Consider the following 111,215-nt stretch of genomic DNA (forward strand, 5'->3'; position numbering starts at 1 on the left):
GCGTCCAAGGTGTGGGCGGCCGAGCCGAAGGCGGCGACGGCGCGGCGCATGGCGTCCACGGTCGGCGCGTCGGTGACGTCGATCTCGTCGTGCGAGAAGTCCTGGTAGGCGACGGCGTGCAGATAGGTGAGCAGCTCCAGGAGGTTGCTGCCGTTCTTGCCGTCGTGGGCCGCCGCGAGGCGGGTGACGCGGCCGGAGACCGCCTGGACGTGCGCGTCCGACATGACGGGGGCGAGCCGCGGATCCCAGGTCCAGACGAGGGTGCGCAGACAGCCGTCGGCGGTGACCGCCGGGTCGGCGAGGAAGTCGGCGAACCGCTCGGGCGACAGGCCGGTGACGCCGTCAAGGGTGCAGGGCGCGACCGCGGCATCCGTCGCGACCTGCTTCTTCTTGGGCTTCGGGGTACGGGCGCCGGGGACCTGGCCGTCCTTGAGCCCGCCGGGCGCGGGGATCTTGTAGGCGCTCGGCGCGGGGGCCTTCGCCCTGCGGTCGACCACGTCGAGGGGGTTCGGCCCGGCGGGCGCGGACGACGTGGTCAGGGTGGTGGTGCGGGGGTCAGGCTTTGCGGGGGACGGTTCGGCCGCGTTTCCGTACTGGGCGGCCGAGACGCAGAGGGTCGCCGCTATAGCGCCGGCGAGCACGGATCTGCGCAGGGTTCTTGGACGTGGCTGGGACACCGGGGGCTCCTGTGTGGGAGGTGGGGGCAAGAGGTGATGTCACGCTGAACCGGCGCGTGGGCAGCCCCACTTGGAAGCCTTGGAGGCTGCCTCCGCGTCATGTGATGCGTAACGTAGTAATGTGAAATTGCACTGACAACCCCTCAGGAACGCCCGGCTCTAACGGAATTAGCGGTTCACGAGTCGGGCCCCGCTTCCGCTCCCGGCTCGCGCAGGGTTCGCAGGAGGAGCCAGCCGAGGGCGGGCAGCGCGATCAGCGGTGCGAGGGCCACCCGCAGGGAGGCGGCGTCCGCGACGGCTCCGATCAGCGGGCTCGCCAGGCCGCCGATGCTCACGGTGAGACCCAGCGTCACACCGCTCGCCGTGCCCATGCGGCGCGGCAGATAGTCCTGGCCGAGCGTGATGTGCAGGGAGAACGGCACGTACAGGCCGGCCGAGACGAGCGCGACGAAGACGTACAGGAGCGGTCCGGGGACGAGGACGACGCCCGCCACCGCGAGGACCGTCGAGGCGTACGACCACCGGACGACCGGGATGCGTCCGTACCGCGCGGCGAGCCGCCCGCCCGCGACGGTGCCGACCGCGCCGCCGACGTAGAGCACGAACAGCGCGACGGTACCGGCGGCCGCACCGCCGCCGGTGCGCTCTCGCACGTACAGCGCGATGAACGTGCTCAGCCCGGTGAAGACGATCGAGCGGCAGACGACGGCGCCGGACAGCTTGATGAAGGACGGCCAGTCGTCCTCGGCGACCGGGGCGGGTGCACCCTTCGGGCCCTGGGGTGCTCCCTCGGCGGCGGCCTCCCGCGCCCTGACGCTCCGCAGCGCGGCCACGCACAGGACGGCCCCCGCGAGGGCGGGGATGACCAGGAGCGGCGACGCGCGAAGACCGCCCGTCGCGATCACGGCCGAGACCAGCAGGGGCGCGGCCGCGAAGCCGACGTTGCCGCCGAGCGAGAACCAGCTCATGGCCGTGTGGCTGCCCCGGCTCGCCTGACGCGCCACCCGCGCCGCCTCCGGGTGGTAGGCGGCGACGCCGATGCCGGACACGGCGACGGCCAGCAGGGTCAGCGCGTAGTTCCCGCCGACCCCCGCGAGGGCGACCCCCGCACCGCCCACCAGCGTGCTCACCGGCAGCAGCCACGGCATGGCCCACTTGTCGGTGAGCGCGCCGAACAGCGGCTGTACCACGGAGGAGAGCAGCGAGGCGGCGAGCACGATGCCGGACGCGGCGGCGTAGGTATAGGCACGCTCGGCGACGAAGAACGGGACGAGGGCGGCGACCGCACCCTGATAGATGTCCACGCAGGCGTGGCCGAGGGAGAGGAGGGGGATGGGGCCGGGGCGGGTGCGAGGGTCGGCGCGGCCGCGGACGACGTGGCGGGGCGGACGGGACGCCTTGGCGCGGGGGGTGCGTGGAGGCCGTGCGTACTGACGCGAGGGTGAGGGCTGGTTCGTCGACACCGCCTCATCCTCGCCACGCCCCCGGCTGGCCCGCTTCCGATAAAGTGCCAACCTGTGCCGAAGATCCGCCATACCTCTCCGAGCAGCGGTGGCACCTCCCCGTCCATCCGCCACACCCCCCAAGCCCCCACCGTCACCCGGGAACTCGCCCCCGGAGAGCGCATCGACGCGCACCGTCACGACGACCACCAGATCATCTACGCGGGCTCCGGCGTCGTCGCCGTCACCACCGACGCGGGCACCTGGTTCGCACCCGGCACCCGGGCCATCTGGGTGCCCGCGGGATGCGTCCACGCGCACCGCGCCCACGGCCACCTCGCCCTGCACCTGCTCGGCCTGCCCGCAGGCACGAACCCGCTCGGCCTCGACTCCCCCACCGTCCTCGCCGTCAGCCCGCTCCTGCGCGAACTGATCCTCGCCTGCACCCGCGCCCCGCACGACGAATCCCCGGAGCGCCGCCGGCTGCGCGCCGTGCTCCTCGACCAGCTGCGGGCGTCACCGCAGCAGCCCGTGCAGCTGCCCACCCCCGCCGACCCTCGCCTCGTCGCCGTCTGCGACCTCCTGCACGGCGACCCCGCCGACCCGCGCGGCCTGGCCGCTCTCGCCGCCGCGGCGGGGGCGGGCGAACGCACCCTGAGCAGGCTCTTCCGCCGGGAGCTCGGGATGACGTTTCCGCAGTGGCGCACGCAGCTGCGCCTCTATCACGCGCTGCGCATGCTGGCCGACGGCATGCCGGTCACCACGGTCGCGCACCGCTGCGGCTGGTCGTCCACCAGCGCGTTCATCGACGTGTTCCGCCGCGCCTACGGATACACGCCCGGCGCGCATCAGCGCCGCGACTGACTCCCCGTCCTCCCTTCCGGCCGGTGCGGTCAACTCCCTTGTGGTGACGCACCCTTGGCAGCACCAGTGCCATGTGAAATATTACTGCCGTGCTCACGAGACACCCGTCCGGACAGCCGGACCTCATCATCGTGGGGGCGGGCGTCGTCGGCGCCGCGTGCGCCTACTACGCCGCCCGTGCCGGACTCGACGTCACCGTCATCGACCGCGGCCCCGTCGCGGGCGGCACCACCGGAGCGGGTGAGGGCAACCTCCTCGTCTCGGACAAGGAGCCGGGCCCCGAGCTCGAACTGGCCCTGCTCTCCGCCCAGTTGTGGCGAGAGCTCGCAGCCGAACTTCCCTCGCGCGTCGAGTACGAGGCGAAGGGCGGCCTGGTCGTCGCCTCGACCGAGCCGGGGCTCGCCGCACTGCGGGACTTCGCCGCGGCGCAGACACGGGCGGGCGTCCAGGCGGCCGAGGTCCCCGCCGACCGCCTCGCCGACTTCGAACCGCACCTCGCGCCCGGCCTCGCGGGCGGCTTCCACTACCCGCAGGACGCCCAGGTCCAGCCCGCCCTCGCCGCCGCGCACCTCCTGCGAGCGGCGACCGACGCCGGACGCCTCACCCTGCGGCTCGGCGAGGAGGTCACCGCGGTCCTGACCGGCACGAAGGGTGAGGTGCGGGGCGTACGGACACAGCGGGGAGAGGTGCGGGCGCCGCACGTGCTCAACGCCGGCGGCACGTGGGGCGGTGAACTGGCCCGCCTGGCGGGCGTGGAGCTGCCGGTGCTCCCTCGCCGCGGCTTCGTCCTCGTCACCGAACCGCTGCCGCGCGTGGTGCGCCACAAGGTGTACTCCGCGGAGTACGTCGCCGATGTCGCCAGCGGTTCGGCGGCGCTGCAGACCTCCGCCGTGGTGGAGGGCACCCCGGCGGGCCCGGTGCTGATCGGGGCGAGCCGGGAGCGGGTGGGTTTCGACCGGACGCTGTCGGTGGAGGTCCTGCGGCGGCTCGCGGCGCAGGCGGTCGGGCTGTTCCCCGCCCTCGCCGCGGTGCGGGCGATCCGGACGTACGCGGGGTTCCGCCCCTACCTTCCGGACCACCTCCCGGCGATCGGTCCGGACCCACGCGTTCCCGGTCTGCTGCACGCGTGCGGCCATGAGGGGGCGGGCATCGGCCTGGCTCCGGCGACCGGGGCGCTGATCGCGGCGATGCTGGTGGGGGCTGAACTCCCTGTGTCGGCGCGTCCGTTCGCCCCGGAACGCTTCGCGCGCGAGGGCTCAGCAGAGATCCTGTCCAAGGCCGCCGAGAGGGGACACCCACATGACGTATGACGACCGGACCCCCGCCGAACTCGTCGGTATCCCCCCTGAAACGGCCTTCTCGATCACCTTCGACGGGCGCCAACTCACCGCACTCCCCGGCCAGTCCATCGCTGCCACGCTCTGGACCGCGGGAATCCTCTCCTGGCGGACCACGCGCGTCGGCGGCCGGCCGCGCGGGGCGTTCTGCGGCATCGGCCAGTGCCACGACTGCCTCGCGACCGTCAACGGCCGGCCCAACAGACGGGCGTGCCTGGTCACCGCACGCCCCGGCGACACGGTCACCACCCAGGAAGGGAACGGTCATGCCGGACTCGACAGCTGAGGCCACCGCGGCACCGAAAGGCCCGCCCCCGTACGACCTCGCGGTGTTGGGCGCCGGGCCCGCGGGCCTCGCCGGCGCGGTGACGGCGGCGGAACAGGGCCTGTCCGTCGCCCTGTTGGACTCGGCGCCCCAGCCGGGCGGCCAGTTCTACCGACATCCTCCGGCGGCCACCCGCGCCGCCCGCCCCCAAGCCCTGCATCACGACTGGTCCACCTTCGCCGACCTGCGCGACCGCCTGGCGGCGAGCGGCGCCACGCGCCTCTTCGGCCATCACGTCTGGACGGTCACGCGTGAGGCCGAGGACCACTGGACGGTCCACGCCCTCACGGGTGGGGAGGACGGGGCGGGTGACGCGGAGCAGCTTCCAGTGGTCGTCCGGTCCCGCGCGCTCCTGCTCGCGACCGGCTCGTACGAACGCCATCTCCCCTTCCCCGGCTGGACCTTGCCCGGCGTGGTGGGCGCGGGCGGCGCCCAGGCCATGCTCAAGTCGGGCCTTGCCTTGCCCGGCCGGCGCGTGGTCGTCGCGGGCAGCGGCCCCCTGCTGCTCGCGGTGGCCGCGTCGCTCACCGCGGCCGGGGCGGAGGTGCCCGAACTGATCGAGGCCTCCGGATACCTCGGCTACGCCCGCCACCCGGCCGTACTCGCCGCCCAGCCGCACAAGTTGGCGGAGGCCGCGCTCCACGGCACGAGTCTGCTCCGCCACAAGGTGCGCCTGCGCACCCGCCACGCGGTGACCGAGGCGCACGGCACGGACCGGCTCGAGGCGGTGACCGTCTCCCGCCTCGACCGCGACTGGCGGCCGGTGCCGGGCACGGGCCGCCGCATCGCCTGCGACGCGCTGGCCGTCGGTCACGGCCTGGTCCCCCAGCTGGACCTGGCGACCGCCCTGGGCTGCGCGACCCGCCGCACCACCGACGGCACGCACACCCTGCGGCTGTCCCCGCTTCAGGAGACGTCACTGCGCGGCCTGTGGGCGGCGGGCGAGGCATCGGGAATCGGCGGCGCACAATCGGCCCTTATGGAGGGCGAGTTGGCCGCTCTGGCCATCACGGCCCGGCTCACCGGACGTCGTCCCGCGCCGACCTCGCGCCTGCGCGCCCTGCGCCGTCGCCGCGACCGCGCGAACGCCTTCGCCGACGTCATGGCCGCAGCGCACGCGCCGGGCCCCGGCTGGACCGGGTGGCTCTCCGACGACACGGACGTGTGCCGCTGCGAGGAGGTCCCGGCGGGCCGGATCCGCGAGGCCGTCACCGAGTACGGCGCCCGCGACGCACGCACCGTGAAACTCCTGACGCGGGCGGGCATGGGCTGGTGCCAGGGCCGCATGTGCGGCTGGACGACGACCTGCCTCACCTCGTCACCGCCGCCGCCTTCCCCGGCACCCCACCCTCACCGCCCTCACCACCCACCGGCCCTTCCCGCATCCCCTGACCGCCGCCTGCTCGCGACGCCCGTGCCGCTCGGCGCCCTCGCGGCCCTCCCGGAGGACCCCGACTCGTCCGCCTCCCCTCCCCACCCGACCGAAGGACAGCCCTCATGACCACCACCGCCTGGACCCCCGACCGCCCCTGGCGCGGCATCATGGTCGCCACCGCGCTCCCCCTGCGCGAGGACCTCTCCATCGACTACGACGCCTACGCCGAGCACGTCAGCCACCTCATCGGCAACGGCTGCGACGGCGTCGTCCCCAACGGTTCCCTCGGCGAGTACCAGACCCTCACCGACGACGAGCGCGCCCGCGTCGTCCGTACCGCCGTGGCGGCCGCCGGCGACGGGGCCCGCGTCATGCCCGGCGTCGCCGCCTACGGCAGTGCCGAGTCCCGTCGCTGGGCCGACCAGGCCGCGGAGGCGGGCTGCGGCTCCGTGCTCCTCCTCCCGCCGAACACCTACCGCGCCGACGAGCCCGCCGTACGCGCCCACTACGCCGAGGTCGCCGAGGCGGGCCTGCCCGTGGTCGCGTACAACAATCCGTTCGACACCAGGGTCGACCTGACCCCGGACCTGCTGGCCGCGCTGCACGGCGACGGCACCGTCGTGGCGGTGAAGGAGTTCACCGGGGACGTCCGCAGGGCGTACGAGATCGCCGAAGTCGCCCCGGAGCTCGACCTGCTGATCGGCGCCGACGACGTCCTGCTCGAACTCGCGCTCGCGGGCGCGGTCGGCTGGATCGCCGGCTACCCGAACGCCTTCCCCGCCACCTGCGTGGAGCTCTACGACGCCGCCTGCGCCGGGGACCTGGACACGGCACTGCCCCTCTACCGGTCGCTGCACCCGCTCCTGCGCCTGGACTCCAAGACGGAGTTCGTGCAGGCCATCAAGCTCTCCATGGACATCGTGGGCCGTCGCGGCGGCCCGACCCGCCCGCCACGCTCGCCGCTGTCCGGTGCCACGGAGGCGCTGGTGCGGTCGGCCACGGAGAAGGCGATGGCAGCAGGCCACCGCTGACCCCTTCCCCTCCCCCCGTCCGCACCCGCTCCGCCATGAGAACCGGAAGGGACCCATGCGCACCCGTCACGTCTTCCACGCCGTCGACTCGCACACCGAAGGGATGCCCACGCGCGTCATCACCGGCGGCGTGGGAGTGCTCCCCGGCGCCACCATGGCCGACCGAAGGCTCCACTTCATCGAGCACCTGGACCACCTCCGCACCCTCCTGATGTACGAGCCGCGCGGCCACTCCGCGATGAGCGGCGCGATCCTCCAGCCCCCGACCCGCCCGGACGCCGACTACGGAGTCCTCTACGTCGAGGTGTCCGGACTCCTCCCCATGTGCGGCCACGGCACCATCGGCGTGGCCACGGTCCTGGTGGAGACCGGCATGGTCCGGGTCACCGAGCCGGTCACGACGGTGCGCCTCGACACCCCGGCGGGCCTCGTCTCCGTGGACGTACGGGTGAGCGACGGCGCGGCCACGTCGGCGACGCTCACCAACGTTCCGGCGTTCTGTGTCGCCCTGGACCGCAAGGTCGAGGTGCCGGGGCACGGCACGGTGACGTACGACATGGCCTACGGCGGCAACTTCTACGCGTTCGTCCACCTCGATGCGCTGGGCCTGCCGTTCGACCGCTCGCGCAAGGACGACCTGCTGGCGGCGGGCCTCGCCGTCATGGACGCGATCAACGCGTCGCCGGACCGCCCGGCCCACCCCGAGCAACCGGAGATCGCCGGGGTGAAGCACGTCTACCTGGCCGCGCCCGGCTCGGACTCGCGCCGCTCGCGGCATGCCATGGCGATCCACCCGGGCTGGTTCGACCGCTCGCCGTGCGGGACGGGCACGTCCGCGCGCATGGCACAACTGCACGCCCGCGGCGAGCTGCCGCTGGACCGCGACTTCGTCAACGAGTCCTTCATCGGCACGGAGTTCACCGGGCGGCTGGTGGCGGAGACGGAGGTGGCGGGCCTGCCCGCGGTCGTCCCCCGGATCACCGGACGGGCCTGGATCACCGGCACCGCCCAGTACTTCCTCGACCCGGACGACCCTTTCCCGGCGGGCTTCCTGCTCTGAGCTCCGCCTGAGCCCCGCCTGCCTGAGCCCTCCCCGGCACCTACCGGGCCCCAACTTGCCACGTGACATTGTACTTTGGTGATCCGCGCGGGCGCGGGACCACCGGAGGGAACACCATGGGGCACCTGAAGCAGAAGAACCTCATCACCACCAGGGAGCGGCTGCGCGACCAGGTCGGCCACGCCCTGCGCGCCGCCCTGATCTCCGGCGAACTGCGCCCCGGCGAGATCTACTCCGCGCCCGGCCTCGCCGAGGACTTCGGCATCTCGGCGACGCCGGTGCGCGAGGCGATGCTCGACCTGGCCAGGGAGGGCCTGGTCGAGCCGGTCCGCAACAAGGGCTTCCGGGTCACCGAGGTCAATGAGCGCGACCTCGACCAGTACACGGAGATCCGCGGTCTGATCGAGGTCCCCATGATCGGCCGGATCACCCGCACCGCGGCCCGCGAGGACCTGGAGGTGCTGCGCCCGGTCGCCGAGGAGATCGTGCGGGCCGCCCGCGACCACGACCTCATCGGCTATCTGGAGGCCGACCGCCGCTTCCACCTCTCGCTCCTCGCCCTCTCGGGCAACGACCGGCTGGTCGAAACGGTCGGCGACCTCCGCAAGCGCTCCCGCCTCTACGGCCTGACGACCCTCGACGAACGCGACCAGCTGACCCCGTCGGCCGAGGAGCACATCGAACTCCTCGACCTGATGCTGTCGGGTGACGCCGAGGCCGCGGAGAAGTGCATGGCCCGGCATCTCGGCCACGTGCGGTCGCTGTGGGCGGAGAACGCCGATCGGCCGTGAGCTGCGAGCTGCGAGCTGCGAGCTGCGACTGAAGGTCACCGCCCGATGGCGCAGGCGTCCCCGTTGAGCAGGAAGCGCGGCGGTGGTGAGCTGTCTCCGGTGTGGTCGGCGAGATAGCCGAGAGTGACGCGCCCGCCCGGTGGGATGTCGGCGTTGTACGGGGCGTTGGCGGCCGTGACGGTGTTGCTTCCTTGGGTCAGGTCGGTGCCCCAGTCGGAGACGACGTTCTGGCCGAGGGCGAGGGGGAACTCCAGCCGCCAGCCGTTCACAGGGGTGGTGCCCGTGTTGGTGATGGTGAGGTCGACCTTCGTGCCCGTCCCCCAGCTCTGCACGGTCCGGTCCACGCGGCAGGTGGGTTCCTCCCGTGCGAGCGAGAGGCGGTGCAGGCCGCCGGGCAGGTCGTTGACCATGTAGAGCTCCCCGTCGACGGTCGCGCCGATCGATGTCACCTGGGTGGGCAGCTCGCCGATCTCCGCCTGCTCGTAGCCGCCGCTGCCGTCGGGGCGCAGCGCCCAGACGGTCGAGGAGCAGTAGTCGGTGGCGAGATACGTGCCGTCGGCCAGGTCGGCGTACTTCTTGCCGCGGTAGACGTGGCCGCCGATGACCGAACACCCGCCCGTGTACGGCGAGTACGTGAACACCGGCTCGGTGTACCGCTCACCCGGTGTGCAGTCGCCGCCCTTGAACCGTTCCAGCCCCTCGTAGCAGGACCAGCCGAGGTTGAGCCCGCCGCGGCCCGGGGCGATGTGGTCGATCTCTTCCCAGCGGCCCTGGCCAACGTCGCCGACCCACAGTGAGCCGTCGGCCCGGTCGAAGGAGAACCGCCACGGGTTTCGCAGCCCGTAGAGCCAGATCTCCGGGCGGGCGCCGGGGACATCGACGAAGGGGTTGCCGTCGGGGACGCAGTAGGCGCGCTCTCCGCACGTGCGGTTCACGTCGACGCGCAGGATCTTGCCGAGCAGCGTGTCCAGCCGCTGCCCTGCGCGCAGGGGGTCCGCCGAACCGCCGCCGTCGCCGATGCTCCAGTAGAGGTGTCCGTCGGGGCCGAAGGCGAGCTGGCCGCCGTTGTGGTTGCTGTACTCGGCGTGCTTCTGGGAGAGCAGGGGCTCCAGCCGGGCGCCGTCGAGCCGGTAGCGGGCGAGGGTGACCGCGCCGTCGGGCAGGGCCGTGTACGCGAGGTACAGCTGCCGGCTGGTGGCGAAGTCGGGCGGGACGGCGATGCCCAGCAGGCCGCGTTCGTTGCCCGACTCGTCCACGGAGGACTTGATGTCGAGGAGGGGGGTGGGGGCCAGGCCGGTGTCGGGGTGGTAGACGCGGACGGTGCCGGACTTCTCGGTGACGAAGAGCCGGCCGGTGCCGTCGTCGGGGGCCGCGAGGGCGGTGGGCCGTCTCAGTCCGGAGGCGACCTGCGTGGTGGTGGCGTGCAGCGAGGTCAGGGGGACGTCCGGAGCCTTTCCGGTCGAAGGCGCGCCGGACGCCGTGGCGCGCGGGATCGCGGCGGCGGACGGCGGGGTGACGAGGGTGCTCAGGAGGAGGGCGAGGAGGACGAGGGGAAGGCAGAGGGGAAAGGGGAGGGGGAAGAAGAGGGGGACGGGGCGGGCGGGGCAGGTGGGGTGGGCGGGGCCGGTCCGGCGGCTTCGGGGCATGTCGGCTCCAGGGGGCGGGGCGCAGGGCGGGTGGTGCACCCGGGGGGGGAGGGAGAGGGGCAGCCGGCCGAGCCGGACGCTTCCCGCCGGGCGTGGCGCTGCCCGGCGGGACGGTACTCGGCCGGTGCGTCAGCCGAAGTCGACGTCACTGCACAGGAAGTACGTCTGGTCCATGTGCGACGCCTACCAGATCGTGTACACCACGTGGCGGCCGCTGTAGCCGGAAGTGCTCACGGGGATCGAGTAGTTCTGGCTCGGCCCGTACTTGCCGGTGCGGGCGACCAGTTCGAGGTCGCTCCAGCGCAGGGGCTGGGTGACGGGGTCGTAGCCCTGCCTGCTGACGTAGACCTCGAAGTAGTCCGCGCCGTGGCTGGCCTGGTCGTACAGCTTGACGGTGAAGTCGTCGGCGAGGGCGGTGGTCCGCCACGCGCCGGGGGTGTCCAGCGCGTTGTAGCGTCCGCCCTCGGTCCGGCCGCCGCTGCACAGCTGGCCGTCCGGGACAACCGCCCGGAAGTTGCCGCCGGAGCCGTTGCGGTACAGGCCGTTCCAGTTCCACATGGCGTTGGGGTCGGCCCGCCACGCCTGCCAGCACATGGGGTCCTGCTGGGCCATCGCCGGATTGAGGTGATCGCTGCCCCAGCGTTGCCAGCAGCCGTAGTTGCGCGTCGCCGGGTCGACGACCGAACCATGTGCCACCGCGGTCCCGCTCCAGGGGACCAGGCTGAGCAGCGACGCGACCAGCGCGCTGAAGGCGAGCGTCAGGCCGCGTCTCGTACCGGGGAGATGAAAATGACGATCCATCGGGCTCCTGCTTCCTGTGGGGGTGCGTCGGATGAGACGTGGGGGGTGACGTGGGGTGCGACGCGTGGGAGCGCTCCCGCAAAACAATCTGCGGGCGAGATAACAGGGCAGCAACAGGCGAATGCGCCACATGCGCGCGGTAGTTGACGCGGCTAGCAGAGGGAGCCGGGGGGCAGCCCGGTGGCTCGTCCGGCGGCGGTCGTTCCGCCCGAACGCCGGGCGTACGGCACGCGGCGTGCGCGCTGCAAGAGCCGGGGTCAGGGGCCGGTTCGCCGGCTGTCGCGTGACCCGCCCCGCACCGCGCGGCACAGTGTTCGCACCGGTTGATGGGCGCCGGTTCCGCGTGCGGCACCATCCCCCGGGGCGTGCGGGAGTGCGCTCCGCGCCGGCGCATGCCGCGAGAACCGGTCGGCGCGTCCGGGCACCCGGCGCGCTCTGTGACGTCGCACCTGCTCACTCAGGTCGGTCGGCCATCGGCCCAGGGTGTCGGATCGCGCTCGCGAAGTCCTCCCGCAGCCCCGCCGGGAGGGCGACGGCCGGGCCTGCCCGCCGGATGGCCACTTTCGCTCGCTGCGGGCAGGGTTACGTTTTTCGCCGGGTGCCTGGGCGCCTGGGTGCCTGTACGGGGATACGGATTTCGTTCGACGGATCGGCGCCTACAGGGTTGTCATGGCCTCGCCGGACTCTTACAGTCCGGCTGTGAGCGGGTGGGAGCGCTCCCACCTCCAGGAAGACGGAAACGCTCCCGCAGTCGGAAAGATGCCCCCTCGGAAAGAGGCTCCCTCATGCGCTCATCACCGCATCGCCTCCGCACCGTCCGCACCCTGTCGGGCGCGTTGTTCACCGCTCTCACCACGGTGGCGGCGCTCCTCGTGGCCGGCACCCCGGCCCAGGCCGACACCACGATCTGCGAACCCTTCGGAACCACCGTGATCCAGGGACGCTACGTCGTCCAGAACAACCGCTGGGGCACCAGCGCCACCCAGTGCGTCACCGCCACCGGCACCGGCTTCCGGATCGCCCGGGCCGACGGTTCGGTGCCGACCAACGGCGCCCCCAAGTCGTACCCGTCGATCTTCAACGGCTGCCACTACACCGTCTGTTCGCCGGGGACCAGGCTCCCCGCGCAGCTCAGCACGGTCTCCAGCGCGCCCAGCAGCATCTCGTACGGCTATGTGTCGGGCGCCGTGTTCAACGCCTCGTACGACATCTGGCTGGACCCGACGCCTCGCACCGACGGCGTCAACCGGACCGAGATCATGATCTGGTTCAACCGGGTCGGCCCGATCCAGCCCATCGGCTCCCGGGTCGGCACCGCCTCTGTCGGCGGGCGCACCTGGGAGGTCTGGACCGGCAGCAACGGCACCAACGACGTGATCTCTTTCGTCGCCCCGTCGACGATCACGAGCTGGAACTTCGACGTCATGGACTTCGTCGACCAGGCCGTCGCCCGAGGCATGGCGCAGCGCAACTGGTACCTGACAAGCGTGCAGGCCGGCTTCGAGCCGTGGCAGAACGGCGCCGGGCTGTCGGTGAACTCCTTCTCCTCCGCCGTGAACATCGGCGGCTGACCCCGCGCGGACCCGGTGACTCCGCTGCCCCCGGCGCCGAAGAGGAGTTGCCCCTCCACCCACACCCCACCCCCATCCAGGAGCGCACATGCCCGACCCGACCAGACGCACGATCACCCGGCCCCGCAGGCCCCACCGCAAGCCATCAGCTGCCCTGGCCGCCGCCTTGAGCACCCTGCTGCTGGGAGCAGCGGTCCAGGTGGCCGCGCCCCCGGCGTCGGCGGCGGAGCCGCACGTCGACAACCCGTTCGCCGACGCGTCGTTCTACGTCAACCCGGACTATGCCCGCCTCGTCGAAGGGTCCATCGGCAAGACCACCGACGCGGCGCTCAAGTCCAAGATGGAGCAGGTCAAGAACGCTCCGACGGCCGTCTGGCTGGACCGGATCGCCGCCATTCACGGAAGCGACGCCAACGGAGGCCGCAAGAGCCTCGCCGACCACCTCGACCTGGCGCTCGCGCAGAAGAAGCCGGGCCGGCCGCTCGTCGCCTCGTTCGTGGTGTACGACCTGCCGGGCCGCGACTGCGCCGCCCTCGCCTCCAACGGCGAACTCCCGCTCACCTACAAGGGTTTGGCGCGCTACAAGGCCGAGTACATAGACGAGATCGCCAAGGTCTTCGCCAGACCCAAGTACCGGGACATTCGCATCACCACGGTCATCGAGCCGGACGGCCTGCCGAACCTGGTCACCAACCTCTCCGACCCGGAGTGCGCCCGGGCCAAGAGCAGCGGCATCCAAGTGGCCGCCACCCGGTACGCCCTGAACAAGCTGCACGCCATCCGGAACGTGTACACGTACATGGACGCCGGCCACTCCGGCTGGCTCGGCTGGGACACCAACCTCGCGCAGACCGCCGAGCTGTACACGGACGTCGTCCAAGGCACGAAGGCCGGTCTGCGCAGCGTGGACGGTCTGATCACGAACGTCTCCAACTACACGCCCCTCACCGAGCCGTTCCTCCCCGACCCGGACAAGACGGTCGGCGGCAACATGATCAAGTCGGGCACGTTCTACGGGTGGAACCCGAACTTCGACGAGTCGGACTTCACCAAGGCCCTGCACACCGCACTGGTCGCCAAGGGCTGGCCCGCTTCCACCGGGATGGCCGTCGACACCTCCCGCAACGGCTGGGGCGGCAGCGCCCGCCCGACCGCCGAGGGGACCAGCACCGTACTCGACACCTACGTCAGCCAGTCCAAGGTGGACCGCCGCACCCACCGCGGCCTGTGGTGCAACGTCGACGGCGCGGGGCTCGGCCGGCTCCCGCAGGCCGTGCCCGCCGACTCCCCGGACTCGCACCTCGACGCGTTCCTGTGGGTCAAGCCGCCGGGGGAATCGGACGGTGCGAGCAAGGACATCCCGAACGACGAGGGCAAGCGCCCGGACCCGATGTGCGACCCGGACCACACAGCGCCCGGCGCGGGCGGCAACCCGACCGGCGCCATGCCCGACGCGCCGCTGGCCGGGCACTGGTTCCACGATCAGTTCTCCATGCTCGTACGCAACGCCCACCCCGCCGTACCCACCGACGGCCCCTAGGAGACGGACGATGACTCGAAGCAAGAGACGACCACTGTCCTTACTCGCGGTGCTGGCCACCCTGCTCAGCGGGCTCGGTCTGGTCCTGGTCGGCCAGAACAGCGCGCAGGCGCACGGCGTGACGATGACGCCCGGATCGCGGACGTACCTCTGCTACCTGGACGCCAAGACCAGCACCGGCGCGCTCGACCCGACGAACCCGGCGTGCAAGGCGGCGCTCGCGGAGAGCGGCGCGAACGCGCTGTACAACTGGTTCGCCGTGCTCGACTCCAACGCGGGCGGGCGCGGTCCCGGCTACGTCCCGGACGGCAAGCTGTGCAGCGCCGGCGACCGCTCCCCGTACAACTTCACCGGCTACAACGCCGCCCGCGCCGACTGGCCCCGGACGCACCTCACCTCCGGAGCGACGATCAAGATCAAGCACAGCAACTGGGCGGCGCACCCGGGCGACTTCCGTGTGTACATCTCCAAGCCCGGCTACTCGCCCACGAAGCCGCTGGGCTGGGGCGACCTGGAACTCGTCCAGACCGTCACCGACCCGCCGCAGTCCGGTTCCGTGGGAAGCGAGTCCGGTCACTATTACTGGGACCTGAAGCTGCCCTCGGGCCGCTCCGGTGACGCGATGATGTTCATCCAGTGGGTGCGGTCGGACAGCCAGGAGAACTTCTTCTCCTGCTCCGACATCGTCTTCGACGGAGGCAACGGCGAGGTGACCGGCATCCGCGACGGCGCGGGAGGCCCCTCCCCCACCCCGACACCCACACCGACGCCGACCCCGAGCGATCCGCACACCGGGTGCATGGCCCTGTACAAGGTGACGAACTCCTGGAACGGCGGCTTCCAGGGTTCCGTCGAGGTGATGAACCACAACACCACCGCGCGCAACGGATGGGCCGTGCGCTGGCAGCCGGGCGCCGGCACCAAGATCGACCAGGTCTGGAACGGCACGCTCAGCCCGGGCTCCGACGGCACGGTCACGGTCAAGAACGTCGACCACAACCGCACCATCCCACCGGACGGCACCACCACATTCGGCTTCACCGCCACCTCGACCGGCAACAACCTGCCGACCGGCTCGATCACCTGCGTCAATCCGTAGCGACCCGCCTCGCCCCCTCGCGGAACCTCACGGAAACGACGAATCCCCACGGTTCGCGAAGAACCGTGGGGATTCGATTGATCCATTGATCCATTTGTGTCCGAGGGGGGACTTGAACCCCCACGCCCGATAAAGGGCACTAGCACCTCAAGCTAGCGCGTCTGCCATTCCGCCACCCGGACCAGGTGTCTGCCGCCCTGGGGTGTTCCCCGCGGCGACATGGACAACAATACCAAGGTTTCGGAGTGCCTTTCACCTGCGTATCCGTCCGCCGACCGCGGTATGCACGGTGACGCGCACCACCCCACCTAGAGTCTCACCATGAGTGACGGATCGATTACCGGGGGTACTGGCAGGCTCGGCGACGTGCAGGCCCGCCGCCCCCGGATGCTCTCCCCCTTGCGTGAGCACCTGCGGGACACCATGTGGTTCGCGCCGACCGCCGGGCTCGTGGGGGCCATGCTCCTGTGGTGGGCCGCGGCGGAGCTGGACATGGAGATCGTCGCGTCGTTGCGGGACGGGGGTGACTACGACGCGATCAAGGAGCTGATGGGGATCGCCGACGACGCCAAGGCGGTGATCAGCACCATCGGCAGCGCCATGATGACCTTCATCGGTGTCGTCTTCAGCATCTCGCTCGTGGCCGTGCAGATGGCCAGCGGGCAGTTCAGCCCGCGGGTGGTGCGGCTGTACGTCCGGTCCCGCATCACCAAGATCACGCTGACCGGGTTCCTCGCGACGTTCCTCTTCTCCCTCCTGACCCTCACCTCCTTCGACAGCGAGCGGGACCCCCGCCTCCTGACAAGCGTGCCGCTGGTGGAGTCGGTGCTGGCGATGATGATGGTGCTGCTGAGCCTGCTGCTCTTCGTGGCGTACGTGAACGGGACGGTACGAATGATGCGCATCGGTTTCGTCATCGACCGGATCGCCCGCGAGTCGTTCCGGGTCGCCGTGAAGCAGCCCACGGAGCTTTCGGTGGACACGAAGCGGCTCGGGCCCGAGACCGCCCGGGTCACGCATCACGGCAGGGCGGGCGTGCTGCGGGACGTGAACATCGCGCGGGCCGTGCGGGCGGCCCGACGACAAGGGGTCGTGCTGCGGCTGATCCCTCGGATCGGGGACTTCGTGGTGCCGGGGACGCCCGTGTTCACGGTGCACGGCGGCGCGGCGCCCTCGCGGCGGGCGCTCGCCTACACCGTGTCCGTGGGGGTGGAGCGGACCTTCCACCAGGATCTCGGGTTCGGTCTGCGGCAGCTGTCCGACATCGCACTGCGGGCCCTGTCGCCAGCGGTGAACGATCCGACGACCGCCGTGCAGGCCCTGGACCGCATCGTGCAGTTCCTCGCGTCGATCGCCCCGCACCCGCTCGGCGCACTCGGGCACCGCGACCGGCGCGGGGCGCTGCGGCTCGTCCAGTCGGTACCGGACTGGACCGCCCTCGTCGACCTCGGGTTCGCGGAGATCAGAGGCCACGCGGTCGGCAACCCCCAGGTGACCCGGCGCATGCTGGCCGGGCTCGACGATCTGCTGCTGCTCGTCCCCGAGGAGCGGCGCGCACCACTGCTGCGGCACCGGGAGCTCCTCGCCCAGGCCGTGGAGCGCTCGGTGCCGGAGGCGGCGGACCGTGTGTTCGCCCTGCGGCCGGACCGGCAGGGCATTGGGTGAACCGGGCAGGACCGGATCTCTCTCCCCCCCCCCCGCGGCCAGAAGGGCGGAGCACTGGCGCGGATGTGCAGCAGGGACACGTACTCATCTATGCCAAGTGCTGAGCCCTGGCCGATTGCTGCGCCGGGCGGCCCGCCAGGAGGTCGGCCCCGAGGGAGGTGACACGGTGGACGACCGCGTTCGCCCGGCGCTGGCTGGTGATGAGGCCCGCTCTGCGCAGGACGGTGAGGTGTTGGCTGGCGGAGGAGACGAGGATGTCGGCGAGCTCGGCGAGCTGGCTGGTGTTGCCGCCCTGCGCGGCGGCTTCGAGGACGGCGGCGCGGCTGTGGCCCAGAAGTCCGGTGAGGTGGTCCGACCGGTCGTGGGCGGGTGTGGCCGCAGGGATGCGGACGGCGACCGGGTAGACCAGGACTGGAGTGGTGTCCTGGCATACCAGGGTGATCGGGAGGCCGTGGCAGAAGTAGGACGGTACGAGGAGCAGACCCCGGCCCTCCAGGCGCAGTTCGCGGTCCGTCGGGTAGGTGACGTCCAGGGTCGGTGCGCGCCAGCGCAGCAGCGGTGAGAGGTCGGCCAGCAGGGTTTCCGTGCCGCCGTTCACCATCAGGTCGCTCGCACGGGCGTGTTCGCGGGCGACGCTTTCGTGAACAGCCGCGCGGAACGGGGCGACGGCAATGTCGTGGTGGTGGCGCAGGGCCTGTTCCAGGCGGCGTACGGCTGTCGCGTCGCCCGTGGTGAGGGCGCGGACATACGGGGCGGAGCGGGTGCGTAAGGGCAGGAGGGCAAGGTCTTCGCGCAGGCGCATGGCCGAGGTGCACAGCACCGGTTCCAGTGCCTCGGAGAAGTCGGGTGAAGTGCCGTACGGAGTGAGGAAGTCCGGGAAGTAGCCGCGCGGTGGGATGAGGTGCCGCAGGAGTCCGGTCCCAGGCGCGGGACGGGCCGCCACGGCACCGAGCCACTGCGCGCCCGCCAGCCCCTGTGGGCGCCGTTCCAGCCAGTGCACGCTGAGGGCGGTCTCCCACATCAGCGCGGGTGCGCGGGCCAGCCGGACGCGTCCGAGGTCGGCGGCGGTCATGCGGATACGCAGCATGTCGTTCCCCCTGAAGCCCTTCCCCGTCGCCCCGATGGTCAGTCGGAGCAGGGGGCCTTGCCACGCTTCCTTCCCTGCCGCGCGAGATTCATCACCTTGGTTCGCGTACCGCTTTGCCCGCGGGCGGGTTCCGCTCTCGCTCTGCCCACGAGGGCATGCCGCTCCGCCCGCGAGCCGTGGGGATGGTGTTTCAGAGGGAGTTGAAAGGGGTGCGCCCCGGGCGGACGTCTCGGCATAGTCGCGCACAGTCCGTCCTCTCACGGAGATCCGAGGAGATTCGTCCGATGCGTATCAAACGACTGCTGCTGTCCGTGATCGCGGTGCCGGCGCTGATCGCCGGAGGTGTCCTCACCGGGGGCACCGCCCAGGCGACGCCCCCGGCGAAGGACACCTCGGCGGTCCAGTGGCACCGGCTTCCTGCCGCGCCCGCCGCCTCGCAGGGGCCCGCCTTACGGGCCACCGCCCCGTCGACCGCCCCGGCCGCCGGGTACGTGGAATACAGCCCGGGCTCGGTCGCCCCCTGTTCGCGGGGTGTTCTCTGCGCGTCCGTGTGGAACCCCGTCACCAATAAGTGGCGCCAGTTCAACCTGTCGGCGTGCAACCTGTACAACGTGTTCTACTGGCAGGGCAACGGCGGCTACTTCGACAACCAGACCGGCGGCGTACGGTCGTACTTCTACGGCCAGAGCGGAAATGTGCTGCACTCGTTCACGCCGGACGCCAGGCAACACGCGTACAACTGGGACCAGGTGTACTCGGTCCGCAACTGCTGACCACCTCATCCCCACGGGGCCGCTCGGGACACCGAAGCACCGCTCACGGTGCCCGGGCAGGCACCCCTTGGTCGTCCCCGGACCGCAGTCCGCTGAAGCCGTTCATCCAGCGTGTAGAAGGCCATCGCAACAAGGAGAACGTCGGCGTCCACCACCTCCGCGAAAATGGGTCGAGTACTGGGTGCTCCCGCTGCGCGAAGCCACTCAGGGCACCCACGCCACCACGGCGACCGCAGCCCTTACAGCGCGGGCTGGCGTGCTCGCCAGTGCCGTTGCTCGGGGCGCGCGTCAACGTGGTGGTCGGCCAGCTGCCGGGCACGGCGGCCGCGCCCCCGCAGGCTCGGGGACGCTCCAGCCCTGGCCATCAGGTTGCACGAGGGCGTAACGGGGAGGCTAGCGAGGTGCCGCGAGTACGTCCCGAAGGACGTCCTCAAGCGTGACGCGGGCCAGCTCGCCTCTCAGGGTCTCCTCGATGCCCTCGTAGATGCCCTGCATAGCCGGCTGAATGCCGTGACCCACCACGCATCCCTGGTCCGGGGTGGTGCGGTGCATCGCGAACAGCGGGCCGGGTTCCACTGCCTCGTACACGTCGAGCAGGGTCATCGACTCCAGCTCGCGTGCCAGCGACCAGCCCGCGCCCACGCCCCGCCGGGACTCCACGAGCCCGGCCCTGCGCAGCTCGCCGAGCAACCGCCTGATCACCACGGGGTTGGTGTTCGCGCTGGTCGCGATCTGCTCGGAGGTGGCGACCTCATGGCCCTGGCGCTGATAGAGACCGATCCAGGCCAGCGCGTGGGCGGCGATGGTCAGCCTGCTGTTGGCACTCATGTGCCCCTCCTCTCGGCCGCAACGCTTTATGTTACGACAGCGCAGTCGTAACAGCGAAGGTTGCAACAGGCGGTCGTAACAATTAACGTTGCGACTGCCGGGAAGAGTCAATCAACGAGGTGAGAAGAATGAGCAAGCCACTCACGGGCAAGGTCGCCCTGGTCACCGGGGGGTCGCGGGGACTGGGAGCCGCGACCGTACGACTGCTGGCCGAGCAGGGCGCCGACGTCGCCTTCACCTACGTCAGCTCCGAGAAGCAGGCACAGGCCGTCGTCGACGAGGTGCACGGCAAGGGGGCCAAGGCCGTCGCCTTCCAGTCCGACCAGGCGGACACGAGCCGGGCGCCGGCACTGATCGACGACGTGGTCGCGCACTTCGGCGGCCTGGACATCCTGGTCAACAACGCGGCGATCTCCGTGGCTGGCACGGTGGACGACCCGGACGCCGACACCGCCGCCCTGGACCGGATGCACGCCACCAACTACCTCGGCGTGATCGCCGTCATCCGGGCCGCCTCCCGAGTGCTGCGCACGGGCGGCCGCATCATCACGGTGAGTTCCGGACTGGGCTCCCGGGTCGGCGCCCCCGGCCTTGCCGACTACTCGGCGACCAAGTCAGGCATCGAGAGGTACACCATGGGCGTCGCACGCGACCTCGGGCCCCGGAACATCACAGCCAACGTCGTGGAGGCCGGGCTGATGGAGGGCGGCATGCAACCGCCGGACCCCGACACCCTCAAGGCCCTGGTCAGCTCGCTGTCCCTGCAACGCATGGGACACCCCGACGAAATCGCCGCGGCGATCGCCTTCCTGGCGAGCCCCGCCGCGTCATACATCACGGGCGCGGTGCTGGACGCCCACGGCGGCTACAACGCCTGAACCCGAACCCCTGCCACGCGCTCCGGGCAACTCCCTCTTGCTGAACCTGGACATTGCGAGTCAGGAGCGGCTCTCATGCGTCGGCGTTTGCGATGGAGCTGCCGCCTTCCGTGGCGTACTCACACTCAGGCCGTGAGCGCCGGGACCGTGTTGGCCTATGTCGCCGCCAACCCCCCGCACCCCGAGCCGGAGGTGCGCATCGCCGTGCTCCTGCTCACCCAGTGGGCCGCACGCGCAGACATCGGGAAGCTCACCGGACAGGACCTCTCCGGCTGGCTCGAAGGTGACGCCGAGTGGGCGCTCGAGCAGCTCGACGCGGTGCGCACCGAAGGGCGTACGTCGCTGACCGCCCCCGAGAGCAAGGTGATCGCGGACGCCTACGGAATCGCCGTATCGGCCGAAGAGTTCACGTCCGACGTCGACGAGGCCGTGGCGCACGCCGCACGCTTCGACGGGCCCGTCGTCCTGAAGATCGTCTCTCTCCCCCCGACATCCTGCACAAGACGGAGGCGGGTGGCGTGGTGGTCGGTGTCGAGGGCGCCGTCGAGGTGCGGGCGGCCTTCCACCAGGTCGTCGAGAACGCCCGCGCGTACGCGCCCGGCGCCCGTATCGACGGCGTCCAGGTGCAGGAGCTGCTTCCCGACGGCCCCTCGGTGAGGAGATGTCGTGACGTGACCACGCATGGAGGGGGCCCTCCCTCCGTCGGCCGAGAGGGCCCCCTCTATATAGGCGTGCGCTCAGTCGCCGCAGCGGCCGGTGCGCAGTGAGTGCAGGTGCTCGCTGGACTTGCGCGCGAAGGCGTAGGACTCGGCCGGGTTGTCGTGCTCGGTCTGCCAGTGGTGGTAGCGCTTGCCGTGGTGGGTGCGTGCGGTCACCTTGGACAGGAACTTCTTGTAGTCGATGTCGCCGTCGCCGACGTCCGTCATGCGGTAGCCGTCGCGCGTGGTCTCGTCGCGGATGCCGTCCTTGACGTGGAACAACGGGTATCGGTGGGGCTGCTTGAGTACGTAGTCGAGCGGGTCGAAGGGGGCGGGGGTGCCGTCGGGCCGCTTGCCGAACCGGAACTGGGCGCTGTAGGCCCAGTAGATGTCCATCTCCAGGTACACGAAGTCGGGGTCGGTCTCGGCGAGCAGCACGTCGTAGAGCCGGACCTTCGGCTTGTCGGTGGCGAAGGAGAACTCTTCGGCGTGGTTGTGCTGGTAGAACTTCATGCCGCGTTTGCGGGCCGCTTCGCCGTACGTATTGAAGTCCTCCGCCGCACGTTTCCAGGCGTCGACGGTGGTGCCGTAGCGGAAGGGTCCCGACGCGGTGCCGATGTGCTTCAGGCCGAGGGCCTCGGCGTCGTCGAGGACCTTGGTGAGGTTCTGCGCGAACGTGTACGCGTTGGGGTTGTTGTCGGCGTAGTAGCCGACGTGGGAGCCGATGGGACGCAGACCGTGGTCCCGCGCCAGCGCCTTCAGCTGGGCAAGTGTGATGGCGCCTGCCGAACCCTGGGTGTAGCCGGCGAATTCGATCTCGTCGTACCCGTACTTCTCCAACTCCGCGAAGACGGGGGCGAATCCGAGGGTGGAGACCTTGTCGCGGAGGCTGTAGAGCTGAATGCCGAGCCGGCCGGGCGGCAGGACGGGACGCCCGCGGCCCTTCCCCGCGCCGGCCGGCGCGGTCGAGCCGGTCGAGCCGGCCGAGCCGCTTGAAGCGGTCGGGCCGGTCGACGCTGCGGCCGTCGGTGCGGCCGCGCCGACGAGGGCCGCGGCGGTCGCACCGGCGGCCACACCGAGCATGCCGCGTCGGCTGAGTCTGCGGGCGAGTTCGGGATCGGTGGAGGATGGCTTGCGGATCATGCGGTTCTCCTCGGCTGGCTCGGGGTCGCGTCAGGGATGGGTTCGAAGAACGGATCGGGGATCACTGAGGGTCGGACCCTGATGGCAGGGCCCGAGCCTTCTGGTTCAGTGGAGATCAAGCAGATTCAGCGGCGCGGGCAAGCGGTCGTCACCGCAGGCCCGCGAGGTCGAGCAGGAGCGATTTCACATCGGTGGCCGCGACGCGGCCGCTGACAGCGCGGGGGGTGGAGCACAGAATGAGCGGACTTTCGTCCTCGCTCGTGGGGAGGCGGCCATGGCTGCCGCGAATAGGTGACGGGTCCAGGGGCACGACCGCCATGCGATAGCGCATGCCGAGCTTCTTGCGGGCCAGCGCGCCCGCGGCCTTGACGCGGACGTAGGGGTCCTCGGGGTCCATGAAGAGCTCGACGGGGTCGTAGCCGGGTTTGCGATGGATCTCGACGAGCTGCGCGAAGTCGGGCGCGCGGGCGTCGTCGAGCCAGTAGTAGTACGTGAACCAGGCATCCGGCTCCGCGACGGCGACGAGTTCACCGGAGCGGGGATGGTCCAGGTGGTGTGCCTTCTTGCCCTCGTCGTCGAGGAGCTGGTCGATGCCGGGGACGTCCTTGAGGGCGGCGCGCGTGGTGTCGAGGTCTTCCGGGCGGCGGACGTAGACGTGGGCGATCTGGTGGTCGGCGACGGCGAAGGCTCGGGACGCCATCGGGTCGAGGTACTCCATGCCGTCCTGGGTGTGTACCTCCAGCAGGCCCGCGCGGCGCAGTGTCCGGTTGATGTCGACGGGCCGGCTCACCCGGGTGATGCCGTACTCGGAGAGCGCGACGACAGTGCGGCCCTCCACTTTCGCGTCGTCCAGGAGCGGGGCGAGGGTCGCGTCCAGGTCGGCGGCCGCCTGGATGGAGCGCGGGTCGTCGGGGCCGAAGCGCTGCAGGTCGTAGTCGAGGTGAGGGAGGTAGCACAGGGCCAGGTCGGGGTGGCGGGTGTCGATGATGTGCCGGGTGGCATCCACGATCCAGCGGCTGGACACGATGTCCGCGCCGGGCCCCCAGAAGTGGAAGAGGGGGAACGTGCCGAGCTTCTCGGTGAGTTCGTCGTGGAGGGCCGGGGGCCGGGTGTAGCAGTCGGGTTCTTTGCGGCCGTCGGCGTAGTACACGGGCCGGGGGGTGACGGTGAAGTCGGTGTCGGCGCCCATGGCATACCACCAGCAGATGTTGGCGACGGTGTAGCCGGGGTGAGCGCGGCGGGCGGCGTCCCACAGTTTGTCCCCGGCGACGAGGCCGTTGTGCTGACGCCACAGGAGTACGTCGCCGAGCTCCCGGAAGTACCAGCCGTTGCCGACGATGCCGTGCTCGGCGGGGGTGGTGCCGGTGAGGAAGGTGGACTGGGCGGCGCAGGTGACGGCGGGCAGGACGGTGCCGAGCGGTGCTCGGGACCCGGACTGGCCGAGCGTTTTGAGGCGGGGCATGTGGTCGAGGAGGCGCGGGGTGAGGCCGACGACGTCAAGAACCAGCAAGGGGGTCGGGGTCATGGGAGTTCCTTGAGGCCGAGGTCAGTCAGGAGATCGCGGGCGAGGGCGAGTTCGGCGGCGATGCCCTCGGCGAGCTGCGGGCGGCCGCGCGGGCGCAGTGCCGGCGGGAGGGCCTGCCAGGTGTACGTCTCGACCTCGAGGTGGCGGGTGAGGGGGACGGAGCCGCCGACGAGCCGGGTCAGGACGTCCTGGAGCACGGGGAGCGTGGAGGTCAGCGGTGGGACGGGAGCGGCGTGCAGGGGGACGTGGAAGTGGGCGCGCCAGGGCGCCGTGTCGGGCAGGGCGTCCGTGGTGAGTGCTTCGCCGAGGTCGTCGGTGCCGCGCAGGCCGGTGCGGGTCAGGGTTCGGGTCTGGTGGAGGAAGCGGGGTTCGTCGAAGGCGGCGAGTGCCTCGCGTACGTCGGGGAGGTGGGGGTGTTCGGCATGGAGCGCGGCGGACAGCTGCGACTTGACGACGGGGATGCCCGCGGCTGCGAGAGCGTCGAGGGCGTCACCTGGGTCCTCGAAGGAGGTGGCGAGGTGGCAGGTGTCGACGCAGACACCGATGCGGTCGTGGCCGACCGCGGTGAGCGGGGCGATGGCGTCGGCGGTGGTCTCGACGGTGCAGCCGGGTTCTGGTTCGAGGCCGATGCGGATGGAGCGGCCGGTCAGTTCGGCGAGGGCGTCGAGGCGTTGCGCGAGCGCGGTGAGGGCCGTGCGGGCGGCCTCGGCACGGAGGTCGTCGAAGGGGGTGCGCCAGGCGAGCGGCAGGGTGGAGATGGTGCCTTCGGTGACGTCGTCGGGGAGCAGGGCGGCGAGCAGCCGGGCCAGGTCGGTGGTGTGGGTGAGGCGCTCCGGGTCGGTCCAGTCCGGCTTGTACACGCGGTACTTGACCTGTTCGGCGCCGAAGCCCTGATAGGGGAAGCCGTTGAGCGTGACGACTTCGAGGCCGCGCCGGTCGAGTTCGGTGCGCAGGCCGCGCAGCGCGGCGGGGTCGGTGACGAGGGCGTGCGCGGCGTCCTTGGCGAGCCACAGACCGATGCCGATGCGGTCCCTGCCGAGCCGTTTGCGCACGGGCTCGCAGTGGTCACGGAGCTGGGCGAGCACGCCGTCGAGAGTCTCGGCGGGGTGGACGTTCGTGCAGTAGGCGAGGTGGATGGTGGAGCCGTCGGGGTGCCGGAAGCGCATGGCTCACGCCCCGCCGCGCAGGATGGAGTTCCCCTCGTGGGTCGTCGTGTCCGGTTCCCGCACGTCGAGCCGGAGCCGGCCGCTGAGGCCGTAGAAGGCCACGGGGTTGCGCCACAGCACGAGGTCCACGTCGTCCTCGCCGAACCCGGTCGCCAGCATGGCGTCGGCGACCTTGCGGGTCTTGAGGGGGTCGCTCTTGCCCCAGTCGGCGGCGGAGTTGATGAGCACCCGGTCGGGTCCGAAGTCTCGCAGGATGGCGACCATCCGTTCCTCGTCCATCTTGGTGTCGGGATAGACGGAGAAGCCCAGCCAGCAGCCGCTGTCCTTGGCCTCCTTGACGGTGGTCTCGTTGAGGTGGTCGATCAGGACGCGGTCCATGGGCAGGGCGGACTCGCGGACGACATCGATCGTGCGGCGCAGACCCGCGAGCTTGTCACGGTGCGGGGTGTGCACGAGAGCGGGCAGCTCGTGGTCGGCGGCGAGCTGCAGCTGGGTGGCGAGCGCGGTGTCCTCGGCCGGCGTCATGGAGTCGTAGCCGATCTCCCCGACGGCGACGACGTTGTCCTTGACGAGATAGCGGGGCAGTTCGTCGAGGACGGGCGTGCAGCGGGGGTCGTTCGCCTCCTTGGGGTTGAGGGCGATCGTGCAGTGGTGGGCGATGCCGTACTGCGCCGCGCGGAAGGGTTCCCAGCCGAGGAGGGAGTCGAAGTAGTCGAAGAAGGAGGCGGGCGAGGTGCGGGGCTGACCGAGCCAGAAGGCGGGCTCCACGACCGCGCGGATACCTGCGGCATACATCGCCTGATAGTCGTCGGTGGTACGGGACGTCATGTGGATGTGGGGATCGAAGATACGCATCAGGACTCCTACTCCTCGCCGGACGGAGGGCCCGCGAGGCCCGTGGGGGCCGAGGGCGGCTCGGGGGACTCTGGGGCGGTCAGACGCAGGGCGCGGTGCAGGTCACCGGGGACGGTACGGCCGGCCGCCGTCCGCTCACTCGCGTAGTCGCCGAGCATGCGGGCGAGTTCGTCGTCCCCTCGGGCGCGCCTGGGCAGGTCGGCGACGGCGTCCACGGGGACTCCGGTGAACAGGCACTTGAGGACGGCGTGGCGCCAGTCGTGCGGGGCGAGGTGGGCGGCGGCGTAGGGGCCGACGGCGGCGGCGACGAGCCTCGTGTCGTTGGTGCGGAGGGCGTCCTCGACCAGGGGCAGCGCTTCGGGGCCGGGCACCAGGTCGGGCAGGGCCAGGAGGACGGCACGGCGTTCGTCGGCGGTGCCGTGGGCGTAGACGCGGGCGAGGGTGGCCGGGGTCGCGTTCGCGGCGTGCAGCAGCAGGATTCGGGCTGCGTCGGCATGGTCGGCGCCGCAGCGTCGTCCGGCCTCGGCGAACCGCAACTCCCATGTGGCAAGAGGTCCCTGCCTCTCCTGCTCGGATCGTCCTCCGTGGGCGGCGGCCTCGGCGGTGGCCTGGTCGAGCCAGGCGCGGGCGGCTCCGCCGAGATCGGCTTCGAGGCGGGTTCGGAGGGCGGCGATCCCGGGGGTCTCGGTCACGGGGTACCTCCTTCGGCGTGAGCGGCAGCGGGAGCGTGAGGAGCAGGAGCAGGAGCAGGAGGTGTAGCGGGAGCATCGGCGGCAGTGCCGGTGGTGGCCGCCGCTGGGGTGGCGGATGTGGCGCGGCGCAGGAAGTCGATGGAGCGGGTGGCGAGGTCGGGGCCCGCGTGGGAGTGGCGGGGCAGTTCGACGACGGTCAGCCCTTGGTAGCCGACGGCTGCCAGTGCTTCGAGGACGGGCGGGAAGTCGATCTCCCCGTCACCGAAGGGCAGGTGTTCGTGGACTCCGCGGCGCATGTCTTCGATCTGGACGTGTCGCAGCCAGGGGGCGGCGGCGCGCACGCAGTCCGCGGGAGGGAGTGGTTCGAGGCACTGGCAGTGGCCGATGTCGAGGGTGAGTCCGAGCAGCTCGGGGTCGGGGTCGTCGAGCTCGTGGCGCAGGCGGTGGAAGTCGGCGAGGGAGGAGAGGAGGTGACCTGGTTCGGGCTCGACCGCGAGCGGGACGCCGGCGCCGGACGCGGCGTCGAGCACGGGGCCGAGTGCGTCGGCGAGGCGCTGCCACGCGGTGTCGTCCGAGGTGCCCGCCGGGGTGATGCCGCTGAAGCAGTGCACGGCGTGGGCGCCCAGGTCGGCGGCGACCCGGACGGCGCGGACGAGGAGGCTGACACGTTCGGTGCGTCGTTCCGGATCGGGATCCAGGAGGGAGGGGCCGTGCTTGTGGCGCGGGTCGAGGACATAGCGGGCGCCCGTTTCGACGGTGGCGGTCAGGCCGAGGTGGTCGAGCCTGCGGGAAACCTGTCGGGTGCGGGCGGCGAGATCGGGGGCGAGGGGGTCGAGGTGCATGTGGTCGAGGGTCAGGCCGACGCCCGCGTAGCCGAGGTCGGCGAGGAGGCCGAGGGCGTCGTCGAGGCGGAGGTCGGTGAGACCGTTGGTGCCGTAGCCGAAGCGGAGCCCGTCGGCCGGGTGGGGGTGGCGTGGGGCCATACCCGTCATGTGACGCTCACCTTCCGTGCGAACTTGCGGGCGGCGGGGGCGAGGGCCGCGGTCAGCAGGGCGGTGCCCGCGGCGCCGGCGCGGGCGGCCAGGGCGGCCTGCAGCGGGATCATGGCGCGGATCCCGCCGCCGACGGCCCGCTGTGTGAGGGGAGGTGACGGATTGAGGACGGCGTGGAAGAGGGGTTTGGCAGCGGTCCCGACGTAGGCGAGGGCGAGCGCGCCACGGAGGGCCTGGCGGCCGGTACGGAGGGTGGCGCCGACGCCTTGACCGTCCGGGAAGCCTCCTTGGCCGAGCTGACCGACCTGGCCGAACTGGCCGAACTGACCGGGGCGGAGACGCCGCCGAGCGCTCTGACCGCTCAGCTCGCGCCGGGCGGCGCCCTCACGGTCGCCTGCATCACTCCGACCGCCCCAGAAGGTACCTCGCGTACCGCTCCGGCCACCGCCTCGACCACCCCCGCTGCCGGACCCACCTTCACCGCCGGGCCGCCCCCCGCTGCCGGGCCCACCCTCGCCGCCGAGCCCACCCCCGCCGCCAGGCTCGCCCCCACCGCCGAGGCCACCTCCCACCAGCCCTGCCAGTACGGCCGTCGCCGCCAAGGCGGCCAAGGGGGCGGTCGAGGAGCCGCCCTGGGCCTCGCGGCGGGAGACCACGGTGACGGCGAGGGTGTGGGCGGCGAGGACTCCGGCGGAAGGGGCGGCGGCCTTGGCGCTCGGGCCGTGGCCGGGGCCCGCGGTGGCGGTCGCGCCGAGGAGCAGGTCGAGGCCGCGCGCGGCGGCCATGGCTACCGGTCCTGCGGGCGTGTGCTTCAGGCCGAGGTCGTAGGCCCACACCGTGCCGGCCAGGGCGCTCGCCATCGTGAGGGAGGGACGGCCCGCGCGGGAGGCGAGGGCCAAGCCCGTGACGGTGAGGGCGGTCGCGGCGGCGAGGGCCGCGGGCGGGGTGATGCGGCCGGACGGCAGGGGGCGTTCGGGGCGCTCGACGGCGTCCTCGGCGCGGTCCGCCCAGTCGTTGAGGGCCATGCCGGCCTCGTACAGACAGAGAGAGGAACCGATAGCAAGGAGGGTGCGGTGATTGGGACGCACGTTGGTTGTCGCCGCCCCGGCGAGGGTGTCGCCGGGGACGGTGAACAAGGCGGGCAGCCGGAGGAGTTCGACCCAGGCGCGGGCGGCGCCGTGTGCGGCGTTCATACGGCCTCACTCGCCGGCACGGCGCCCGCACCCTCGAAGGCAGGGCGCGCACCCTCCAACTCAAGGCGCACACCCTCCAACTCAAGGCGCGCACCCCCGAAAGCGACGCGGGGGCACCCCATCGCCGGGCGCCGGTGCGCGGCACGCAGCATGCCGCGACCACCCGGCCCGGGGCCCGCGCCCCTCCGCCCAGGGCGCCCCCTCCTAAGCCCAAGCTCCCCACCCCACGAGACGACGCCCCCACTCCCCCACCACCCGCTCATCGGTCCCCCTCCCCCAACCGCTCCGCGAAGCCCAAGAGGGAGGTGAACTGGTCGCCCAGGGCGGCGGGGGCGCCGGGGTCCGGGTCCTTGAAGTAGAAGGCGAGGGCGGGGAGAGGGCCGGAGAGGCCTCGTTCGTGGGCGCGGGATGTGAGGCGGGCGAGGTCCAGGATCAGGGGGGCGGCGAGGGCCGAGTCGCAGCCCTGCCAGGTGGTCTGGAGGACCATGCGGGTGCCGAGGAAGCCGTCGAAGGCGATGTGGTCCCAGGCCGTCTTCCAGTCGCCGAGGGTGGGCACGTCGTCTATGTGGACCTCGCCTTCGGGGGTGGTGCCCAGCGTGTCGGCGAGGACGCGTTCCTTGCCCGCGTTCTTCGCGGCGGCGGCCGCCGGGTCGGCCAGGGCGGCGCCGTCCCCGCCGCCCAGGAGGTTCGTGCCCGACCAGGCGCGCACGGCGAGTGCCCGCTGCGCGAACATCGGGCCGAGCACGGAGCGGAGGAGGGTCTGGCCGGTCTTGCCGTCCCGGCCGGCGTACGGGAGGCCGGAGGCGCGTGCCGCCTCGGCGAGGCGGGGGTGGTGCAGGCCGGTGGAGGGGGTGAAGTTGACGTAGGGGCAGCCGGCGCGGAGGGCGGCTGCCGCGTAGAGGGAGCTGGCGGGCAGTCGCGCGTCGTCGTCCGTGGGGCGGGGTTCGGTGGAGGCGACGTTCACGACCACCGCGCGGGCCAGTCCGCGGCGGTGCACGAAGTCGCGGAGGTCGGCGGTGAAGGCGTCGATGAGTTCCTCGTCGCTGCGGGAGTCGCCGGGCTGGGGGCCGCCGGGGCGGATTTCGGCGTCGGCGGCGGCGAGTTCGGCGCGTACCGCCGAGGGGAGGCCGTGCGGCAGGACGCCGCCGGCGGCGAGTTCCTCGGCGCGTTTGGGCAGGGGGCAGCTCGTGGTGTCGTGGCCGCCGAAGACGAGCGACGACAACGTTGGCAGTCCGCGGTCCAGAAAGGGCGGGGTTTCGGTCACCATGCCGGTGGGGGCGTGCAGTCCGGCGGCCACCGCCGCACAGCCGGCGACGGCCGTGGTCGCGACCGAGCCACGTGCCCCGATCAGCCACACGCCGGTGGGCCCGACGGGCGACGTCCCGAGGGGGGAAGTAGAGGGCGTGGATGTAGCGGTCGCTGATGTAGAGGTCGCGGATGTGGACACGGCTGCCTCCTGCCATGGCTCAAGAGCTCGTACCCGAGTTGGACGGACAGAGCGCGGTGCACGGTGTCCGGTGTGTGGCGTGCGGTGCACGGTGCGCGGTGCAAGACGGCGGGCGGAGGTCCGGCGTCCTCCGCCCGCCGCCGTCTAGTGGCCCGCTTCCGAGACGGTCGGTGCGGGTGTTCCGGAGCGGCGGGCCGGCAGGTCCTTCACCCGGATGTTCCGGAAGGAGACCTCGTCGGCGTCGCCGTGGTTCTGGATGCCGATGTGCCCCTGGCGCAGGCTTCGCGCCGGGTCGGTGTTGGTGAAGTCGTTGATCTTGATCCCGTTGAGGTAGACGCGAAGGCGTTCGCCTTCGACGCGGATCTCGTAGGTGTTCCACCCCCCTGGCGGATTCAGTGCCTTGTCGCGCCTCTTCAGGTCGGCGGACTTGAATCCGTAGACGGAGCCCGTGGTCTTCGCGGGGACGTCCGTGGCGTCGATCTGGATCTCGTAGCCGTTGTTCACGGCCGACCAGGGGTCGTCGGAGGGCGGGAAGCCGACGAAGATCCCGGAGTTGTCGTCGCCGCGCATGCGCCAGTCGAGCTTCAGGGAGTAGGAGCCGAGTTCCCGCCGGTCGTACCAGAGCATGCCCATGCCGCCGACGGTCGTGAGCGTTCCGTCGTCCTCGTCCAGTGCGAACGATCCGGGGCCTGCCTGCTTCCAGCCTTCCAGCGAGGCCGCCGTCCCGTCGAAGAGCGGGGTGTAGCCCTTCTCGGGCCGGCAGTCGGCCTGGGCCGCGCCGACGGCCCAGCGGATGCCGCCCAACAGGTGCTGCCGGAAGGCGGGTTCGGCGTAGGACTCCTTGGTGTGGCCGCCGCCGGTGTAGAAGGAGCGGCCGCCCTGGTAGTCGCTCTGGCACCAGGCGATCGGGTGGTCGCCCGACATCGTGCCGCCCGTGTACGACGTCTCGTCGAGGGAGGCGAGGACGTGGGTCTTGTCCCGGGGGTTGGCGCGGTAGTTGTACCACTCGTCGGTGCGGTCCCAGCTCCCGGTGCCCAGGTGGGAGGTGGCCGGGTGCGCGTGGTCCTCGACGTGGACCTTCGCGGGCTGGATCGCGGGGTGCGACTGGAAGTAGGCGCCCGCGAGCCCGCCGTAGAAGGGCCAGTCGTATTCGGTGTCGGCCGCGGCGTGCACGCCGACGTAGGCGCCGCCGCCGCGGATGTACCGCTCGAAGGCTCCCTGCTGCGTGGCGTTCAGGACATCCCCGGTGGTCGACAGCCAGACCACGGCGTCGTACTTGGCCAGGTTGGCGGCCGTGAAGGCGCCCGCGTCCTCCGTCGCGTCGACGGCGAAGCCGCCCTCGGCGCCGAGTTCCTTGACGGTCGCGATGCCGGTGGGGATCGAGTCGTGCCGGAAGCCCGCGGTCTTGGAGAAGACCAGGACCCGCTCGCCCTCACGGTCCGGCCCTGGCTCGGAGGCCGCGGGGCCCGACACACACCCGATGAGCAGTGCGGCGGCCGCGGTCGCGGTCATGAGCCGTGCGCGTCTGCGCATGGTGCTCGCCCCTTCCTCAGCCGGAGCTGGAGCTGGTGGTGAAGGTGAAGTCGTCCAGGTCGTAGAGCGAGCCCGCGCCCTTGCCCTTGAAGACCAGGTAGAGCGTGGTGGTCTTCGTCGGCGGCTTCCTGATGGCCGTGCTCACGTCGACGTACGTCTCCCACGAGCCGGTCGGTGTCACCTTCGCGCTGCCCAGCAGCCTGCCGCCGGCGGAGCCGCTGCGCACCTCAAGGGTGCCGCCGGACCCGGCCGACGCGACGCGCGCGGTGAGCTTGGTGGCGTTGCCGAGGATGTACGGCTTGAAGGAGATCCAGTCGCCGTTGTGGATGTCGCCGACGGTCTTGCCGCCGTGCGCCGGGGTGTGGTTGACGATGGAGACGCCCTTGGAGTCGCCGTAGTGCTCGCCCTGGCGGTGCTTGGGCTGGACGACGTTCTGGTCGTGGGTGGTCAGCGCGGGCTGGCCGTTCGCGCCCTTGTCGGTGTATTCGGCGTCGAAGACCCCGAAGATGTTGGCGTTCGGGTCGTGCTCGCCGTCCGCCGACGTCTGGATGGTGCCCTCGCAGCCGTTGGCCGAGGTGACCGGGTGGCCGTGGCTGTCATGGCCGAGGATGTGGGTGACCTTGACCTTGGCGCAGTCGACCGGGCCGTCCTCCGGGTCGGTCACCCTCACCTTGAAGGGCACCTTGTCGCCGAAGGTGAACAGCTGGCCGTCGCCGGGCAGTTCCAGGGTGACCTTGGGCGCCGTGTTGCCGACGGTGATGTGCGCGCTGGCCGAGCCGGTGCGGCCCGTGGAGTCCTTGACGGTCACGGTCGCCGTGTAGACGCCGTTCTTCTTGTACGTGTACGTGGGGTTCTGCTGGGTGGACTTGCCGCCGTCGCCGAAGTCCCACGCGTAGGTCAGCGTCCCGCCGTCGGCGTCCGTGGCCTTGGCGGTGAACTTCGTACGCAGCGGGGCCTGGCCGCTGGTCACCGACGCGCTGGCCTCGGCGACCGGGGAGTGGCCGTCCGTGGCGTTCTCGATGCGGTAGAGGCCGGAGTTCTCGTCGCCGCCGAACCAGGCCGTGCCGTAGTCGAGGACGTAGAGGGCGCCGTCGGGGCCGAACTCCATGTCCATCACCTGGGTGCCCGTCCAGGGGAAGGGGTTGATGGACTTGACCGTGCCGTCCGAGCCATGCTCGATGCGCTTGATCCAGCGCCGGCCGAACTCGCCGGCGAAGTAGTCGCCGTCGTACGCCTCGGGGAACTTCACCGGGGAGGTGTTCGCCGCGTCGTAGCGGTAGACGGGTCCGCCCATCGGGGATTCGGAGCCGGTGCCGAACTCGGGCACGGATCCGCCGTCGTAGGGGATCCAGGCCTCCTGCGCGGGCGGCAGCTCGGTCAGTCCGGTGTTGTGCCGCGAGTCGTTCTTGGGGGCGGCGCAGTCGAAGGTGGCGCCGGAGGTGCCGGTGGCGAAGTCGTAGTCGACGTAGGGCTCGTTCTTGCCGGTGCAGAAGGGCCAGCCGAAGTTGCCCGGCTTGGTGACACGGGTGAATTCGACCTGTCCGGCGGGGCCGCGCTTGGGGTCGGCCGCGCCGGCGTCGGGCCCGTAGTCACCGACGTACACGATGCCGGTCGGCTTGTCGACGCTCATGCGGAAGGGGTTGCGGAAGCCCATCGCGTAGATCTCGGGGCGGGTCTTCTCGGTGCCCTTGGCGAAGAGGTTGCCGTCGGGGACCGTGTAGCTGCCGTCGGCGGCGACCTTGATGCGCAGGATCTTGCCGCGCAGGTCGTTGGTGTTGCCGGCGCTGCGCCGGGCGTCGAAGGCGGGGTTGCGGTTCGGCCGCTCGTCGATGGGGGTGAAGCCGTCGGAGGCGAAGGGGTTGGAGTCGTCGCCCGTCGACAGGTAGAGGTTGCCTTCCTTGTCGAAGTCGATGTCGCCGCCGACGTGGCAGCAGGTGCCGCGGCTGGCCGGGACGTCGAGGACCTTCTTCTCGCTGGCGTTGTCCAAGGTGCCGTCGGCCTTGAGGACGAAGCGGGAGAGGCGGTTCACGCCGTCGAACTTCTTGAAGTCCTCGGCCGTGCCGTTCTCCGGGGCGTCGCCCGCGGGGGTGTCCAGCGGCGGCGCGTAGTAGAGGTAGATCGCGCGGTTCTCGCTGAACTTCGGGTCGATGGCGACGCCTTGGAGGCCCTCTTCGTCGTGCGTGTAGACCGGTATCTTCCCGGCGATCCTGGTGTTGCCCGCCGCGTCGGTGAGGCGGAGCGTGCCGTCGCGGGAGGTGTGCAGGACCGAGCGGTCGGGGAGCACGGAGAGCGTCATCGGCTCGCCCGTCTCGGGCTCGCCCTTGGCGAGGGTGACCTGCTGGAAGTCCTCGGCGACGGGGGCGGCGGTCGCGGGCGGGTCCGCCGGGGCGGCGCCGGCCTGCGGGACGGCGAAGGTGAGGGTGGCGCCGGTGAGCACGGTGCCGGTGAGCAGGGCGAGCGTGCTGCGGAGTCTCGGGCGTTTCCTGTGCACGGTGTTCCTCCGAAGGGGGACGGTCGTACGGGGTGTGTGCGCCGTGCGCCGGGGTGCGCCGTCACCCCGGACCACTCATGTCCTGTACACCTCAGGGACGGTAGCCACGTTTGTCCCGGGCGGAAAGCCCTTGTGCAGGACGGAAGTTGAACTTTTTCCTGTCAATGGACAAACCCGATTCGGGTCCGGACTAGTCGGAGCCGCCGAACGCCGCGTCGAAGGAGGCGGTCGGCGCCTCGAAGTCGTACGCCTTCAAGCGCGTCAGTGCCTCCGGGGCGCCCTGGAGCCGGTCCATGCCCGCGTCCTCCCACTCCACGGAGATCGGCCCGTCGTACGCGATGGAGCGCAGCATCCGGAAGACGTCCTCCCAGGGCACGTCCCCGTGGCCCGCCGACACGAAGTCCCAGCCGCGTCGCGGGTCGCCCCACGGGAGGTGCGAGCCGAGGCGGCCGTTGCGGCCGTCCAGGCGGCGCCGGGCCTCCTTGCAGTCGACGTGGTAGATGCGGTCCCGGAAGTCGTAGAGGAAGCCGACCGGGTCGAGGTCCTGCCACACGAAATGGGACGGGTCGAAGTTCAGGCCGAAGGCGGGTCGGTGGCCGACGGCCTCCAGCGCCTTGTGCGTGGTCCAGTAGTCGTACGCGATCTCCGACGGGTGCACCTCGTGGGCGAACCGCACGCCCTGCGCGTCGAAGACGTCCAGGATCGGGTTCCAGCGCTCGGCGAAGTCCTCGTACCCCCGCTCGATCATCGCCTCGGGGGCCGGCGGGAACATCGCGACCAAGTGCCAGATCGACGATCCCGTGAAGCCGACGACGGTGTCGACGCCGAAGGCGGCGGCCGCCCGCGCCGTGTCCTTGATCTCGGCGGCGGCCCGCTGCCGCACCCCCTCCGGCTCGCCGTCGCCCCAGATGCGGGCGGGCAGGATCGCCTGATGCCGCTCGTCGATGATCGCGTCGCAGACAGCCTGGCCGACGAGGTGGTTGGAGATCGCCCAGCACTTGAGCCCGTACTTGTCGAGCAGCGCGTGCCGTCCGTCCAGGTAGGACGGGTCGGCGAGCGCCTTGTCGACCTCGAAGTGATCGCCCCAGCAAGCGAGTTCGAGGCCGTCGTAGCCGAAGTCGCGGGCGTATCCGCAGACCTCTTCGAGCGGCAGGTCGGCCCACTGGCCGGTGAAGAGCGTGAACCTACGGGGCATGGCGGGGGCCTCCTCGGAGCGGGAACCGGGCGGACATCGGGCAGGAATCAGCGGGCATCAGGCGGGGACCAGCGTGTAGACGGAGTTCTTCGCCGCGCTCTCCTCCACCGCGGCGAGCACCCGCTGCACGGACAGGCCGTCGGCGAAGGAGGGTTCGGGCCGCGCTCCGGTGGCGATGGCGTGCAGCAGGTCGCGGGCCTGGTGCACGAAGGTGTGCTCGTAGCCGAGGCCGTGGCCGGGCGGCCACCACGCCTCCAGATACGGGTGTTCGGGCTCGGTCACGAGGATGCGGCGGAAGCCGGACGAGGCGGCGGGTTCGGTGTGGTCGTGGAACGAGAGCTCGTTCAGGCGCTCCAGGTCGAACGCCAACGACCCGTCGGAGCCGTTGAGTTCGAGGCGCAGTGCGTTCTTGCGGCCGGCCGCGAAGCGCGTCGCCTCGAAGGAGGCGAGGGCGCCGGACGGGAACCGGCCGGTGAAGACGGCCGCGTCGTCGACCGTGACCGTCCCGAGCCGGCTGCCGCCCGCCGCCGTGAGCCCGCTGGACGCCCCCTCCAGGACGGGGCGTTCCCGTACGAAGGTCTCGGTGAGCGCCGACACTCCGGCCACCGGCTCCCCCACCAGGTACTGCGCGAGGTCCACGATGTGCGCCCCCAGGTCGCCGAGCGCCCCGGAGCCCGCACGGTCCTTGCGCAGCCGCCAGGTGAGCGGGAAGTCCGCGTCGACCAGCCAGTCCTGAAGGTACGTCAGGCGTACGTGACGCAGCGCGCCGAGCCGCCCTTCCGCGACCATCCGGCGGGCCAGCGTGAGGGCGGGCACCCGGCGGTAGTTGAAGCCGACCATGGCCACCTGGCCCCGCGCGTGGGCTCGTTCGGCGGCCTCGGCCATGGCTTCGGCCTCCTCCACGGTGTTCGCGAGCGGCTTCTCGCACAGCACGTGCTTGCCCGCCTCCAGGGCGGCGACGGCGATCTCCGCATGGCTGTCGCCCGGCGTGCAGATGTCGACGAGGTCGACGTCGTCGCGGGCGATCAGGGCGCGCCAGTCGGTCTCGGCGGCGGCCCAGCCGAGCCGGTCGGCGGCGGCGCGCACGGCGCCGTCGTCGCGGCCGCAGACGGCCGAGAGCACCGGCCGCACCGGCAGGTCGAAGGCTCGCCCCACGGTGCGCCAGCCCTGTGAGTGGGCGGCACCCATGAAGGCGTAGCCGACCATGCCCACTCCCAATGGCCGCTTACCGGCACCTGCTCCCAGTGGCCGCTTTCCGGCCTCGGGATCCGTCTCCGTCTCACGCATGCGGTAATCCTCCTCGTCGACGCTCGGTGGGGGGTGCGGGCGTGCGCATCACTTGAAGCCGGTGGACATGTACTGACCGACGTTCTCCTTGTCGACGACGGCCGAGTAGCAGGTGACGAAGGACGGGATCTCGAACTCCGCCATGCCGCTGACGCCCTTGCCCTGCCCGAGGGCGCGCGCCAGGTCGATCGCGGACGCGGCCATCGTGGGCGGGTAGAGGACGGTGGCCTTCAGGACGCTGTTGTCCGCCTCGATGGCCTGCATCGCGGAGAGCGCGCCCGCGCCGCCCACCATCAGGAAGTCGTCGCGGCCCGCCTGCTTGATGGCGCGCAGGGCGCCCACGCCCTGGTCGTCGTCGTGGTTCCACAGGGCGTCGAAGTTCTTCTGGGCCTGGAGGAGTTGGGACATCTTCGCCTGTCCCGACTCGACGGTGAAGTCGGCGGCCTGGCGGGCGACCTTCTTGATGTTCGGGTAGTTCTTGAGGGCGTCGTCGAACCCTTTGGTGCGCTGCTTGGTGAGTTCGAGGTTGTCGATGCCCGCCAGCTCGATGACGCGGGCGTTCTTCTTGTCCTTGAGCTTCTCGCCGATGTAGTGGCCGGCGCTGAGGCCCATGCCGTAGTTGTCGCCGCCGATCCAGCAGCGGTAGGCCTGCGGCGAGGCGAAGACGCGGTCGAGGTTGACGACGGGGATGCCCGCCTTCATGGCCTTCAGGCCGACCTGGGTGAGGGCCTTGCCGTCGGCGGGCAGCACGACGAGGACGTCCACCTTCTTGTTGATCAGCGTCTCGACCTGGCCGATCTGGGCCGCGGTGTCGTTCGAGCCCTCGGTGGCCTCCAGCGTGACGTCCGAGTACTTCTCGGCCCGCTTCTTGGCGTTGTCGTTGATGGCGTTGAGCCAGCCGTGATCGGCCTGGGGGCCCGCGAAGCCGATGGTGACCTTCTTGCCCGGCTTGTCGTCGGCGACCTGCTGTGCCGTGTCCTCGGACCCCTCGTCCTTGGACTCGTTGCTGGTGCACCCCGTGATCAGGGCTCCGGTGGACAGGGCGGCGGCTCCGAAGAGGAGCCCTCTGCGGCTCGTGTGGGATGGCATGGGTGAACCCCTCAGCTCAGGAAGTGGTGGCCGGGATCAGCTCAAGTGGTGGTGGCCGTACGTCGTTGGACGAGCACCGCGGCGACGATGATCGCGCCCTTGGCGATCTGCTGGGTCGCGGTCTCCAGGTTGTTGAGCGCGAAGATGTTGGTGATCGTGGTGAAGATCAGCACACCGAGCACGGAGCCGGTGATCGTGCCGCGCCCGCCGCTGAGCAGGGTGCCGCCGATGATCACCGCCGCGATGGCGTCGAGTTCGTACAGGTTGCCGTTGGTGTTCTGGCCCGAGCCGGAGAGGATGATCAGCAGGAAGGCCGCGATGCCGCAGCACAGGCCGGAGAGCAGATACAGGTAGAGCCGCTGCCTGCGGACGTCGATGCCGGCCAGCCGCGCCGCTTCCGCGTTGCCGCCGACCGCGACCGAGCGCCGCCCGAACGTCGTGCGGTTCAGCAGCAGCCAGCCGACGGCGGTGACGGCGGCGAAGACCAGGACCAGCGGCGGGATGCCGAGGATGTACGACTCGCGCAGGCCGAGGTCCAACACCCCTTCCACGGTGACCATTTGGGTCTTGCCGTCGGTGATCTGCAGGGCGAGGCCGCGGCCCGCGGCCAGCATGGCGAGGGTGGCGATGAACGGCACTATCCCGCCGTACGCGATGAGCAGGCCGTTCACCAGGCCGCACCCCATGCCGACGACCACGGCCGTGAAGAGGATGCCCGCGAAGCCGTACTCCTGGGTGGCGACCGTCGTCGCCCAAACCGAGGCGAGCGCGACGATCGCGCCGACGGAGAGGTCGATGCCGCCGGAGATGATCACGAAGGTCATGCCGACGGTGACGACGCCGATGACGGAGGCCTGGGTGAGGATCAGCTGGACGTTGTCGGTGTCGAGGAACGAGTCGGGCTGGGTGATGCCGCCGATCACGATCAGCGTGGCGAGCACGCCGAGCAGCGAAAGCGTCCGCACGTCGGCGCGGGCCAGGGTGGCGCGCCACGGGCTGCCGCCGTCGGCGGGGGCGCTCTTGCGGGTGGCGGCCTCGGCCGCCGGGGCTGGCTGGGTCATGCCGCCGGGCTCCCTTCGAGGACGAGGTCGAGTACGCGGTGTTCGTCGAGGTCACGGGCGGGTGCGGTGTGGACGACGCGGCCCTCGCGGAGCACCAGGACGCGGTCGGCGAGGCCGAGCACTTCGGGCACTTCGCTGGAGACGAGGAGCACGGCGAGGCCCTCGTCGGCGAGCCGGCGGATCACCGCGTACAGCTCGGCGCGGGCTCCGACGTCGACGCCGCGGGTCGGTTCGTCGAGCAGCAGGACGCGGCAGCCGCGCAGCAGCCAGCGGGCGAGGACGGCCTTCTGCTGGTTGCCGCCGGACAGGGTGCGCACGGGGACGGTGGGGTCGTCGGGGCGCAGCGACAGCTCGCGCGTCGCGCTGCGCGCGGCCTCGCGTTCGGCACCGCGGTCGAGCCAGCCGCCGCGGGAGAAGCGGGACATGGTCGAGACGGACACGTTGCGGGTGACGGACTCCAGCATGAGGAGGGCTTGCGCCTTGCGTTCCTCGGGGGCTAGTCCGAGTCCCGCGCGGACGGCGGCCCGCACGCTGCCCGGCCGCAACTCCTGTCCGTCCACGAGCACTTGTCCGGTGGTGGGCTTGCGTGCGCCGTAGATCGTCTCCAGGATCTCGGAGCGGCCGGAGCCGACGAGACCGGCGAGGCCCACGATCTCGCCGGGGCGCAGGTCGAGGTCGAGGGGCTGGAACTCGCCGCGCCGGGAGAGTCCGCGTACGGTCAACACCGGTTGCTCCAAAGGCGGTTCGGGGGGCCGGTCCGGGAAGACGTACTCGACGTTGCGGCCCGTCATCAGCGCGACGACGTCCTTGGTCGGGGTGGATTCCGCGGGCAGTCCGCCCGCGACGGCACGCCCGTCCTTGAGGACGGTGACGCGGTCGCCGATGCGGCGGATCTCCTCCAGGCGGTGGGAGATGTAGATGACGGCGACGCCCTCCGCCGTGAGGTCGCCGACGATGCGGAAGAGGTTGTCGACCTCGTCGGGGTCGAGGGCGGCGGAGGGCTCGTCCATGACGATGAGGCGTACCTCGTGGGAGAGCGCGCGGGCCATCGAGACGATCTGCTGCTGGGCGGCGGAGAGGTCGCCGACGAGGCGCCCCGGATCGATTTCCGCGTGCCCGAGTCGCTTGAGCAGGGCGGCGGTTGACGCCTTCGCCGCCCGGCCGCGCACCACGAATCCGGCGGCTGTCGGCTCGTGTCCGAGGTGGACGTTCTCCGCGACGGAGAGGCCTTCCACCAGGTCGAGTTCCTGGTAGATGGTGGCGATGCCGAGCCGCATGGCGGCGATCGGCGAGCGGAGCGTGATGCGCTCGCCGCGCCAGGTGATCTCGCCGCCGTCGGGCTGGTGGGCGCCCGCGAGGACCTTGATGAGGGTGGACTTCCCGGCGCCGTTCTGGCCGAGGAGGCAGTGCACTTCCCCGGCCTGGACCTGGAGGTCGACGCCGTCGAGGGCGCGGACCCCGGGGAACGACTTGGTGATGCCGGACATGGTGAGCAGGGGTGGTTCTGGTGCCATGACGGTTCCCCTCGGCGGCGGCCGCAGCAGGGCAGGACGGATTCAGGGCAGGGCGGAACAGGATGGGACTGAACAGGACGGAGCGAAACAGGGCAGGGCGGGGCAGGGCAGGGCGCTGTGCCGGACGGGGTGGCGCTACGTTCCGTACGTGTCGGGCCGGGCCGGTGCGGGGTCGGTCAGGCCGGTGAGAACAGGTGGTCGCTGATGAGCCGGGCGCCGCCGATGACTCCGGCGGTGGGGCCGAGCTCCCCCAGGACGATGGGGAGGTTGCCGGTCGCCAGGGGCAGCGACTGGCGGTAGACCTGGGTGCGGATCGCGGCGAGCAGCGTGTGGCCGAGGCCGGTCACGCCGCCGCCGATCACCACGAGGCCGGGGTTGAAGAAGCTGACGAGACTCGCGATGACCTGGCCGGTGCGGTTGCCGCCCTCGCGGATGAGGTCGAGCGCGGCGGGGTCCCCCGCGGCGGCGGCCGCCGCGACGTCGACGGCGCTGAGCCGTCCCGCCTCGTCGAGCCGCGTGGCGAGCTCCGCCGAACGCCCCTCCCTGGCCGCCGTCTCTGCGTCGCGGGCGAGCGCCGCTCCGCTGAAGTAGGCCTCCAGGCAGCCCTTGTTGCCGCAGGCGCAGGGGCGTCCGTCCGGTTCGGACTGGATGTGGCCGATGTCGCCGGCGCTGCCCGTCGTCCCGCGGTGGACCTCACCGCCGACGACGATGCCGCAGCCGATGCCCGTGCCGATCTTGACGCAGAGGAAGTCGCCCACGGAGCGTGCGACGCCCGCGTGCTGCTCCCCCATCGCCATGAGGTTCACGTCGTTGTCGACCATGACGGGGCAGCCGAGATCCTGGCTGAGGGCCTCCCGGACGGGAAAGCCGTCCCACCCTGGCATGATCGGCGGGGCGACCGGCACGCCCTCCGGGAAGCGGACAGGACCGGGGACGCCGATGCCGGCGCCGTCGAACCCTTCCGCGAGGCCGGAGGCCTTCAGCTTGGCCGCCATGGCGAGGACCTGCTCGAAGACCGCGACCGGGCCCTCGCGCACGTCCATGGGCTGGTTGATGTGGCCGAGCACCTCCAGCTCGGCGTTGGTCACCGCGACGTCGACCGAGGTCGCGCCGATGTCCACGCCGAGGAAGCGGAGGGCCGGGGCCAGGCGGATGTTGTGGGAGCGACGGCCGCCGCGGGAGGCGGCGAGCCCGTCGGCGACCACGAGTCCGGTCTCCAGGAGCCGGTCGACCTCCACGGCCAGTTTGGACCGTGAGAGGTCGATCTGATCGCCCAGCTGGGCGCGGGAGTTGGGTCCTCCGTCACGCAACAGGCGCAGCAGGCGTGCCTGGTGCGTGTTGGCGGGTCGAGCCGTCATACGTCTCACGCGCCCCTCCCCGCCTCATCGGGCTTCCCATGCCGTTGCCCTCGGGCCGGCGCGCCGTCGTGCGGCCGCCTTCGCCGTGGGGCTTCCTTCAAGCTTTCGAGGGGAACGTAGCAGTGCCTGCCGGGGCTGGGAAGAAGTTGAGCGCGAATTACCCATGACTTTCTCCAGTCACAGGACAAAGGGGCGTTCGGCCGTGTTCCTAGGCCGGCTTCCGGAGCATGCACCAGGTGCGGGGGCCGTGGTCCGGCAGCGGGACGTCGGCCGTGACGGTGAAGCCGAGCCGTTCGTAGAACGCCACGTTCCGCTCGGTCGAGGTCTCCAGGAAACACGGGAAGCCCGCGCGGTCGGCAGCCGCGAGGCCGGGTTCGAGCACCGCGGCGCCGAGCCCCTTGCCCTGCTCGTCCGGGTCGACGCCGACCGTGGCGAGGAACCACGCGGGGTACTGGGGGCGGTGCGGCAGCAGCGCGTGCTCCGCCGACTCGAACCAGGGCGCGCGGTCGCCCGCGAGCTCCCCGATGAGCGGGCCGATCACGGCGAAGCCCGGCGTCGGGTCGCGGTCCGGCGTGGTCCAGACGGCGACGGCACGCCCGGCGTTCGCGACCCAGACCCGCCCGTACACCATCCCGATGCGGGTCAGGAAGAGCTCCTGGAAGCGGCGGATCCGCTCCTCGTGGCCGTCGGCGGCGACGACGTGGCGCGTGAAGGGATAGTCGGCGAAGGCGCGGGCGAGGGTGTGCACGGCCACCGGCACGTCCTGCTCGATCAAGGGGCGTATGCGGTGGTCCGTACTCATGTCTCTTCTCCCTGTCCCGGTGGTCCGTGCCTACCTCTGAGGTAATCGACGACTCCGGAACCGCGCCGCACGATGGTGCTCCGCCGCGGCCCCGAGTGGAAGGTCACCCCATGTCGGACACCCTGCCTCAGAACCAACCGCATGCCCACCTGATTGATCTCGTCCCCTTCGCCGCGCACCTCGGCATCGCCTTGACGGAGGCCGGACCCGACCGGGTCGAGGGCACCTTGGAGTGGTCGCCGGAGCTGTGCACGGTGGGCGGCGTGCTGCACGGCGGGGCGCTGATGACGCTCGCCGACACGACGGGCGCGGTGTGCGCGTTCCTCAACCTGCCGTCGGGCGCGGCCACGGCGACGGTCGAGTCCAAGACGAACTTCCTGCGGGCCGTGCGCTCCGGGACGGCCCGTGCGGTGGCCCGCCCCCTGCACGTCGGTGGCTCCTTCGTCGTCGTACAGACCGAGGTGTACGACGACGGGGGGCGCCTCGCGGGCCACACGACGCAGACGCAGGCGGTGCTCAGCCCCGATCGCACCGGCGGTACGTCTGACGGGTGTGCTCGGTGCGGGCCCGCATGATGTCCGGCGAGGGGCGGTTCTACGACGTCACGGGCAGCGCACGACCTGTCCCGCGTACGAGAGGTTGCCGCCGAAGCCGAAGAGCAGGACCGGGTCCCCGGAGCTGATTTCACCGCGCTCCACGAGCTTGGACAGTGCCATCGGGATGCTCGCCGCCGAGGTGTTCCCGGAGTCGACGACGTCGCGCGCGACCACGGCGTTCACGGCGCCAATGCGCTCGGCGAGCGGCTCGATGATCCGGAGGTTGGCCTGGTGCAGGACGACCGCGGCGAGGTCGGCCGGGGTCAGCCCCGCGCGCTCGCAGGCCGCGCGGGCGAGCGGCGGCAGCTGGGTCGTCGCCCAGCGGTAGACGCTCTGGCCCTCCTGGGCGAAGCGCGGCGGCGTGCCCTCGATGCGGACGGCGTTGCCCATCTCGGGCACCGAGCCCCACAGGACGGGGCCGATGCCGGGCTCCTCGCCGGGCCCGCACGCCTCGACGACGGCCGCGCCCGCGCCGTCGCCGGTCAGCACGCAGGTGGTGCGGTCCGTCCAGTCGGTGACCTCGGACATCTTGTCCGCGCCGATGACCAGGGCGCGGGTCGCGGCCCCGGCCCGCACGGTGTGGTCGGCGGTGGCCAGCGCGTGCGTGAAGCCCGCGCACACGACGTTGAGGTCCAGGGCGGCCGGGCCGGGGACGCCGAGGCGCGCGGCGACCCGGGCGGCCATGTTCGGCGAGCGGTCGATGGCCGTGGAGGTGGCGACCAGGACCAGGTCGATCGCGTCGGGGGTCAGGCCCGCGGCGGCCAGGGCCTTGCCGCCGGCGTACGCGGCCAGCTCGTCGACCGGCTCCTCCGGGCCCGCGATGTGGCGGGTGCGGATGCCCACCCGGGACCGGATCCACTCGTCGCTGGTGTCGACCGAGCTCGCCAGCTCCTCGTTGGTGAGGATCCTGGCGGGCTGATAGTGGCCGACAGCGGCGATGCGTGAGCCGTGCATGTACGGGTCCCCCTTGTTGCCGAAGATGCGGGACCCTCCAGTTTGGTCAGCGACTCACGAGTAACGGTGCACGTAATGCGACAGGAAAGGAGCGCGGGGTTTGGATGCTTCTCATGATGTGGTCACCCTCTGAAGAACGGTGTGACCTTGTGTGCGAGTCCGTACAGGACGTACGCCGTACGGAGTCGGCTGCAACCTGACCCCGCACGTGCAGGACAATGAGATCGTCGAGGTCACCTCCCCGCACGACGACCCTGTGACCCACGGCAGCCTCCGCATCAAGGGCCGCTTCGGCCACCAGCACGTACAGAACCGGGACTGATCACGACATGGGACGAGTCACGGAACGACGCAAGGTGATCCGCGTCAGGGACGGTCACGTCTCGGAGCGGCCCGACACCCTCGTCGCCGAGGAACCCCTGGAGATCCGGCTGAACGGCAGGCCGCTCGCCATCACCATGCGCACACCGGGCGACGACTTCGCGCTCGCGGCGGGCTTCCTGGTGAGCGAGGGCGTGCTCGGCTCGGCGGACGACCTGCGGTCGATCGTCTACTGCGCCGGGGCGCGGGACGACGGCTCCAACACGTACAACGTGGTCGACGTGCGGACCGCCGAGGGAGTCGTCCTCCCCGACATCACGCTCGAACGCAACGTCTACACCACCTCGTCGTGCGGACTGTGCGGCAAGGCGAGCCTGGACGCGGTCCGCACCACGGCACGCTTCCCGATCGCCGACGCGCCTCCGGTCCTGCTCGGCACCGACCTGCTCGCGAGCCTCCCCGACCGGCTGCGCGCGGCGCAGCGCGTCTTCGACACGACCGGGGGCCTGCACGCCGCTGCGCTCTTCGACGAGGAGGGCACGCTCCTCGACATACGCGAGGACGTGGGGCGGCACAACGCCGTCGACAAGCTGGTCGGCCGCGCCCTGCAGAGCGGAGACCTGCCGCTGTCCCGCGCCGTCCTGCTCGTCTCCGGCCGCGCCTCCTTCGAGCTGGCCCAGAAGGCCGTGATGGCGGGCATCCCGGTGCTCGCCGCGGTCTCCGCGCCGTCGTCGCTCGCCGTCGACCTGGCCGCCGAGACGGGGCTCACGCTGATCGGTTTCCTGCGGGGCTCCTCCATGAACGTGTACGCGGGCGAGCACCGCGTCGCCCTTCAGACCGCGGCCGGCCAGGGCTGACCCGGGCCGCCCCGGCACGGCGGCGGCGCCGCTGTCGGCGGGGAGTGCCCCCTGCGCCGGCCGGGCCCCTGCCCGGGGCACGACACGCCCGGTTCCACGGCCTCACTCTTCCGGCGCCTCGACCCCCGAGATTCGGGTCAGCATCCGCAGGAACTGCTCCCGCTCGCCGGCCGAAAGCGGCGCGAGGAGTTCGGCGTTGGCGTGTGCGGCCGCTGCCGCGCACCGCTTCACCGTGCGCCGGCCGCGCGCGGTGATCGTGATCGCGTTCTTGCGGCGGTCCCGGGGGTCGGGCGCGCGTTCGACGAGCCCGTCGGCCTGGAGGTCGTTCAGGACTCCGACCATGTCCTTCGGGTCGAGCGAGACGCTGCGGCCCAGCTCGGCCTGGGCGACCGGACCGTGGTCGGCGACGGCGGACAACACCACGTGGTGCCACATCTTGAGCCCCTCGCGGGCCAGCGCGTCGGCGACCAGGCCGCGGCCCCGGGCGGCCGCGCGGCCGAGCAGCCAGCTGGGGAGGGTGCGGATGGTGCTGGGGGCGGGCGGGGTCGTGGCCATGGGTCAAGCGTAACCGCTCATCGTTGGACTTCCCCATGAGTTCGTGGTTACCGTTGGGGCCACCAATGATTCCCTCACCCTGGAGGTGGTGCGGATGCGTCGCGTCCGGTATGCCCACAGCGGCGGCCCCGAGGTCCTGTTCCTGGAGGACGCCCCCGTCCCCGACCCCGGGCCCGGCGAGCTCCTCGTCCGCGTCGAAGCCATCGGCGTGACCCTCCCCGTCGTGCGCAAGGTCCGCGAGAGCCGCGACCCGATACCCCTCGGCGGCGAGGTCGCAGGGGAGGTCGTCGCACTCGGCGAGGGCGTCACCGGTCACGCGCCGGGCGACCGCGTCACCGGGCTGGTCTTCGGCCACGGCTACGCCGACTACGCCCTGCTCCACACCTCGATGGCCACCCCCGTGCCCGAGGGTGCGAGCGCGGTCGACGCGGTCGCGCTGGTCCGCTCCGGCCTCGTCGCGTACGGCGCGCTCGAAGCGGCCCGCCCCGCCCCCGGCGAGTCCGCGCTCGTCACCGCCGCCGCGAGCGGGGTCGGACACCTCGCCCTGCAACTGGCCGGCCTGCGGGGCGCGTCGCGCGTCGTGGCGGCCGTGTCCGACCCCGGCAAGGCGGACTTCGTGCGCGGACTCGGCGCCGACGAGGTCATCACGTACGACCAGGACGGCTGGGGCGAACCCGTCGACTATGTGCTGGACGCGGTCGGCGGCGACCTCCTGGGACCCGCCTGCAAGTCCCTCGCACCACACGGCCGCTTGGTGGCCTACAGCTCGGGCGGCGGCACCGTGGCGGCGTACGACCTGCTCGTCGGCGCCAGATCCGTCATCGGCTTCCAGCTGGGCCTGATCGCGCGCGGCCGGCCGGAGCTGTACGAGAAGTGGCGCAGGGAGCTGTGGGACCTGCACGCGGACGGTCGGCTGCGGACCGCCGTGCACGCGGAGTTCGCCCTGGAGGAAGCGGTGCGGGCGCACGAGGTGATCGAGACGCGGAGCAACCGGGGGAAGGTCGTGCTGGTCCCCTGACGCACGCTTCTTGTGGGGTGTCGGAGCCCGCAAGTAGCGTCTGTCCGCGTACGTTGGACGTGGGATGTCCGGATGTCCGGTCGCCTGTTCGACCGTTGTGCGGGCATTCCGAACCCCCGCATCGTCACCGCCATGAGTCGCCGTCGCCATGAAAGGCGGACCGCACCATGTCATCGAGTCTCCCCGCACGCCACCGACGCCTCAGATCGCTCCGTGCCGTCGCCGCCGCCGTGACCGCGGTGGCCGTGGGCGCGCTGCTGCCCGCGCCCGCCGCGCGGGCGGCCCGGGCCGCGGAGCCGCCGCCGTTCGAGCAGCAGGTGCTGTTCAAGGCGGACCGGGATCCCGGCTACGCCTGCTTCCGCATCCCGGCCGTGGTGCGGACGACCAAGGGAACGCTGCTCGCCTTCGCGGAGGGGCGGGTCAACGACTGCGGCGACGCGGGCGACATAGACCTGGTGCTCAAGCGGTCGCACGACGGTGGCCGCACCTGGGGCCCGCTCCAGGTCGTCAACGAGGGCGCGGGCGACACCCACGGCAATCCGGCGCCGGTCGTGGACCGCGAGACCGGCCGGATCCTGCTGGCGGAGACGTACAACACGGGGCGTACGGACAACAAGAACTGCGACGTGCCGTGCGACCGCACCCCGCACCTGCAGTACAGCGACGACGACGGCCGCAGCTGGTCGGCGCCGCGCGACCTGAGTGACCAGATCCTGCCGGAGCACTGGAACTCCTGGTACGCGACCGGTCCCGTGCACGGGCTCCAGCTGACCCGCGGCCGGCACGCGGGGCGGCTCGTCTTCACCGCCAACACCGAGACGTGGGACGGCGGCCGCGTCACCGCCAACCACGCCGCGCTGATCGTCAGCGACGACGGCGGCGACCACTGGAAGATCGGCGCGACGGACTCGTACCCGATACCGGCAGGCGGCACCTTCCGTCAGAAGCCGTCAGAGATGACCATCACCGAACGCCCCGACGGGGCGATCCACGTCAGCGGCCGCGAACAGGACGGCACGGACCTGGGTCACCGCACGCAGACGGTCAGCCGGGACGGCGGCGACTCCTTCGCCGCCCCCTTCCGCGCGATCCCCGACCTCTACACGCCCCAAGTGCAGGGCTCCACCCTGCAGTTCGGCAAGCGGATGCTGCTCGCCTGCCCCGCCGACCCGGACCGCCGCCGCACCATGCAGATCCGCTCGTCCTACGACGGCGGCCGCACCTGGGACAGCGTCGACCGCGGCACCACGGTGACCACCGACTGGTCCGGCTACTCCGACATGGTGCGGGCCGACCGGACCCACGTGGGCCTCATGTACGAGGGCGGCGCGGTGGACGCGCGCGACGAGATCCGCTTCGCCCGCTTCACCGAGGAATGGCTGACGCCGCGCCGGGGCCCGGACCCGACCACCCGCGACCACGCGCCGGGCGCCCGGCCCGCCGCCGTCCTCGGCGGGGCACGCGCCACCCCGGGCCGCTTCGGCGGGGCGATCTCCTTCGACGGTACGGACGACGCCGTACGGCTGCCGTATCAGCACCGACTACCGCTCGGCACCGAGGACTTCACGACCTCCCTCTGGTTCCGCTACTCCGCGACGACCGGCGAGCAGCCGCTGCTGTGGATGGGCGGCATCGGCACCAATCAGCCGCAGGTGTGGCTGCGCGGCGAGCCCGCGAGCGACCGTGTCACCGGCCTGATCACCACACGGGACGGCACCGCTCCCCCGAAGTCCGCGTTCGCGCGCACGACCGGCGCGTACAACGACGGCCAGTGGCACCACATCGCGCTGCGCCGCGGCGCAGGGCGCCTGACGCTCTTCCTCGACGGCACGCAGGTCACCACCGCGGACGTGCCCGGCTCGGTCAGCCGCAACTCCCCCTTCGGCGTCCACGTCGGCCAACGGCTCGACAGCCGGGCCCACTTCACCGGCGCGATCGACGAAGTGCGGGTGTACGACAGGGCGTTGGACGACGCCGAGGTGGGAGCCCTGCGCACTGCCGGTGCTCCTGTGACACGGGACACCGTCGTGCGGCTCCCCATGGACCGGGTGCGCGACAGCAACTAACGTCCCCGGCGTGTGTGCCCGTCAACGTCCCGCGACGGGGGCGCGCAGCGTCTGGCTCGTCCTGCTGCTCGCCCTGGTCTGCGCGGCCGTACTGCTCATCGCCCTCCCGGAAGACGACCGGGAGGGCGATGCGGCATGCGCACCCCGCACCGTCGCCTCCTGGGCCGCCGACGACAGGTCCACCGGGGAGTTCGCGCGCTACGGCGACGACATGACGCGCACCGACGACTGGACCGGGGGCGACGGCACCCACTCGGTGCGGCTGCCGGACGGGCGCGTGCTGTGGCTGTTCTCCGACACCTTCCTCGGTCAGGTCCACGCGCCCCCGAACCAGGCGGGCCAGCCGCACACCTGGCGCGACCCGAACACGCCCATGGTCCGTAACTCGGCCGTGGTGATGTCCCGTTCGGGCACCCTGCAGCGCACCCTCGCCGCGCCGCTCTTCCCCGACCCGGCGCCGCAGGAGTGGCGCTGGCCGGTGGCGGCCCGTGTGGAGCCCCGCTCGTCCGGCTCGGACGAGCGCGTCGTGCGCGTCCTGCTGTGGAACCGCATGGCGAGCCAGGGCCCCTGGATCTACGGCGTCCCCGTCGCCACGGAGGTCGCCACGCTCTCGCTGCCCGACCTGCGCGTCGAGGGCATCACCAAGGTCTCGGACCAGCGGTCGGTGGCCGATCCGGAGAAGCGGGTCCTGTACGGCGCGGCGGCGGTCGAGGACGACGGCTGGACGTACGTCTTCGGCGGCACGGACGCGCAGGCGACCTCGCGCCCCTCCTCGGACGCCCATGTGGCGCGTGTCCCGCACGGCAGCCTCGCCGAACCCTCCGCGTGGGAGTACTGGGACGGCGAGGCGTGGGGCCACGACGTCACGCCGAAGCCGGTGCTCGGGGACGGGAAGCGGAAGGGGGTGGGGAGCGCGTTCACGGTGGTGCGGGACGACGGGACGTACGTGCTGTTCACCATGGCGGCGGGCACCGAGGGCCTGACCACCGTCACCTCGTACTGGTCCTGCTCCCCCACCGGCCCCTGGCACGGCCCCACCAAGGCCTTCGAGGCGCCCCTGCCCAAGGACAGCGCCGTCCGCCAGGAGACCGCCGCCTACAACCCTCAGGCCCATCCCGCGCTCGGCGGCGACGGCCGTCTCGTCCTCAGCTACGACGTCAACTGGCTGGACGCGACGCCCGCCAACGCGCAGGCGAACGTCACCCGGAACGTGTCGCTGTACCGGCCGCGGTTCGTCTCCCTGCGGCTGACGGGAGCTCGCTGACGAATTCCTGCGGATCGCGCGAGCGGCGCTTGGCGATGACCGCGCAGACCATCAGCTGCATCTGGTGGAAGAGCATCAGCGGCAGCACGGCCAGCGAGGCGTCCGCGCCGAACAGGACGCTCGCCATGGGCAGTCCGGCCGCCAGGGACTTCTTCGACCCGGCGAACTGGATCGCGACGCGGTCGGCCCTGCCGAAGCCGAGCCGCTTCGCCCCGTACCAGGTCAGCGTCAGCATGACGGTCAGCAGGACGGCCTCGACGCCGAGCAGCGCGAGCAGCCGCAGCGGGTGCACCTGGCTCCAGATGCCCTCGACCATGCCCTCGCTGAACGCGGTGTAGACGACGAGCAGGATCGATCCGCGGTCCACGTATCCGAGGATCTTCTTGTGGCGGGTGATGAAGCCGCCCACCCACCGGCGCAGGAGCTGCCCGGCGAGGAACGGCACGAGCAGCTGCAGCACGATCTTCAGGAGCGAGTCCGCCGAGAAGCCGCCGCCGCTGTCACCGAGCAGGGCGGCCGCGAGCAGCGGGGTGAGCACGATGCCGGCCAGCGAGGAGAAGGAGCCCGCGCAGATCGCCGCGGGGACGTTGCCGCGGGCCATCGACGTGAAGGCGATGGACGACTGGATCGTCGAGGGCACCAGGGTGAGGAAGAGGAAGCCGCTGAAGAGCGCGGGCGTCAGGACGTACGGGACGAGTCCCTTCGCCGCGAGTCCGAGCAGCGGGAAGACGACGAACGTGCAGGCGAGGACCGTGACGTGGAGCCGCCAGTGCTTGAGCCCGTCGAGCGCCTCGCGGGTGGAGAGCCGGGCCCCGTAGAGGAAGAACAGCAGCGCGACGGCCCCGGTGGAGGCGCCGGACGCGACATCGGCGGCGGTGTCGCGGGCGGGCAGCAGGGCCGCGAGGCCCACGGTCGCGAGCAACGCCACGATGTACGGGTCGACCGGCATCCAGGACGGCCACTTCAGGCGTTTCACGGTGCTCCATGCTCTCGGTGCGGGACGGCCCCGCTCTCGTACGGACGTGCCCTTCCCATGATCCTCCGGAGCCGGGTGATCGGGAATCCGGTACACCGCTCTGACTGCCATCATGATCCGCGATGACAGGGCTAGGCTGGTCGGTGTGTACGACCCCTCACAGCTCCGCACGTTCCTCGCGGTCGCCCAGACGCTGAGCTTCACGCGGGCCGCCCGCAGGCTGAACCTGCGCCAGTCCACCGTCAGCCAGCACGTGCGCCGCCTTGAGGACGCCACCGGGCGCCAGCTGTTCACGCGCGACACCCACAGCGTGGAGCTGACCGAGGACGGCGAGGCCATGCTCGGCTTCGCCCGCCGGATCCTGGCGGCGCACGAACAGGCGGCGGCGTTCTTCGCGGGCAAGCGCCTCGGCGGACGGCTGCGGTTCGGGGCGTCCGAGGACTTCGTCCTGACGCGGCTCACCGACATCCTGGAGACCTTCCGGCGCGACCACCCCGACGTCGACCTGGAGCTGACGGTCGAGCTGTCCGGCACGCTCCACAAGCGCCTCGACGCGGGCAAGCTGGACCTGGTGCTCGCCAAGCGGCGCCCGGAGGACCCGCGCGGCGAGCTGGTGTGGCAGGACGACCTGGTCTGGATCGGTGCCGAGCGGCTCCGCCTCGACCCGGAGCGTCCGGTGCCGCTGATCGTCTATCCGCCGCCCGGCATCACCCGCGCCCTCGCCTTCGAGGCGCTGGAGCGGCGGGGCCGCGCCTGGCGTGTGGCCTGCACGAGCGGCAGCCTCAACGGCCTGGTGGCGGCGGCCCGCGCGGGGCTCGGCGTGATGGCTCACTCGCGGGGCCTGATCCCGCCCGGCCTGGTCCGCGTCCCCGACCGCGCGGGTCTGCCGGAGCTCGGCCAGGTCGACTTCGTGCTGCTGCACGGCGAGCGGCGCGCGTCGGCCCAGGACGCGGCGGACGCCCTGGCGACGGCGATCCTGGCGGGCGGGGACCGGCTGCACCGGGGTGGGCGCTAGCGCAGCGGCCGCGGATACGTGAGTTCCTTGAAGCGGCGCAGATAGGGCGCCGATTCGACGTGCCGCACGCCGTCGAGCGAGCCGAGGCTACCGCTCAGATAGGTGTAGAGCTCGTCGGTGTCGCGGGTCACGACGCTCGCCATCAGGTTGGCCGACCCGGTGATGGCGGAGACGTGGGCGATCTCGGGGTGCCCGGCCATCGCCCGTCCCACCCGGTCGAGCGCGCCCGGGGCGACGGTGACCCAGAGCATCGCGGCGGTGGTGAAGCCGAAGCGCGCGGTGTCGTACTCGGTGTCGATGTAGAGCGCGCCCGAGCCGAGCAGCGCGGCGACGCGGCGCTTGACCGAGGACTCGGAGCGGCCGGTGAGCCGCTGCAGCTCGGGGTAGGTGACGCGGCCGTCGGCCTTCAGGGCGGCGACCAGGGGCTCGTCGTCGGGAGTGATGCGGGCGGGGCCCGGCACGGCCGGCGGCTCGGCGGGTGCGAGCGCGGCGACCTGCTCGTCGGAGAGCGGGCGGTGCTTGCCGATCCAGCCGGTGCGGCCGCCGTAGAAGCGGTGCATCAGCTGGTGTGCGGTGATCTCGATGAGCTTGCGGGTGCGCAGGAGCTTGCCGAAGAGCAGGTCCTCGTAGGCGGCGGGGGTGCGCGGCAGCGACAGGCAGACCACTTCGGTGCCGGCCGAGGTGAGGTGGACCCATGCCGTGTCGGGGCGGCGGGCCAGCGCGGCCGCGATGGCCTCGGCGCCGTCGGGCGTGCAGCGCAGGCGCAGCATCCACTCGTCGTGGCCGAGCCGCCGGGGGTCGCGGACGCCGACGATGCGGAGCCCCGCCTCGGCGCGCAGGCGGCGGAAGCGGCGGGCGACGGTCTGGTCGGAGACGCCGAGGACGGCCGCGATGCGGCTGAAGGGGGCCCTGCCGTCGACCTCCAGGGCGTGCAGCAGCTGAAGGTCCAGGTCGTCGAAGACGTCGGATTCCATCGCTGGAGAGCCTCCATATGTCGAATAAGTGCGCCAAGCAGTCCTCTGGCACCGGCTTCGTTCGCCGTCGGCTCATCGTACGAGGGCGTCCACAGATGTCGGACGAGGAGTCGGAGGAACAAGGAAATGCGTACATGGGGGCCTCTCACAGCGGTGTCTCTGGGAACGTTCATGCTGTTGCTGGACGTGACGATCGTGATCGTGGCACTGCCCGACATGGCGCGGGCGCTGGACGCCTCGCTGAGCGATCTGCAGTGGGTCATCGACGGCTACGCGCTCGCGCTGGCCGCGCTGCTGCTCGGCGTCGGCGCCGCGGCCGATGTGTTCGGCAGGCGGCGGCTCAACGTCGTCGGCACCGCGCTGTTCGCGGTGGCCTCGCTGGGCTGCGGGCTCGCGTCGGACGCGGACCTGCTGGTGGCGGCGCGCGCCGTGCAGGGCCTTGGCGCCGCCGCGATGCTCGCGACGACGCTGCCGCTGCTCGGCGCCGCCTATCAGGGGCGCGACCGGTCGGCCGCGCTCGGCGTGTGGGGCGCGGTGAGCGGCGCGTCGGCCGCGCTCGGTCCGATCGTGGGCGGGCTGCTCACGGAGGGGCCCGGCTGGCGCTGGATCTTCTTCGTGAATCTGCCGGTCAGCGTGGCGTCGATCTGGTTGACGCTGCGGGTCGTGCCGGAGTCGAAGGGGCCCGCGGGGCGTCGGGTCGACTGGGCGGGCACGGCGGCGTTCGCGTGCTTCGCGGGCGCGGGGACGTACGGGGTGCTGCGCGGCGGGGCGGACGGCTGGACCTCGGCGGCGGCCGGGACGTCCTTCGCGGTCTCGGCGCTGGCGCTGCTCTGCTTCGTCCTGGTCGAGCGGCGCGTCGCGCAGCCGCTCCTCGACCTGCGGCTGCTGCGCAAGCCCGCCTTCACCGGGGTCCTGATCGGCGCGATCGGGTACAACGGTGCCGCTTTCGGCGTCGTCCCGTACGTCTCCATCTGGCTGCAGACCGTGCTCGGCATGAGTCCGGTGCGCGGCAGTCTGGTGCTGCTGCCGCTCGCCGCGACGTCGTTCGTGGTGGCGCTGGTCGCCGGTCGGCTGCTGCACGGGGTGGCGCCGCGCGTCGTCATCGGGGTGGGGCTGTTGCTGATCGGTGCGGGCGGGCTGTGCCTGGCGGTGCTCGACGCCGGGTCCTCGTGGGGCGCGCTCGCGCCGGGGCTCACGCTCACGGGCGTCGGCGCGGGGCTGGTCGCGCCGGCCCTTGCGGGGGCGGCGCTCGCCGCGGTGCCGCCCGCGAACGCCGGGATGGCGGGCGGCGCGGTCAACACCTTCCGCCAGCTCGGGTACGCGGTCGGGGTCGCCCTGTTCGGCACGGTGCTCACCGCGCGGATGCAGGACTCGCTCGGCCGCGAGGCGGCGCACACCGTCGCGGGCGGCGGCGCCTCGGCCCTGCACGGCACGGTGCCGGAGCACGCGGTGCGGGCGGCCTTCGCGGCGGGCCTCAACGGGGCGTCGCTTGCGGCGGGGGTGGCGGGTCTCGTCTCCGGTGTCCTGGTGCTCGTGATGGTGCGGGCGGGGGCTCCCGGAGGTGCGGCGGGAACTCCGGAGCGGGAGCGGCGCGTTCTCGAAGAGGCACGGTGAACCGGCGAGGGGTGGAGCGACGACGAGGGCCGTGACCGCTGCGTACAGATTCGGTGGAGATTACGCCACCGAAACTTACTCCACCGTAAGTAAGTTGTCCCGCCCTTCCCCTTGTGGCCGCATTTCCACCGGCTGACCAGTGCCGATGGACCGTACCGACCGCGCTTGCAACCCCTCCCGAAGGTGCGCGGCGTGGGGTACGGTCACGGCGCTGTGCGGAGCGCCACAAGGAGCATCATTGCGCGAGTTCACGAATCCTCCGATGGCGTCGGTGCCGCTGGTGGGCGGCCTTGCCGACGCCGTGTTCGACCATGCCGCCGAGGACCCGGCGCGCGTCGCCTTCGGCCGCAAGACCGACGGGCGCTGGTCCGACGTCTCCGCGGCCGAGTTCCGCGACGAGGTGCTCGCCCTGGCCAAGGGGCTGATCGCGCAGGGCGTGCGGTTCGGGGACCGCGTGGCGATCATGTCGCGTACGAGGTACGAGTGGACGCTCTTCGACTTCGCGCTGTGGACGATCGGCGCCCAGGTCGTGCCGATCTATCCGACGTCCTCCGCCGACCAGGTCCTGTGGATGCTGCACGACGCGCAGGTGTCGGCGGCGATGGTCGAGCACGAGGACCACGCGATGACGATCGGCTCGGTCGTCGACCGGCTGCCGCAGCTGCGCCGGCTGTGGCAGCTGGACGCCGACGCGGTCGGTGAGCTGACCGGCGCGGGGCGGGAGATCGACGACGACGTGGTGCACCGGCACCGCCGCGCGGTCACGCCCGACTCGATCGCCACGATCATCTACACGTCCGGCACGACGGGCCGCCCCAAGGGCTGTCTGATCTCGCACGCGAACTTCATGTTCGAGGCGGATGTGATGGTGGGGCGCTGGGAGCCGGTGTTCCACTCCAAGCGGGGCGACGAGGCGACGACGCTGCTCTTCCTGCCGCTGGCGCACGTCTTCGGCCGCATGGTGCAGGTGGCGGCGGTGCGCGGCCGGGTCAAGATGGGCCACCAGCCCAACCTCAACGCGGCGGCGCTGCTGCCCGACCTGGCCGCGTTCCGGCCCTCGTTCATCCTCGCCGTGCCGTACATCTTCGAGAAGGTCTTCAACGCGGCGCGGCGCAAGGCGGAGAAGGACGGCAGGGCGGGCCCGTTCGACAAAGCCGTCGAGTGTGCCGTGCGGTACGCCGACGCGCTGGAGGCCAAGGCGTTCGGGACGGGCCCGGGGCCCTCGGCCGGGCTGCGCATGCAGCACCAGCTCTTCGACAAGCTCGTCTTCTCCAAGGTGCGGGAGGCGATGGGCGGCCGGGTGCGGCACGCGATGTCCGGCGGCTCCGGGATGGACCGCCGGCTCGGCCTGTTCTTCGCGGGCGCGGGCGTGACGATCTACGAGGGGTACGGCCTGACCGAGTCGACGGCCGCCGCGACCGCCAACCCGCCCGAGCGCACCCGCTACGGCACGGTCGGCCAGGCCATCCCCGGCACGACGGTGCACATCGCGGAGGACGGCGAGGTGTGGCTGCGCGGCGGCAACGTCTTCCAGGGCTACCTCAACGACCCCAAGGCCACCGACGCGACCCTGCGGGACGGCTGGCTGGCCACCGGTGACCTGGGCGCGCTCGACGAGGACGGCTATCTGACGATCACGGGACGCAAGAAGGAGATCCTGGTGACGTCGGGCGGCAAGAGCGTGTCGCCGGCCCAGCTGGAGGAGCGGGTGCGCGACCATCCGCTGGTCGCCCAGTGCGTCGTCGTCGGCAACGACCGCCCCTACATCGCGGCGCTCGTCACGCTGGACTCCGAGGCCGTCGAGCACTGGCTGACCATGCGCCGCAAGCCGATGCTGCCGCCGAGCGAGCTGGTGCGCGACCCGGATCTGGAGACCGAGGTGCGGCGCGCCGTCGTCGCCGCCAACACCCTCGTCTCGCAGGCCGAATCGATCCGTACGTTCCGCATACTGGCGCATCAGTTCACCGAAGAGCACGGCCTCCTCACGCCGTCGCTGAAGCTGAAGCGGAAGGCGATCGAGACCGTGTACTCGGCCGAGGTCGAGGCGCTGTACCGCGGCTAGTTATTGACGGTTCGTCAGGTCACGCACACAATCAGCCCCACTTCGACTTCAGGGGGCTCGACCGTGTCGCGATCGATCCGCACCATCACCGCCGCCGTTGCGGCCCTGCTGCTCGCCACGTCCTGCAACTCCGCCTCCGAACGCGGCAGTTCAAAGGAGGGGGACGGCGGCTCCACGCGGGGCGTGACCGACGACTCCATCAAGGTCGGCGGCATCGTCTCGATGACGACCGCCAGCGGATACAGCAAGAAGGACACCGATCTGGGCGCGAAGGCCCGCTTCGACCGCGCCAACACAGAGGGCGGCGTGCACGGCCGGAAGATCGAGTACCTGGGTGCGGAGGACGACGGGCAGGACCCCGGCAAGAATCTCGCGGCGGCCCGCAGGCTCGTGCAGCAGGAGAAGGTGTTCGCGATCTCGCCGATGAGTTCGGTCACCTTCTCCGGTGCGGACTTCCTGCAGAAGCAGAAGGTGCCCACGTTCGGCTGGGGCACCATTCCGCCCTTCTGCGGCCCGACCTACATGTACGGCTTCGGCGGCTGCATGGTGCCCATGCCCGGCGGCACCATCACGCAGAGCTGGCCCGAGGGCCTCAAGAAGGTGATGGGTGGGGCGAAGGGCAGGTCGGTGGCGATCCTCGCCAACGACAACGACGCCGGTACGTTCGCCATCCGCACCTACAAGCAGAGCTTCGCTGCCGCCGGATACGAGGTGACGTACGCCAAGTCGACGGTGCCCGCGACCTCGGTGCCGAGCGACTGGTCGGCGTACACGAAGGAGATCCTCCGCTCCGACGGCGGCAAGGCGCCGGACGCCGTCGTCTCCGTCATGCAGACCCCGTACAACATCGGCCTGTTCACGGCCGTCAAGCGGGCGGGCTTCAAGGGCGTCCTCACCGACCCCACCGACTACGACCCGGGCCTGCTCGCCAAGAGCGCGACGAGGAAAGCGCTCGACGGCGTGCACGTCCTCCTCTCCTTCCAGCCGTTCGAGCAGGACAGCGCGGACATGAGGCGGTTCAAGGCGGACATCAGGAAGGCGGCGGGCGAAGAAGTGCCGCTCAACATGCACATGATGACCGGCTACATGTCCGCCGACCTCTTCCTCGCCATCGCGGAGAAGGCGGGCAAGGACCTCACCGTCGACTCCTTCCAGAAGGCCGCGGACGGTTACTCGGACACCGGCACCATGGTCGGTGACCGGCGGCTGCCCGAGGGGCGGAAGGAGGCGTTCGGCTGCGGCGCCCTCGTGCAGCTCAAGGGCGGGAAGTACGCCGTGTCGTCGCCCTTCAGGTGCTACGAACCGATCCCCTTCAAGTAGGGGTGGGCCGCCATGTCGGACCTGCTGGGATTCGTGCTGAGCGGCCTTGTCTCCGGGGCCCTGTACGCCCTCCTCGCCACGGGCCTCGTCCTGTCCTACTCGGCATCGGGCCTCTTCAACTTCGCGCATGGCGCCACCGCCTATCTGTGCGCCCTCGCCTTCCACGAACTGCACTCCGGCCTCGGCTGGCCCGCCGTGCCGACCGCGCTGCTGCTGGTCCTCGTGGTGGCCCCGGCGCTCGGCTGGGCCCTCGACCGGCTGATGTTCCGCAAGCTGGCGCGGGTCGGCGAGACCGCGCAGATCGTCGCGACCATCGGCCTGCTCGTGGCGCTGCCCGCGCTCGGCCTGTGGACCGTGGAGCTCCTGGCGGACGCGGGGGCACCGGTCAAACCGGCCGAGAACCAGTTCGGGCTGCCGGGCGTCGGGCCGAGTCCGGCCAAGAGCTGGCAGCTCATGGACGGTGTCGGCGTCGACTCCGACCAGCTGATCACGTGGGTGGCCACGGCGGTGGTCGCCGTCGGCCTGTGGGTCCTGATGCGCCACACGCCGCTCGGCCTCAGGCTGCGGGCCGCCGTCGACAACCGCTCGCTCGTGGAGCTGCGCGGCATGAGCGCGGACCGGCTCTCCTCGGTGGCGTGGATGCTGTCGTCCGGCCTCGCGGGCCTTGCGGGAGTGCTCGCGACGCCGCTGCTCGGGCTCTCCGCCCACGACTTCACGCTGTTCCTCTTCGTGTCGGCGACGGCCGCCGTGCTCGGCCGCTTCATGTCGATCCCGCTGGCGTTCGCGGGCGGCCTCGCGCTCGGCGTGCTGCAGAACCTCGTCGCGGGGTACGCCGACTTCGCCGAGAAGATCACCGGCTTCCGTACGGCCGTGCCCTTCGTGATCCTGTTCGCCGGGCTGCTCCTGCTCACACGGCGGCAGCGCACGGCGGGCACGGCGGCGGTGGACGCGCCGCCCGTCGACTACCTCGCCGGCCGGTCGTGGGCCCGCAGATGGGGGCCGTGGGCGGTGGCCGCGGCGCTCCTCGCCCTCGCGTTCTACACGGTCACGACCCCCTTCTGGAGCGGCATCCTCGCCCAAGGCCTCGCGATCTCCCTGGTCTTCGTCTCCTTCACCGTGGTGACAGGGCTCGGCGCGATGGTGTCGCTGGCGCAGGCCACCTTCGTCACCGGGGCCGCGCTGGTCGCCGGGCTCCTGATGAGCCACGGCTGGCCGTTCTTCGCGGCGGCGCTGGTGGGGACCTGCACGGCGGCGCTCCTCGGCGCGCTCGTGGCGCTGCCCGCGCTGCGGCTCGGCGGGCGGTCGCTGGCCCTCGCCACGCTGGCACTCGCCTTCCTCGCCGACCAAGTCCTCTTCCAGATGGGGTGGTTGCGCAACGGCGACACCGGCTGGGAGATCCCCCGCCCGGTCTTCGGCCCCGTCGACCTCTCGGACGACCGCGCCCTGGGCGTCGCGATGGTCGTCCTCGTCACGGCAGCCGTCGCCGCGCTCGGCGCGCTGCGGAACTCTCCGACGGGCCGGGCCATGCTGGCGGTGCGGTCCGCCCCGGCGGCGGCGATGGCGTCCGGCATCTCCGTGGTGCGCACCAAACTGCTGCTGTTCACGCTGTCGGCGGGGCTCGCGGGGTTCGGCGGCGTGATGTACGCGTCCTACAACACCCGTGTCACAGCGACCGACTTCACCGCGATGACCGGCCTGATCTGGCTGGCGGTGGTGGTCGCCGCGGGCCTCCGGCGGCCGCAGTTCGCGGTGGTGGCGGGGCTGGTCTTCGCGATCGTGCCCCATCTGGTGGCGGACTACGTCACGGAGTCCGTGCACCTGCCGGTGATCCTCTTCGGCCTCGCGGGGCTGGCGCTGGCGAACGATCCGGACGGGTACTGCGCGGCGGTGTCGGTCCGGCTGCACCGTCGGCGGACGGCTTCGGCCCCTCGGGCGTTCGAGGAGCGGGGGCCTGGCCGGAGCGTCGCCTCCGTGGCGGAGCCGCCGCGGAGCACGTCCTTGGCGGAGCCGCCGCAGAGCACCTCCGTGGCGGAGCCGCCGCAGAGCACCTCCGTGGCGGAGCCGCCGCGGAGCACCTCTTTGGCGGAGCCGCACAGGTCACAGCCGAGAAGGGACGGAACCGGGACCGAAGCATCCGCCGCCCTCGCCCTCCACCGCCTCCACGCCGGATACGACGGCGCCCCCGTCCTCCACGGGGTGGATCTCGCCGTCCACCCGGGCGAGATCGTCGCACTGCTCGGCCCGAACGGCGCGGGGAAGTCCACCACGTGCCTCGCCGCGGCAGGCCTGCTCACACCCACCCGGGGCCGCGTGTACGTCGCCGGGCGCGACGCCACCCGCGAGGGCGCCGTCCACCGCTCCCGCGCCGGCGTGGTCCTCGCCCCCGAGGGCCGCGGCATCTTCCCCGCACTCACCATCGACGAGAACCTCGCCCTGTACCTGAGGGGACGTGACGAACGCGACGCCGTGTACGAGCGGTTCGCGGGGCTCGCGGCGCGGCGCAAGGTCGCCGCGGGCTCGCTCTCCGGCGGCGAACAGCAACTCCTCGCGCTCGCCCCGCTGTTGCAGCGTCCGCCGAAGGTCCTGATCGCGGACGAGCCGTCGCTCGGCCTCGCACCCCGCGTGGTCGACGACGTGTTCCGACTGCTCGTCGAACTCCGGGACGGCGGCGCCGGGTTGCTCCTCGTCGAGGAGAAGGCCGCCGAGATCCTCGGGGTCGCGGACACGGTGGCGTATCTCGCGCAGGGCCGTGTCTCCTGGTGCGGCCCGCGCTCCGAGGTGCGCGCGGACCGGCTGACGGAGGCGTACCTGGGCATGGCCGCGGGCGGGGAGGCGGCCGAGGGGGTGGGCGCGTCATGAGCGAGTACGTCCTGGAGGCCGCGGATGTCGGGGTCCGCTTCGGCGGGATCCGCGCCCTGGACGGCGTGGGGCTGGCCGTCCGCCAAGGGGAGATCTGCGGGCTCATCGGCCCCAACGGGGCCGGGAAGACCACGCTGTTCGACGTGCTGTCGGGCATGCGCGGGCCGGACCGGGGCCGGGTGCTGCTCGACGGCCGTGACGTCACACGCCGCTCCCCCGTGTGGCGCGCCCGGCACGGGATGCGCCGCACGTTCCAGCGGCAGCAGCTCTTCGGGCAGCTCACCGTCGCCGACAACCTCGTCGTCGCGCAGGAGTGGCGGGGCGGTGGCGGCGGGTTCGCCGCCGATCTGCTGGCCGCGCCGACCCGGCGCGCACACGAGACCGCGCGGCGGGAGCGGGCCGCGGCGGTGCTGCGCTCGTGCGGCCTCGACACGCTCGCCGGGCAGTACGCGGGCGCGCTGCCGGTCGGGCGGGCCCGCATGGTGGAACTGGCGCGCGCGGTCGCGGACCCGCCGAGGGTGCTGCTCCTGGACGAGCCCGCTTCCGGGATGACGGCCGACGAACGGGACCTGCTGTCGGCCGTCGTCCGCGGACTCGCGGACGAGGAGGGCTGCGCGGTGCTCCTCGTGGAGCACAACGTCGCCTTCGTGATGGAACTCTGCGCCCGGGTCGTCGTCCTCGACCTCGGCCGGGTCCTCGCGCACGGCACGGCGGAGGAGGTGCGCGCGGACCCGCGGGTACGGGACGCCTACCTCGGGACCACGGGCGCCGATGGCGAGGGCGGTTCGGCCGGCCCTCTCAGGACGGCGTGATGCGCTCGACGAAGTGGCGCTGGTCTGCGAGGAACCCGTCGGCGTACAGGCGCCGGGGGGCGAAGACGGCGGTGAGGGTGAGGCGCGCCTCGGAGTTCTCGACGGCGTTGTCGACCAGTGAGTGGGTGGCGTCGGGGTAGTGCTCCACCGTCAGGGACGCGGGCGGCAGGATGCGGCGGTAGGTGGTCTCGGTGTCGGCGACGTCCACGTTGACGTCGTGCCCGGCCAGCACCAGGAGCGTGGGGGTGCCGCGCATGGCGCGCAGGTCCGCGCTCGCGTTGGAGCGGTAGTTCTTGGCGATGAACCGCCAGCGTGCGGCGGTCATGCCGTCAGCATCGGTGCCATTGCCGGTGTCGGTGTCGGCGACCGCGGCGCGGTACTGCGCGAAGGTCGCGCCCTGCCGCAGCAGGCGCAGGGTCGTCTCGCGCCGTCGCAGCGCCGCCCGCGTCTCGTCGCGGGTGGCGCCGTCCCGGCGCAGTTCGGCGAGGAGGTTGTAGCGCCCTTGCCGCTGCCAGTCGACGGCCGGTGAGACCGCGATGACGAACCGGAGAGCGCGGTCGCGGGCCGCGACTTTCGGCAGCACCCACCCGGCCTGGCTGGCCCCCCACAGTCCGACGCGCCGCCCGTCGATGTCGGGACGCTCGCGGGCCCAGGCGATCGCGGCGAGGGTTTCGTCCGCGCGGTCGTCCATGCTCTGGTCCAGCCAGTCCCCCTCGGAGGCGCCGACGCCGGGCTTGCTCAGGGAGAGCGAGGCGTAGCCGGCCTTCGCGAAGGACTCCCACAGGGGCCGGTAGAAGGTGTCGTGGGTGGCGTCGACAGGACCGTCCCCATGGACGAAGACGACTAGCCCGAACGGACCGTCTCCCTGCTGCGGCCGCGCCAGGACGCCGTCCAGCAGCCGCCCTTCGTGCCGCACGGCGATGCGCTCCTCCCGCAGCGCGTAGGTGTTCTGCCAGACCGCGACACCGCCGGCCCCCGCGCCCACCAGCAGCACGGCGACCAGTGACCACGCGAGGACACGCCATCGGCGCCGCGCGAACAGCGACGGCAGTCTCTTCATCTCTCCCCCAAAAACTATCGCACTCAATACGTTCGTATGCAGAATGAGCGTAGTAAGGTCGATAGTGCAAGGGCGGGCGCTCCGCCCCTGCCGCATGGAAGGGGATGCCGATGGAGCCGATGGACGGCCCGGGGATACGGAGGGGCGTACCCGAGGGCAGTGAGACACGGGTGGCCGCGCTGTACTGGGAGGCCTTCGGGCGGAAGCTCGGTGCCGCCCTGAACCCGCCGGACAAGGCGCGCGCTTTCCTCGCGGCCCATCTCCACCACGACCGGGGCGTTGTCGCCCTCGTCGACGGCGAGGTGGCGGGGGTGGCCGGCTACCAACTCGACGAACGCGGCCTGACGGGCGGCAGCGCGGGAGACGTCCTGGCCACGTACGGAACCTTGCGCGGGCTGCCCCGCCTGCCTCTTCTCCTCCTGATGGAACGACGTCCCGCCGACGGCGAGCTCGTCATGGACGGCATCGCGGTCGCCGCCGAGCACCGCGGCAAGGGCATCGGCAGCCTCCTGCTGCGCGAGATCGCGGCCGTGGCCGCCGAGCACTCCTGCCGGCGCGTCCGTCTCGACGTCATCGACGTCAACCCGCGCGCCCGCGCCCTGTACGAGCGGCACGGCTTCGTCGCCGTACGCACCGAGAAGACCCCGTACCTGCGCGGTCTGATGGGCTTCGGCGCCGTCACGACCATGCACCGGCCCGTCACACCGGCCGCCTCGGCGGACCGCAGGGAGGCTCGATGAACACCACCACGAACAGTCCGACCGACGACGCGCGGGCCGACGCGGACGGCACCGCCCCCGTGCCCGTCCCCACCCGGCTGCTCGTCCACGCCCTGGTCCGCGAGGACGGCACGGTCGACTCCGGTGAGCTGTACGCGGTCGCGGGTCTGCTGGGCATGACCGATCAGCAGGTCCGCCTCTGCATCAAGCGGCTCGTCGCCGAGGGCCGCTTCACCCACGAGGGCCGGGGACGCAAGGCCCTGCTGAAGGCGGTCGCCGACTACACCGGCTCGATCACCCCCGACGTCGCCTTCGTCCGCCACGCCTACCGCCAGGACCACGGTCTTGCCGCCTGGGACGGCGTCTGGCACCTCTTCGCCTTCGCCATCCCCGAGTCGAGCAGGACGGCCCGCGACACCCTCCGCGACACCTTGCGCCACCTCGGCGCCGCCCCGGTCCAGAGCGGCCTCTACGTCACCGCGAACGCCATCGAAGAACTCGTCGAGGCCCAGGCGCGCCACCTCGACGTGGCCCACGCGCTGACCTGCCTCACCAGCACCGATCTGCGCGTCGGGGGTCTCGACGACCCGCCCGCCCTGGCCGCCGCCCTCTGGCCCCTGGAGGACATCGCCGCGCGCCACGAGCGCCTCGCCGGCCTCGCCCAGGTCTACCTCGACCGGCTCACGCGGCCGGACGGCCCCACCGGGCCGGAGCGGTTGGCCATGGCCGTCCGGCTCGCCGCGGCCTTCAGCCACGCGATGGAACCCGACCCGCTCCTGCCGCCCGAGCTCCTCCCCCGGCCCTGGCCCGGGACGCACGCCCGCCGACTGACGGCCGCCTGCTGGACCGCGCTCGCCGAAGCCGACACCCACGCCCCCACCGGGACCCCGGCCCCGCGCCTGTTCGTCCAGTACGGGGACCTGCTCGCCTCCCTCCCCGAAGGCCTGGCCTAAGACACAGGGCTTCCGTCAAGCTCCGCTAATCCGCCGTGTCCTGACTGAGCGTCACCTTGAGGATCTTGTCGGAGCCGTCGGGCTGTCCGCCCATGTTGTCGGCGTTGGTGGTGGTCAGCCAGAGCGCGTCGGCTCCGGGCACGGCGGTGACCGCGCGCAGGCGTCCGTACGCGCCCACGTAGTAGGACGTCGCGGAGCCCACCTCCTCGTTTCCGGCGTTGATCGGGATGCGCCACAGGCGTTGGCCCCTCAGCGCCGCCATGTAGACGGCGCCGTCGACGACGGCCACGCCGCTCGGCGAGGCCTCGGCGACACTCCAGGTCTTCTTGGGGTTGGTCATGCCGGCGACGGAGCAGGCGCCTTCGCAGGTGGGCCAGCCGTAGTTCCCGCCCGGCTTGATGAGGTTCAGCTCGTCCTTCTTGCTGTCCCCCAACTCGGCCTCCCACAGGCGCCCTTGCGCGTCGAAGGCGATGCCCTGCGGATTGCGGTGCCCCATGCTGTAGACGTAGTTGCCGAAGGGGTTGCCCGGTGCGGGCTTCCCGTCCCTGGTCAGGCGCAGGATCTTGCCGTTGAGGGAGTTCCTGTCCTGGGCGAGCGGCTTGTCCTGCGCGTCGCCCGTGGTGGCGTAGAGGTGGCCGTCGGGCCCGAAGGCCAGCCGGCCACCGTTGTGGTACTTGTTCTTCTTGATCCCCTTGAGCAGCGGCTTGTAGCCGTTCAGGGTCGTCCCGTCGTACGTCATGCGGGCGATGCGGTTGCCTTCGGACGACGTGTGCATCACGTACACGTAGTGGTTGGTGGCCCAGTCCGGGTCGACGGCCACGCCCATCAGCCCGCCCTCGCCGCCGGTGGTCTGCGACTCGGGGACGGTGCCGAGCGGCTTCTTCTCCCGGCCGTCCTTCGAGACCCGCCACACCCGGAAGGCGTCGCGCTCGGTGACCAGGGCGGCCGATCCGTCGGGCAGCCAGGCGGTGCCCCAGGGGATGGTCCAGCCGGTGGATATGGTCGTGACGGTTCCCGGTTCGCCTTGCGGGCCGGCGGGTGACGCTCCGGCCAGGGCGGCCGGTGTCACCGCTGCGAGCACTGCGCCGACCGCCAGCGTGGCGGTCCATCTGCGTGGGGTCGGTATGAGAGACGGCACGGAGGAATCCTCTCTGCGTCCATTGCGGGTACGAGGTGGCTATCGGGCCGCCAAGTCGGCTGTGTGGGTGCGATATTCGAAGCGGGGCGGGATCTGCGCGTGGGCGCTCGCCGCGTCCACCAGGGTGCGGACCATCGCGTGGTCCGGTGAGCGGTGGCAGGCGGGGTCGGTGCGGGCGGCGTCACCGGTCAAGGCGTACGCCTGGCAGCGGCAGCCGCCGAAGTCGACGCTACGGAGTTCGCAGCCGCGGCAGGGGTCGCCCATCCAGGCCTCGCCGCGGTAGCGGTTGAACGCGTTCGACTCCCGCCAGATCCAGGCCAGTTCATGGTCCCTGACGTTCGGTGCGGCAGGGCCGAGCAGTTCGGCGGCCGCCGGGCAGGGCAGCACCGTGCCGTCGGGGGCGACGGTCAGGGAGAGGGCACCCCAGCCGCCCATGCAGGGCTTCGCGGTGCCGTCGACATAGTCGGGTGCGACCCACACCAGTTCCATGCGGCCTGCGAGCCGCTCCCGCCACCGTTCGACGCGGTCGCGGGCCCGGGCGACCTGGGCGCGGTCCGGCAGCAGGGCGTCGCGGTTGCGCAGCGCCCAGCCGTAGAACTGCGTGTTGGCCAGCTCGACGCGGTCGGCGCCCCAGGCCAGGCCGAGTTCCACGAGGGAGTCGAGCGCGTCGAGGTTGGCGCGGTGCAGGACGGCGTTGAGCCCCAGCGGCAGCCCGGCCCGCCCGACGAGCCGCGCCGCCCGCTCCTTGGCGCTGAACGCCCGCGCTCCGGCGATGTGCTGGGCGGCAGCCGGGTCGGTGTGCTGCACGGAAAGCTGGACGCTGCGCAGCCCGGCGTCGACGAGCCGGTCGAGGCGCTCACGGTGCAGGCCGACACCGCTGGTCACGAGCTGTGTGTGGATACCGGCGGCGTCCGCCGCGGCCACGATCTCGACGAGGTCCCGGCGCAGCAGTGGCTCACCGCCGGACAGGTGGGCCTGCACCACCCCGAGGTCGGCGGCCTGACGCAGCACGGAGGCCCACTCCGCCGCCGTCAACTCGGCGCTTTGGGCGGTGAGTTCGAGGGGATTGGAGCAGTAGGCGCAGCGCAGGGGGCAGCCGTGGGTGAGTTCGGCGAGGAGCGCCCAGGGCGGGTCGGGGGCGGGCGCCGGGTGGGCCGGGTCCGACATGCGCACCCCTTCGGGGAGAGTCATCGCAGCCACCCCTCCGCCCGCAACCGGCCCAGGAACTCCGGCACTTCCTCGGCGACGGGGGCGTCCGGGTGGCGCTCCGACAATTCGGCGACGATGTCCGCGACATCGCGTTCGCCGTCGCACAGGCCCACGATGCTCCCGGCCGCTCCCCGCAGCACGACGACGCGCTCGGGCAGCACCAGCAGGTCGACGCCGCGCACCCGGTCGTGCCGGAGCAGCACGGAGCGGGCGAGCGCGGGGCGCCAGACCTCACGTACGACATCCTGAGTGGTCACTCGGCACCCCCGGGGCCACGGTCGACGGCGTCGAGCAGCGACCACAGCACGTCGCACTTGAACGCGAGCGCCGCGACGGCCCGTTCCTGCTCCTCACGGGTGCGCGCCCAGGACAGGACGAGGGCGAGCGCCTCCCGGCCGTCGCGGCTGCCCTGCCCGACACGCGTACGGAAGTAGTCGAGCCCCGCCGTGTCGATCCACGGGTAGTGCCGCTCGAAGGCGGCGATCCTGGTCCGCATCAGGTCGGGGGCGGACAGTTCGGTGAGCGAGGCGGCGACGGCGTCGAGTGCGGGCCTGAGCCTGCAGAAGTTGACATAGCCGTCGACGGCGAGCCGCACACCCGGCAACACCCTTGAGGCGTCTTGGAGTTCCTCCCTTGCGAGGCCGGCCGCCTCACCGAGCCGCAGCCAGCGTTCGATGCCGCCCTCGCCGTCCCGTTCCCCGTCGTGGTCGCGGATCCTGCGCAGCCAGCCGCGGCGCAGCGCCGGATCGTCGAACTTGGCGAGGATCAGCGCGTCCTTGACGGGGATGTGCCGCTGGTAGTGGAACCGGTTGACGATCCAGCGGCGCACCTCCTCCGGGGTGAGGTCGCCTTCGTGCATGCGTACGTTGAAGGGGTGCCGGTCGTGGTAGCGCTCGGCGGAGACGGCGCGCAGCCGGTCGGTGAGCTCGTCGGGGGTCCACGGCGCGGCGGCCCCGGCCGCGGTGGGCTCGGCAGTCCTGGTGCTCACAGCTCGATCACCATCCCGTCGGCGGCGACTTCGAGCCCCCGCTCGGCGAGGACCTTGTACTGCTCGGCGTCCGGGGCCCCGAGGGGGTTCGTGTTGTTGAGGTGGGTGTAGAGGACGCGGCCGGGCAGCCGTGCCAGCCGGTGGGCGGTGCCGGTGGGGCCGGCGATGGGAAGGTGCCCCATCGCGGTGGCGGTACGGGCGGTGAACCCGGCGCGCACGGGTTCGTCCTCGTCCCAGAACGTGCCGTCGACGATGACGCAGTCCGCGGTGCGGGCGGCCTCGTCGAAGGCGTCGCTCCAGACGGCGAGGGAGGGGGCGTAGAGCACGGTGCGGCCGGTGGCGGGTTCGGTGAGGCGCAGCGCGACGGACCAGGTGCCGGTGTCGGGTCCGGTTCCGGCGGCGTACCGCGGACGCTTGTCCGAAATCGGTACGGCGCCGACGTGGATTCCGGATCCGTCGCCGTGGATCCCGGGGCCGCCGTCGAGCGGCACGGCGCGCCCCTGCGGCAGTTCCCGCCACCGTACGCGCGTGTAGGGCTCCAGGAGGGTGTCGAGCCGGAGACCCTCGCGGACGGCGTCGCGCACGGGAGCGGTCGCCAGGACCTCGACGCCGTCGCGGGCCTCGCGCAGCCGGGCGAGGCCCAGCGTGTGGTCGAGCTCGGCGTCGGTGAGGACGACCCCGGCGACGGGGGTGCGCCGCGTGTCGCCCAGCGCGCCGGGGCGCAGTGCCGGGACGGCTTCGATCTGGTCGCCGATGTCGGGGGTGGCGTTGACGAGGTACCAGCGGTCCTCGCCGGCGTGGACGGCGAGCGCGGCGTGCCGGCGGCGGCGTTCCGGGTGGGCGCGTGCCCCGGCGCACCCGGGACACGCGCAGTTCCACTGGGGGAGCCCGCCGCCCGCCGCGGTGCCGAGCACCTGCAGCAGCATGGCGGCGGCTCTACCGGTCGGCGAGGCGGTAGGCGGTGACTTCGAGGGCGGTGTCGACGATCGCGTACTCGGGCGTCTGCCAGCCCGTGACGTCGGCGTCGGTCCCGCGCGCCGGCTCGTGGGCGGGTTTCTCCTGGTCGGTGCTGTGCATGGCGCTGCCTTCCTGAAGAGGTGGGGGTTTCAGGAACAAACCACAGGGACGCGGGGCAGCCGATGTGCTTGTAGCGTTCATATAGGTGTCCCGCGTTCAGCGGTGTGCAATAGAGTCGCGGCATGACGGGACACCGTCAATGGTGCGGACCGATCCGGCACGCGTTCCGCTTCGATATCCGGCCATTCAGGAATGCGGCACAGCCGCTGATCGTTGACCATGGGGCACAACAACCGACGACTTAAGGATCGAGAGCTCGTGAGCAAGGTTCCCCCGATCATCCTCAACAACGGCGTCGAGATGCCCCAGCTCGGTTTCGGCGTCTGGCAGGTTCCGGACGACGAGGCCGAGAAGGCCGTCGCGACGGCGCTGGAGGCCGGGTACCGCAGCATCGACACCGCGGCCATCTACGGCAACGAAGAAGGCACGGGCAAGGCGATCGCCGCTTCCGGCGTAGCCCGTGAGGAACTGTTCGTCACGACCAAGCTCTGGAACGCCGACCAGGGCCACGACGCGACGCTGCGCGCCTTCGACACGTCGCTGGAGAAGCTCGGTCTCGACTACGTGGACCTGTACCTGATCCACTGGCCGGTCCCCTCCAAGGACGCGTACGTCGACACGTACAAGGCCTTCGAGAAGATCCACGCCGACGGCCGCGCCAAGTCCATCGGCGTCTCGAACTTCCTGCCCGAGCACCTGGAGCGGCTGACCGGCGAGACGTCGATCATCCCGGCCGTCAACCAGATCGAGCTGCACCCGCACCTGCAGCAGCGCGCCGCGCGGGAGTTCCACGCCGAGCAGGGCATCGCCACCGAGGCGTGGTCGCCGCTCGGCTCGGGCCGCGGCCTCCTGGAGGTCCCGGCGATCGTCGCCATCGCGCGGAAGCACGGGCGCTCCCCCGCGCAGATCGTGCTGCGCTGGCACATCCAGCTGGGCAACATCGTGATCCCCAAGTCCGTGACCCCGTCGCGGATCAAGGAGAACATCGACGTGTACGGCTTCGAGCTCGACCCCGAGGACATGGCGGCGATCTCCGCGCTGAACGAGGACCGGCGGATCGGCCCGGACCCGGCGACGTTCGACGTGGTCTGAGTCCCCCCGGCGCGACGGACCGCCTCCGCCTCCCGTCTCAGGGCCGGCGGAGGCGGTCCGCCTGCGAGATCCCCTCGGCGCCCTCCGGCTCGACGCCCTCCGGCTCGGCCCCCTCCGGCGGCACCCGGCGCGACCAGGTCAGCTTCACCATCAGGTGCCCCTCCGCCGCCGTCTTGGCGATGACCGCGCCCGCCGCGGCGCTGAGCTTGACGCCGAACTCCAGCTCGATCGTGTCGGGGTCGAGCGCACGGTCGCGGAAGGTCCGCAGCGCGGACATCGCGGCGCCGCGCACATTGCCCAGCGCCGACTCGAACCGCCCCTCGACGTCGTGGATCTCCCCGCCCTCACCGCGCCGCGACACCGACCGGAACCCGGGATCCCTGGAGTCCACCTCCACCACGACGGGCCCTTCGTCGGACTCCCAGCGCATCAGTTCGTTCACGGGCGGCCCCCCTCGTTCTCCTCGGCCGGGCCCCGACCGCCCGGCAACGCTGCCCCGAACGTACGCCAACCAGCCTGCCGGGACAGGCTGGTTGACACGTAATCACCCCTAGGCGTCCTTGACCGCCACATGCACCGTCTGCGCCGTCAGCAGGAACAGGTCGGGGCGCTTGTGCAGGCTCTGCGGGTCGTCGGCGTCCAGGAGGCGGTCGAAGGTCGCGCGGTCGTCCGGCGTGAGGCGCTCCGAGTGCATTTCGCGGCGGCGGGTGAACTCCTCCACCACGTGGGCGCGGGCGTCCTCCGAGAGGGGGGCGGGCAGGTCGAGGAGGAAGCTGCGCGTGGCCTCGTACCGCAGACCGGCCGCGGTGAGGAGGGCCGGCCAGTCCTCCGTCGCCCCCTTCGATCCGTCGAGCCCCTCGCGCATCCCGGCGAACCACTCCTCGTCGCCCGCCTCCAGGCGGGACAGGAGGCCGGGGCGGCCGAAGCCGATGTCGCGGGGCAGGTAGCGGGCGCTCAGGCCGCCCTCCAGGAGGGCGATGGCGCCGCCGGGCGCGAGGCGGCCGGCGAGCGCGGCGAGCGCGGCACCCTGGTCGCCGACGTGGTGCAGGGACTTGCACAGCCACAGCAGGTCCGCCTCGGGCACGTCGTCGATGGCGTCCGGGAGAGCGGCCCGCACCGTGTCGAAGCGGTCGCTGAGGCCTTCGTCCGCGGCGCGCTCGCGGGCCCGCCGGAGGAGTTCCTCCTCGGGGTCCGCTGCGACGATCCGCGCCTTGGGGAACGCCTCGGCCAGCACGAAGGAGACGGCGCCCGGACCGCTGCCGACGTCGACGACGACGCCGGGCTCAGGGACCCAGCGGGTGAGCCAGGACGCCACCTCGCCGTACATCGGCGCGGCGACGCGGGCGTAGCGCTCCAGCATGATGCCCATGGCCGACCAGTCCATGTCGCCGTGCCCGTGCCCATGTCCGTGCCCGTGTCCGTGCCCGTGGCTCTCGCCGTGCCCGTGGTGATGCCCCATCGTCTTGTGCCGCCTTCCGGTTCGCTGCCCTCGTGTGGGAACAGGACTGTGTGGACAGGACCAGCCTGCTCCCGATTCCCGGTTTTCGGCGAACGATGTTGCCGCTATCGCAAAAAACTCACCCCGAAGGTCCGGACGGCACCGCTCAGCGTCGCTTCCGGTACGCGCGCAGCGTGAAGCGCGGGTCGGGGCGTGGGACGTCCTGGTCCGGGAGCTCCGCGAGCCGGGCGGCGAGGCGCGCGGCCAGCGGTCCGTCGGGCGGAATCCGCGTGAACCAGCCGCGCCGCAGGTCGTCGACCGTGGAGCGGGGCGTGCGCCCCTGCCCGTGGCCGCGGAACCGCGCCCGCCCGGCCGGCGCCAGACCGTGTTCGGCCGCGTAGGCGTCGACGGCCTCGACCCGGTCGACCGCGAGCCGCACCGGGCGCGGCGCGAGCACGGCGTCGATGTCGCTGCGGACGTCGTGCGAGGCGGCCTTGTCCACGGTGGTGACGTAGACCCCGCCGGGCCGCAGCACCCGCGCGCACTCGGCGACGACGGACGACGTCTCCTCGGGCCCGGAGAGGAGGTGCAGCAGCCATACGGTCGTGACCGCGTCGAACGCCGCGTCGGGGAACGGGAGTTGGCGGCTGTCGCCGAGCACGATGGCGCCAGGGACGCGCCCCGCGGCCATCCGGGCCATGCGGTACGCGGCGTCCACCCCGGTCACCCGCAGCCCCGGCCGCTCGGCGAGGCAGCGGGTGACCAGGCCGGTTCCGCAGGCGACATCGAGGAGGGTGCCGGCGTCGGCGGGCACCAGGCCGAGGACCGCTTCGGCGGCGGCAGCGGCGCGGGGTTCGCCGCCGCGCGAGGCGTCGTACCGGTCGGCCTCCTTGCTGTAGTCCAGCATCGGCGGTCAGCCCGCCCCGTGCGCGGGCGCCAACTCCTGGACCCTGCGGGCGAGTTCGAAGTCCAGCTCGGTGAGAGCGCCGCCCGCGCTGTGCGTGTGCACGGCGAGCGTGACGGTGTTGTAGCCGAGGGTCAGGTCGGAGTGGTGGCCGAGCTCCTCCTGCGTCCGCGCGATGTGGACGACGAGTCCGGTCGCCGCGAAGTGCGAGCCGAGCCGGTAGGAGCGGGTGATCCTGCCGTCCTCCAGGGACCAGCCGGGCAGCTCGGCGAGGCGGTCCTCGATCTCCTTCTGCGAGAGCGGTTCGGGGGGCATGGGCCACGCTCCTTCCGGGAAGTCGGTCTTCGCCTCACCCTGCCACAAATTGTTTCGATTACCTTCTACGTATGACAACCGCCGCGCCCGCCAAGGGGACCACCAGAGGCAAGGCCAAGGGGCACACGGAGAACACGGGGAACACCGTCGCGAGCGGCACCGGAGTGGGTCCGCTGCTGCGCGGCTGGCGCGAGCGACGCAAGGTGAGCCAGCTGGAACTGGCCCTGCGCGCCGACTCCTCCGCGAGGCACATCAGCTTCGTCGAGACGGGCAGGTCACGCCCGAGCGAGGAGTTCCTGCTGCGCATCGCCGACCACCTCGACGTGCCGGTGCGGGAGCGCAACTCGCTGCTCCTGGCGGCCGGTTACGCGCCGCGGTTCCGGGAGACCCCGCTGGACGACCCCGCCATGGGCACGCTGCGCGAGGGCCTCGAACAGCTCCTGGCCGGCTACGAGCCCTATCCGGCCCTGGTCGTCGACGCGGCGTACGACGTCGTCGCGGCGAACCGCGGCATTGCGATGATCCTCGACGGCATTCCCGAGCACCTTCTCGCGCCACCCCTGAACGCGATGCGGCTGACGCTCCACCCGGAGGGCCTGGCGCCCCGGATCCGCAATCTGCGGGAGTGGCGTGGGCACCTGCTGCACCAGATGGAGCGGCAGATCGCGCTGCAGCGCTCGGACGCGCTGCGGGCGGTGTACGAGGAGGTGGCGGCGTATCCGGTGGCGGATCCCGGGGTGGACGCCTTCGAGGCGGGCACAGAGGTGCCGTACTTCGCGCTGCCTCTGCGGATCGAGCACGACGGGCACGTGCTGTCCTTCATCTCGTCGATCTCGACGTTCAACACCCCGATGGACGTGACGGTCGCCGAGCTGGCCATCGAGACTCTGCTCCCGGCCGACCCGGCGACGTCGAAGTACCTGCAGGCGCACATGTCCTAGAGGGTGGTTCCGTGGCCGTGACCGTCAGGGCCTGAGCGCCCGCAGCGCCGCGTACTGCAGCACGGCGAAGCCGCCCACGGTCACGGCCTGGAGGGGGATCCAGACCGCTCCCGCCGTGCCGGGCGAGAGCCAGCCGACGAGGGCGACGACGCTGGCCAGCGCCCAGACGGCGTTCGCCTCGACGACCGCCTGCACGGCGGCCTTCGGCGGGCTCTTGCGCGAGGCGAGGTAGCCGACGCCAGCCCCGAACAGGGTGAGGAAGACGCCGAGGCCGAGGAGCAGCCCGGAGTCGACGCCGAGGAAGTCGCCGAGGGGGCCGGAGGCCGCGGCGTACGCGATGCCGTTGCCGGCGGTCACGACCGCGTCCAGGCCGAGGAAGCGGCGCAGCATCGTCGTCGGGTCGGTGGTGCGGGCGAGCGTGGCGAGCGGGTACGTGGACGTGGCCATGGCGGATGCCTCCCGGCGGGGAACGGTTTCGGGTGCCGGGTCCGGTCCGGAGTGCGCCGGACCGGACCCGGTGACATCACTCTGTCGCGGCCGCGCCGACGGGTCGATTACGTCACGGGTAATGCCGAGCGGGCCGCCGGGCAACCCGTACCGCCGCCGACGGGCGCCGCCCGCAACCCGTACGGCCGTCGTCGACGGGTGCGCCGCCGGTCCCGCCCCTACGTTCGGTGGGAGGCAGACCTAGGGAGCGCCACGGTGACAGAGACGACCGAGCCCGCCGCCGCCCTGCTGCGGGCGGGGAGGTTCTTCCGGCGCGGCACGGCCGCCCCCGACCTGCACAGCGTCCGGCTGGCGGGCGGCCGGGACGCGGACGCCTTCTACCGGGACCGGTGGAGCCACGACAAGGTCGTGAACTCCACGCACGGCGTGAACTGCACGGGCTCCTGCCGCTGGAAGGTGTACGTCAAGGACGGCATCATCACGTGGGAGACGCAGGCCACGGACTATCCGAGCGTCGGCCCCGACCGCCCCGAGTACGAGCCGCGCGGCTGCCCGCGGGGCGCCGCGTTCTCCTGGTACACGTACTCCCCCACGCGCGTGCGCTACCCGTATCTGCGCGGCGTCCTCGTCGACCTGTACCGGGAGGCGAAGGCGCGCCTGAAGGACCCGGTGCTCGCCTGGGCGGACATCCAGGGCGACCCGGAGCGCCGCCGCGCGTACCAACAGGCGCGTGGCAAGGGCGGGTTGGTGCGGGCGACCTGGGGCGAGGCCGTCGAGATCATCGCGGCCGCGCACGTGCACACCATCAAGACGCACGGCCCCGACCGGGTCGCGGGCTTCTCCCCCATTCCCGCCATGTCGATGGTGTCGCACGCGGCCGGCGCCCGCTTCATGAGCCTCATCGGCGCGCCGATGCTCTCCTTCTACGACTGGTACGCGGACCTTCCGGTCGCCTCGCCGCAGGTCTTCGGCGACCAGACCGACGTGCCGGAGTCGGGTGACTGGTGGGACGCCGCGTATCTGATGATGTGGGGCTCCAATGTGCCGGTGACCAGGACGCCCGACGCGCACTGGATGGCCGAGGCGCGCTATCGCGGCCAGAAGGTCGTGGTCGTGGCGCCCGACTACGCCGACAACGCGAAGTTCGCCGACGAGTGGCTGCACCCGCATCCGGGCACGGACGGCGCGCTGGCCATCGCGATGGGGCACGTGATCCTCAAGGAGTTCTTCGTCGACCGGCGGACGGAGTTCTTCACCGACTATGTGCGCAGGTTCACCGATCTGCCCTTCCTGGTGACGCTGACGGAGCGCGACGGGGTGTACGTACCGGCGAAGTTCCTGCGCGCCGCCGACCTCGGCCAGGACACCGGGGACGGCGAGGGCGGCGACTGGAAGACGGCGGTGCTCGACGAGACGACCGGGCGGCCGGCCGTGCCGAACGGCTCGCTGGGCTTCCGCTGGACCGACTCCGGCAAGGGCAGGTGGAATCTGGAGCTCGGCGACATCAAACCGCTCCTGACCCTCCAGGGCTCGGCGGTCGCGGCGGGCGTGGAAGTGCTGCTGCCACGCTTCGACACCGAGGGCGGCACCCACGGGCAGGGCCGCGGCGAGGTCGTGCGGCGCGGGGTCCCCGCCACCCGGCTCGGCGGGCAGGACGGGCCGCTGGTCACCACGGTCTTCGATCTGCTGCTCGCGCAGTACGGCGTCGGGCGCGAGGGGCTCCCGGGCACGTGGCCCACGTCCTACGAGGACGCCGCCGCCCCCGGCACGCCCGCCTGGCAGGAGGCCCACACCTCCGTCCCCGCCGCCAAGTGCGTGAAGATCGCCCGTGAGTTCGCCGCGACGGCCGAGAAGTCGCGGGGCCGCTGCATGATCCTCATGGGGGCGGGGACCAACCACTGGTTCCACTCCGAGACGATCTACCGCTCCTTCCTCGCGCTGCTCCAGCTCACCGGCTGCCAGGGCCGCAACGGCGGCGGCTGGGCGCACTACGTCGGGCAGGAGAAGTGCCGCCCCAACACCGGCTGGGCCACGCTCGCCAGCGCCAACGACTGGAGCAGGCCGCCGCGGCAGATGATCGGCACCGCGTACTGGTTCCTCAACACCGACCAGTGGCGCTACGACAGGTTCGCGGCGGACGTGCTCTCCTCACCGCTCGGCGAGGGCCGGTTCGCGGGGATGACGGGCGCCGACTGCCTGGCCCTCTCGGCACGGACCGGCTGGATGCCGTCGTACCCGACCTTCGACCGCAACTCCCTGGAGCTGGGCGAGACTTCGGGCGCTTCGGGCGATCCGGTCGCCAACGTCGTCGACGAACTCAGGGCCGGCACGCTCAAGTTCGCCTGCGAGGACCCGGACGCCCCCGAGAACTGGCCGCGCGTCCTGACCCTGTGGCGCGCCAACCTCCTCGGCTCCTCCGCCAAGGGCGCCGAGTACTTCACGAAGCACCTGCTGGGCACGCACTCGTCGCTGCGGGCGGAGGAGGCGGGCCCGGACGAGCGCCCGTCCACCGTCACGTGGCGCGACGAGGCGCCCGAGGGCAAGCTCGACCTGCTCGTCTCCCTCGACTTCCGCCAGACGTCGTCGACGCTGCTCTCCGACGTCGTCCTGCCCGCCGCCACCTGGTACGAGAAGCACGACCTGTCGACCACGGACATGCACCCCTACGTGCACTCCTTCACCCCGGCCGTCGACCCGCCCTGGCAGGCCCGCACCGACTTCGACACGTTCCGCGCCATCGCCGACCGGCTCAGCGAGCTGGCGGTCGACCACCTGGGCGTGCGCAGGGACCTCGTCGCGACCGCGCTCCAGCACGACACGCCGGGCGAGACCGCGCAGCCCGGCGGGGTCGTCCTCGACTGGCGCAAGGGCGAGTGCGAACCTGTGCCGGGCAGGACGATGCCGAACCTGGCGGTCGTGGAGCGCGACTACACCGCGATCGGCGCCAAATTCGCCTCGCTCGGCCCGCTCGTGGAGACGCTCGGGCTGCCGGTGAAGGGCATCACCTTCCAACCCGGCCAAGAGGTCGAGGAGTTGCGTGAGCGCAACGGCGTCGTGCGCGGCGGGCCCGCGGACGGCCGCCCCGCCCTGGACACGGCGGTGAAGGCCGCCAACACCATCCTCGCGCTGTCCGGCACGACGAACGGACGCCTCGCCACCCAGGGCTTCCACACCCTGGAGGCGCGCACCGGCCAGGAGATGGCGCACCTGGCCGCCGAGCACGAGGGCAAGCGCATCACGTACGCCGACACGCAGGCCGCGCCCGTGCCGGTGATCACCTCGCCGGAGTGGAGCGGCAGCGAGTCGGGCGGGCGCAGGTACACGGCGTTCACGCTCAACACGGAGCATCTGAAGCCCTGGCACACGCTCACCGGACGCCAGCACTTCTTCATCGACCACGACTGGATGCACGAGCTGGGCGAGGCGATGCCCGTCTACCGGCCGCCACTGGACATGAACCGGCTCTTCGGTGAACCACGGCTCGGCCCGGACGGAGAACGGGAGGTGACGGTCCGTTACCTCACGCCGCACAACAAGTGGTCGATCCACTCCGAGTACCAGGACAACCTCTTCATGCTGTCCCTCTCGCGCGGCGGCCAGTGCGTCTGGATGGCGCCGCAGGACGCGGACGCGATCGGCGTGAAGGACAACGACTGGATCGAGGCCGTCAACCGGAACGGTGTGGTGGTGGCGCGCGCGATCGTCTCGCACCGCATGCCGGCCGGCACGGTCTACATGCACCACGCGCAGGAACGCACCGTGAACGTCCCCAAGGCCGAGACCACCGGCAAGCGCGGCGGCATCCACAACTCCCTGACCCGCCTCATCCTCAAACCGTCCCATCTCATCGGCGGCTATGCCCAGTTGTCGTGGGCCTTCAACTACCTGGGCCCGACGGGGAACCAGCGCGACGAGGTCACCGTCATCCGCCGCCGCTCGCAGGATGTGGAGTACTGACATGACCCGTGCCGAAGGCACCATCGGACGCTGTATGGCCCAGATCGCGATGGTGATGAACCTCGACAAGTGCATCGGGTGTCACACCTGCTCCGTCACCTGCAAGCAGGCGTGGACCAACCGCGACGGCATGGAGTACGTCTGGTTCAACAACGTCGAGACCCGGCCCGGGCAGGGCTATCCGCGCCGCTACGAGGACCAGGAGAAGTGGCGCGGCGGCTGGGAGCTGAACAAGCGCGGCGCCCTGAAGCTGAAGAACGGCGGCCGGATCAAGTCGCTCCTGGAGATCTTCTCCAACCCCAAGCTCCCGGAGATCAAGGACTACTACGAGCCCTGGACGTACGAGTACCGGAACCTCACCGACGCCCCGCTCGGCGACGACTACCCGGTGGCCGAGCCCCGCTCCCTGATCAGCGGCAAACCCATGAAGATCGAGTGGTCGTCGAACTGGGACGACAACCTCGGCGGCGCCGCCGAGCACGGCTACCTCGACCCGATGGTCGCGAAGACCCGCCAACAGGTCGCCGACAAGGTGAAGTTCAGCTTCGAGCAGACCTTCATGTTCTATCTGCCCCGCATCTGCGAGCACTGCCTGAACCCGTCGTGCGTGGCGTCCTGCCCGTCCGGCGCGATGTACAAGCGGTCGGAGGACGGCATCGTCCTCGTCGACCAGGACCACTGCCGCGGCTGGCGCAAGTGCGTGACCGGCTGCCCGTACAAGAAGGTCTACTTCAACCACCGCACCGGCAAGGCCGAGAAGTGCACCCTGTGCTATCCGCGCGTCGAGGTCGGCCTGCCGACCGTCTGCTCGGAAACGTGCGTGGGCCGGCTGCGCTACCTCGGGGTGATCCTCTACGACGCGGACAAGGTGACGGCGGCGGCGAGCGAGCCCGACGACCACAAGTTGTACGACGCCCAGCTGGACGTGTTCCTCGATCCCGATGACCCCGAGGTGCGGCGTGCGGCGGAGCGGGACGGGATCTCGTACGACTGGATCGAGGCGGCTCGTCGCTCCCCCGTGCACGCGCTGATCAGCAAGTACAAGGTGGCGCTCCCGCTGCACCCGGAGTACCGCACCATGCCGATGGTCTGGTACATCCCGCCGCTCTCCCCGGTGGTCGACGCGCTGACGGAGACCGGTCACGACGGCGAGGACCTGGGCAATCTCTTCGGCGCCATCGACACGCTGCGCATCCCCCTGGAATACCTCGCGGAGATCTTCACCGCCGGGGACGTGGGGCCCGTGCGGTCCTCCCTGGAGAAGCTGGCGGCGATGCGGGCCCACATGCGGGCCATCAACCTCGGTGACGAGCCGGACGGTGCGACCGCGGCGGCGGTGGGGATGACGGGGCCGGAGATCGAGGAGATGTACCGGCTCCTGGCGATCGCGAAGTACGAGGACCGGTACGTCATCCCGACCGCGGCCGTCGCCGACGCGCGGCGCCTCGAGGAGTCCGCGCTGCCCGAGGGCTCGAACTCGTGCAGCCTCGACTACGAGGACGGTCCCGGGATGGGCGGCGACGGGCCGTTTGGCCAGGACTCCGGCCGCAGGCAGCTGCCGCTCGTCACCATCGAGAACTTCCACACGCTGCGGGCCAGGCAGACCGCCGACGAACAGCCCAGCGCGGTCGAGAAGGCCCATGCGCCCAAGGAGGACGAGACGTGACCCGGCACGCGGTGCTGTACCAGGCGGCGGCGCTCTGCCTGGCCTATCCGGACGACGAGTTCCACGCGCGGCTGCCGCTGCTGCGAGCGGCCGCGCCCGCGGAGCTGCACGGTTTCCTGGAGTACGCCTCGGCCGCAGAGCCCCGCGAACTCGCCGCGCACTACGTCCAGGTCTTCGACTTCAAGAACCGCCACAGCCTGTATCTGAGCTGGTGGCGGGAGGGCGACACCCGGCGGCGCGGCATGGCCCTGGTCCGCTTCAAGGAGGTCTACCGCGAGCACGGCCTGGACTTCACCGGCGAGGAGCTGCCCGACTTCCTGCCCGCAGTCCTGGAGTTCTCCGCGCACGCGGGCCCGGTGCTCCTGGACGAGCACCGCGGCGGCCTTGAGCTGCTGCGGATCGCACTCGCCGACTTCGGCACCCCCTACGCGGCGGTCGTCGAGGCGGTGTGCGCGACGCTGCCGGGCCCCTCGCCCAAGGACCGCGCGGAGGCGCTGGCGCTGGCCCGCTCCGGGCCGCCGCGCGAGGAGGTCGGGCTCCAGCCCTTCGCACTCGTCGGGGAGGTCCCCTCGTGAAGACGCTGCTGTGGGGCGTGCTCCCCTACCTGGCCCTCGTCCTGCTCGTCGCGGGCACGATCTGGCGCTATCGCTACGACAAGTTCGGCTGGACGACCCGCTCCTCCCAGGTCTACGAGTCCAAGCTCCTGAACATCGCCTCGCCGATGTTCCACTACGGCATCCTCTTCGTGCTCGTGGGCCACCTGGTCGGGCTGTTCCTGCCGGAGTCGTGGACCGAGAAAGCGGGCCTGAGCGAACACACGTACCACCTGTTCTCGCTGTACGGCGGCACGGCGGCCGGAGCCCTCCTCGTCCTCGGCATCCTGCTGCTCCTCTACCGGCGGCGGACCAACACGCCGGTGTTCCGGGCCACGACCGCCAACGACAAGCTGATGTACCTGGTGCTGTTCGCGGCGATCGTGCTCGGCATGGTGGCGAAGCTGATGCATGCCTCCGGCGACGGCTACAACTACCGTGCGTCGATCGCCCCCTGGGCCCGCAGCCTGTTCACGCTCCAGCCGGACATCGACCGGATGACGGGCGTACCGCTGCTGTACGAGATCCACGCGGTGGTCGGAATGGTGCTGTTCGCGCTGGTGCCGTTCACCCGGCTCGTCCACATGTTCAGCGCCCCGCTCCAGTACCTCTTCCGGCCGTACGTGGTCTATCGCAGCCGGGATCCGGAGCGGCTGGGCGCGCGGCCGGAACGGCGGGGCTGGGAGCGGACGGGGTCCTGAGCCCATCCGCTCCCCTGACTCTGATCCCATCCGCTCCCGTGTCGTCTACGGGGTGCCGTCCTTCTTCTGGTCGTCATCGTCCACGATCTCGGCGTCCACCACGCTGTCCTCCGCGGCGTCCTCCGTGGGCGTCCGCGGCGTCTGCGCCTGTTCCTGGGCGCCGCCGTCGGAAGCCGCGTACATCGCCTGGCCCATCTTCTGGCTGACCGCGGCCAGCTTCTCCGCGCCCGTGCGCAGGGCCGTCGTGTCGTCGGCCCGGTTCTTCAGGAGGTCCTTCAACTCGTCCGATACCGCCTCCACTTCGGTCCTCGTGTCCGCCGGCACACGCTCGCCGTTCTCGCGGAGGAACCGCTCCGTCTGGTAGACGAGCTGCTCCGCCTGGTTGCGGACCTCCGCCGCCTCGCGGCGTTTGCGGTCCTCCTCCGCGTGTTCCTCGGCCTCCCGCACCATGCGGTTGATGTCGTCCTTGGGCAGCGCGGAACCGCCGGTCACCGTCATGCGCTGCTCGCGTCCCGTGGCCTGGTCCTTCGCCGAGACGTGCATGATTCCGTTGGCGTCGATGTCGAAGGTGACCTCGATCTTGGGGACGCCGCGCGGCGCGGGCGGCAGGCCTGTCAGGTCGAAGACGCCGAGCTTCTTGTTGTACGCGGCGATCTCCCGCTCGCCCTGGAAGACCTGGATGCCGACCGAGGGCTGGTTGTCCTCGGCGGTGGAGAAGGTCTCCGAACGCTTCGTGGGGATCGTGGTGTTGCGCTCGATCAGCTTCGTCATGATGCCGCCCTTGGTCTCGATGCCGAGGGAGAGCGGAGTCACGTCGAGCAGGAGCACGTCCTTGACGTCGCCGCGGATCACACCGGCCTGGAGGGCCGCGCCGAGCGCCACCACCTCGTCCGGGTTGACGCCCTTGTGCGGGTCCTTGCCGGTGAGCTCCCTGACCAGGTCCGTGACCGCGGGCATCCGGGTGGAACCACCGACCAGGATCACGTGGTCCACGGCGGAGAGCTTGACGCCCGCGTCCTTCACCGCCTGGTGGAAGGGCTCCTTGCAGCGGTCGAGGAGGTCGGCGGTCAGCTCCTGGAACTGGGCGCGCGTCAATTTCTCCGCCAGGTGCAGCGGGCCTTCCGAGGATGCCGTGATGTAGGGCAGGTTGATGTCCGTCTCGCTCGACGAGGACAGCTCGATCTTCGCCTTCTCGGCGCCCTCGCGCAGGCGTTGGAGCGCCATCTTGTCCTTGCCGAGGTCCACGCCGTGCCCGTTCTTGAACTGCCGCACCAGGTAGTCGACGATCCGCTGGTCCCAGTCGTCGCCGCCGAGCTGCGTGTCGCCGTTGGTGGCCTTCACCTCGATGACGCCCTCGCCCATCTCAAGGAGCGACACGTCGAAGGTGCCGCCGCCGAGGTCGAAGACCAGGACGGTCTGGTCGTCGCCCTTGTCGAGGCCGTAGGCGAGGGCCGCCGCGGTCGGTTCGTTGATGATGCGCAGGACGTTCAGCCCCGCGATCTCGCCGGCCTCCTTGGTGGCCTGGCGCTGGGTGTCGTCGAAGTACGCGGGCACGGTGACCACCGCGTCCGTGACGTCCTCGCCGAGATAGGCCTCGGCGTCGCGCTTCAGCTTCTGCAGGACGCGGGCGGAGAGCTCCTGCGCGGTGTAGCGGGTGCCGTCCACGGAGCCGCTCTCCGGGAAGCGCCAGCCACTGTCACCCATGTGGCGTTTGACGGAGCGCGCGGTGCGCTCCACGTTGGTGACCGCCTGCCGCTTGGCGACCTCGCCCACCAGGACGTCGCCGTTCTTCGCGAAGGCGACGACGGAGGGTGTGGTGCGCGCGCCCTCCGCGTTGGCGACGACGGTGGGCTCACCGCCCTCCAGCACGGCCACCACTGAGTTCGTCGTCCCGAGATCGATCCCGACCGCACGTGCCATGGTCCAGTCCCTTCCGCCGCGAGCTCACGTCCCCCGTTTCCCGGTCTACTCCGTTCTCCATCACAAAACTTGAGCGGGCTGATGTCAATGCCGCACGCGACAATGCCGCCACCCCGACAGGGGCGACGGCATCGTCAACTGCGGCTTCGTCAGGCCAGCTTGGCCGAAAGCGTGATGGTCGTGCCCGTCAGGGCCTGGCTCACCGGGCAGCCGTCCTTGGCCTTCTCGGCGGCCTCGACGAAGGCGGCCTCGTCGATACCGGGCACGACGCCCTCGACGGTGAGGTGGATGCCGGTGATGCCCGTGCCGGGCTGCAGGGTCACGTCGGCGGACGTGGTGAGCCGGGTGGGCGGGTTGCCGGCACCGGTCAGGGTGTGCGACAGGGCCATGGAGAAGCAGCTGGAGTGCGCGGCGGCGATGAGCTCCTCCGGGCTGGTCTTGCCGTTCGCCTCCTCGGCGCGCGACGGCCAGGACACCGCCTGCTCCCCGATGCCGGAGGAGTCGAAGGTGACGGTGCCCGAGCCCTCCGTCAGAGAGCCTTCCCAGACGGTGTGCGCGGAACGGGTGGTAGCCACGATGCAGTTCCCTTCAGTGCGGATCCGTGATCGGATTTTCCGTTGCCACCATCCGATCACACTCGGGATGAAAACGGGGCGTGCGGTGCCCTCGTGCGGCGTGCGATGGCCGAAGCGGCCCGTTCAGGGCTTCCGGGCCACCGCCCCGTTCAGGGCTTGCGGGCCACCGCCCCGTACATCGCGATCGCCGCGTCGTCGATGCCGTCCTGCAAGGGGCCGGGACGCCACTTGTGCACCTGGGTGACGCCCGGGTCCAGGAGGTCCATGCCCTCGAACAGGGCGGTGGCGGTCGACAGGTCGCGGAGCGCCATGGGCATGCCCTGCCGCTCGTACTCCTCGGCCACCCGGCCGACCTCTTCGGGCGCGAAGTCGGCGGTACCGATCGTCATGGCCAGGAAGCTGCCCGACGGGAGCGGTTCCAGCAGGCGCCGCACGAGGCGTCGGTCGTCCGGCGGCAGGATGAAGTGCAGTATGCCGATGATCATCAGGCCGACCGGCTCGTCCAGGTCCACCAGGGCGCGGAACTCGGCGCTGTCCAGGATGGCGTCCGGGTCGTGCATGTCGGCGTCGACGTAGGCGGTCGCCCCCTCCGGCGAGCTCTGCAGGAGAGCGCGGGCGTGGGCCAGGACGATCGGGTCGTTGTCGACGTAGACCACGCGGGACTCCGGCGCCACGCCCTGCACGACCTCGTGCAGATTGGGGGCGGTGGGCAGGCCGGTGCCGATGTCGAGGAACTGCCGGACGCCGTGCTCCTGGGCGAGGAACCGCCCGGCACGGTGCATGAACCGCCGGTTCTCCAGCATGTGCACGGGCAGCGCCGGCCAGTGCCTGCACATGGCGTCACCCGCCTCGACGTCGACAAGGTAGTGGTCCTTGCCGCCCAGGATGTAGTCGTACACCCGCGCCGAATGTGCCGTCGAGGTGTCGATCCGATCCCCTGCGCTGTGCATCGGCAACTCCGCTTCTCACCAGTGACATTGAACTGCGAACGGTATGCCCGGCCGGAAATCGACCGACGCGATGTCGCCACGGCGGATACGAGCCGCCGGGCGCCCGGCCGGCCCCCGGGGGATGTTCGAGCGGGGTGTGCAGGTGCGCGTCGCCCGATACGAACACGTTGTGTGGGCCGCCGCGCCACAGGGGCGTCTGAGGTGCGGGAACAAGCACGTGGCGGGGGTCCTATGGCCGGAATGGCAACTGGGCAAGGCGCGTCCGCGGTGACACTTTGAGGCCCCCTCGCGGACGACGGCGAGGAGATCCTCTCAGGGGGTATGGCCATGCGCATCAACTACTCGGACCGCGGTCCGTCGCCACTCGAACCGGAGAAGCCCGGAGCCGCGGGTGACCGGGACTCGACCTTCGGCTGGTGGGGGGCCTTCAGCATCCAGAAGTTCGTCAACCAGTCGCCGCTCTACCACACGCACGCCGACGCCACCGGCTGGCTGGCGTACCTCCAGCAGTTCTACGACCGCAACTTCTGGTTCGCCGACGGCGGCGCCCAGGTGTGGGCGTACGAGGAGACGTACGACAACTGGCAGGACCGCTACGGCATGGACGCCGTCTGCGCCGTCTACCACTCGGGCCACGGCGGCATGGACGGCAACGGCGTGTTCTTCGCGCCGCTCGGCGCCGCCTGGGACGGCCGCAGCGACGCCGTCTCCAACCGGATGGCCCTCGGCAACGAGAAGGCCAACTATGTGTTCTGGTCGACCTGTGACTCGCTGAAGGTCACCGGGGGGCACTCGCCTATCCGTACGTGGGCCGGGCCCAACATCGGCTTCCGCATGATCTTCGGGTTCGAGACCGTCAGCATCGACAGCCCGGACTACGGCAAGAAGTTCTGGGAGAAGTGGCGGGCCGGGCAGACGTTCTGCGACGCCTGGCTCAACGCCAGCTGGGACATCTACCACGGTCAGGCGCCGTCGGTGTGCGCGGTCGGCGCCACCCAGGCCGAGGCCACCAACCGCCTCAACACCGAGCGGAACTTCTTCCGCGAGCACGTGCCGGACAACTGGTACGCGTGGCGCTGGTACTACGCGCGCGAAGGCGTCAGGGAGCCGCTCACCCAGCTCCCCGGGCAGCACCAGATCGTCCAGCTTGCGCCCCGCGACCCGAGCGCCGAACTCGGCAAGCTGGGGCAGCTGGCCGACTTCCCGTCGGCGGCGTTGCAAGAGGTGCAGGTCGACGAGCTCGGCGTGCTCAACGCGACCTCCGGAGACCGCGTCATCTCCACGGGGCCGGCGGGCGTCCGCTGGGTCAGGCTCGCCGAGCCCAACCACCGCAACACCCAGCAGCTGCCCACCGAGAGGGCGGTCGAGGCGGCCCGCACGGTCGCCGAGCGGTACGCCGAGGGCGCCGAGCTGGTCGTCGACAGCGTGCACGACCTGATGCAGAACTCCGGGACGAAGGACGGCTCCGAGGTCGGGCGCCCGGTGACGCTGCAGACGCACGTGACGTTCCGGCAGGTCTTCGACGGCGTGCCCGTCATCACGCCGGGGCAGGGCCTGATCCGCGTCGGGCTCGACAACGACGGCACCGCCGTCCAGGCCGAGATCGCCACCCGCCGGACCACCGGCATCACGCGTGAGCCGAGCACCGAGATCTCGCCGCCCCCGCCCAAGGGCGGCAAGGCCACGGCGGCGCCGCTGGAGCGCGACCCGCGCAAGGCCCTCGACGCGGCGCAGCGCAAGCTCCTCGCGCAGCTCGCGACGGTCACCGCCGACGATCCGGCGCAGGCCGCGACGGCGGCACGGGCGCCCCAGGTCAGTGACGTCCCCGGCACCTTCGAGGTCGGCTATGAGCTGGAGGGCAACGAGGCGTACCCCGCGGCCCGCAAGCTGATCGAGATCGGCTCGCAGGGCAGCATGTTCAAGACACGCCGCTGGGTCGTCGCGCCGCTGGCGAGGTAGTCCCGCTCAGTGGTTCACGGTGGCGGCCCGCTGCTTGCGGGCCGCCATCCACGCGTAGACGAGCACACCGACGAAGAGGAACAGCACGCCCTGGTAGACGGCCGCGTAGCCGGACCCGGCGACCAGCCACATGGAGAACGCGAACGCGACGCCCGCGAGGACGCCGTCCCGCACCAGACGGCCGCGGTGGACGCGCTCGCGCTGCCCGGAGACCAGGAAGTAGATCTGCGCGGCGGTGGCGAGGAGATAGGGCACGGTCGCCGTGAACGTGGTGATCAGGACGAGGGACTCGAAGACCCCGCCGGAGCCCGCCGTGTAGTTGTAGACGGTGAGCAGCGAGGCGAGGACGACGGTGACGAGGACACCGACGGTCGGCACGCCGCGCTTCTTCCGCCCGAACGCGCTCGGGAAGAGCCCGTCCTGGGCGGCCGCGTACGGCGTCTGCGCGCTGAGCAGCGTCCAGCCATTGAGGGCGCCGACCATCGAGACCAGCGCGGCGCAGGCGACCGCGGTGCCGCCCCAGGAGCCGCCGAACATCACGTCGACGGCGTCGGAGAACGGCGCGGTGGAGGAGACCAGCTTGTCGTGCGCGACGGTCCCGAAGACGGCGAGGGTGCCGAGCAGGTAGACGAGGGCGGCGCCGAGGGTGCCGAGGATGGTGGCGCGGCCGACGTTGCGCCGCGGGTCGCGGACCTCGCCGGCGCTGACGGCGGCCGACTCGACGCCCAGGTAGGAGAAGAGCAGGATCGCGGCGGCCGCCGAGACGGCGCCCAGCGGGCTGTCGTCGCTCGCCCGGAACGCCCCGAGGTTGGCGCTGTCGAAGAAGAAGAGGCCGCCGACCGCGACGAGCAGCAGCGGCAGGAACTTCAGGACGGTGGCGACCAGCTGGACGGCCCCGACGTACCGCGTGCCCGCGAAGTTCGCGAGGGCGGGCAGGAGTTGCAGGACCAGCGCGGCCAGGCAGGCGGTCCACTTGTGGTCGTTGACGGGGACGAGGACGTCCAGATAGCCGACGGCGGCGACGGCGAGGGCCGCGTTGCTCACCCAGGTGGTGATCCAGTACGACCAGGCGGCCAGGAAGCCCGCGAAGTCGCCGAAGGCCGCGCGGGCGTAGACGTACGGGCCGCCGGTGCGCGGGTCGCGCTCGGCGAGCCGCCCGAAGACGAGGGCGAGCGCGATGGCCCCGGCGGTCAGCACGGCGAAGGCGACCAGGCTGATGGTGCCGAACGGGGCGACGGAGGCCGGGAGCAGGAAGATGCCGCCGCCGATGATGTTCCCCATGACGAGGCACGTGGCGATCGGAAGCCCGAAGCGGCGGGCGTGCTTGCTCGGCGCCTGCGCCGGTTCTCCCTGGTCGGGGGCCGGATCCGACGGTGCAACGGTTCCGGTGTCGTGCATGGGGTGGTGCGCCTCTCGTCGTGCCCGGCGCCCGGGATCGCCGGGCGCAAGACATGGTCGGGCACCGCGGACGCTGATCCAAATCAGTGTGTTTTGTCCTGCGCGGCGTGGTCGGACGCCGCAAAAGCTGTGTCGTCCGGGGTGTCGAACAAGGAATCGTTCACGTCGACGGCCACGGGTATCTGCGGCCCGTGGGCCTCCCCCAGCCAGCGCCGCAGCACGTGGTGGACCTGCTCGGCGCCGACCAGCTCCGCGCCGTCCTGCACCGGGTCGGAGAGCACGAGCGGCGACAGCAGGAAGGGCCGGGACTGCGCCCCGCCGAGCCCGCCGTGCGAGCCGATCTGCTCCTCGAAGGCGAGCACCTCGCCCTCCTCCGGGTCGTACCAGGAGTTGACCATGATGTCGGCGGTGTGCGGAAAGCCGTCGGTGCGCCGGACGGCCTCCGCGGCGCCGGGACCGAAGTCGGCGAGCGGCCCGAGCTCGGCGGGGTCCTCGTCCAGATACACCTCGGCACCGCGCGCCCCGAGCACGACCGGGCCCCGCTCCGCGCTCCGTACGAGCAGGAAGCCGATGCCCGGGTGGTTGGCGAGGGTGGGGAGCAGCGCCGGGTGGCGGCGGTCGATCTCCTCGCGGGTCATGCGGTGCCGCACGTCGGGGAACGAGACGAGTCCGAGGTTGCCGGAGGCCAGCACGATCGGCTCGGCGCGGCGGGCCGGACGGCGCTCCTCGGCGCCCTCCTCGACGGGCCGGCGCAGGGCGGCCCGCACGGCCGAGCGGGCCTCGGCGCCGCTGTGCGTGCGCTGCGCCTTGCGCGGCACGGGCAGCCCGCAGCCGGCCCGGACCAGGTCGGCGAGGGTGAGGCCGTAGCGGGCGCGGAACGTCTCGCCGGGGCTCTGCCCGTGGTCGGAGAGCACCACGATCCGGTAGGCGCGCGGCGCGTGCTCGGCGACCTGGTCGAGCAGCGCGAGCGACCGGTCGAGCCGCCGCAGGACCTTCTCGACGTCTTTCCCCGACGGCCCGGAGTGGTGCGCCACTTCGTCGTACGCGACGAGGTCGGCGTAGACCGCGCTGCGCCCGGCGAGCATGTCCCCGATGACGGCGGCGACCACGACGTCGCGCTCGACGACGGTCGCGAAGGCGCGGATGAACGGGTAGAGGCCGCCGCGGGAGACCCGCGGGCGGGTCTTCCTGAAGCGGGCGCGGGTGGATTCGCCGATCTCCCGGAAGACCTCGGCGACGAAGGAGAGGGCGGTGCGGACGGCGTTGGCGGGGTCGGAGAAGTACGCGAAGTATCCGGCCCGCGACCGGTTCTCCTTGCCCCGTCGGGCCGCCACGGACAGGACGAGGGCGAGCTGGTCCGCGCCGCCGCTGAACAGGTTGCCGCGGCTCGCGCCGTCGACGGTGAGGAGGCCGCCGTCCCCGGTGCGCGCGACGGCCCGGCGCTGCAGTTCGACGGCGGAGGCGGGCCGGTTGCTCACCATGACCTCGCCGGTGTCCTTCTCGTACCACCGGAAGGCGGGCACGTCGTGGTTGGAGCCGTGCAGGATGCCGAGCTGGCTGGCGCCGGTCTGGCTGGACCAGTCGGTGCGCCAGGGTGTGAGCCGGTGCGTCGCGGGCCCGGCGGTCCCTGCGTCGCCGAGCCAGCGGGCGACGGTGGGCATGAGTCCCTTGGCGACGGCGGCCGTGAGGACGTCGTGGCCGACGCCGTCGAGCTGGATGAAGACGGTGCCGGGTCCCGCGGGCCGCGGGCTCCCGTCGCCGCGCCTGCGACGCCGGTCCGCGAGCCGGTACAGCCTGCGCCGGTAGGCGTCGTCGTCCCGCACGGCGAGGGCGCCGCCGGTGGCCGAGGCGACGGCGGACATCACCGCGGCGACGACGACGGCGGTCTCCGCGCCCGCCTCGCCGCGGCCCTCGGGGATGAGGCTCAGGGCGAGCAGCAGCAGCGATCCGTTGAGGAAGAACGCGAGCAGTCCGAGCACGAGCGCGGGTACGAGCAGCAGGGCGCGGACGAGCAGGGGCCACACCAGCGCGGAGAGCAGACCGAAGGCGCCGGCGCCGAGGGCGGCGGTGACCGCGATGCGGGTGGCGCTGTCGTCGTCGCCGGACTGGAGCTTGAAGTCCGGCAGGATGCCGGCGAGCACGAGCATCGTCAGCGTGCTGACGGCCCACACGGCGACCACACGCCACAGAGCGCTGCCGACCCGCCGCCATCGCCCTCGCCCCACGCCCAGCCCTTTCACCAACCCCGGATTTCGGCCACCAGCGTGTCACAACCCGCCGCACTGCGACGGAGGCGACGGTGGGGCTCGGGTGGGGGTGGGGGTCAGCGGCCGTCGTAGCCCGCTGTGGGCATCGACAGTCTCCGGTGCACGCTCGCCTTCATCTGGGAGTCGTACGCCGGCTCGGCGAGGCCCGCCGTCTCGATGCGCACGCCCCGCCGCCCGCACTCCGCGGTGAACTCGTCCGCGGATCTCAGCGCCAGCTCCAGGACCCTGCGGCTCGGCACGACGAAGAGGTCCACGAGGCCGGCCTCGACGTCGCCCCACAGCATGTCGTGGTCGGCGCGCAGTCCTCGTACGACGAGTTCGCGGGTGATCACGTACCCCTTCTCGGCGGCCCACCGCGCGCACATCGCGTGCTGGCTGCGCGAGTCGACCAGGAAGGGGTCGGCCTCCAACTCCTCCAGGGGCGTCAGACTGGCGATCGCCGCGACGCGCACGGCGGCGGTGCGGCCCACGGCATCCTCCACGGCGTCCCCCTGACCTTCGGTCTCAGCCGCTGACCCTACTCCTGGCCGTAGGCTCGGAGACAGTCGCACGAAGGAGGAACGGGTGCCCGTCGAGGTCACATGGTGGGGTCACGCCACTTGTACGGTCGAGGACTCGGGCGTCCGCGTACTGACCGATCCGCTCTTCGCCCGCCGTCTGGCGCATCTGCGGCGCCGCAGGGGCGCACTTCCGCCGCCGCACGCCGCGGTCGCGGACGTCGTGCTCCTTTCGCATCTGCACGCCGACCATCTGCATGTACCGTCGCTCGCCCGGCTCGTGCCCGGCACCCGGGCGCTGGTCCCGCGCGGGACGGCGCGGTCGGTGCCGGGTCTGGCCCGCCGACTGCCGAACCTGCGCTTCACCGAGGTCGTGCCGGGCGACGAGGTCCCGGTCGGCGATGTCGTCGTACGGGTGGTGTCCGCACTGCACGACGGGCGGCGGCTGCCCGTCGGCCCGCACCGGTCGCCCGCCCTCGGCTATGTGGTGGACGGTGAGGCGCGCACGTACTTCGCCGGGGATACCGGGCTGTTCGACGGGATGGCCGATGAGGTGGGCCCCGTCGACGTGGCGCTGCTGCCCGTCGGCGGCTGGGGCCCCTATCTCGGCCCCGGGCATCTGGACGCGCGCCGGGCCGCGGAGGCGCTGGCCCGGATCGCGCCGCGCAGCGCGGTCCCTGTGCACTACGGGACGTACTGGCCGATAGGCATGGACGCCGTCCGTCCGCACGAGTTCCACACGCCGGGCCACGAGTTCGTGCGGCAGGCGGCCCGGCTCGCCCCCGAGGTGGCCGTGCACCGGCTCGCGCACGGGGAGAGCGTGCAGCCGGAGGTGTCCAGGTGATGCTCGCCGCGGCGGTCCATGTGACGCCGGAGAGTACGCAGCAGGCGGTCGGCTATCCGTCGCTGTTCCTCCTCGTGGTGATCGGCGCGCTGGTCCCGGTGGTGCCGACGGGCGCGCTGGTCAGTTCGGCGGCGGTGGTGGCCTTCCATCAGACGGCGCCGTTCGCGCTGCTGGTGGTCTTCGGCGTCGCGGCGCTCGCGGCGTTTCTGGGGGACATGGCCCTGTACTGGCTCGGGCGGCGCGGCATGCGCTCGAAGAACGGGTCGCGCTGGCTGGCGGCGATCCGTGACCGTGCGCCGGAGGAGCGGCTCGCGCAAGCGCAGGCCAAGCTGGCGGACCACGGCGTGATGGTCCTCGTCCTGTCGCGGCTCGTGCCCGCGGGCCGGATACCGGTGATGCTGGCGTGCCTGATGGCGAAGATGCCGCTGCGTCAGTTCGCCCGCGGGGACGTGCCGGCGTGCCTCGCGTGGGCGGTGACGTACCAGCTGATCGGCATCCTGGGCGGGTCCCTCTTCAAGGAGCCGTGGGAGGGCGTGGCGGTGGCGGTGGCGGTGACGGTGCTGATCAGTGTGGCGCCGTCGCTGTGGCGCAAGGTGCGCCGCGCCACCGCCTGAACCACTGGCCCCCGCCTAGGCGGTCGTCCGGGTGAGGACCCGCGACGCTCCCACCGGTAGATCCCACAGGTCCTCGCGCGGCCGCCCCGTCCTCTCCCATGCCTCGCGCACCCGGATGAGCGGTTCCAGGACCGGCTCGGCGGAGAGCAGGAAGGTGCCCCAGTGCATGGGGGCCATGCGGCGCGCCCCCAGGTCGGCCGCCGCGCGCACCGCCTCCTCGGGGTCGCAGTGGACGTCGCGCAGCCACCAGCGCGGGTCGTACGCGCCGATCGGCAGGAGGGCGAGGTCGATGCCTGGGTAGCGGGCGCCGATCCGCTCGAACCAGTGGCCGTACCCGGTGTCGCCCGCGAAGTAGACCCGCTGCCCGCGCGCGTCCGTGAGCACCCAGCCGCCCCACAGCGTGCGGCAGGTGTCGAGGAGGCTCCGCTTGGACCAGTGGTGCGCCGGTACGAAGTCCAGGCGGACCCCGCCGAGTTCGGCGCCCTCCCACCAGTCGAGCTCGGTGACGTCGACGAAACGGCGGCGGGTGAACCAGCGGCCGAGCCCCGCGGGCACCAAGACGGGGGTGTCCCTGGGCAGCCTCTTCAGGGTCGGCCAGTCCAGGTGGTCGTAGTGGTTGTGGCTGATGACGACCGCGTCGACGCGCGGCAGCGCGCTCCAGGCGACACCGACGGGCGTGACACGCGCCGGGGTACCGAGGATCTTCCTCGACCAGACGGGGTCGGTGAGGACGGTGAGCCCCCCGATGCGGATGATCCAGCTGGCGTGCCCGGCCCAGGTGACGGCGACGGTACGCGCGTCGACGTCCGGCAACGGCCCGGGTTCGAAGGGCAGCCGCGGAATGTCGACGAGCCCTTCGGGCCGCGGCCGCAACGCACTCTCCCGAGCGAACCGGGCAAGCCCCCGCAGGCCGGGCAACGGCGCGGTCAGCCGGTCGGCGAACGACGTCGGCCACACGCGGGGCCCGCGGGGCGGGCGCGGCGGGCGCGGCGGGGCAGGGGTGTCGGACGCCGGGCCGGTGCCGGACGTCCGGTCGGAATCCGGTCGCGGCTGTGCTGCCCGGTTCCGGGGACCGCCGTGGTGCTGATGTGTCTGTTGGGTCATCGAGGCGGCTCCATTCGACGGTCTGCTGCGCGGAGGTCTTCGAAGGCCGATCCGAAGGCGCCGAGCGCTCTTTTCACATGCGGCAGGTCCAGGGGGTCGGGGGCGGTGAGGGAGGCCAGGCGTTCCGCGGGGGCGGAGCCGAGGAGTGGGCCCGTGGACAGGCGTACGCGCAGGGCATCCATGTCGTCGCCGAAGCGGTGGCCGCCCGGTGCGGGCATGCCGAGCCGTTCGGTGAGGAAGTCCTCCAGGTCCTGCGCGTCGCCGACGCCCCGCGCGGCGAGCGCGGACCGCAGGGGGCACAGGTCGGCGTAGAGGTGGCGGCCCGCCTGCGGGGGTCTGGCTAGGGCGCCGGCGGCGAGGAGGGCGCGCCGCGCGGCGACGGCCACGCGCGCGTGCAGCCGGACGGCGGCGGTGAGCCGGCCGGTGATCTCGTCCGGTTCGCCGAGTGCGTACGAGGCGGCGGCCGCCGCCGGGGCGGCGAGGGTCGCGCCGAGCGCGGTGAGGACGTCCAGGGTGCGGGCGCGCAGGGCGGCGCCCTCGGCGGTGGCGGGGAAGCGGGCGACGGCGGCGGGCAGCGCCGAGGGCAGGAACGGGCCGGCGAGGTCGCAGAGGACGGTGACCCGCTCGTGGTCCATCTCGGCGGGCCCGATCAGGACGGTGTCGTGCGGCTCGTGCAGGGTGTCGCGCCAGGTCTCGTCACTGACGATGTGCAGGCCTTCGCCGACGGCCGCCTCGACGGTCTCGTGGAGCGTTTCCGGGGGTGGCACGGTGGCGGTCGGGTCGTCGGCGACGGAGAGCACGAGGAGCCGGGGTGTGCCGCCTTCGGCGCGGACCCGGCGGACGGTTTCCAGGAGGGCGTACGGGTCGGGGATCCCGCCGCATTCGGCGGGCGTCGGCACGTGGTAGACGCCGCGGCCGAGCAGCCGCGCCTGGGGCGCCCACCAGGCGGGGCAGGGGCGGGGCAGCAGGACGTCGCCGCCGAGGGCGGCGGTGAGGGCGAGCAGGAGGGGCGGGGCGCCGGGGGCGGCGACGGTCCGGTCGCGCTCCACGGGCAGGCCACGCCGGGTCCAGTAGCCGCACGCGGCGTCGAGGAGCACGGGACCGCCGCCCGCGGGCTCGCACGCGGAGCGGCCCGCTGCCGCTGCGGCGGCCGCCGCCAGCTCGGGCAGCACCGGGAGGCCAGGCTCCGGCGGGTGCGGCCCGTACCGGACGGGTCCGCGGCCCTCCGTGTCCGTCCGCCGCATCCGTACCTCCGTGCACTCGCGTACCTCTGTCCTGGTCATGCCCCGTCGCGGGGGTGTGAATCCAGCACGTGCCGGCACATCGTCGGGGCGTCACAGGGACAACGCCGGGGCATCGCCGTACGTGTCCATGTACGTGTCCATCACAGCGCGGTGCCCCCTCCCCCGCCCGCCCTGGCCTCCGCCCGGGTGAGCGTCCCGGGGCACACGCGGAAGGCCCGAACCGGTCGTCCGCCCGGTTCGGGCCTTATGTCTCACTCGGCTGTCGCCGTCGCCCCCTGCCGCGCTCAGCGGGCCAGGGAGACCAGTTCGCGTTCCAGGCCGCGGCCCTTCGTCTCGACCAGCGCGGCCGCGACGTCCGCGAGCTTCCTGTTGGTCGTCTGGGATATCCGCCGCAGCACCCCGAAGGCGGTGTCCGCGTCGCACCCCAGGACGTGCATGACGATCCCGGACGCCTGGTCCACGACGGGCCGTGTCCGCATGGCCGTGCCCAGCTGGTCCAGTTCGGTCAGCGCGGCGCGGTAGTGCCGGTCGCGCACGAAGCAGTTCGTGGCGAGGTCGCCGAGCGCCTGGGCGGGCCCGTGGCCCGGGTCGTCGAGCGCTCCGGGACGGAAGCTGAAGAGGCTCAGGGTGACCGTGAGCCCGCCGCGCCGGAAGGGCAGGGTGACGCTGGAGCGCACGCCGGAGTCGAGGGCCATCGCGCGGTACTCGGGCCAGCGCTCGTCCCGCAGCAGGTCGTCGGCGCCGACCGGCGCGCCCCACTGCTCGGCGGCCGGGATGGGCCCGTCGCCCGAGTGCAGCTGCACCGAGACGAGCCCGGCGAGGTCGGGGTGGGTGACGGCGATGGGGTGCTCGTCGCCGCCGTCGGAGACCGTCGTGCTCGCACCGCAGCAGGCGGGGGTGCAGCGAACGGCCTGTTCGGCGAGTTCGGAAAGCCGGCGGCCGGGCAGGGATGACTCGGGTCGAAGCAGGTCCGGGTCGGGCATGGGCGCCATGACGTGTTCCTCCTCTGCCCTTCGGCTTCCCTTCAAGGCCTCCGGGAAACTGCCGCAGCGGATAGGTTCGACGCATGTCTCAAATGGAGGAGTTCGGTGAAGAGCTCGCGGATTTTGTGCGCCGGATAGCGGACTTGAAGTCCGCCCGGTCCGTTCCCGCGGGCGACCTCAGCACCGTGCTCGACGCGGCCATCTTCGAACTCGATCACGTGGCCGCCCAGTTGTGGCCCACGTACCAGCGGCTCGCCGTCAACGGACGGTGGGACGACGCCACATCGGACCGGGACGAGCAGCGGCTGTTGCGGTCCCTGTTCCAGCGGCTGCCGCTGCCGGTCGCGCTGGTCGACCGGGAGACCGTGGTCCGCCGCATGAACTTCGCGGCGACGGGCCTCACCGGGGTGCGCGCCGGATACGCGACGGGCCGGCCGCTGACCGGGTTCCTGATGCACGCGGACCGGGTCGCCTTCCGTTCGCAGACCGCGGCGGTCGCCCGTGGCGAGGGCGACCGCAGCCTGAACGTCCACCTTCAGCAGAGCCCCGGCACCCCGGTCCGGGCGACCCTCACGGCGCTGCGTCCCGGCGCCGAGCCGCGGATGGCGGTCCTCGTCGTGCTGCAGCCCGCGGCCGACCGCGCGCAGCAGGTGCCGAGCGCGCCGGGCCCGGCCCCCGACCTCGGCGAGGCGACGCGGCACGCGGCGCAGCTCGACCTCATGGACGCCATGACGTCGGCGCTGCTGACCGCGCCCGCCGGGGACCGCGCGGCCGTCCTCGAACGGGCGGCGGCGGTCCTGCACGGGCGGTTCGCCGACTGGGTGATCGCCGACGAGGGTGCGGCGCGGCTGCGGCGTACGACGGTCCTTGGACCGCCGGACGGCCCGGTCGCCGACGTGCTGGCGCAGGACCCCGCCGCGTCCCCCCTCGTCGTGGAGACGGCACGCGGCGGGGCGGCGTCGCTTCAGGTGCGCCCGGAGGACCCGGACGCCTTCGGCAGGGACGCGTCCGGCGCGCACATGCTGATCCGCGCCGAGGTCACGTCCCTGCTGTGCGTGCCGCTGACCGCCCGCCCGCAGGGCCCGGTGGAAGGGGTCCTCACGCTGTTCCGGAGCGGTGCGCGGCTGGCCTTCTCGATGGCCGAGGCGCGGGCGGTCGACGTGATGTCCCGGCACATGGCGCTCGCCATGCGGCGTGGCACCGCCGACCGCTGAGGCGTCAGGCGGCGTCCCGCATGACCTGGTCGCGGAGCCGGTCGCAGCAGCGGCTGATCAGCCGTGAGACGTGCATCTGCGAGATGCCCATCTCGTCCGCGATGCGGCTCTGCGTCATGTCGCCGAAGAAGCGCATGTAGAGGATCTCCCGCTCGCGCTCGGGCAGCTCCGCGATGCGCGGCTTGACGGCCTCGCGGTCGACGACGACGTCGAGCGCGGGGTCGGGTTCGCCGAGCGCGTCGCTCAGCGAGTAGCCGTCCTCGCTGCCGGGCAGCTCGGCGTCGAGGGAGAGCGCGGTGAAGCTGTCGAGCGCCTCCAGGCCGGCCTTGACGTCCTCCTCGCTCATCTGCGCGTGCTCGGCGATCTCGGCGACGGTGGGTGCGCGGCCGGAGATCTGGGAGAGGTCCTGGCGGGCGAACCGCACGCGGTTGCGCAGGTCCTGGACGCGGCGCGGCACGTGCAGGGTCCACATGTGGTCGCGGAAGTGCCGCTTGATCTCACCGGTGACGGTCGGTACCGCGTAGCTCTCGAAGGCGGTGCCGCGCTGCGGGTCGTAGCGGTCGACGGCCTTCACGAGGCCGAGGGCGGCGACCTGCCGCAGGTCGTCGAGGGCCTCGCCGCGGTTGCGGAACCGGGCGGCGAGCCGTTGGGCCATGGGCAGCCAGGCCCGGACGAGCTCCTGGCGCAGGGCGTCGCGTTCGGGGCCGGGTTCCATCTCGACGAGGCGGGCGAAGCCTTCCGCCGTGTCGGGGGCGTCGTCGTGCGGGTGCCGCTTGGTCCTGGTGGCCACTGCGGTGCTGGCGTGGGATCGCATGGTGCGTCGCAACTCCCTCGTGGGGTGCCTTGGGGTGGACGGTCACCGTGGGAGTGAGTGCGTGCCGGAGCACTGCGGGCACACCCGGGGGCGAGCGACGCGGTCGCTCCCACGGACGTGCCTCCGGTCCGAAGCACTCTCTTCCGCCTGCCCCGAGCTTCCGGCAGCAAACACCCCGAGGTTTCTCGACGGTTCCGCCGGACACCCGGACGGGACCGCCGATCCCCGATCCGCCCGGAGGGCTCCGTCATGAGCGTCAAGGTCGCCGACCACATTCTGGAGAGGCTGCGCGCCTGGGGCGTCGAGCAGGTCTTCGGCTATCCGGGTGACGGCATCAACGGTCTGCTCGCCGCCTGGGGCAGGGCCGAGGACCGGCCGCGTTTCGTGCAGGCGCGGCACGAGGAGATGGCCGCCCTCCAGGCCGTCGGGTACGCCAAGTTCGGCAGGCGGCTCGGCGTGTGCGTGGCGACGTCGGGCCCCGGGGCGGTCCATCTCCTCAACGGTCTCTACGACGCGAAGCTCGACCACGTGCCGGTCCTCGCCCTCGTCGGGCAGACGGACCGCAGCGCGATGGGCGGCTCGTACCAGCAGGAGGTCGACCTGCACACGCTGTTCAAGGACGTGGCGGGCGACTTCGTCGAGACGGTGACGGTGCCCGAGCAGCTGCCCAACGTCATCGACCGGGCGATCCGCACCGCGTACGCGCGGCGCTGCCCGACGGCCGTCATCGTCCCCGGTGACGTACAGGAGCTGGAGTACTCCCCTCCCCCGCACGCCTTCAAGATGGTCCCCTCCAGCCTGGACCGCAGCAGCTGGACGGCGATGCCCTCGCCGACCGCCCTCGAGCGCGCCGCGGAGGTCCTCAACTCCGGCGACAAGGCGGCGATCCTCATCGGCCAGGGAGCGGCGGGGGCGCGTGCCGAGGTCGAGGAGATCGCCGAGGTGCTCGGCGCGGGCGTGGCGAAGGCGCTGCTCGGCAAGGACGCGCTGAGCGACGAGCTTCCCTACGTCACCGGTTCGATCGGCCTGCTCGGCACCCGCCCCAGCTACGAGCTGATGCGCGACTGCGACACGCTCCTGACGATCGGGTCGAGCTTCCCCTACTCGCAGTACCTGCCGGAGTTCGGCTCCGCGCGGGGCGTGCAGATCGACATCGATCCGCACATGGTCGGGATGCGTTATCCGTACGAGGTGAATCTCGTCGGCGACGCGCGGGCGACGCTGCGCGAGCTGATCCCGCTCATCGACAAGGACCGCCGCGCGGTCTGCCGCGAGTGGCACGACGAGATCCGCGCGAACGTGACGCGCTGGAAGGGTGTGCTGGAGCGCAGGGCGGCGCTCTCCGCCGACCCGGTCAATCCGGAGCACGTGGTGCGCGCCCTCGACCCGCTGCTGCCCGACAACGCGATCATCACCGCCGACTCGGGCTCGGTGGCGAACTGGTACGCGCGCCACCTCACGATCCGCGGCGACATGCGGGCCTCCCTGTCGGGCACGCTCGCCACGATGGGGTGCGGTGTGCCGTACGCGATCGGGGCGAAGTTCGCGCATCCCGACCGGCCCGTGGTGGCCCTGGTCGGGGACGGCGCGATGCAGATGAACGGCATGGCGGAGCTGGTCACCGCCGCCAAGTACCGGCACCGCTGGGACGATCCGCGGCTGGTCGTCGGTGTGTGGAACAACCAGGACCTGAACCAGGTGACGTGGGAGATGCGGTCGATGGAGGGCGCCCCGTCCTTCCTGCCGTCGCAGTCGCTGCCGGACGTGCCGTACGCCGAGTTCGCCCGCTCGATCGGGCTGACCGGGATCCGGGTGGAGCGCCCCGAGGACGTCGAGGAGGCCTGGCGCGCCGGTCTCGCGGCGAACGGCCCCGCGGTGCTCGAGTTCCGCACCGACCCCGCGGTCCCGCCGATCCCGCCGCACGCGACGTGGGACCAGCTGGAGGCCACGGTGACCTCGATGCTCAAGGGTGACGCGGACCGGGGTTCGATGCTCAAGCAGGGCCTGAAGGCGAAGATGCAGGAGTGGGGCAGGCACTGAAGCCCACAGGGTGCCGCGCGCGACAGTGCCGCCCGGCCGTTTCCACGGGCCCGGCGGCACCGTGCTGCCGCGTCACGCGGTGCGGCGCCCTATGACGTCGTCCGGGTTCTTCGCGGGCGGCAGCAGCATTTCCTCGTACCGGCCGAGCGCCAGGACCACGCCCAGCATGACCAGCGGGATGAATACGGCGAGTACCGCCATGACCTCTGCCCTCCCAGTCGGTGTGGGGGGTGTCGCGGGCCGGGTCTCCCCGGCCCGGCGGCGCAAACCTCCCGGAAAGGGCATGGCCGCGGGGCTCAGGGGTACTGCGGCGGAGGCACACGACGAACGTACGAAGGACATATGCAGGAAGGGCCCAGCCATGGCCGATTACGTGAGGGAGGTCATGACGCCGGGCGTCGTGGCCGTCCGCCCCGACGCTTCTCTGGTGGAAGCGGCGCAGCTGATGCGCGCCCAGGACATCGGCGACGTCCTCGTCACCGTGGACGGCCGGGTTCTCGGCGTGCTCACCGACCGGGACATCGCGCTGCGCGCCGTGGCGGACGGCGCCGATCCGCTGACGGTCAGCGCGCAGGCCGTCTGCACGCCCAACCCGGTGGTGGTGGGCCCCGACGACGCGGTGTCGGCCGCGGTCGGTCTGATGCGCGACCACGCGATACGGCGGCTGCCCGTCGTCGAGGACGGCCGGCCGGTGGGGATGGTCAGCCTCGGCGACCTCGCGCCGGGCCTCGCGTAGACGTGCCGTGTCGCTGTACCACCGTGGGACCAAAGACCCGTAGAAAGGGCAAAAGGGCCTACATATAACCCGCACGGTGAGGCACCCGTACAGCTGTGCAGGAGCCGGAAGAAGAGAAAGGACACTCCGCCATGCCGAAGCGCATCGCGTTTCTCGTGGCGCCCGAGGGCGTCGAGCAGATCGAACTCACCGACCCGTGGCAGGCCGTCGAGGGCGCGGGCGACGAGCCCGTCCTGGTGTCGACGCAGTCCGGCGAGGTACAGGGCTTCAACCACCTCGACAAGGCGGACACGTTCCCCGTCCAGGAGGTCGTGGGCGAGACGCGGGCCGACGCGTTCGACGGGCTCGTGCTGCCCGGCGGGGTCGCCAACCCGGACTTCCTGCGGATGGACGAGAAGGCCGTCGCGTTCGTGCGGGACTTCTTCGATCAGGGCCGGCCGGTGGCGGCCATCTGCCACGCCCCGTGGACGCTCGTCGAGGCGGACGTGGTGCGCGGCCGGACGCTGACCTCCTGGCCGAGCCTCAAGACCGACATCCGCAACGCGGGCGGCACCTGGGTCGACGAGCAGGTCAAGGTCTGCACGGGCGGCCCCAACACGCTCGTCACCAGCCGCAAGCCGGACGACCTCAAGGCGTTCTGCGAGGCGTTCCTCGCGGAGTTCGCCAAGGGAACCAAGGGGAAGTAGCCCGGAAGGGCCGCGTTCAGGTGGCGCAGGTCGCGGTGGCCAGTTGCAGGGACGCCGGGTCACCGCGACCGCCCTCGGCGGTGTGCACGTGTTCCCCGGCCCACCAGTCGGCGTCACCGTCCTCGATGTAGCGCAGCAGGATTCCCTCGCGCAGCGCCCACGGGCAGACCGTCACCGTCTCGATCCCGGTCAGCTTCATGGCCGTGTGGGCGACGACCGCGCCGGCCACGCACTGCCCGGCGCGCGCCGCCGAAATGCCCGGCAGCTGTGCGCGCCGGTCGGCGGGCAGCCGGGCCAGTTCCCGGACCGCCTTGCCCAGCTCGGCGCGGCCCAACTGCCGCTCCATGAACGGTCCGTAGCGACCGGGAGCCGCCCCGCACAACCGGGCGAGCTGCTGGAACGTGCGTGACGTGGCGACGGCCGTGTGCGGCATCTCCCAGCGGATCCGCGCGGCCACGTCGCGCAGCTGGTGGCGCACCTGGCGGCGCACCGCCTTGAGGTCCTCCTCGCGGGGCGGGTCCTGGCCGTCGAAGAGTTCCCGCGTCAGCCGTCTCGCCCCCAGCGGCAGCGAGGCGGCGTAGTCCGGCAGGCGGCTGCGCCCGAAGGCCACCTCCAGGGAGCCGCCGCCGATGTCGAAGAGCACCAGCGGCCCCGCGCGCCAGCCCATCCACCGCCGGGCGGCGAGGAACGTCAGCTCCGCCTCGGCCTCACCGGACAGGGTGCGCAGCCGGACCCCGGTCCCCGCCGCCACCGCCTCAAGGACCTCCGCGCGGTTCGGGGCGTCGCGCACGATCGACGTGACGAAGGCGAAGGGCTCGGCCACGCCCCACCTCCGCGCCTCTTCCTGCACGTCCCGCACCGCGGCGACCAATTGCCGGACCGGCTCCTCGCCGAGCCGCCCGTCCTGGTCCAGGTGCTCGCCGAGCCGCAGCCGTCTCTTCACCGTGTGGACCGGCAACGGCACCTGCCCGTCGGCGTCCGCGACGACCAGGCGCACCGTGTTCGATCCCACATCCACCACACCGACTCTCATGGACATCAGGTTCCCTCTGCGGCGAGAGGGTCACACCCTGCGGCCCATGAGGTTCAGCAGCTTGGTCTGCGCGTCCGCGTCGGGCGGCGGCTCCACCGCGGGGGCGAAGAGGCCACTTTTCTCCAACTCGTCGGCGTACGGGGCGACTTCCCGTACGGCGAAGTCGATGAGCTCGTCGGGCAGTTGCTCGTCGGCGCCGATCGCGCGGGACAGGTCCCAGGCGTGCACCACGAGGTCGACGGTCATCTGCCCGCAGTAGAAGGTGCTCGACGCGTCCCCGGAGGAGAGGTGGACGATGCGGTCCAGGGCGCCGGGCTCGCGGAATGCGGCCCTGGAGGCGGCGGCCGCGGTGTCCCAGGAGGCGATCTGGTCCGGGCCGAGCATGTCCCCCTCGAAGAGGTCGCCGACAGACTCCATCGTGGCGCCGTCGCGGACCAGCGGCGGCACCCACAGCTGTTCGGCCGTGAGGTGGTTCACCAGGTCGTGCACGGTCCAGTCGGTGCAGGGCGTGGGGTCGTCCCACTGGTCGGCGCGGACGGCGTGCACGCGGTCGGTGAAGAGGTCGAGCGCCGCGCCGTGCCGGTCCAGCAGGGGCGGGTCGGCCTTGCTTGCGGAACGGTCCGTCATGAGCCTGTCGTTCCCCTCTCCCGCGCGCCTTCGCGGGTCCGTCCGCCCGCCACGGAGCGGTGCGGGTGGCGGCGCAGATACTCGCCCTCCAGCTGGGCCATGCGTTCGTTGTGGGCCCGCAGGGCGTCGCTCGAACCGTGCAGCAGGGTGGTGTGGCGGGTGCGGTGGATCGTCTCCAGCTCCTTGATGAGCTGCTGGTCGTCCAGCCGGCTCGGCTCGACTCCGTTCATGGCGCGCTCCCATCGCTGTGGTCGTCTCGCTCCCTGCCTCCCGGGTACCCGCTGGGCCCGTACTACCCAGGATGCACCGCACACGGTTCGCGCGCGCTCCCGGTGCGTGACAGGGGCCTGCGGGGGTGGTGGGAAGGGGTTCGGGAGATGTCCTGAAACAGCGGTTCCCACGGGGGAGGCAGGGGGCTCTGTTCCGGCGTCCCTCCGGTCGTCAGGACTTCTGCGACCGGAAGGACCACCCCGTGCCCCGCTCCGCCCCGCGCCGCCGCCTCTTACCGATCCTCGCGCTCGGCGCCACCGCCACGCTCCTCCCCGGCCTCACCGCGCTGCCGGCCTCCGCCGCGCCCCGGCAGGGCACCGGAAGCGGCCACGCGGCCCGCTTCACGCACCAGACCCCGGACTGGCAGCGGTGCGGCGCCGACACGCCCGCCCGATTCCGGTGCGCCACCATCAAGGTGCCGCTCGACCACCGCGACCCCGCCGGCGCCACCATCGACCTCGCGATATCGCGGATCAGGGCGGGCGACGCGGGCAAGCGACGCGGCGTCCTGCTCTCCAATCCCGGCGGCCCGGGAGGCCCCGGGCTCGACCTGCCGCTCCACCTGTCCGAGCACATGCCCGCGTCCGTGAAGGACCGGTACGACCTCATCGGGTTCGACCCCCGTGGCGTCGGCCGGAGCGCACCCGTCAACTGCGGGCTCACCGAGGCGGAGCGGCAGTGGCCGCGCCCCTACAAGCCGTTCGGCGACAGCGTCAGATGGGCGAAGACCGTGGCGGACAAGTGCCGCGCGCGGGCGGGCGACAGGCTGCCGCACATGACGACCCGCAACACGGCCCGGGACATGGACGTCCTGCGGGCCGTCCTCGGCGAGAAGAAGATCTCGTACTTCGGCGTCTCGTACGGGACGGCCCTCGGGGCCACCTACACGCAGCTGTTCCCCGGGCGCGCCGACCGGTTCGTCCTGGACAGCGCCGTCGATCCGAAGCGCATGTGGCGGAAGATGATCCAGGTGTGGGCCTCGGAGGCCGAGCCCGCGTTCGCCCGCTGGTCGCGGTGGACCGCCGAGCGCTCCGCCACGTACCACCTGGGGAAGACCCCGGACGAGGTCGCCACGGCCTTCTGGCGCCTGGTGGAGCGGGCCGACCGGGACCCGATCGTGGTGGGCACGGAGAAACTCACCGGCGCGGACATCCGCGTCCTCCTGCGGCGTGAGTTCTTCACCGTCCGCAGCGCCGCCGAACTCGTCGTCCTCCTCAAGGACGCCGCCGCCGGCAAGCCGGTCCCCGGGTTCCCTTCCACGCCGGAGAGCTCGGACAATCTGCTGTCGTCGCTTTGGACCGTGCTGTGCGGCGACGCCCCTTCGCCGCGCGATCCGGAGACGTACCGCCGCGACTCGGTCCGTGACGCGGCCCGCTACCCGCTGTTCGGGGACTTCGCGTCCAACATCACGCCGTGCGCCTTCTGGGACCGCCCGGTGGAGCCCCTGACCAGGATCGACAACAAGGTCGGCACCCTGATCCTGCAGAACGAGTGGGACTCGCAGACCCCGCTGTCGACCGCGCGGGGCATGCACCGCGCGCTCAAGGGCTCCCGGCTGGTCACCGTCGACGAGGGCGAGGGCCACGGCGTCGCGTACGGCATGGCGGCGGGCCCGGCCGACCGGTGCGCCCAGGACACCGCCACCACCTATCTGGTCACCGGCAGGCTGCCGGCGAAGGACGTGACGTGCCGGGCGACACCGGGGGCCGGACGCCCGCAGCCGGCGTCGCCGGCCTTCGGCTGACGCCCGGCGGCGCGGCGGGTCTACCGCACCCGGTCGACCCGCCGCTCGTCCCACACGGGCTCCGGCGTCTCACGGACCCGGCCGTCGCTGCCGAAGACGAGATAGCGGTCGAAGGAACGGGCGAACCAGCGGTCGTGGGTGACGGCGAGAACCGTCCCCTGGAACGCCTCAAGACCTTCCTGGAGCGCCTCGGCGGACTCCAGGTCGAGGTTGTCCGTGGGCTCGTCGAGGAGCAGTGCCGTGCAGCCCTGCAGTTCGAGCAGCAGGATCTGGAAGCGGGCCTGCTGGCCGCCGGAGAGCCGCTCGAACTTCTGCTCCGCCTGGCCCGTCAGCTCGTACCGCCGCAGCCGGGACATCGCGGCGCCGCGGTCCTGCGCGTGCTCGCGCCACAGGATGTCCAGGAGCGTGCGGCCCATCAGCTCGGGGTGGGCGTGGGTCTGCGCGAAGTGTCCTGGCACGACGCGCGCGCCGAGCTTCCAGGACCCGGTGTGCGCGACGGGGTTGTCGGTGTCGCCCGCGAGCAGGCGCAGGAAGTGCGACTTGCCCGAGCCGTTCGAACCGAGGACCGCGACCCGCTCGCCGTAGAACACTTCCAGGTCGAAGGGTTGCATCAGGCCGGTGAGCTCGAGTCCCTCACAGGTCACGGCCCGGACGCCGGTCCGCCCGCCGTGCAGCCGCATGGTGATGTCCTGCTCGCGCGGCGGCTCGGGCGGCGGGCCCGCCTCCTCGAACTTGCGGAGCCGCGTCTGCGCCGCGTGGTAGCGCGAGGCCATCTCGTGGCTGACGTCGGCGGCCTGGCGCAGGGTGCGCACCAGCTTCTTCAGCTGCTCGTGCTTCTCGTCCCAGCGGCGGCGCAGCTCCTCGAAGCGCGCGAAGCGCTCCTTGCGGGCCTCGTGGAACGTCTCGAAGCCGCCGCCGTGCACCCACGCGTCGGCGCCCCCGGGGCTCTGCTCGACGCTGACGATCTTCTCGGCGGCGCGGGCGAGCAGCTCCCGGTCGTGGGAGACGAACAGGACGGTCTTGCGGGTCTCCTTGAGCTGCCCCTCCAGCCAGCGCTTGCCCGGTACGTCGAGGTAGTTGTCCGGCTCGTCGAGGAGCAGCACCTCGTCGGTGCCGCGCAGCAGGGCCTCAAGGACGAGGCGCTTCTGCTCGCCGCCGGAGAGCGTGCGGACCTCGCGGAACTGGGCCTTGTCATAGGGGACGCCGAGCGCGGCGGTGGTGCAGATGTCCCAGAGGGTCTCCGCCTCGTACCCCTGCACCTCCGCCCAGTCGGAGAGCGCCTGGGCGTACGCCATCTGGGCGGCCTCGTCGTCGACCGTCATGATCGCGTGCTCGGCGGCGTCGACGGCCTTCGCGGCCTCGCGGATCCGCGGCTGGGCGACGGAGACGAGCAGGTCGCGCACGGTGGACTCGTCGCGCACGGAGCCCACGAACTGCGGCATCACGCCGAGTCCGCCGCTCACGGTGACGCTGCCGCCGTGCGGCTGGAGCTCGCCGGAGATCAGCCGGAGCAGCGTCGTCTTGCCCGCGCCGTTGGCCCCGACGAGGGCGACGACGGCGCCCTCGCCGACCCGGAAGGAGACATCACCGAGCAGCGCCCGCCCGTCCGGCAAGTAGTACTCGAGGTGTGCGGCTTCCAGATGTCCCATGAGCGGGATTGTCCGTGGCCGACGGGTGCCCGGGCAAACCGATTCCCGCCCGGTCCGCTTCACCCGTCCGGCCTGAAGGGCGGCGTGCAGGGTACGCGTGCGGCATGTGCGCTGACTCCCCGGACGTCTCCGGCATCGACCTGTCCCGCCCCGCCGCCGGGCACCATCCGTTCAAGGCCCGCATGGTCTCCCTCGACAGCCGGCTGTTCGAAGCGGTCGCCGCGCGGCACTGGCCAGGCGCCGACCCGGTGCTGCCCCGGCTGAGCCGGAGCGCCAACCACGGCGTGCTGTGGTTCGCGACGGCCGCGGGGATCGCGGCGACGCGCACCCCGCGGGCCCGGCGCGCGGCCCTGCGCGGCGTGGCGTCCCTGGCGCTGGCCTCCGCGACGATCAACACGCTGGGCAAGCGCTCGGTGCGCAGGCCCCGGCCGCTGCTCGATCCGGTGCCGCTGATCCGGCGGCTCAAGCGGCAGCCGATCACGACGTCGTTCCCCTCGGGCCACTCGGCGTCCGCCGCGGCGTTCGCCACGGGTGTGGCGCTGGAGTCGCGGGCGTGGGGTGCGGCCGTCGCGCCGCTCGCTGCGGCCGTCGCCGTCTCCCGCGTGTACACCGGGGCGCACTTTCCGAGCGATGTCCTGGTGGGCGGGGCGCTGGGCGCGGGCGCGGCGTTCGCGGTGCGCGGTCTGGTGCCGACGCGGGCGCAGCTGGCGCCGCCCGGCCGCCCCCGGGTGACGGCGCCCGCGCTGCCGGGCGGCGCGGGGCTCGTCCTGGTGGCCAACGCGGGAGCGGGCACCCCGCAGCGCGTGAAGTCGCTGCGCGACGCGCTGCCGGAGGCGGAGGTCGTCGTCGCCGAGCCCGCCGACATCGGCGCCGAGCTGGAGAAGGCCGCGGCCCGCGCCCAGGTGTTGGGCGTGTGCGGCGGCGACGGCACGGTGAACGCCGCGGCCCGCGTCGCGCTGCACCACGGCCTGCCGCTCGCGGTGCTGCCCGGCGGCACGCTCAACCACTTCGCGTACGACCTCGGGGTCGAGGACGCCCGCGACCTGGCCTGCGCGGTGGAGGCGGGCGACGCGGTCGCCGTGGACGTCGGCCGCTTCACCTCGGAGAACGGGTCCGAGGAGCAGGAAGAGGGCTACTTCCTCAACACCTTCAGCCTCGGCGTGTACCCGGAGCTGGTGCGGCAGCGCGAGCACTGGGCGCACCGCATCGGCGGCCATCCTGCCTCGGTGCTCGCGGCGCTGAAGGTGCTGCGCTCCGACGAACGGCCGCTGGTCGCCAAGTTCCGGGGCAAGGAGCGGGCGATGTGGATGCTCTTCGCGGGCAACTGCACCTACCACCGGCCGGGCCTCACTCCGGGCCGCAGGCTCGACCTGGCGGACGGGCTGCTCGACGTCCGCGTCGTGCACGGCGGCCGCAGGCCGGGCGCGAGGCTCCTCGCCGCGGCACTGACGGGGCCCGATGTGCGCTCCCCCGCGCAGACGGCCGCACGGCTGCCGCGGCTGCGGGTGGACGGCCTCGCGGCGGGCACGGTCGTGGCGTACGACGGTGAAGTGACGCGGGTCCAGGGGTCGTTGACGGTCGACAAGCTGCCCGAGGCGCTGACCGTCTACCGGCCGTTCCCGGCGGCCCGCTGACCGTCCGCCAACGGAACGCGCCGACCACATATTGATACGCGAGTCTCACTATTCGGCGTGGCGACGTACGGTGCCTCGTACATCGCACCCGAAGGAGTTCCGCCATGCCGGAGGAGACCGCCGTCTACACGCACGGGCACCACGAGTCCGTGCTGCGTTCGCACACCTGGCGCACCGCCGCCAACTCGGCCGCCTACCTGGTCGGGTCGCTGAAGCCCGACATGACGGTCCTGGACATCGGCTGCGGCCCCGGGACCATCACCGCGGACCTCGCGGCGCTGGTCCCCGACGGCCATGTCACCGGCGTGGACCGGGCCCCCGGCATCCTGGACACGGCACGCGCCACCGCCGCCGAACGCGGCCTGCGCAATGTCGGGTTCGCCGTCGCCGACGTGCACGAACTCGACCACCCCGACGACACGTTCGACGTGGTCCACGCCCATCAGGTGCTCCAGCACGTGGGCGACCCGGTGCGGGCGCTGCGCGAGATGCGCCGCGTCTGCAGGCCTGGCGGCATCGTGGCGGTCCGCGACGCGGACTACTCGGCGATGACCTGGTATCCGGAGCTGCCCGCCATGGACGACTGGCTGGACCTTTACCTGCGGGTGGCCCGGGCCAACGGCGGCGAGCCCGACGCGGGGCGGAGGCTCAAGTCCTGGGCCCTGGAGGCCGGTTTCGCGGAAACCGGCATCACCGCGACCGCCGCCACCTGGTGCTACAGCTCCGAGGAGGAGCGGGCCTGGTGGAGCGGCCTGTGGGCGGACCGCACGGTCGCCTCCACGTACGCCGAGCGCGCGGTGGCGGGCGGCCACGCGGACGTGGAGGAGCTGCGCGCCGTGTCCGCGGCGTGGCGGGAGTGGGGCGGCCGGCAGGACGCGTGGTTCGCGGTGCTGCACGGGGAGGTGCTCTGCCGGAAGTGAGCCGCCAGGCTCACCGCCGGAGCGGGTCACTCCCTGGGGAGCAGGGGGCCCAGCGGCCCGAGGTCCAGGTTCAGGTCCTCGGGCCGCAGCCCGTACCGGTTCCGGAGTTCGGCCATCCGGTCCTCCAGGAGCATCAGCGTGAGGCCGATCCGCTCCTCCTGGTCCTCGGTCAGCTCACCGGTGTCGAAGCGGCGCACCGCCTGTCGCTCCATCAGCTGACGGAGGAGTTCGACGACGGTCAGGACCAGTTTCACCAGGTCCCGCTCCACGGTGTCGGGGTCGAGGTCCATGCGCTTGCGGTGTTCGTCGCGGCGCTCCGGTTCCATGGTTCACTCCCTGTCCGGCCACGGCGACGGCACTTGTTCGTTCACCGAGCTGATCAACGCGTTGAGGTCGATGCGTACGAGATCGACGTCCGCGATCCGCAGGGTGATGTCGCCCTTGATGACGACGCCGCCCGCGAGCAGCCGGTCGAGCAGGTCGACCAGGGCGATCTCGCGGCGTTCGACGACGGTCATTCGGCACGGTCCTTCTCTTCGTCGGCGCGTTCGTCGCCGGTGAAGGAGTACGCGGCCCACGGCCCCGTCAGCTCCACCCGCAGCCGGCTCGTCCCCTCGTCCTCGTCCTTCGTGCGGTCCACGAGCTCGACGAACTCCTCGGAGTCCTCGCGGCTCACCAGATACGCCGCGTTGAGGACGTTGCGGCCCGGCGTGCGGGACAGCTCCGCGTTCTGCGGCGCGTGCAGCCGGGAGTCCTCGGCGTGCCGCGACAGTGTCTCGTGCAGCCGCCGGGCGAAGGCCTCGGCCCGCTGCCAGCCCTCCTCCTGCGCCGTGCGCTGGCTGCGCCGCCTGCGCAGATAGTCACGCCCGCTGGTCGGCCCGGTCTGCCGGGCCGGCGCGGCGGCCTGCGGCGCCGCGGACTCCTCGCTCGGCAGGAGGTGGACCTTCACGCCCCACTCGACGCGTCCGTCGATCCGTTCGAGGACGCGGTGGAAGCGCTCGGCCCCGTCCGCCAGCATGGCGCGTACGCCGCTGTCGTCACGGAAGACGGTCGCGAGGCGCAGCGGCAGCGGTGAGGTGACGGAGGTGAGCGCGTCGATCACCCGCTGGTGCGCGCGGGCCGTGTCGGCGAGCCAGTCCAGGTCCTCCAGGTGGGCGCGGAGCGCGTCCTCCGCGAAGTCCCGCTCCGGCACCGGGCCGACCAGGGCGACCAGGCCCTCGTGCTCCAGGCGCCGGGGCGGCACGCCGCCGACCCCGGTGAGGTCGGCGGCGAGCGGTGCGGTGAAGGGGCGGCAGACCGCGTAGACGTACCGCAGGTCGTCGTGGCGCGGGCCGTCGCCGTGCGGATCATCGTTCACGGCGTTCATGTGTCTCCTTGTCGGCCGGCTCCAGGGACATCCGCTCCTCCAGTTCCGCGAGGCGCTGGCGCAACTCGGCGTTCTCCCGCGAGAGTTCCGTGCGGCGCGCCCCCTGGGAGAGCGCCGGGTCGCCCTCCCACCAGTCGATTCCCATCTCCTTGGCCTTGTCCACGGAGGCGACGATGAGGCGGAGCTTGATGGTGAGCAGTTCGATGTCGAGCAGGTTGATCTTGATGTCGCCGGCGATGACGATGCCCTTGTCCAGGACGCGTTCGAGGATGTCGGCGAGGTTGGCCCCGCCGCCTCCTCCGCCGTAGGGGCCGGGCAGTCCGCCGCCAGAGGAGGTCGTCATCGACGGGCCCGTCCGCCGCCGGCCGACTCGGCGTACTCGCGCTGCTTCTCCTCGTCGGCGTCGGCCTCGTCCTCGGCCTCTTCGTCGTACTCGTCCTCGGGCTCGTCCTCCGGCTCGAGCTCGTCCTCTTCATCGAGCTCGTGGTCGTGCTCGCCCCGGAGTTCCTCGTCCTCCGCCTCTTCGGGCTCGTCCTCGTCCTCGTACTCCTCGGCCGGTTCGTCCTCCCGCTCGTCCTCTTCCTCGTCGTACTCGGACTCCGGCTCGTCCTGCGCCTCGGGCTCGTCCTCGTGCTCGTCCTGCGTCTCGTGCTCGTCCGCGTGCTCCTCCTCCTCCTCGGCCACGGCGTCCTCGTGGCTGCGGACGACCTCGCCGTCGCGGATCTCGCCGCGCCAGCCGTCGCTCGCCTCGCCGCGCAGCGTGATGTGCCGGGCGAAGTGCTTGAGGTCCAGGCGGGCCCTGCGGCCCTGGGCGCGCCAGATGTTGCCGGTCTTC

The 111,215-nt window shown here is 72.0% G+C and carries 100 protein-coding genes, 1 tRNA gene and 3 pseudogenes (2 of these 104 cut by a window edge); 44 read left to right on the top strand and 60 right to left on the bottom strand.

What is annotated here, in order from left to right; genetic code table 11:
• Together ACH4D5_RS07200 and ACH4D5_RS07205 are read right to left on the bottom strand one after the other, a co-directional pair.
• Window positions 1–677: the 5' end (the start) of a collagenase gene (locus tag ACH4D5_RS07200; RefSeq protein WP_398299477.1), read on the bottom strand. It extends 1,666 nt beyond the left edge of the window; only the first 677 of its 2,343 coding nucleotides appear in the window; its start codon is at window positions 675–677; its stop codon lies off the left edge, out of view.
• 176 nt (window positions 678–853) lie between these two features.
• Complete coding sequence (locus tag ACH4D5_RS07205) at window positions 854–2,011, bottom strand: MFS transporter (RefSeq protein ID WP_398299991.1); 1,158 nt, start codon at window positions 2,009–2,011, stop codon at window positions 854–856.
• Window positions 2,012–2,194: 183 nt separating this feature from the next.
• Here ACH4D5_RS07205 and ACH4D5_RS07210 point away from each other — a divergent pair, with 183 nt between their 5' ends.
• The 7 genes from ACH4D5_RS07210 (at window position 2,195) to ACH4D5_RS07240 (ending at window position 8,902) form a co-directional block, all read left to right on the top strand.
• Window positions 2,195–2,983: an AraC family transcriptional regulator gene (locus ACH4D5_RS07210; protein ID WP_398299479.1), complete on the top strand. Its 789-nt coding sequence runs from the start codon at window positions 2,195–2,197 to the stop codon at window positions 2,981–2,983.
• Window positions 2,984–3,072: 89 nt separating this feature from the next.
• Window positions 3,073–4,293: an NAD(P)/FAD-dependent oxidoreductase gene (locus ACH4D5_RS07215; protein ID WP_398299481.1), complete on the top strand. Its 1,221-nt coding sequence runs from the start codon at window positions 3,073–3,075 to the stop codon at window positions 4,291–4,293.
• Window positions 4,283–4,606: a (2Fe-2S)-binding protein gene (locus ACH4D5_RS07220; protein WP_398299483.1), complete on the top strand. Its 324-nt coding sequence runs from the start codon at window positions 4,283–4,285 to the stop codon at window positions 4,604–4,606. The genes ACH4D5_RS07215 and ACH4D5_RS07220 overlap by 11 nt, the downstream gene beginning before the upstream one ends.
• Complete coding sequence (locus ACH4D5_RS07225; RefSeq protein ID WP_398299485.1) at window positions 4,587–6,146, top strand: NAD(P)/FAD-dependent oxidoreductase; 1,560 nt, start codon at window positions 4,587–4,589, stop codon at window positions 6,144–6,146. The genes ACH4D5_RS07220 and ACH4D5_RS07225 overlap by 20 nt, the downstream gene beginning before the upstream one ends.
• Complete coding sequence (locus ACH4D5_RS07230) at window positions 6,143–7,051, top strand: dihydrodipicolinate synthase family protein (protein WP_398299487.1); 909 nt, start codon at window positions 6,143–6,145, stop codon at window positions 7,049–7,051. The genes ACH4D5_RS07225 and ACH4D5_RS07230 overlap by 4 nt, the downstream gene beginning before the upstream one ends.
• A 55-nt stretch (window positions 7,052–7,106) precedes the next feature.
• Window positions 7,107–8,111, top strand: a complete 1,005-nt coding sequence (locus tag ACH4D5_RS07235) for a proline racemase family protein (RefSeq protein ID WP_398299489.1) — start codon at window positions 7,107–7,109, stop codon at window positions 8,109–8,111.
• A 116-nt stretch (window positions 8,112–8,227) separates the two neighbouring features.
• A complete protein-coding gene (locus ACH4D5_RS07240; RefSeq protein WP_398299491.1) occupies window positions 8,228–8,902 on the top strand; it encodes a GntR family transcriptional regulator in 675 nt (224 codons plus the stop codon).
• A 35-nt stretch (window positions 8,903–8,937) separates the two neighbouring features.
• Here ACH4D5_RS07240 and ACH4D5_RS07245 read toward each other — a convergent pair whose 3' ends face one another.
• Both ACH4D5_RS07245 and ACH4D5_RS07250 read right to left on the bottom strand, forming a co-directional pair.
• The gene (locus ACH4D5_RS07245; protein ID WP_398299493.1) at window positions 8,938–10,548 is read right to left on the bottom strand and encodes a PQQ-dependent sugar dehydrogenase; all 1,611 of its coding nucleotides are present in this window, start codon (window positions 10,546–10,548) and stop codon (window positions 8,938–8,940) included.
• Window positions 10,549–10,731: 183 nt separating this feature from the next.
• Window positions 10,732–11,349, bottom strand: a complete 618-nt coding sequence (locus tag ACH4D5_RS07250; protein WP_398299495.1) for a lytic polysaccharide monooxygenase — start codon at window positions 11,347–11,349, stop codon at window positions 10,732–10,734.
• Between the two features lie 785 nt (window positions 11,350–12,134).
• Between ACH4D5_RS07250 and ACH4D5_RS07255 the strand changes: the two are divergent.
• The 3 genes and pseudogenes from ACH4D5_RS07255 to ACH4D5_RS07265 form a co-directional block, all read left to right on the top strand.
• A pseudogene (locus tag ACH4D5_RS07255) lies at window positions 12,135–12,949 on the top strand (glycosyl hydrolase family 5); the annotation flags it as partial.
• Window positions 12,950–13,008: 59 nt separating this feature from the next.
• Window positions 13,009–14,460, top strand: coding sequence for a glycoside hydrolase family 6 protein (locus ACH4D5_RS07260; protein ID WP_398299497.1), 1,452 nt, complete (start codon window positions 13,009–13,011; stop codon window positions 14,458–14,460).
• A gap of 10 nt (window positions 14,461–14,470) precedes the next feature.
• Entirely contained in the window at window positions 14,471–15,559 is a 1,089-nt protein-coding gene (locus ACH4D5_RS07265; protein ID WP_398299499.1) for a lytic polysaccharide monooxygenase, read from the top strand.
• 97 nt (window positions 15,560–15,656) lie between these two features.
• On the opposite strand, the gene ACH4D5_RS07270 is transcribed toward ACH4D5_RS07265, so the two are convergent.
• Window positions 15,657–15,741 (bottom strand) — tRNA-Leu (locus ACH4D5_RS07270).
• A gap of 139 nt (window positions 15,742–15,880) precedes the next feature.
• Between ACH4D5_RS07270 and ACH4D5_RS07275 the strand changes: the two genes are divergently transcribed.
• Window positions 15,881–17,224, top strand: coding sequence for a DUF2254 domain-containing protein (locus ACH4D5_RS07275; RefSeq protein ID WP_398299501.1), 1,344 nt, complete (start codon window positions 15,881–15,883; stop codon window positions 17,222–17,224).
• Window positions 17,225–17,312: 88 nt separating this feature from the next.
• Here ACH4D5_RS07275 and ACH4D5_RS07280 read toward each other — a convergent pair whose 3' ends face one another.
• Complete coding sequence (locus tag ACH4D5_RS07280; RefSeq protein ID WP_398299503.1) at window positions 17,313–18,311, bottom strand: ArsR/SmtB family transcription factor; 999 nt, start codon at window positions 18,309–18,311, stop codon at window positions 17,313–17,315.
• 284 nt (window positions 18,312–18,595) lie between these two features.
• Between ACH4D5_RS07280 and ACH4D5_RS07285 the strand changes: the two genes are divergently transcribed.
• Complete coding sequence (locus tag ACH4D5_RS07285) at window positions 18,596–19,084, top strand: hypothetical protein (protein WP_398299505.1); 489 nt, start codon at window positions 18,596–18,598, stop codon at window positions 19,082–19,084.
• Window positions 19,085–19,477: 393 nt separating this feature from the next.
• On the opposite strand, the gene ACH4D5_RS07290 is transcribed toward ACH4D5_RS07285, so the two are convergent.
• Window positions 19,478–19,912 carry an Rrf2 family transcriptional regulator gene (locus ACH4D5_RS07290; RefSeq protein WP_398299507.1) on the bottom strand — a complete coding sequence of 145 codons (435 nt, stop codon included), beginning with the start codon at window positions 19,910–19,912 and terminating at the stop codon, window positions 19,478–19,480.
• 128 nt (window positions 19,913–20,040) lie between these two features.
• On the opposite strand from ACH4D5_RS07290, the gene ACH4D5_RS07295 reads away from it, so the two are divergent.
• Both ACH4D5_RS07295 and ACH4D5_RS07300 read left to right on the top strand, forming a co-directional pair.
• Entirely contained in the window at window positions 20,041–20,790 is a 750-nt protein-coding gene (locus tag ACH4D5_RS07295; protein ID WP_398299509.1) for an SDR family NAD(P)-dependent oxidoreductase, read from the top strand.
• 318 nt (window positions 20,791–21,108) lie between these two features.
• A pseudogene (locus tag ACH4D5_RS07300) lies at window positions 21,109–21,446 on the top strand (acetate--CoA ligase family protein); the annotation flags it as partial.
• Between the two features lie 81 nt (window positions 21,447–21,527).
• On the opposite strand, the gene ACH4D5_RS07305 reads toward ACH4D5_RS07300, so the two are convergent.
• From ACH4D5_RS07305 to ACH4D5_RS07385, 17 genes are all read right to left on the bottom strand, one after another.
• A complete protein-coding gene (locus ACH4D5_RS07305; RefSeq protein WP_398299511.1) occupies window positions 21,528–22,631 on the bottom strand; it encodes a sugar phosphate isomerase/epimerase family protein in 1,104 nt (367 codons plus the stop codon).
• A 148-nt stretch (window positions 22,632–22,779) separates the two neighbouring features.
• Window positions 22,780–24,156 carry a nucleotide pyrophosphatase/phosphodiesterase family protein gene (locus tag ACH4D5_RS07310; RefSeq protein ID WP_398299513.1) on the bottom strand — a complete coding sequence of 459 codons (1,377 nt, stop codon included), beginning with the start codon at window positions 24,154–24,156 and terminating at the stop codon, window positions 22,780–22,782.
• Window positions 24,153–25,322 carry a metabolite traffic protein EboE gene (gene eboE / locus ACH4D5_RS07315; RefSeq protein ID WP_398299514.1) on the bottom strand — a complete coding sequence of 390 codons (1,170 nt, stop codon included), beginning with the start codon at window positions 25,320–25,322 and terminating at the stop codon, window positions 24,153–24,155. Before eboE ends, ACH4D5_RS07310 begins: the two co-directional genes overlap by 4 nt.
• A 3-nt stretch (window positions 25,323–25,325) precedes the next feature.
• Window positions 25,326–26,177, bottom strand: coding sequence for a TatD family hydrolase (locus ACH4D5_RS07320; protein ID WP_398299515.1), 852 nt, complete (start codon window positions 26,175–26,177; stop codon window positions 25,326–25,328).
• 8 nt (window positions 26,178–26,185) lie between these two features.
• The gene (locus ACH4D5_RS07325; RefSeq protein WP_398299516.1) at window positions 26,186–26,869 is read right to left on the bottom strand and encodes an EboA domain-containing protein; all 684 of its coding nucleotides are present in this window, start codon (window positions 26,867–26,869) and stop codon (window positions 26,186–26,188) included.
• On the bottom strand, window positions 26,866–27,861 hold the full coding sequence (locus ACH4D5_RS07330; RefSeq protein ID WP_398299517.1) for a sugar phosphate isomerase/epimerase family protein: 996 nt from the start codon (window positions 27,859–27,861) through the stop codon (window positions 26,866–26,868). The genes ACH4D5_RS07325 and ACH4D5_RS07330 overlap by 4 nt, the downstream gene beginning before the upstream one ends.
• Complete coding sequence (locus ACH4D5_RS07335; RefSeq protein WP_398299518.1) at window positions 27,858–29,054, bottom strand: SCO3242 family prenyltransferase; 1,197 nt, start codon at window positions 29,052–29,054, stop codon at window positions 27,858–27,860. The genes ACH4D5_RS07330 and ACH4D5_RS07335 overlap by 4 nt, the downstream gene beginning before the upstream one ends.
• A 259-nt stretch (window positions 29,055–29,313) precedes the next feature.
• On the bottom strand, window positions 29,314–30,411 hold the full coding sequence (locus ACH4D5_RS07340; RefSeq protein ID WP_398299993.1) for an inositol-3-phosphate synthase: 1,098 nt from the start codon (window positions 30,409–30,411) through the stop codon (window positions 29,314–29,316).
• A gap of 234 nt (window positions 30,412–30,645) precedes the next feature.
• Window positions 30,646–32,034 (bottom strand): ThuA domain-containing protein, encoded by a 1,389-nt coding sequence (locus ACH4D5_RS07345; protein ID WP_398299519.1) that lies wholly within the window; start codon window positions 32,032–32,034, stop codon window positions 30,646–30,648.
• 16 nt (window positions 32,035–32,050) lie between these two features.
• Window positions 32,051–34,525 carry a PQQ-dependent sugar dehydrogenase gene (locus ACH4D5_RS07350; protein WP_398299520.1) on the bottom strand — a complete coding sequence of 825 codons (2,475 nt, stop codon included), beginning with the start codon at window positions 34,523–34,525 and terminating at the stop codon, window positions 32,051–32,053.
• Between the two features lie 190 nt (window positions 34,526–34,715).
• Window positions 34,716–35,720, bottom strand: a complete 1,005-nt coding sequence (locus ACH4D5_RS07355; protein ID WP_398299522.1) for a sugar phosphate isomerase/epimerase family protein — start codon at window positions 35,718–35,720, stop codon at window positions 34,716–34,718.
• Window positions 35,721–35,777: 57 nt separating this feature from the next.
• Complete coding sequence (locus tag ACH4D5_RS07360) at window positions 35,778–37,007, bottom strand: Gfo/Idh/MocA family protein (RefSeq protein WP_398299524.1); 1,230 nt, start codon at window positions 37,005–37,007, stop codon at window positions 35,778–35,780.
• 48 nt (window positions 37,008–37,055) lie between these two features.
• Entirely contained in the window at window positions 37,056–38,096 is a 1,041-nt protein-coding gene (locus ACH4D5_RS07365; RefSeq protein WP_398299526.1) for a substrate-binding domain-containing protein, read from the bottom strand.
• 41 nt (window positions 38,097–38,137) lie between these two features.
• A complete protein-coding gene (locus ACH4D5_RS07370) occupies window positions 38,138–39,157 on the bottom strand; it encodes an ABC transporter permease (protein WP_398299528.1) in 1,020 nt (339 codons plus the stop codon).
• The gene (locus ACH4D5_RS07375; RefSeq protein WP_398299530.1) at window positions 39,154–40,671 is read right to left on the bottom strand and encodes a sugar ABC transporter ATP-binding protein; all 1,518 of its coding nucleotides are present in this window, start codon (window positions 40,669–40,671) and stop codon (window positions 39,154–39,156) included. Before ACH4D5_RS07375 ends, ACH4D5_RS07370 begins: the two co-directional genes overlap by 4 nt.
• A 176-nt stretch (window positions 40,672–40,847) precedes the next feature.
• On the bottom strand, window positions 40,848–42,029 hold the full coding sequence (locus ACH4D5_RS07380) for an ROK family protein (RefSeq protein ID WP_398299532.1): 1,182 nt from the start codon (window positions 42,027–42,029) through the stop codon (window positions 40,848–40,850).
• A 208-nt stretch (window positions 42,030–42,237) separates the two neighbouring features.
• Window positions 42,238–42,831, bottom strand: coding sequence for a GNAT family N-acetyltransferase (locus ACH4D5_RS07385; protein WP_398299534.1), 594 nt, complete (start codon window positions 42,829–42,831; stop codon window positions 42,238–42,240).
• A gap of 110 nt (window positions 42,832–42,941) precedes the next feature.
• On the opposite strand from ACH4D5_RS07385, the gene ACH4D5_RS07390 reads away from it, so the two are divergent.
• Window positions 42,942–43,406 carry a PaaI family thioesterase gene (locus ACH4D5_RS07390; RefSeq protein WP_398299536.1) on the top strand — a complete coding sequence of 155 codons (465 nt, stop codon included), beginning with the start codon at window positions 42,942–42,944 and terminating at the stop codon, window positions 43,404–43,406.
• Between the two features lie 27 nt (window positions 43,407–43,433).
• Here ACH4D5_RS07390 and ACH4D5_RS07395 read toward each other — a convergent pair whose 3' ends face one another.
• The gene (locus ACH4D5_RS07395) at window positions 43,434–44,381 is read right to left on the bottom strand and encodes a beta-ketoacyl-ACP synthase III (protein ID WP_398299538.1); all 948 of its coding nucleotides are present in this window, start codon (window positions 44,379–44,381) and stop codon (window positions 43,434–43,436) included.
• Between the two features lie 181 nt (window positions 44,382–44,562).
• Between ACH4D5_RS07395 and ACH4D5_RS07400 the strand changes: the two are divergent.
• Window positions 44,563–44,703 (top strand): annotated as a pseudogene (locus ACH4D5_RS07400) (Fe-S-binding domain-containing protein); the annotation flags it as partial.
• A gap of 7 nt (window positions 44,704–44,710) precedes the next feature.
• Window positions 44,711–45,559, top strand: a complete 849-nt coding sequence (gene fdhD / locus ACH4D5_RS07405; RefSeq protein ID WP_398299540.1) for a formate dehydrogenase accessory sulfurtransferase FdhD — start codon at window positions 44,711–44,713, stop codon at window positions 45,557–45,559.
• A 102-nt stretch (window positions 45,560–45,661) separates the two neighbouring features.
• Here the strand turns inward: fdhD and ACH4D5_RS07410 are convergent, their stop codons facing one another.
• Window positions 45,662–46,114, bottom strand: a complete 453-nt coding sequence (locus ACH4D5_RS07410) for a MarR family winged helix-turn-helix transcriptional regulator (protein WP_398299541.1) — start codon at window positions 46,112–46,114, stop codon at window positions 45,662–45,664.
• Between the two features lie 94 nt (window positions 46,115–46,208).
• Between ACH4D5_RS07410 and ACH4D5_RS07415 the strand changes: the two genes are divergently transcribed.
• The 3 genes from ACH4D5_RS07415 (at window position 46,209) to ACH4D5_RS07425 (ending at window position 50,462) form a co-directional block, all read left to right on the top strand.
• A complete protein-coding gene (locus ACH4D5_RS07415) occupies window positions 46,209–47,132 on the top strand; it encodes a zinc-binding alcohol dehydrogenase family protein (RefSeq protein WP_398299995.1) in 924 nt (307 codons plus the stop codon).
• A gap of 167 nt (window positions 47,133–47,299) precedes the next feature.
• Window positions 47,300–49,198 carry an exo-alpha-sialidase gene (locus ACH4D5_RS07420; RefSeq protein ID WP_398299543.1) on the top strand — a complete coding sequence of 633 codons (1,899 nt, stop codon included), beginning with the start codon at window positions 47,300–47,302 and terminating at the stop codon, window positions 49,196–49,198.
• A gap of 10 nt (window positions 49,199–49,208) precedes the next feature.
• Window positions 49,209–50,462, top strand: coding sequence for a DUF4185 domain-containing protein (locus ACH4D5_RS07425; RefSeq protein ID WP_398299545.1), 1,254 nt, complete (start codon window positions 49,209–49,211; stop codon window positions 50,460–50,462).
• On the opposite strand, the gene ACH4D5_RS07430 is transcribed toward ACH4D5_RS07425, so the two are convergent.
• Entirely contained in the window at window positions 50,398–51,438 is a 1,041-nt protein-coding gene (locus ACH4D5_RS07430) for a bile acid:sodium symporter family protein (protein ID WP_398299547.1), read from the bottom strand. The genes ACH4D5_RS07425 and ACH4D5_RS07430 overlap by 65 nt on opposite strands.
• A gap of 145 nt (window positions 51,439–51,583) precedes the next feature.
• On the opposite strand from ACH4D5_RS07430, the gene ACH4D5_RS07435 reads away from it, so the two are divergent.
• Entirely contained in the window at window positions 51,584–52,453 is an 870-nt protein-coding gene (locus tag ACH4D5_RS07435) for a LysR substrate-binding domain-containing protein (protein ID WP_398299549.1), read from the top strand.
• Here the strand turns inward: ACH4D5_RS07435 and ACH4D5_RS07440 are convergent.
• On the bottom strand, window positions 52,450–53,427 hold the full coding sequence (locus tag ACH4D5_RS07440; RefSeq protein ID WP_398299551.1) for an Lrp/AsnC family transcriptional regulator: 978 nt from the start codon (window positions 53,425–53,427) through the stop codon (window positions 52,450–52,452). The genes ACH4D5_RS07435 and ACH4D5_RS07440 overlap by 4 nt on opposite strands.
• A 126-nt stretch (window positions 53,428–53,553) precedes the next feature.
• Between ACH4D5_RS07440 and ACH4D5_RS07445 the strand changes: the two genes are divergently transcribed.
• From ACH4D5_RS07445 to ACH4D5_RS07465, 5 genes are all read left to right on the top strand, one after another.
• On the top strand, window positions 53,554–55,041 hold the full coding sequence (locus ACH4D5_RS07445; RefSeq protein ID WP_398299553.1) for an MFS transporter: 1,488 nt from the start codon (window positions 53,554–53,556) through the stop codon (window positions 55,039–55,041).
• Window positions 55,042–55,279: 238 nt separating this feature from the next.
• Window positions 55,280–57,103 (top strand): AMP-dependent synthetase/ligase, encoded by a 1,824-nt coding sequence (locus tag ACH4D5_RS07450; protein ID WP_398299555.1) that lies wholly within the window; start codon window positions 55,280–55,282, stop codon window positions 57,101–57,103.
• 63 nt (window positions 57,104–57,166) lie between these two features.
• Complete coding sequence (locus ACH4D5_RS07455) at window positions 57,167–58,423, top strand: ABC transporter substrate-binding protein (protein ID WP_398299557.1); 1,257 nt, start codon at window positions 57,167–57,169, stop codon at window positions 58,421–58,423.
• Between the two features lie 12 nt (window positions 58,424–58,435).
• The gene (locus tag ACH4D5_RS07460) at window positions 58,436–61,282 is read left to right on the top strand and encodes an ATP-binding cassette domain-containing protein (protein ID WP_398299559.1); all 2,847 of its coding nucleotides are present in this window, start codon (window positions 58,436–58,438) and stop codon (window positions 61,280–61,282) included.
• A complete protein-coding gene (locus ACH4D5_RS07465; RefSeq protein WP_398299561.1) occupies window positions 61,279–62,094 on the top strand; it encodes an ABC transporter ATP-binding protein in 816 nt (271 codons plus the stop codon). The genes ACH4D5_RS07460 and ACH4D5_RS07465 overlap by 4 nt, the downstream gene beginning before the upstream one ends.
• Here ACH4D5_RS07465 and ACH4D5_RS07470 read toward each other — a convergent pair.
• A complete protein-coding gene (locus tag ACH4D5_RS07470) occupies window positions 62,081–63,154 on the bottom strand; it encodes an alpha/beta hydrolase family protein (RefSeq protein WP_398299563.1) in 1,074 nt (357 codons plus the stop codon). The genes ACH4D5_RS07465 and ACH4D5_RS07470 overlap by 14 nt on opposite strands.
• A gap of 110 nt (window positions 63,155–63,264) precedes the next feature.
• On the opposite strand from ACH4D5_RS07470, the gene ACH4D5_RS07475 reads away from it, so the two are divergent.
• Both ACH4D5_RS07475 and ACH4D5_RS07480 read left to right on the top strand, forming a co-directional pair.
• Window positions 63,265–63,894, top strand: coding sequence for a GNAT family N-acetyltransferase (locus ACH4D5_RS07475; protein WP_398299565.1), 630 nt, complete (start codon window positions 63,265–63,267; stop codon window positions 63,892–63,894).
• Complete coding sequence (locus ACH4D5_RS07480; protein WP_398299567.1) at window positions 63,891–64,826, top strand: PaaX family transcriptional regulator C-terminal domain-containing protein; 936 nt, start codon at window positions 63,891–63,893, stop codon at window positions 64,824–64,826. The genes ACH4D5_RS07475 and ACH4D5_RS07480 overlap by 4 nt, the downstream gene beginning before the upstream one ends.
• Before the next feature lie 25 nt (window positions 64,827–64,851).
• On the opposite strand, the gene ACH4D5_RS07485 is transcribed toward ACH4D5_RS07480, so the two are convergent.
• From ACH4D5_RS07485 to pqqA, 6 genes are read right to left on the bottom strand one after another with little or no spacing between them, the layout of a single operon-like run.
• Window positions 64,852–65,964, bottom strand: coding sequence for a PQQ-dependent sugar dehydrogenase (locus tag ACH4D5_RS07485; RefSeq protein WP_398299569.1), 1,113 nt, complete (start codon window positions 65,962–65,964; stop codon window positions 64,852–64,854).
• Window positions 65,965–66,003: 39 nt separating this feature from the next.
• A complete protein-coding gene (pqqE, locus tag ACH4D5_RS07490) occupies window positions 66,004–67,155 on the bottom strand; it encodes a pyrroloquinoline quinone biosynthesis protein PqqE (RefSeq protein ID WP_398299571.1) in 1,152 nt (383 codons plus the stop codon).
• Window positions 67,152–67,430: a pyrroloquinoline quinone biosynthesis peptide chaperone PqqD gene (gene pqqD, locus ACH4D5_RS07495; RefSeq protein ID WP_398299573.1), complete on the bottom strand. Its 279-nt coding sequence runs from the start codon at window positions 67,428–67,430 to the stop codon at window positions 67,152–67,154. Before pqqD ends, pqqE begins: the two co-directional genes overlap by 4 nt.
• Window positions 67,427–68,161 carry a pyrroloquinoline-quinone synthase PqqC gene (gene pqqC / locus ACH4D5_RS07500; protein ID WP_398299575.1) on the bottom strand — a complete coding sequence of 245 codons (735 nt, stop codon included), beginning with the start codon at window positions 68,159–68,161 and terminating at the stop codon, window positions 67,427–67,429. The genes pqqD and pqqC overlap by 4 nt, the downstream gene beginning before the upstream one ends.
• Complete coding sequence (gene pqqB, locus ACH4D5_RS07505) at window positions 68,158–69,087, bottom strand: pyrroloquinoline quinone biosynthesis protein PqqB (RefSeq protein WP_398299577.1); 930 nt, start codon at window positions 69,085–69,087, stop codon at window positions 68,158–68,160. Before pqqB ends, pqqC begins: the two co-directional genes overlap by 4 nt.
• 10 nt (window positions 69,088–69,097) lie before the next feature.
• Window positions 69,098–69,238, bottom strand: a complete 141-nt coding sequence (gene pqqA, locus ACH4D5_RS07510) for a pyrroloquinoline quinone precursor peptide PqqA (RefSeq protein WP_398299579.1) — start codon at window positions 69,236–69,238, stop codon at window positions 69,098–69,100.
• A gap of 219 nt (window positions 69,239–69,457) precedes the next feature.
• Here pqqA and ACH4D5_RS07515 point away from each other — a divergent pair, with 219 nt between their 5' ends.
• Window positions 69,458–70,330, top strand: a complete 873-nt coding sequence (locus ACH4D5_RS07515) for an aldo/keto reductase (RefSeq protein ID WP_398299581.1) — start codon at window positions 69,458–69,460, stop codon at window positions 70,328–70,330.
• A 37-nt stretch (window positions 70,331–70,367) separates the two neighbouring features.
• Here the strand turns inward: ACH4D5_RS07515 and ACH4D5_RS07520 are convergent, their stop codons facing one another.
• From ACH4D5_RS07520 to ACH4D5_RS07535, 4 genes are all read right to left on the bottom strand, one after another.
• Window positions 70,368–70,772, bottom strand: coding sequence for a CU044_2847 family protein (locus ACH4D5_RS07520; RefSeq protein WP_398299583.1), 405 nt, complete (start codon window positions 70,770–70,772; stop codon window positions 70,368–70,370).
• Window positions 70,773–70,880: 108 nt separating this feature from the next.
• The gene (locus ACH4D5_RS07525; protein WP_398299585.1) at window positions 70,881–71,789 is read right to left on the bottom strand and encodes a class I SAM-dependent methyltransferase; all 909 of its coding nucleotides are present in this window, start codon (window positions 71,787–71,789) and stop codon (window positions 70,881–70,883) included.
• 145 nt (window positions 71,790–71,934) lie between these two features.
• Window positions 71,935–72,675 carry a class I SAM-dependent methyltransferase gene (locus ACH4D5_RS07530; protein ID WP_398299587.1) on the bottom strand — a complete coding sequence of 247 codons (741 nt, stop codon included), beginning with the start codon at window positions 72,673–72,675 and terminating at the stop codon, window positions 71,935–71,937.
• A 6-nt stretch (window positions 72,676–72,681) separates the two neighbouring features.
• Window positions 72,682–72,987 carry a 4a-hydroxytetrahydrobiopterin dehydratase gene (locus ACH4D5_RS07535; RefSeq protein WP_398299589.1) on the bottom strand — a complete coding sequence of 102 codons (306 nt, stop codon included), beginning with the start codon at window positions 72,985–72,987 and terminating at the stop codon, window positions 72,682–72,684.
• A gap of 71 nt (window positions 72,988–73,058) precedes the next feature.
• On the opposite strand from ACH4D5_RS07535, the gene ACH4D5_RS07540 reads away from it, so the two are divergent.
• Window positions 73,059–73,928 carry a helix-turn-helix domain-containing protein gene (locus ACH4D5_RS07540; protein WP_398299591.1) on the top strand — a complete coding sequence of 290 codons (870 nt, stop codon included), beginning with the start codon at window positions 73,059–73,061 and terminating at the stop codon, window positions 73,926–73,928.
• Window positions 73,929–73,952: 24 nt separating this feature from the next.
• Here the strand turns inward: ACH4D5_RS07540 and ACH4D5_RS07545 are convergent, their stop codons facing one another.
• On the bottom strand, window positions 73,953–74,375 hold the full coding sequence (locus ACH4D5_RS07545; protein ID WP_398299593.1) for a hypothetical protein: 423 nt from the start codon (window positions 74,373–74,375) through the stop codon (window positions 73,953–73,955).
• Between the two features lie 255 nt (window positions 74,376–74,630).
• Here ACH4D5_RS07545 and ACH4D5_RS07550 point away from each other — a divergent pair, with 255 nt between their 5' ends.
• From ACH4D5_RS07550 to narI, 4 genes are read left to right on the top strand one after another with little or no spacing between them, the layout of a single operon-like run.
• The gene (locus ACH4D5_RS07550) at window positions 74,631–78,332 is read left to right on the top strand and encodes a nitrate reductase subunit alpha (protein ID WP_398299594.1); all 3,702 of its coding nucleotides are present in this window, start codon (window positions 74,631–74,633) and stop codon (window positions 78,330–78,332) included.
• A gap of 1 nt (window position 78,333) precedes the next feature.
• Window positions 78,334–79,998 (top strand): nitrate reductase subunit beta, encoded by a 1,665-nt coding sequence (gene narH, locus ACH4D5_RS07555; protein ID WP_398299596.1) that lies wholly within the window; start codon window positions 78,334–78,336, stop codon window positions 79,996–79,998.
• Window positions 79,995–80,573, top strand: coding sequence for a nitrate reductase molybdenum cofactor assembly chaperone (narJ, locus tag ACH4D5_RS07560; RefSeq protein ID WP_398299598.1), 579 nt, complete (start codon window positions 79,995–79,997; stop codon window positions 80,571–80,573). The genes narH and narJ overlap by 4 nt, the downstream gene beginning before the upstream one ends.
• The gene (gene narI, locus ACH4D5_RS07565) at window positions 80,570–81,292 is read left to right on the top strand and encodes a respiratory nitrate reductase subunit gamma (protein ID WP_398299599.1); all 723 of its coding nucleotides are present in this window, start codon (window positions 80,570–80,572) and stop codon (window positions 81,290–81,292) included. Before narJ ends, narI begins: the two co-directional genes overlap by 4 nt.
• Window positions 81,293–81,337: 45 nt before the next feature.
• Here narI and dnaK read toward each other — a convergent pair whose 3' ends face one another.
• The 3 genes from dnaK to ACH4D5_RS07580 all read right to left on the bottom strand — a co-directional run bounded on the left by dnaK (window position 81,338) and on the right by ACH4D5_RS07580 (window position 84,737).
• On the bottom strand, window positions 81,338–83,212 hold the full coding sequence (gene dnaK / locus ACH4D5_RS07570) for a molecular chaperone DnaK (protein ID WP_398299601.1): 1,875 nt from the start codon (window positions 83,210–83,212) through the stop codon (window positions 81,338–81,340).
• 149 nt (window positions 83,213–83,361) lie between these two features.
• Entirely contained in the window at window positions 83,362–83,787 is a 426-nt protein-coding gene (locus ACH4D5_RS07575) for an OsmC family protein (protein ID WP_398299603.1), read from the bottom strand.
• Between the two features lie 149 nt (window positions 83,788–83,936).
• A complete protein-coding gene (locus ACH4D5_RS07580) occupies window positions 83,937–84,737 on the bottom strand; it encodes an SAM-dependent methyltransferase (RefSeq protein ID WP_398299604.1) in 801 nt (266 codons plus the stop codon).
• A 327-nt stretch (window positions 84,738–85,064) separates the two neighbouring features.
• Here ACH4D5_RS07580 and ACH4D5_RS07585 point away from each other — a divergent pair, with 327 nt between their 5' ends.
• Window positions 85,065–86,696 (top strand): DUF6345 domain-containing protein, encoded by a 1,632-nt coding sequence (locus tag ACH4D5_RS07585; RefSeq protein ID WP_398299606.1) that lies wholly within the window; start codon window positions 85,065–85,067, stop codon window positions 86,694–86,696.
• A gap of 6 nt (window positions 86,697–86,702) precedes the next feature.
• On the opposite strand, the gene ACH4D5_RS07590 is transcribed toward ACH4D5_RS07585, so the two are convergent.
• From ACH4D5_RS07590 to ACH4D5_RS07600, 3 genes are all read right to left on the bottom strand, one after another.
• Window positions 86,703–88,094 carry an amino acid permease gene (locus ACH4D5_RS07590; protein WP_398299608.1) on the bottom strand — a complete coding sequence of 464 codons (1,392 nt, stop codon included), beginning with the start codon at window positions 88,092–88,094 and terminating at the stop codon, window positions 86,703–86,705.
• 83 nt (window positions 88,095–88,177) lie between these two features.
• Entirely contained in the window at window positions 88,178–90,319 is a 2,142-nt protein-coding gene (locus ACH4D5_RS07595; protein WP_398299610.1) for a phage holin family protein, read from the bottom strand.
• 98 nt (window positions 90,320–90,417) lie between these two features.
• Complete coding sequence (locus ACH4D5_RS07600; protein ID WP_398299612.1) at window positions 90,418–90,843, bottom strand: hypothetical protein; 426 nt, start codon at window positions 90,841–90,843, stop codon at window positions 90,418–90,420.
• Window positions 90,844–90,925: 82 nt separating this feature from the next.
• On the opposite strand from ACH4D5_RS07600, the gene ACH4D5_RS07605 reads away from it, so the two are divergent.
• A complete protein-coding gene (locus ACH4D5_RS07605; protein WP_398299614.1) occupies window positions 90,926–91,702 on the top strand; it encodes an MBL fold metallo-hydrolase in 777 nt (258 codons plus the stop codon).
• Window positions 91,702–92,316, top strand: a complete 615-nt coding sequence (locus ACH4D5_RS07610) for a DedA family protein (protein WP_398299997.1) — start codon at window positions 91,702–91,704, stop codon at window positions 92,314–92,316. Before ACH4D5_RS07605 ends, ACH4D5_RS07610 begins: the two co-directional genes overlap by 1 nt.
• 15 nt (window positions 92,317–92,331) lie before the next feature.
• Here the strand turns inward: ACH4D5_RS07610 and ACH4D5_RS07615 are convergent, their stop codons facing one another.
• The 3 genes from ACH4D5_RS07615 to ACH4D5_RS07625 all read right to left on the bottom strand — a co-directional run bounded on the left by ACH4D5_RS07615 (window position 92,332) and on the right by ACH4D5_RS07625 (window position 95,647).
• Window positions 92,332–93,420 (bottom strand): MBL fold metallo-hydrolase, encoded by a 1,089-nt coding sequence (locus ACH4D5_RS07615; RefSeq protein ID WP_398299616.1) that lies wholly within the window; start codon window positions 93,418–93,420, stop codon window positions 92,332–92,334.
• The gene (locus tag ACH4D5_RS07620; RefSeq protein WP_398299999.1) at window positions 93,417–94,664 is read right to left on the bottom strand and encodes an aminotransferase class I/II-fold pyridoxal phosphate-dependent enzyme; all 1,248 of its coding nucleotides are present in this window, start codon (window positions 94,662–94,664) and stop codon (window positions 93,417–93,419) included. Before ACH4D5_RS07620 ends, ACH4D5_RS07615 begins: the two co-directional genes overlap by 4 nt.
• Window positions 94,665–94,948: 284 nt before the next feature.
• The gene (locus ACH4D5_RS07625) at window positions 94,949–95,647 is read right to left on the bottom strand and encodes an ANTAR domain-containing response regulator (RefSeq protein WP_398300001.1); all 699 of its coding nucleotides are present in this window, start codon (window positions 95,645–95,647) and stop codon (window positions 94,949–94,951) included.
• 83 nt (window positions 95,648–95,730) lie between these two features.
• Here ACH4D5_RS07625 and ACH4D5_RS07630 point away from each other — a divergent pair, with 83 nt between their 5' ends.
• The gene (locus tag ACH4D5_RS07630; protein WP_398299618.1) at window positions 95,731–96,861 is read left to right on the top strand and encodes a PAS domain-containing protein; all 1,131 of its coding nucleotides are present in this window, start codon (window positions 95,731–95,733) and stop codon (window positions 96,859–96,861) included.
• A gap of 4 nt (window positions 96,862–96,865) precedes the next feature.
• Here the strand turns inward: ACH4D5_RS07630 and ACH4D5_RS07635 are convergent, their stop codons facing one another.
• Entirely contained in the window at window positions 96,866–97,675 is an 810-nt protein-coding gene (locus ACH4D5_RS07635) for an RNA polymerase sigma factor SigF (protein ID WP_398299620.1), read from the bottom strand.
• Between the two features lie 249 nt (window positions 97,676–97,924).
• On the opposite strand from ACH4D5_RS07635, the gene ACH4D5_RS07640 reads away from it, so the two are divergent.
• Window positions 97,925–99,715 carry a thiamine pyrophosphate-requiring protein gene (locus ACH4D5_RS07640; protein WP_398299622.1) on the top strand — a complete coding sequence of 597 codons (1,791 nt, stop codon included), beginning with the start codon at window positions 97,925–97,927 and terminating at the stop codon, window positions 99,713–99,715.
• Between the two features lie 72 nt (window positions 99,716–99,787).
• On the opposite strand, the gene ACH4D5_RS07645 is transcribed toward ACH4D5_RS07640, so the two are convergent.
• Window positions 99,788–99,916, bottom strand: coding sequence for a hypothetical protein (locus ACH4D5_RS07645; protein WP_398299624.1), 129 nt, complete (start codon window positions 99,914–99,916; stop codon window positions 99,788–99,790).
• A gap of 160 nt (window positions 99,917–100,076) precedes the next feature.
• Between ACH4D5_RS07645 and ACH4D5_RS07650 the strand changes: the two genes are divergently transcribed.
• Window positions 100,077–100,451 carry a CBS domain-containing protein gene (locus ACH4D5_RS07650; RefSeq protein WP_398299626.1) on the top strand — a complete coding sequence of 125 codons (375 nt, stop codon included), beginning with the start codon at window positions 100,077–100,079 and terminating at the stop codon, window positions 100,449–100,451.
• A gap of 131 nt (window positions 100,452–100,582) precedes the next feature.
• Window positions 100,583–101,137: a type 1 glutamine amidotransferase domain-containing protein gene (locus tag ACH4D5_RS07655; RefSeq protein ID WP_398299628.1), complete on the top strand. Its 555-nt coding sequence runs from the start codon at window positions 100,583–100,585 to the stop codon at window positions 101,135–101,137.
• A 16-nt stretch (window positions 101,138–101,153) separates the two neighbouring features.
• On the opposite strand, the gene ACH4D5_RS07660 is transcribed toward ACH4D5_RS07655, so the two are convergent.
• Genes ACH4D5_RS07660 through ACH4D5_RS07670 form a run of 3 tightly spaced genes read right to left on the bottom strand, consistent with a single transcriptional unit; the run spans window position 101,154 to window position 103,027 of the window.
• A complete protein-coding gene (locus ACH4D5_RS07660) occupies window positions 101,154–102,170 on the bottom strand; it encodes a Ppx/GppA family phosphatase (protein ID WP_398299630.1) in 1,017 nt (338 codons plus the stop codon).
• A gap of 30 nt (window positions 102,171–102,200) precedes the next feature.
• Window positions 102,201–102,797 carry a TIGR03086 family metal-binding protein gene (locus tag ACH4D5_RS07665; RefSeq protein ID WP_398299631.1) on the bottom strand — a complete coding sequence of 199 codons (597 nt, stop codon included), beginning with the start codon at window positions 102,795–102,797 and terminating at the stop codon, window positions 102,201–102,203.
• Complete coding sequence (locus ACH4D5_RS07670) at window positions 102,794–103,027, bottom strand: DUF6158 family protein (protein WP_362992962.1); 234 nt, start codon at window positions 103,025–103,027, stop codon at window positions 102,794–102,796. Before ACH4D5_RS07670 ends, ACH4D5_RS07665 begins: the two co-directional genes overlap by 4 nt.
• A gap of 242 nt (window positions 103,028–103,269) precedes the next feature.
• On the opposite strand from ACH4D5_RS07670, the gene ACH4D5_RS07675 reads away from it, so the two are divergent.
• Entirely contained in the window at window positions 103,270–104,811 is a 1,542-nt protein-coding gene (locus ACH4D5_RS07675) for an alpha/beta hydrolase (protein WP_398299634.1), read from the top strand.
• Between the two features lie 20 nt (window positions 104,812–104,831).
• Here the strand turns inward: ACH4D5_RS07675 and ACH4D5_RS07680 are convergent, their stop codons facing one another.
• Window positions 104,832–106,460 (bottom strand): ABC-F family ATP-binding cassette domain-containing protein, encoded by a 1,629-nt coding sequence (locus ACH4D5_RS07680; protein ID WP_398299636.1) that lies wholly within the window; start codon window positions 106,458–106,460, stop codon window positions 104,832–104,834.
• 104 nt (window positions 106,461–106,564) lie between these two features.
• Between ACH4D5_RS07680 and ACH4D5_RS07685 the strand changes: the two genes are divergently transcribed.
• Window positions 106,565–108,094: a bifunctional phosphatase PAP2/diacylglycerol kinase family protein gene (locus ACH4D5_RS07685; protein WP_398299638.1), complete on the top strand. Its 1,530-nt coding sequence runs from the start codon at window positions 106,565–106,567 to the stop codon at window positions 108,092–108,094.
• A 104-nt stretch (window positions 108,095–108,198) separates the two neighbouring features.
• Entirely contained in the window at window positions 108,199–109,014 is an 816-nt protein-coding gene (locus ACH4D5_RS07690) for a class I SAM-dependent methyltransferase (RefSeq protein WP_398299640.1), read from the top strand.
• 26 nt (window positions 109,015–109,040) lie between these two features.
• Here ACH4D5_RS07690 and ACH4D5_RS07695 read toward each other — a convergent pair whose 3' ends face one another.
• The 5 genes in view from ACH4D5_RS07695 to ACH4D5_RS07715 are tightly spaced (at most 3 nt apart) and all read right to left on the bottom strand, a layout consistent with a single transcriptional unit that may run on beyond the window.
• On the bottom strand, window positions 109,041–109,340 hold the full coding sequence (locus tag ACH4D5_RS07695; RefSeq protein WP_398299642.1) for a gas vesicle protein K: 300 nt from the start codon (window positions 109,338–109,340) through the stop codon (window positions 109,041–109,043).
• A gap of 3 nt (window positions 109,341–109,343) precedes the next feature.
• The gene (locus tag ACH4D5_RS07700) at window positions 109,344–109,532 is read right to left on the bottom strand and encodes a gas vesicle protein (protein ID WP_362992974.1); all 189 of its coding nucleotides are present in this window, start codon (window positions 109,530–109,532) and stop codon (window positions 109,344–109,346) included.
• Window positions 109,529–110,380, bottom strand: a complete 852-nt coding sequence (locus tag ACH4D5_RS07705) for a GvpL/GvpF family gas vesicle protein (protein ID WP_398299644.1) — start codon at window positions 110,378–110,380, stop codon at window positions 109,529–109,531. The genes ACH4D5_RS07700 and ACH4D5_RS07705 overlap by 4 nt, the downstream gene beginning before the upstream one ends.
• Entirely contained in the window at window positions 110,361–110,723 is a 363-nt protein-coding gene (locus tag ACH4D5_RS07710; protein WP_398299646.1) for a gas vesicle protein, read from the bottom strand. Before ACH4D5_RS07710 ends, ACH4D5_RS07705 begins: the two co-directional genes overlap by 20 nt.
• A protein-coding gene (locus tag ACH4D5_RS07715; protein WP_398299648.1) for an SRPBCC family protein crosses the window boundary here: on the bottom strand, window positions 110,720–111,215 show its 3' end. It continues 668 nt past the right edge of the window; the window shows 496 of its 1,164 coding nt (coding positions 669–1,164); the start codon falls outside the window, past its right edge; its stop codon occupies window positions 110,720–110,722. Before ACH4D5_RS07715 ends, ACH4D5_RS07710 begins: the two co-directional genes overlap by 4 nt.

This window comes from Streptomyces sp. NPDC018029 (assembly GCF_044327655.1).
Lineage (GTDB): Bacteria > Actinomycetota > Actinomycetes > Streptomycetales > Streptomycetaceae > Streptomyces.

Excerpts from the sequence above, each read along its gene's own strand:
- ACH4D5_RS07220 (WP_398299483.1), top strand. The coding sequence starts at position 4,283 with ATGACGTATGACGACCGGACCCCCGCCGAACTCGTCGGTATCCCCCCT.
- ACH4D5_RS07225 (WP_398299485.1), top strand. The coding sequence starts at position 4,587 with ATGCCGGACTCGACAGCTGAGGCCACCGCGGCACCGAAAGGCCCGCCC.
- ACH4D5_RS07230 (WP_398299487.1), top strand. The coding sequence starts at position 6,143 with ATGACCACCACCGCCTGGACCCCCGACCGCCCCTGGCGCGGCATCATG.
- ACH4D5_RS07235 (WP_398299489.1), top strand. The coding sequence starts at position 7,107 with ATGCGCACCCGTCACGTCTTCCACGCCGTCGACTCGCACACCGAAGGG.
- ACH4D5_RS07240 (WP_398299491.1), top strand. The coding sequence starts at position 8,228 with ATGGGGCACCTGAAGCAGAAGAACCTCATCACCACCAGGGAGCGGCTG.
- ACH4D5_RS07245 (WP_398299493.1), bottom strand. The coding sequence starts at position 10,548 with ATGCCCCGAAGCCGCCGGACCGGCCCCGCCCACCCCACCTGCCCCGCC.
- ACH4D5_RS07250 (WP_398299495.1), bottom strand. The coding sequence starts at position 11,349 with ATGGATCGTCATTTTCATCTCCCCGGTACGAGACGCGGCCTGACGCTC.
- ACH4D5_RS07260 (WP_398299497.1), top strand. The coding sequence starts at position 13,009 with ATGCCCGACCCGACCAGACGCACGATCACCCGGCCCCGCAGGCCCCAC.
- ACH4D5_RS07265 (WP_398299499.1), top strand. The coding sequence starts at position 14,471 with ATGACTCGAAGCAAGAGACGACCACTGTCCTTACTCGCGGTGCTGGCC.
- ACH4D5_RS07275 (WP_398299501.1), top strand. The coding sequence starts at position 15,881 with ATGAGTGACGGATCGATTACCGGGGGTACTGGCAGGCTCGGCGACGTG.
- ACH4D5_RS07280 (WP_398299503.1), bottom strand. The coding sequence starts at position 18,311 with ATGCTGCGTATCCGCATGACCGCCGCCGACCTCGGACGCGTCCGGCTG.
- ACH4D5_RS07285 (WP_398299505.1), top strand. The coding sequence starts at position 18,596 with ATGCGTATCAAACGACTGCTGCTGTCCGTGATCGCGGTGCCGGCGCTG.
- ACH4D5_RS07290 (WP_398299507.1), bottom strand. The coding sequence starts at position 19,912 with ATGAGTGCCAACAGCAGGCTGACCATCGCCGCCCACGCGCTGGCCTGG.
- ACH4D5_RS07295 (WP_398299509.1), top strand. The coding sequence starts at position 20,041 with ATGAGCAAGCCACTCACGGGCAAGGTCGCCCTGGTCACCGGGGGGTCG.
- ACH4D5_RS07305 (WP_398299511.1), bottom strand. The coding sequence starts at position 22,631 with ATGATCCGCAAGCCATCCTCCACCGATCCCGAACTCGCCCGCAGACTC.
- ACH4D5_RS07310 (WP_398299513.1), bottom strand. The coding sequence starts at position 24,156 with ATGACCCCGACCCCCTTGCTGGTTCTTGACGTCGTCGGCCTCACCCCG.
- eboE (WP_398299514.1), bottom strand. The coding sequence starts at position 25,322 with ATGCGCTTCCGGCACCCCGACGGCTCCACCATCCACCTCGCCTACTGC.
- ACH4D5_RS07320 (WP_398299515.1), bottom strand. The coding sequence starts at position 26,177 with ATGCGTATCTTCGATCCCCACATCCACATGACGTCCCGTACCACCGAC.
- ACH4D5_RS07330 (WP_398299517.1), bottom strand. The coding sequence starts at position 27,861 with ATGACGGGTATGGCCCCACGCCACCCCCACCCGGCCGACGGGCTCCGC.
- ACH4D5_RS07335 (WP_398299518.1), bottom strand. The coding sequence starts at position 29,054 with ATGAACGCCGCACACGGCGCCGCCCGCGCCTGGGTCGAACTCCTCCGG.
- ACH4D5_RS07345 (WP_398299519.1), bottom strand. The coding sequence starts at position 32,034 with ATGCGCAGACGCGCACGGCTCATGACCGCGACCGCGGCCGCCGCACTG.
- ACH4D5_RS07355 (WP_398299522.1), bottom strand. The coding sequence starts at position 35,720 with ATGCCCCGTAGGTTCACGCTCTTCACCGGCCAGTGGGCCGACCTGCCG.
- ACH4D5_RS07360 (WP_398299524.1), bottom strand. The coding sequence starts at position 37,007 with ATGCGTGAGACGGAGACGGATCCCGAGGCCGGAAAGCGGCCACTGGGA.
- ACH4D5_RS07365 (WP_398299526.1), bottom strand. The coding sequence starts at position 38,096 with ATGCCATCCCACACGAGCCGCAGAGGGCTCCTCTTCGGAGCCGCCGCC.
- ACH4D5_RS07370 (WP_398299528.1), bottom strand. The coding sequence starts at position 39,157 with ATGACCCAGCCAGCCCCGGCGGCCGAGGCCGCCACCCGCAAGAGCGCC.
- ACH4D5_RS07375 (WP_398299530.1), bottom strand. The coding sequence starts at position 40,671 with ATGGCACCAGAACCACCCCTGCTCACCATGTCCGGCATCACCAAGTCG.
- ACH4D5_RS07380 (WP_398299532.1), bottom strand. The coding sequence starts at position 42,029 with ATGACGGCTCGACCCGCCAACACGCACCAGGCACGCCTGCTGCGCCTG.
- ACH4D5_RS07385 (WP_398299534.1), bottom strand. The coding sequence starts at position 42,831 with ATGAGTACGGACCACCGCATACGCCCCTTGATCGAGCAGGACGTGCCG.
- ACH4D5_RS07390 (WP_398299536.1), top strand. The coding sequence starts at position 42,942 with ATGTCGGACACCCTGCCTCAGAACCAACCGCATGCCCACCTGATTGAT.
- ACH4D5_RS07395 (WP_398299538.1), bottom strand. The coding sequence starts at position 44,381 with ATGCACGGCTCACGCATCGCCGCTGTCGGCCACTATCAGCCCGCCAGG.
- fdhD (WP_398299540.1), top strand. The coding sequence starts at position 44,711 with ATGGGACGAGTCACGGAACGACGCAAGGTGATCCGCGTCAGGGACGGT.
- ACH4D5_RS07410 (WP_398299541.1), bottom strand. The coding sequence starts at position 46,114 with ATGGCCACGACCCCGCCCGCCCCCAGCACCATCCGCACCCTCCCCAGC.
- ACH4D5_RS07415 (WP_398299995.1), top strand. The coding sequence starts at position 46,209 with ATGCGTCGCGTCCGGTATGCCCACAGCGGCGGCCCCGAGGTCCTGTTC.
- ACH4D5_RS07420 (WP_398299543.1), top strand. The coding sequence starts at position 47,300 with ATGTCATCGAGTCTCCCCGCACGCCACCGACGCCTCAGATCGCTCCGT.
- ACH4D5_RS07440 (WP_398299551.1), bottom strand. The coding sequence starts at position 53,427 with ATGGAATCCGACGTCTTCGACGACCTGGACCTTCAGCTGCTGCACGCC.
- ACH4D5_RS07445 (WP_398299553.1), top strand. The coding sequence starts at position 53,554 with ATGCGTACATGGGGGCCTCTCACAGCGGTGTCTCTGGGAACGTTCATG.
- ACH4D5_RS07460 (WP_398299559.1), top strand. The coding sequence starts at position 58,436 with ATGTCGGACCTGCTGGGATTCGTGCTGAGCGGCCTTGTCTCCGGGGCC.
- ACH4D5_RS07465 (WP_398299561.1), top strand. The coding sequence starts at position 61,279 with ATGAGCGAGTACGTCCTGGAGGCCGCGGATGTCGGGGTCCGCTTCGGC.
- ACH4D5_RS07470 (WP_398299563.1), bottom strand. The coding sequence starts at position 63,154 with ATGAAGAGACTGCCGTCGCTGTTCGCGCGGCGCCGATGGCGTGTCCTC.
- ACH4D5_RS07475 (WP_398299565.1), top strand. The coding sequence starts at position 63,265 with ATGGAGCCGATGGACGGCCCGGGGATACGGAGGGGCGTACCCGAGGGC.
- ACH4D5_RS07480 (WP_398299567.1), top strand. The coding sequence starts at position 63,891 with ATGAACACCACCACGAACAGTCCGACCGACGACGCGCGGGCCGACGCG.
- pqqE (WP_398299571.1), bottom strand. The coding sequence starts at position 67,155 with ATGACTCTCCCCGAAGGGGTGCGCATGTCGGACCCGGCCCACCCGGCG.
- pqqB (WP_398299577.1), bottom strand. The coding sequence starts at position 69,087 with ATGCTGCTGCAGGTGCTCGGCACCGCGGCGGGCGGCGGGCTCCCCCAG.
- pqqA (WP_398299579.1), bottom strand. The coding sequence starts at position 69,238 with ATGCACAGCACCGACCAGGAGAAACCCGCCCACGAGCCGGCGCGCGGG.
- ACH4D5_RS07515 (WP_398299581.1), top strand. The coding sequence starts at position 69,458 with ATGGGGCACAACAACCGACGACTTAAGGATCGAGAGCTCGTGAGCAAG.
- ACH4D5_RS07525 (WP_398299585.1), bottom strand. The coding sequence starts at position 71,789 with ATGGGGCATCACCACGGGCACGGCGAGAGCCACGGGCACGGACACGGG.
- ACH4D5_RS07530 (WP_398299587.1), bottom strand. The coding sequence starts at position 72,675 with ATGCTGGACTACAGCAAGGAGGCCGACCGGTACGACGCCTCGCGCGGC.
- ACH4D5_RS07535 (WP_398299589.1), bottom strand. The coding sequence starts at position 72,987 with ATGCCCCCCGAACCGCTCTCGCAGAAGGAGATCGAGGACCGCCTCGCC.
- ACH4D5_RS07540 (WP_398299591.1), top strand. The coding sequence starts at position 73,059 with ATGACAACCGCCGCGCCCGCCAAGGGGACCACCAGAGGCAAGGCCAAG.
- ACH4D5_RS07545 (WP_398299593.1), bottom strand. The coding sequence starts at position 74,375 with ATGGCCACGTCCACGTACCCGCTCGCCACGCTCGCCCGCACCACCGAC.
- narH (WP_398299596.1), top strand. The coding sequence starts at position 78,334 with ATGACCCGTGCCGAAGGCACCATCGGACGCTGTATGGCCCAGATCGCG.
- dnaK (WP_398299601.1), bottom strand. The coding sequence starts at position 83,212 with ATGGCACGTGCGGTCGGGATCGATCTCGGGACGACGAACTCAGTGGTG.
- ACH4D5_RS07580 (WP_398299604.1), bottom strand. The coding sequence starts at position 84,737 with ATGCACAGCGCAGGGGATCGGATCGACACCTCGACGGCACATTCGGCG.
- ACH4D5_RS07585 (WP_398299606.1), top strand. The coding sequence starts at position 85,065 with ATGCGCATCAACTACTCGGACCGCGGTCCGTCGCCACTCGAACCGGAG.
- ACH4D5_RS07590 (WP_398299608.1), bottom strand. The coding sequence starts at position 88,094 with ATGCACGACACCGGAACCGTTGCACCGTCGGATCCGGCCCCCGACCAG.
- ACH4D5_RS07610 (WP_398299997.1), top strand. The coding sequence starts at position 91,702 with ATGCTCGCCGCGGCGGTCCATGTGACGCCGGAGAGTACGCAGCAGGCG.
- ACH4D5_RS07615 (WP_398299616.1), bottom strand. The coding sequence starts at position 93,420 with ATGACCCAACAGACACATCAGCACCACGGCGGTCCCCGGAACCGGGCA.
- ACH4D5_RS07620 (WP_398299999.1), bottom strand. The coding sequence starts at position 94,664 with ATGCGGCGGACGGACACGGAGGGCCGCGGACCCGTCCGGTACGGGCCG.
- ACH4D5_RS07625 (WP_398300001.1), bottom strand. The coding sequence starts at position 95,647 with ATGCCCGACCCGGACCTGCTTCGACCCGAGTCATCCCTGCCCGGCCGC.
- ACH4D5_RS07630 (WP_398299618.1), top strand. The coding sequence starts at position 95,731 with ATGTCTCAAATGGAGGAGTTCGGTGAAGAGCTCGCGGATTTTGTGCGC.
- ACH4D5_RS07635 (WP_398299620.1), bottom strand. The coding sequence starts at position 97,675 with ATGCGATCCCACGCCAGCACCGCAGTGGCCACCAGGACCAAGCGGCAC.
- ACH4D5_RS07640 (WP_398299622.1), top strand. The coding sequence starts at position 97,925 with ATGAGCGTCAAGGTCGCCGACCACATTCTGGAGAGGCTGCGCGCCTGG.
- ACH4D5_RS07645 (WP_398299624.1), bottom strand. The coding sequence starts at position 99,916 with ATGGCGGTACTCGCCGTATTCATCCCGCTGGTCATGCTGGGCGTGGTC.
- ACH4D5_RS07650 (WP_398299626.1), top strand. The coding sequence starts at position 100,077 with ATGGCCGATTACGTGAGGGAGGTCATGACGCCGGGCGTCGTGGCCGTC.
- ACH4D5_RS07655 (WP_398299628.1), top strand. The coding sequence starts at position 100,583 with ATGCCGAAGCGCATCGCGTTTCTCGTGGCGCCCGAGGGCGTCGAGCAG.
- ACH4D5_RS07660 (WP_398299630.1), bottom strand. The coding sequence starts at position 102,170 with ATGAGAGTCGGTGTGGTGGATGTGGGATCGAACACGGTGCGCCTGGTC.
- ACH4D5_RS07665 (WP_398299631.1), bottom strand. The coding sequence starts at position 102,797 with ATGACGGACCGTTCCGCAAGCAAGGCCGACCCGCCCCTGCTGGACCGG.
- ACH4D5_RS07670 (WP_362992962.1), bottom strand. The coding sequence starts at position 103,027 with ATGAACGGAGTCGAGCCGAGCCGGCTGGACGACCAGCAGCTCATCAAG.
- ACH4D5_RS07680 (WP_398299636.1), bottom strand. The coding sequence starts at position 106,460 with ATGGGACATCTGGAAGCCGCACACCTCGAGTACTACTTGCCGGACGGG.
- ACH4D5_RS07685 (WP_398299638.1), top strand. The coding sequence starts at position 106,565 with ATGTGCGCTGACTCCCCGGACGTCTCCGGCATCGACCTGTCCCGCCCC.
- ACH4D5_RS07690 (WP_398299640.1), top strand. The coding sequence starts at position 108,199 with ATGCCGGAGGAGACCGCCGTCTACACGCACGGGCACCACGAGTCCGTG.
- ACH4D5_RS07695 (WP_398299642.1), bottom strand. The coding sequence starts at position 109,340 with ATGGAACCGGAGCGCCGCGACGAACACCGCAAGCGCATGGACCTCGAC.
- ACH4D5_RS07700 (WP_362992974.1), bottom strand. The coding sequence starts at position 109,532 with ATGACCGTCGTCGAACGCCGCGAGATCGCCCTGGTCGACCTGCTCGAC.
- ACH4D5_RS07705 (WP_398299644.1), bottom strand. The coding sequence starts at position 110,380 with ATGAACGCCGTGAACGATGATCCGCACGGCGACGGCCCGCGCCACGAC.
- ACH4D5_RS07710 (WP_398299646.1), bottom strand. The coding sequence starts at position 110,723 with ATGACGACCTCCTCTGGCGGCGGACTGCCCGGCCCCTACGGCGGAGGA.